The 112,737-nt window shown below is 66.9% G+C and carries 106 protein-coding genes (1 of these 106 only partly in view); 52 read left to right on the plus strand and 54 right to left on the minus strand.

Annotated features, from left to right (window positions below; translation table 11 throughout):
• The 9 genes from NDI56_RS17940 to NDI56_RS17980 form a co-directional block, all read right to left on the minus strand.
• A partial coding sequence (locus NDI56_RS17940) for a hypothetical protein (protein ID WP_310921075.1) occupies positions 1–632 on the minus strand: 632 nt, incomplete at its 3' end.
• 370 nt (positions 633–1,002) lie between these two features.
• On the minus strand, positions 1,003–1,644 hold the full coding sequence (locus NDI56_RS17945; protein WP_310921076.1) for a dienelactone hydrolase family protein: 642 nt from the start codon (positions 1,642–1,644) through the stop codon (positions 1,003–1,005).
• Between the two features lie 122 nt (positions 1,645–1,766).
• On the minus strand, positions 1,767–3,005 hold the full coding sequence (locus tag NDI56_RS17950; RefSeq protein ID WP_310921077.1) for an outer membrane protein assembly factor BamB family protein: 1,239 nt from the start codon (positions 3,003–3,005) through the stop codon (positions 1,767–1,769).
• Positions 2,998–3,369 (minus strand): DUF3209 family protein, encoded by a 372-nt coding sequence (locus tag NDI56_RS17955; protein ID WP_310921078.1) that lies wholly within the window; start codon positions 3,367–3,369, stop codon positions 2,998–3,000. The genes NDI56_RS17950 and NDI56_RS17955 overlap by 8 nt, the downstream gene beginning before the upstream one ends.
• Before the next feature lie 20 nt (positions 3,370–3,389).
• Positions 3,390–4,613: a CbiX/SirB N-terminal domain-containing protein gene (locus NDI56_RS17960; RefSeq protein WP_310921079.1), complete on the minus strand. Its 1,224-nt coding sequence runs from the start codon at positions 4,611–4,613 to the stop codon at positions 3,390–3,392.
• Positions 4,610–5,269: a cobalamin biosynthesis protein gene (locus tag NDI56_RS17965; protein WP_310921080.1), complete on the minus strand. Its 660-nt coding sequence runs from the start codon at positions 5,267–5,269 to the stop codon at positions 4,610–4,612. Before NDI56_RS17965 ends, NDI56_RS17960 begins: the two co-directional genes overlap by 4 nt.
• Positions 5,266–5,526 carry a ferredoxin gene (locus tag NDI56_RS17970; RefSeq protein WP_310921081.1) on the minus strand — a complete coding sequence of 87 codons (261 nt, stop codon included), beginning with the start codon at positions 5,524–5,526 and terminating at the stop codon, positions 5,266–5,268. Before NDI56_RS17970 ends, NDI56_RS17965 begins: the two co-directional genes overlap by 4 nt.
• 2 nt (positions 5,527–5,528) lie before the next feature.
• Positions 5,529–6,509, minus strand: a complete 981-nt coding sequence (gene cobJ / locus NDI56_RS17975) for a precorrin-3B C(17)-methyltransferase (protein WP_310921082.1) — start codon at positions 6,507–6,509, stop codon at positions 5,529–5,531.
• 3 nt (positions 6,510–6,512) lie between these two features.
• Positions 6,513–7,445: a precorrin-3B C(17)-methyltransferase gene (locus NDI56_RS17980; RefSeq protein WP_310921083.1), complete on the minus strand. Its 933-nt coding sequence runs from the start codon at positions 7,443–7,445 to the stop codon at positions 6,513–6,515.
• A 400-nt stretch (positions 7,446–7,845) separates the two neighbouring features.
• Between NDI56_RS17980 and NDI56_RS17985 the strand changes: the two genes are divergently transcribed.
• Both NDI56_RS17985 and NDI56_RS17990 read left to right on the plus strand, forming a co-directional pair.
• A complete protein-coding gene (locus NDI56_RS17985; RefSeq protein ID WP_310921084.1) occupies positions 7,846–8,373 on the plus strand; it encodes a gluconate 2-dehydrogenase subunit 3 family protein in 528 nt (175 codons plus the stop codon).
• Positions 8,370–9,989, plus strand: coding sequence for a GMC family oxidoreductase (locus tag NDI56_RS17990; protein WP_310921085.1), 1,620 nt, complete (start codon positions 8,370–8,372; stop codon positions 9,987–9,989). The genes NDI56_RS17985 and NDI56_RS17990 overlap by 4 nt, the downstream gene beginning before the upstream one ends.
• Positions 9,990–10,013: 24 nt before the next feature.
• Here the strand turns inward: NDI56_RS17990 and cbiG are convergent, their stop codons facing one another.
• From cbiG to cbiT, 4 genes are all read right to left on the minus strand, one after another.
• The gene (cbiG, locus tag NDI56_RS17995) at positions 10,014–10,985 is read right to left on the minus strand and encodes a cobalt-precorrin 5A hydrolase (protein WP_310921086.1); all 972 of its coding nucleotides are present in this window, start codon (positions 10,983–10,985) and stop codon (positions 10,014–10,016) included.
• Positions 10,986–11,279: 294 nt separating this feature from the next.
• Positions 11,280–12,164, minus strand: a complete 885-nt coding sequence (locus NDI56_RS18000; protein ID WP_310921087.1) for a cobalt-precorrin-4/precorrin-4 C(11)-methyltransferase — start codon at positions 12,162–12,164, stop codon at positions 11,280–11,282.
• Positions 12,161–12,955 carry a cobalt-factor II C(20)-methyltransferase gene (locus tag NDI56_RS18005; RefSeq protein WP_310921088.1) on the minus strand — a complete coding sequence of 265 codons (795 nt, stop codon included), beginning with the start codon at positions 12,953–12,955 and terminating at the stop codon, positions 12,161–12,163. Before NDI56_RS18005 ends, NDI56_RS18000 begins: the two co-directional genes overlap by 4 nt.
• Positions 12,952–13,548 carry a precorrin-6Y C5,15-methyltransferase (decarboxylating) subunit CbiT gene (gene cbiT / locus NDI56_RS18010; RefSeq protein WP_310921089.1) on the minus strand — a complete coding sequence of 199 codons (597 nt, stop codon included), beginning with the start codon at positions 13,546–13,548 and terminating at the stop codon, positions 12,952–12,954. Before cbiT ends, NDI56_RS18005 begins: the two co-directional genes overlap by 4 nt.
• 147 nt (positions 13,549–13,695) lie before the next feature.
• Between cbiT and NDI56_RS18015 the strand changes: the two genes are divergently transcribed.
• A complete protein-coding gene (locus NDI56_RS18015) occupies positions 13,696–14,508 on the plus strand; it encodes a DUF7839 domain-containing protein (protein ID WP_310921090.1) in 813 nt (270 codons plus the stop codon).
• 132 nt (positions 14,509–14,640) lie between these two features.
• Here NDI56_RS18015 and NDI56_RS18020 read toward each other — a convergent pair whose 3' ends face one another.
• Positions 14,641–15,828, minus strand: a complete 1,188-nt coding sequence (locus NDI56_RS18020) for a glycoside hydrolase family 27 protein (protein ID WP_310921091.1) — start codon at positions 15,826–15,828, stop codon at positions 14,641–14,643.
• Positions 15,829–16,106: 278 nt separating this feature from the next.
• Between NDI56_RS18020 and rdfA (NDI56_RS18025) the strand changes: the two genes are divergently transcribed.
• A complete protein-coding gene (gene rdfA, locus NDI56_RS18025) occupies positions 16,107–16,718 on the plus strand; it encodes a rod-determining factor RdfA (protein WP_310921092.1) in 612 nt (203 codons plus the stop codon).
• Here the strand turns inward: rdfA (NDI56_RS18025) and NDI56_RS18030 are convergent.
• Positions 16,694–18,682 (minus strand): archaea-specific SMC-related protein, encoded by a 1,989-nt coding sequence (locus tag NDI56_RS18030; RefSeq protein WP_310921093.1) that lies wholly within the window; start codon positions 18,680–18,682, stop codon positions 16,694–16,696. The genes rdfA (NDI56_RS18025) and NDI56_RS18030 overlap by 25 nt on opposite strands.
• A gap of 244 nt (positions 18,683–18,926) precedes the next feature.
• Here NDI56_RS18030 and NDI56_RS18035 point away from each other — a divergent pair, with 244 nt between their 5' ends.
• The 8 genes from NDI56_RS18035 to pfkB all read left to right on the plus strand — a co-directional run bounded on the left by NDI56_RS18035 (position 18,927) and on the right by pfkB (position 26,155).
• The gene (locus NDI56_RS18035; RefSeq protein ID WP_417936045.1) at positions 18,927–20,072 is read left to right on the plus strand and encodes a PTS fructose transporter subunit IIC; all 1,146 of its coding nucleotides are present in this window, start codon (positions 18,927–18,929) and stop codon (positions 20,070–20,072) included.
• Positions 20,073–20,078: 6 nt separating this feature from the next.
• Complete coding sequence (locus NDI56_RS18040; RefSeq protein WP_310921095.1) at positions 20,079–20,552, plus strand: PTS sugar transporter subunit IIA; 474 nt, start codon at positions 20,079–20,081, stop codon at positions 20,550–20,552.
• On the plus strand, positions 20,549–20,827 hold the full coding sequence (locus NDI56_RS18045; RefSeq protein ID WP_310921096.1) for an HPr family phosphocarrier protein: 279 nt from the start codon (positions 20,549–20,551) through the stop codon (positions 20,825–20,827). The genes NDI56_RS18040 and NDI56_RS18045 overlap by 4 nt, the downstream gene beginning before the upstream one ends.
• A gap of 2 nt (positions 20,828–20,829) precedes the next feature.
• Positions 20,830–22,509: a phosphoenolpyruvate--protein phosphotransferase gene (gene ptsP / locus NDI56_RS18050; protein ID WP_310921097.1), complete on the plus strand. Its 1,680-nt coding sequence runs from the start codon at positions 20,830–20,832 to the stop codon at positions 22,507–22,509.
• Positions 22,506–22,946, plus strand: a complete 441-nt coding sequence (locus NDI56_RS18055) for a PTS fructose transporter subunit IIB (protein ID WP_310921098.1) — start codon at positions 22,506–22,508, stop codon at positions 22,944–22,946. The genes ptsP and NDI56_RS18055 overlap by 4 nt, the downstream gene beginning before the upstream one ends.
• A 107-nt stretch (positions 22,947–23,053) precedes the next feature.
• Positions 23,054–23,842: a class I fructose-bisphosphate aldolase gene (locus NDI56_RS18060; protein WP_310921099.1), complete on the plus strand. Its 789-nt coding sequence runs from the start codon at positions 23,054–23,056 to the stop codon at positions 23,840–23,842.
• Positions 23,843–23,846: 4 nt separating this feature from the next.
• Entirely contained in the window at positions 23,847–25,268 is a 1,422-nt protein-coding gene (locus NDI56_RS18065; RefSeq protein ID WP_310921100.1) for an aldehyde dehydrogenase family protein, read from the plus strand.
• Positions 25,265–26,155, plus strand: a complete 891-nt coding sequence (pfkB, locus tag NDI56_RS18070) for a 1-phosphofructokinase (protein ID WP_310921101.1) — start codon at positions 25,265–25,267, stop codon at positions 26,153–26,155. The genes NDI56_RS18065 and pfkB overlap by 4 nt, the downstream gene beginning before the upstream one ends.
• A 24-nt stretch (positions 26,156–26,179) precedes the next feature.
• Here pfkB and NDI56_RS18075 read toward each other — a convergent pair whose 3' ends face one another.
• Both NDI56_RS18075 and NDI56_RS18080 read right to left on the minus strand, forming a co-directional pair.
• A complete protein-coding gene (locus NDI56_RS18075) occupies positions 26,180–27,373 on the minus strand; it encodes an outer membrane protein assembly factor BamB family protein (RefSeq protein ID WP_310921102.1) in 1,194 nt (397 codons plus the stop codon).
• Positions 27,374–27,458: 85 nt separating this feature from the next.
• Entirely contained in the window at positions 27,459–27,602 is a 144-nt protein-coding gene (locus tag NDI56_RS18080) for a hypothetical protein (RefSeq protein WP_310921103.1), read from the minus strand.
• A gap of 547 nt (positions 27,603–28,149) precedes the next feature.
• Between NDI56_RS18080 and NDI56_RS18085 the strand changes: the two genes are divergently transcribed.
• Together NDI56_RS18085 and NDI56_RS18090 are read left to right on the plus strand one after the other, a co-directional pair.
• Positions 28,150–28,419 (plus strand): DUF8028 family protein, encoded by a 270-nt coding sequence (locus NDI56_RS18085; RefSeq protein WP_310921104.1) that lies wholly within the window; start codon positions 28,150–28,152, stop codon positions 28,417–28,419.
• A complete protein-coding gene (locus NDI56_RS18090) occupies positions 28,416–28,595 on the plus strand; it encodes a DUF8106 domain-containing protein (RefSeq protein ID WP_310921105.1) in 180 nt (59 codons plus the stop codon). Before NDI56_RS18085 ends, NDI56_RS18090 begins: the two co-directional genes overlap by 4 nt.
• 8 nt (positions 28,596–28,603) lie before the next feature.
• On the opposite strand, the gene NDI56_RS18095 is transcribed toward NDI56_RS18090, so the two are convergent.
• The 4 genes from NDI56_RS18095 to rdfA (NDI56_RS18110) all read right to left on the minus strand — a co-directional run bounded on the left by NDI56_RS18095 (position 28,604) and on the right by rdfA (NDI56_RS18110) (position 33,502).
• Positions 28,604–29,413, minus strand: a complete 810-nt coding sequence (locus tag NDI56_RS18095; RefSeq protein WP_310921106.1) for an ABC transporter permease — start codon at positions 29,411–29,413, stop codon at positions 28,604–28,606.
• Positions 29,388–30,290 (minus strand): extracellular solute-binding protein, encoded by a 903-nt coding sequence (locus tag NDI56_RS18100; protein WP_310921107.1) that lies wholly within the window; start codon positions 30,288–30,290, stop codon positions 29,388–29,390. Before NDI56_RS18100 ends, NDI56_RS18095 begins: the two co-directional genes overlap by 26 nt.
• A gap of 629 nt (positions 30,291–30,919) precedes the next feature.
• Entirely contained in the window at positions 30,920–32,827 is a 1,908-nt protein-coding gene (locus NDI56_RS18105) for an archaea-specific SMC-related protein (RefSeq protein ID WP_310921108.1), read from the minus strand.
• A gap of 54 nt (positions 32,828–32,881) precedes the next feature.
• Positions 32,882–33,502: a rod-determining factor RdfA gene (rdfA, locus tag NDI56_RS18110; RefSeq protein ID WP_310921109.1), complete on the minus strand. Its 621-nt coding sequence runs from the start codon at positions 33,500–33,502 to the stop codon at positions 32,882–32,884.
• 250 nt (positions 33,503–33,752) lie between these two features.
• Between rdfA (NDI56_RS18110) and NDI56_RS18115 the strand changes: the two genes are divergently transcribed.
• Positions 33,753–34,115 carry a hypothetical protein gene (locus tag NDI56_RS18115; protein WP_310921110.1) on the plus strand — a complete coding sequence of 121 codons (363 nt, stop codon included), beginning with the start codon at positions 33,753–33,755 and terminating at the stop codon, positions 34,113–34,115.
• A gap of 46 nt (positions 34,116–34,161) precedes the next feature.
• Entirely contained in the window at positions 34,162–34,512 is a 351-nt protein-coding gene (locus NDI56_RS18120; protein WP_310921111.1) for a DUF5789 family protein, read from the plus strand.
• Between the two features lie 9 nt (positions 34,513–34,521).
• Here NDI56_RS18120 and NDI56_RS18125 read toward each other — a convergent pair whose 3' ends face one another.
• Positions 34,522–34,677, minus strand: a complete 156-nt coding sequence (locus tag NDI56_RS18125) for a hypothetical protein (protein ID WP_310921113.1) — start codon at positions 34,675–34,677, stop codon at positions 34,522–34,524.
• Between the two features lie 101 nt (positions 34,678–34,778).
• On the opposite strand from NDI56_RS18125, the gene NDI56_RS18130 reads away from it, so the two are divergent.
• Positions 34,779–35,042, plus strand: a complete 264-nt coding sequence (locus NDI56_RS18130; protein ID WP_310921114.1) for a DUF6684 family protein — start codon at positions 34,779–34,781, stop codon at positions 35,040–35,042.
• Between the two features lie 91 nt (positions 35,043–35,133).
• Positions 35,134–35,934 carry a mechanosensitive ion channel family protein gene (locus NDI56_RS18135; protein ID WP_310921115.1) on the plus strand — a complete coding sequence of 267 codons (801 nt, stop codon included), beginning with the start codon at positions 35,134–35,136 and terminating at the stop codon, positions 35,932–35,934.
• Between the two features lie 62 nt (positions 35,935–35,996).
• On the opposite strand, the gene NDI56_RS18140 is transcribed toward NDI56_RS18135, so the two are convergent.
• Positions 35,997–36,323, minus strand: coding sequence for a DUF7344 domain-containing protein (locus NDI56_RS18140; RefSeq protein ID WP_310921116.1), 327 nt, complete (start codon positions 36,321–36,323; stop codon positions 35,997–35,999).
• A gap of 201 nt (positions 36,324–36,524) precedes the next feature.
• Here NDI56_RS18140 and NDI56_RS18145 point away from each other — a divergent pair, with 201 nt between their 5' ends.
• Both NDI56_RS18145 and NDI56_RS18150 read left to right on the plus strand, forming a co-directional pair.
• A complete protein-coding gene (locus tag NDI56_RS18145) occupies positions 36,525–38,483 on the plus strand; it encodes a bacterio-opsin activator domain-containing protein (protein WP_310921118.1) in 1,959 nt (652 codons plus the stop codon).
• A 192-nt stretch (positions 38,484–38,675) separates the two neighbouring features.
• Complete coding sequence (locus NDI56_RS18150) at positions 38,676–39,164, plus strand: four-helix bundle copper-binding protein (protein ID WP_310921119.1); 489 nt, start codon at positions 38,676–38,678, stop codon at positions 39,162–39,164.
• Between the two features lie 255 nt (positions 39,165–39,419).
• Here NDI56_RS18150 and NDI56_RS18155 read toward each other — a convergent pair whose 3' ends face one another.
• Together NDI56_RS18155 and NDI56_RS18160 are read right to left on the minus strand one after the other, a co-directional pair.
• Complete coding sequence (locus NDI56_RS18155) at positions 39,420–40,451, minus strand: hypothetical protein (protein WP_310921120.1); 1,032 nt, start codon at positions 40,449–40,451, stop codon at positions 39,420–39,422.
• Between the two features lie 161 nt (positions 40,452–40,612).
• A complete protein-coding gene (locus tag NDI56_RS18160) occupies positions 40,613–42,154 on the minus strand; it encodes an FAD-dependent oxidoreductase (protein WP_310921121.1) in 1,542 nt (513 codons plus the stop codon).
• Positions 42,155–42,311: 157 nt separating this feature from the next.
• Here NDI56_RS18160 and NDI56_RS18165 point away from each other — a divergent pair, with 157 nt between their 5' ends.
• The 4 genes from NDI56_RS18165 to NDI56_RS18180 all read left to right on the plus strand — a co-directional run bounded on the left by NDI56_RS18165 (position 42,312) and on the right by NDI56_RS18180 (position 43,870).
• Entirely contained in the window at positions 42,312–42,863 is a 552-nt protein-coding gene (locus tag NDI56_RS18165) for an iron transporter (protein WP_310921123.1), read from the plus strand.
• Between the two features lie 93 nt (positions 42,864–42,956).
• Positions 42,957–43,115: a hypothetical protein gene (locus NDI56_RS18170; RefSeq protein WP_310921125.1), complete on the plus strand. Its 159-nt coding sequence runs from the start codon at positions 42,957–42,959 to the stop codon at positions 43,113–43,115.
• Between the two features lie 107 nt (positions 43,116–43,222).
• Positions 43,223–43,405, plus strand: a complete 183-nt coding sequence (locus NDI56_RS18175) for a hypothetical protein (RefSeq protein ID WP_310921126.1) — start codon at positions 43,223–43,225, stop codon at positions 43,403–43,405.
• 99 nt (positions 43,406–43,504) lie between these two features.
• A complete protein-coding gene (locus NDI56_RS18180; protein ID WP_310921127.1) occupies positions 43,505–43,870 on the plus strand; it encodes a hypothetical protein in 366 nt (121 codons plus the stop codon).
• Between the two features lie 142 nt (positions 43,871–44,012).
• Here NDI56_RS18180 and NDI56_RS18185 read toward each other — a convergent pair whose 3' ends face one another.
• Together NDI56_RS18185 and NDI56_RS18190 are read right to left on the minus strand one after the other, a co-directional pair.
• Positions 44,013–44,420, minus strand: a complete 408-nt coding sequence (locus tag NDI56_RS18185) for a DUF7344 domain-containing protein (RefSeq protein ID WP_310921129.1) — start codon at positions 44,418–44,420, stop codon at positions 44,013–44,015.
• Between the two features lie 131 nt (positions 44,421–44,551).
• Complete coding sequence (locus NDI56_RS18190; RefSeq protein ID WP_310921131.1) at positions 44,552–45,610, minus strand: AI-2E family transporter; 1,059 nt, start codon at positions 45,608–45,610, stop codon at positions 44,552–44,554.
• Positions 45,611–45,716: 106 nt separating this feature from the next.
• On the opposite strand from NDI56_RS18190, the gene NDI56_RS18195 reads away from it, so the two are divergent.
• The 5 genes from NDI56_RS18195 to NDI56_RS18215 all read left to right on the plus strand — a co-directional run bounded on the left by NDI56_RS18195 (position 45,717) and on the right by NDI56_RS18215 (position 49,799).
• A complete protein-coding gene (locus NDI56_RS18195) occupies positions 45,717–46,007 on the plus strand; it encodes a DUF7553 family protein (protein ID WP_310921132.1) in 291 nt (96 codons plus the stop codon).
• A 108-nt stretch (positions 46,008–46,115) separates the two neighbouring features.
• Positions 46,116–47,477 (plus strand): hypothetical protein, encoded by a 1,362-nt coding sequence (locus NDI56_RS18200; protein WP_310921133.1) that lies wholly within the window; start codon positions 46,116–46,118, stop codon positions 47,475–47,477.
• A 331-nt stretch (positions 47,478–47,808) separates the two neighbouring features.
• A complete protein-coding gene (locus NDI56_RS18205; protein ID WP_310921134.1) occupies positions 47,809–48,159 on the plus strand; it encodes a HalOD1 output domain-containing protein in 351 nt (116 codons plus the stop codon).
• Positions 48,160–48,476: 317 nt separating this feature from the next.
• Positions 48,477–49,334, plus strand: a complete 858-nt coding sequence (locus tag NDI56_RS18210) for a hypothetical protein (protein WP_310921135.1) — start codon at positions 48,477–48,479, stop codon at positions 49,332–49,334.
• Between the two features lie 126 nt (positions 49,335–49,460).
• Positions 49,461–49,799: a hypothetical protein gene (locus NDI56_RS18215; protein ID WP_310921136.1), complete on the plus strand. Its 339-nt coding sequence runs from the start codon at positions 49,461–49,463 to the stop codon at positions 49,797–49,799.
• Between the two features lie 76 nt (positions 49,800–49,875).
• Here NDI56_RS18215 and NDI56_RS18220 read toward each other — a convergent pair whose 3' ends face one another.
• From NDI56_RS18220 to NDI56_RS18240, 5 genes are all read right to left on the minus strand, one after another.
• Positions 49,876–50,214: a DUF7130 family rubredoxin-like protein gene (locus NDI56_RS18220; protein ID WP_310921137.1), complete on the minus strand. Its 339-nt coding sequence runs from the start codon at positions 50,212–50,214 to the stop codon at positions 49,876–49,878.
• Positions 50,215–50,298: 84 nt separating this feature from the next.
• On the minus strand, positions 50,299–50,937 hold the full coding sequence (dps, locus tag NDI56_RS18225; RefSeq protein WP_310921138.1) for a DNA starvation/stationary phase protection protein Dps: 639 nt from the start codon (positions 50,935–50,937) through the stop codon (positions 50,299–50,301).
• A 114-nt stretch (positions 50,938–51,051) separates the two neighbouring features.
• Entirely contained in the window at positions 51,052–51,288 is a 237-nt protein-coding gene (locus tag NDI56_RS18230) for a PRC-barrel domain containing protein (RefSeq protein ID WP_310921139.1), read from the minus strand.
• Positions 51,289–51,370: 82 nt separating this feature from the next.
• Entirely contained in the window at positions 51,371–51,733 is a 363-nt protein-coding gene (locus NDI56_RS18235; protein ID WP_310921140.1) for a DUF5789 family protein, read from the minus strand.
• Positions 51,734–51,849: 116 nt separating this feature from the next.
• A complete protein-coding gene (locus NDI56_RS18240; RefSeq protein ID WP_310921141.1) occupies positions 51,850–52,218 on the minus strand; it encodes a hypothetical protein in 369 nt (122 codons plus the stop codon).
• A gap of 268 nt (positions 52,219–52,486) precedes the next feature.
• On the opposite strand from NDI56_RS18240, the gene NDI56_RS18245 reads away from it, so the two are divergent.
• The 3 genes from NDI56_RS18245 (at position 52,487) to NDI56_RS18255 (ending at position 54,903) form a co-directional block, all read left to right on the plus strand.
• Positions 52,487–53,500, plus strand: coding sequence for a CBS domain-containing protein (locus tag NDI56_RS18245; protein WP_310921142.1), 1,014 nt, complete (start codon positions 52,487–52,489; stop codon positions 53,498–53,500).
• A 136-nt stretch (positions 53,501–53,636) separates the two neighbouring features.
• Positions 53,637–54,215, plus strand: coding sequence for a hypothetical protein (locus NDI56_RS18250; protein ID WP_310921143.1), 579 nt, complete (start codon positions 53,637–53,639; stop codon positions 54,213–54,215).
• Between the two features lie 52 nt (positions 54,216–54,267).
• The gene (locus NDI56_RS18255; RefSeq protein ID WP_310921144.1) at positions 54,268–54,903 is read left to right on the plus strand and encodes a DUF2238 domain-containing protein; all 636 of its coding nucleotides are present in this window, start codon (positions 54,268–54,270) and stop codon (positions 54,901–54,903) included.
• A 33-nt stretch (positions 54,904–54,936) separates the two neighbouring features.
• Here the strand turns inward: NDI56_RS18255 and NDI56_RS18260 are convergent, their stop codons facing one another.
• Positions 54,937–55,677 (minus strand): GNAT family N-acetyltransferase, encoded by a 741-nt coding sequence (locus tag NDI56_RS18260; protein ID WP_310921145.1) that lies wholly within the window; start codon positions 55,675–55,677, stop codon positions 54,937–54,939.
• 163 nt (positions 55,678–55,840) lie between these two features.
• Positions 55,841–56,401, minus strand: coding sequence for a metal-dependent hydrolase (locus NDI56_RS18265; RefSeq protein WP_310921147.1), 561 nt, complete (start codon positions 56,399–56,401; stop codon positions 55,841–55,843).
• Between the two features lie 148 nt (positions 56,402–56,549).
• On the opposite strand from NDI56_RS18265, the gene NDI56_RS18270 reads away from it, so the two are divergent.
• The gene (locus tag NDI56_RS18270; protein ID WP_310921148.1) at positions 56,550–56,909 is read left to right on the plus strand and encodes a hypothetical protein; all 360 of its coding nucleotides are present in this window, start codon (positions 56,550–56,552) and stop codon (positions 56,907–56,909) included.
• Between the two features lie 1,267 nt (positions 56,910–58,176).
• On the opposite strand, the gene NDI56_RS18275 is transcribed toward NDI56_RS18270, so the two are convergent.
• On the minus strand, positions 58,177–59,364 hold the full coding sequence (locus NDI56_RS18275) for an orc1/cdc6 family replication initiation protein (protein WP_310921149.1): 1,188 nt from the start codon (positions 59,362–59,364) through the stop codon (positions 58,177–58,179).
• A gap of 545 nt (positions 59,365–59,909) precedes the next feature.
• Positions 59,910–60,287 (minus strand): hypothetical protein, encoded by a 378-nt coding sequence (locus tag NDI56_RS18280; RefSeq protein ID WP_310921150.1) that lies wholly within the window; start codon positions 60,285–60,287, stop codon positions 59,910–59,912.
• Between the two features lie 340 nt (positions 60,288–60,627).
• On the opposite strand from NDI56_RS18280, the gene NDI56_RS18285 reads away from it, so the two are divergent.
• Positions 60,628–60,975: a DUF7510 family protein gene (locus tag NDI56_RS18285; protein WP_310921151.1), complete on the plus strand. Its 348-nt coding sequence runs from the start codon at positions 60,628–60,630 to the stop codon at positions 60,973–60,975.
• A 22-nt stretch (positions 60,976–60,997) separates the two neighbouring features.
• On the opposite strand, the gene NDI56_RS18290 is transcribed toward NDI56_RS18285, so the two are convergent.
• A complete protein-coding gene (locus NDI56_RS18290; RefSeq protein ID WP_310921152.1) occupies positions 60,998–62,047 on the minus strand; it encodes a glycosyltransferase family 4 protein in 1,050 nt (349 codons plus the stop codon).
• Positions 62,048–62,254: 207 nt separating this feature from the next.
• On the opposite strand from NDI56_RS18290, the gene NDI56_RS18295 reads away from it, so the two are divergent.
• From NDI56_RS18295 to NDI56_RS18305, 3 genes are all read left to right on the plus strand, one after another.
• The gene (locus tag NDI56_RS18295; protein ID WP_310921153.1) at positions 62,255–62,641 is read left to right on the plus strand and encodes a DUF4112 domain-containing protein; all 387 of its coding nucleotides are present in this window, start codon (positions 62,255–62,257) and stop codon (positions 62,639–62,641) included.
• A 134-nt stretch (positions 62,642–62,775) separates the two neighbouring features.
• Positions 62,776–64,266: a 4-alpha-glucanotransferase gene (gene malQ, locus NDI56_RS18300; RefSeq protein WP_310921154.1), complete on the plus strand. Its 1,491-nt coding sequence runs from the start codon at positions 62,776–62,778 to the stop codon at positions 64,264–64,266.
• 225 nt (positions 64,267–64,491) lie between these two features.
• Positions 64,492–65,319 (plus strand): formyltransferase family protein, encoded by an 828-nt coding sequence (locus NDI56_RS18305; RefSeq protein ID WP_310921155.1) that lies wholly within the window; start codon positions 64,492–64,494, stop codon positions 65,317–65,319.
• Between the two features lie 2 nt (positions 65,320–65,321).
• Here the strand turns inward: NDI56_RS18305 and NDI56_RS18310 are convergent, their stop codons facing one another.
• The 4 genes from NDI56_RS18310 to NDI56_RS18325 form a co-directional block, all read right to left on the minus strand.
• Positions 65,322–67,424: a hypothetical protein gene (locus tag NDI56_RS18310; RefSeq protein ID WP_310921156.1), complete on the minus strand. Its 2,103-nt coding sequence runs from the start codon at positions 67,422–67,424 to the stop codon at positions 65,322–65,324.
• Between the two features lie 4 nt (positions 67,425–67,428).
• Positions 67,429–68,448: a hypothetical protein gene (locus NDI56_RS18315; RefSeq protein WP_310921157.1), complete on the minus strand. Its 1,020-nt coding sequence runs from the start codon at positions 68,446–68,448 to the stop codon at positions 67,429–67,431.
• A 496-nt stretch (positions 68,449–68,944) separates the two neighbouring features.
• Positions 68,945–69,964 carry an NAD-dependent epimerase/dehydratase family protein gene (locus NDI56_RS18320; RefSeq protein ID WP_310921158.1) on the minus strand — a complete coding sequence of 340 codons (1,020 nt, stop codon included), beginning with the start codon at positions 69,962–69,964 and terminating at the stop codon, positions 68,945–68,947.
• A 242-nt stretch (positions 69,965–70,206) separates the two neighbouring features.
• Positions 70,207–71,460, minus strand: a complete 1,254-nt coding sequence (locus NDI56_RS18325; RefSeq protein WP_310921159.1) for a protoporphyrinogen/coproporphyrinogen oxidase — start codon at positions 71,458–71,460, stop codon at positions 70,207–70,209.
• Positions 71,461–72,106: 646 nt separating this feature from the next.
• Between NDI56_RS18325 and NDI56_RS18330 the strand changes: the two genes are divergently transcribed.
• Positions 72,107–72,706, plus strand: a complete 600-nt coding sequence (locus tag NDI56_RS18330; protein ID WP_310921160.1) for an acyltransferase — start codon at positions 72,107–72,109, stop codon at positions 72,704–72,706.
• Between the two features lie 283 nt (positions 72,707–72,989).
• The gene (locus NDI56_RS18335) at positions 72,990–74,717 is read left to right on the plus strand and encodes a carbamoyltransferase family protein (RefSeq protein WP_310921161.1); all 1,728 of its coding nucleotides are present in this window, start codon (positions 72,990–72,992) and stop codon (positions 74,715–74,717) included.
• Positions 74,718–74,865: 148 nt separating this feature from the next.
• Here the strand turns inward: NDI56_RS18335 and NDI56_RS18340 are convergent, their stop codons facing one another.
• Together NDI56_RS18340 and NDI56_RS18345 are read right to left on the minus strand one after the other, a co-directional pair.
• Positions 74,866–76,329 (minus strand): lipopolysaccharide biosynthesis protein, encoded by a 1,464-nt coding sequence (locus NDI56_RS18340; RefSeq protein WP_310921162.1) that lies wholly within the window; start codon positions 76,327–76,329, stop codon positions 74,866–74,868.
• A 94-nt stretch (positions 76,330–76,423) separates the two neighbouring features.
• Positions 76,424–77,362, minus strand: a complete 939-nt coding sequence (locus tag NDI56_RS18345; RefSeq protein WP_310921163.1) for a glycosyltransferase family 2 protein — start codon at positions 77,360–77,362, stop codon at positions 76,424–76,426.
• 304 nt (positions 77,363–77,666) lie between these two features.
• Here NDI56_RS18345 and NDI56_RS18350 point away from each other — a divergent pair, with 304 nt between their 5' ends.
• From NDI56_RS18350 to NDI56_RS18360, 3 genes are all read left to right on the plus strand, one after another.
• The gene (locus NDI56_RS18350) at positions 77,667–78,707 is read left to right on the plus strand and encodes a DUF1616 domain-containing protein (RefSeq protein ID WP_310921165.1); all 1,041 of its coding nucleotides are present in this window, start codon (positions 77,667–77,669) and stop codon (positions 78,705–78,707) included.
• A 48-nt stretch (positions 78,708–78,755) separates the two neighbouring features.
• Positions 78,756–80,018 carry a glycosyltransferase family 4 protein gene (locus NDI56_RS18355; protein ID WP_310921166.1) on the plus strand — a complete coding sequence of 421 codons (1,263 nt, stop codon included), beginning with the start codon at positions 78,756–78,758 and terminating at the stop codon, positions 80,016–80,018.
• 148 nt (positions 80,019–80,166) lie between these two features.
• Entirely contained in the window at positions 80,167–80,952 is a 786-nt protein-coding gene (locus tag NDI56_RS18360) for a glycosyltransferase family 2 protein (protein ID WP_310921167.1), read from the plus strand.
• On the opposite strand, the gene NDI56_RS18365 is transcribed toward NDI56_RS18360, so the two are convergent.
• Complete coding sequence (locus NDI56_RS18365; RefSeq protein WP_310921169.1) at positions 80,949–82,082, minus strand: glycosyl hydrolase; 1,134 nt, start codon at positions 82,080–82,082, stop codon at positions 80,949–80,951. The two genes, NDI56_RS18360 and NDI56_RS18365, sit on opposite strands and share 4 nt — an antisense overlap.
• A 353-nt stretch (positions 82,083–82,435) precedes the next feature.
• On the opposite strand from NDI56_RS18365, the gene NDI56_RS18370 reads away from it, so the two are divergent.
• Positions 82,436–84,430: a hypothetical protein gene (locus tag NDI56_RS18370; RefSeq protein ID WP_310921170.1), complete on the plus strand. Its 1,995-nt coding sequence runs from the start codon at positions 82,436–82,438 to the stop codon at positions 84,428–84,430.
• Between the two features lie 83 nt (positions 84,431–84,513).
• On the opposite strand, the gene NDI56_RS18375 is transcribed toward NDI56_RS18370, so the two are convergent.
• From NDI56_RS18375 to malA, 3 genes are all read right to left on the minus strand, one after another.
• Complete coding sequence (locus tag NDI56_RS18375; protein ID WP_310921171.1) at positions 84,514–85,614, minus strand: hypothetical protein; 1,101 nt, start codon at positions 85,612–85,614, stop codon at positions 84,514–84,516.
• 526 nt (positions 85,615–86,140) lie between these two features.
• Positions 86,141–90,676 (minus strand): DUF7997 domain-containing protein, encoded by a 4,536-nt coding sequence (locus tag NDI56_RS18380; RefSeq protein ID WP_310921172.1) that lies wholly within the window; start codon positions 90,674–90,676, stop codon positions 86,141–86,143.
• 128 nt (positions 90,677–90,804) lie between these two features.
• Positions 90,805–92,802, minus strand: coding sequence for an alpha-amylase MalA (gene malA, locus NDI56_RS18385; RefSeq protein WP_310921173.1), 1,998 nt, complete (start codon positions 92,800–92,802; stop codon positions 90,805–90,807).
• Between the two features lie 506 nt (positions 92,803–93,308).
• Between malA and NDI56_RS18390 the strand changes: the two genes are divergently transcribed.
• From NDI56_RS18390 to NDI56_RS18420, 7 genes are all read left to right on the plus strand, one after another.
• Positions 93,309–94,652, plus strand: coding sequence for a nucleotide sugar dehydrogenase (locus NDI56_RS18390; RefSeq protein ID WP_310921175.1), 1,344 nt, complete (start codon positions 93,309–93,311; stop codon positions 94,650–94,652).
• 1 nt (position 94,653) lies between these two features.
• Complete coding sequence (locus NDI56_RS18395) at positions 94,654–95,721, plus strand: glycosyltransferase family 2 protein (RefSeq protein ID WP_310921177.1); 1,068 nt, start codon at positions 94,654–94,656, stop codon at positions 95,719–95,721.
• 88 nt (positions 95,722–95,809) lie between these two features.
• On the plus strand, positions 95,810–96,670 hold the full coding sequence (locus NDI56_RS18400) for a polysaccharide deacetylase family protein (RefSeq protein ID WP_310921178.1): 861 nt from the start codon (positions 95,810–95,812) through the stop codon (positions 96,668–96,670).
• An 81-nt stretch (positions 96,671–96,751) separates the two neighbouring features.
• Positions 96,752–98,233 carry an oligosaccharide flippase family protein gene (locus NDI56_RS18405; RefSeq protein ID WP_310921179.1) on the plus strand — a complete coding sequence of 494 codons (1,482 nt, stop codon included), beginning with the start codon at positions 96,752–96,754 and terminating at the stop codon, positions 98,231–98,233.
• 281 nt (positions 98,234–98,514) lie between these two features.
• Entirely contained in the window at positions 98,515–100,461 is a 1,947-nt protein-coding gene (locus NDI56_RS18410) for a hypothetical protein (protein ID WP_310921180.1), read from the plus strand.
• A 166-nt stretch (positions 100,462–100,627) separates the two neighbouring features.
• Entirely contained in the window at positions 100,628–101,755 is a 1,128-nt protein-coding gene (locus tag NDI56_RS18415; protein ID WP_310921181.1) for a hypothetical protein, read from the plus strand.
• Positions 101,756–101,882: 127 nt separating this feature from the next.
• A complete protein-coding gene (locus NDI56_RS18420; protein WP_310921182.1) occupies positions 101,883–103,019 on the plus strand; it encodes a glycosyltransferase family 4 protein in 1,137 nt (378 codons plus the stop codon).
• 7 nt (positions 103,020–103,026) lie between these two features.
• On the opposite strand, the gene NDI56_RS18425 is transcribed toward NDI56_RS18420, so the two are convergent.
• Positions 103,027–104,160: a twin-arginine translocation signal domain-containing protein gene (locus NDI56_RS18425; protein WP_310921183.1), complete on the minus strand. Its 1,134-nt coding sequence runs from the start codon at positions 104,158–104,160 to the stop codon at positions 103,027–103,029.
• The gene (locus NDI56_RS18430; protein ID WP_310921184.1) at positions 104,157–105,218 is read right to left on the minus strand and encodes a DUF1616 domain-containing protein; all 1,062 of its coding nucleotides are present in this window, start codon (positions 105,216–105,218) and stop codon (positions 104,157–104,159) included. Before NDI56_RS18430 ends, NDI56_RS18425 begins: the two co-directional genes overlap by 4 nt.
• Before the next feature lie 292 nt (positions 105,219–105,510).
• On the opposite strand from NDI56_RS18430, the gene NDI56_RS18435 reads away from it, so the two are divergent.
• Positions 105,511–105,789 carry a hypothetical protein gene (locus NDI56_RS18435; protein WP_310921186.1) on the plus strand — a complete coding sequence of 93 codons (279 nt, stop codon included), beginning with the start codon at positions 105,511–105,513 and terminating at the stop codon, positions 105,787–105,789.
• A gap of 13 nt (positions 105,790–105,802) precedes the next feature.
• Here NDI56_RS18435 and NDI56_RS18440 read toward each other — a convergent pair whose 3' ends face one another.
• From NDI56_RS18440 to NDI56_RS18450, 3 genes are read right to left on the minus strand one after another with little or no spacing between them, the layout of a single operon-like run.
• Positions 105,803–106,231 (minus strand): hypothetical protein, encoded by a 429-nt coding sequence (locus NDI56_RS18440; protein WP_310921187.1) that lies wholly within the window; start codon positions 106,229–106,231, stop codon positions 105,803–105,805.
• A 19-nt stretch (positions 106,232–106,250) separates the two neighbouring features.
• A complete protein-coding gene (locus NDI56_RS18445) occupies positions 106,251–106,922 on the minus strand; it encodes a cell surface protein (protein ID WP_310921188.1) in 672 nt (223 codons plus the stop codon).
• Between the two features lie 57 nt (positions 106,923–106,979).
• On the minus strand, positions 106,980–109,643 hold the full coding sequence (locus NDI56_RS18450) for an alkaline phosphatase PhoX (RefSeq protein WP_310921189.1): 2,664 nt from the start codon (positions 109,641–109,643) through the stop codon (positions 106,980–106,982).
• A gap of 223 nt (positions 109,644–109,866) precedes the next feature.
• On the opposite strand from NDI56_RS18450, the gene NDI56_RS18455 reads away from it, so the two are divergent.
• Positions 109,867–110,616 (plus strand): SDR family NAD(P)-dependent oxidoreductase, encoded by a 750-nt coding sequence (locus NDI56_RS18455; RefSeq protein WP_310921190.1) that lies wholly within the window; start codon positions 109,867–109,869, stop codon positions 110,614–110,616.
• Here the strand turns inward: NDI56_RS18455 and NDI56_RS18460 are convergent, their stop codons facing one another.
• A complete protein-coding gene (locus NDI56_RS18460; RefSeq protein ID WP_310921191.1) occupies positions 110,617–111,222 on the minus strand; it encodes a GAP family protein in 606 nt (201 codons plus the stop codon).
• A gap of 60 nt (positions 111,223–111,282) precedes the next feature.
• Positions 111,283–112,737 carry the 3' portion of a sensor histidine kinase gene (locus tag NDI56_RS18465; protein WP_310921192.1) on the minus strand. 390 nt of this gene lie beyond the right edge of the window, so only the last 1,455 of its 1,845 coding nucleotides appear in the window; its start codon lies beyond the right edge, outside the window; its stop codon occupies positions 111,283–111,285.

Here is a 112,737-nt window from a genome sequence, read left to right on the forward strand (position 1 = left end):
ACCGACTGACTCAGGTCCGATTGCGCCGAGTCGGCGTATATCAACAACGCCAGCTCGACGAACACGTCGATGTCCAATGCCCTGTACTGGTATATCTCTGTGGCGACAGTAATCTGGTCCGCTCGGCTGGTTTTCCGCTGCATGCTGGCGAGTAGCCGCGATTCCACTTTCGGCGTCTGGAACAACTGGGTGAAGTACCTGAAGAGCTGTTCCGTCGCCTGTTTGTGCACCGAGGCGGGCAAGCTACTGTGGAGCAACGTCGTCGCGAAGGCCGCGTTCGCGGTGTAACCGACCTTATCGGCCTTCGATGGAGATGCGTGGTCGATAATATCGTCGAGGACGTTTATCGTCGCATCGAGACTCACCAGTACGTCCACGCAGACAGTCGGGACATCACCGTCGGCGGCGTGTTCCAGAGCGTTCACGACCGCGACAGTCCGCAGCGACTTTCGCTGGTTCTCCCAGTCGCTGATACACCCTCGAATAGCGTCGTCGATCCCCTGCGGTTCATCGAGCGGGAACTGGCGGAGCAACCGCGCCTCCTCGGTCGCGACTCGCTCGGCCAGCGCCTCGTATCGGTCGTAGACCGTCTGGGGCTCTATCTTGACGTCTGTGTCATCGACCACGCCCATTAACTTTCACCCATATTACCATAATTAATCTTTTTTATATTTTGTTATAGGCCGCCTAATACTAATTAGGAAGCATCTAACGTGTAAAATTTTTGGACGAGCCCGGTAGAGAAAACAGTACACAAGCCGACCCGGCTACGTCTCGACCGAGAGATCTCGTAGCGCTCGGTGACAGTGTGGCCGCCGGCCAGCTCGGGCGCTACGTCCCGGGGAGAGTCGAGCCCATCGCCGGTGAACTCGGTTCGCTGTCCGGTCTGGGCCGGTGGTGCCGGTTCCACGAGAGAGCGACGGGCTCTCACAGTGATTATTGTAGATTACGGACGGGAGCGCCGACCACGAGACCGGCGCACACCGGTAAATCGCTACACTGTCAGCGGAGCGTCGCCTCGAACCAGTCCGCTGCCACCGCGGCGACCTCGTCTAGTTCACCCGGACCCTCGAAGAGGTGGCCGGCGCCCTCTACGACGTGGAGCGAACGTTCGGCGGGCAGCTGGGCGTAGGCCTCGCGGTTGCGCGTGAGCACCTCGGTGTCCGCGCCGCCGACGATAAACAGCGTCGGCGACGTGACCCGACCGAGGGCGTCCTCGGCCATGTCCACGCGGCCGCCCCGCGAGACGACCGCGTCGATATCGCCGCCGAGTCGCGCCGCTCCCCGGAGGGCGGCGGCTGCGCCGGTGCTCGAACCGAAGTAACCCATCGAGACCCCACTCGCCCAGTCCCGCCCCCACAGCCACTCGGTGACCGCTACGAGCCGGTCCGTCAGCAACGGGATATCGAAGCGGTTCCGGCGGGTCCGGTCCTCCCGCTCGGTGAGCAGGTCGAAAAGCAGCGTCCCGACGCCCCGGTCACGGATGACCTCGGCCACGTAGTTGTTGCGCGGGCTGTGCCGGCTGGAGCCACTGCCGTGGGCGAAGACGACGACGCCCGGCGCGCCCTCCGGGAGTTCCAGTGTCCCGTCCAGCGTGACGCCGTCGACCGGAATCCGGACGGGTTCCTCGGTGTGCTGGACCATGGTGAAAGGTAGGACTGGTGACGTATTACTCTCCGCCCCACGCGGTGTGACAGTGGGAGAGAGGTCGTGGCTGGCAGGTAGTCAGAACCCCGAAACGTCGGAGAACGGGGACGCCCGGTCGGTCACTCGCTCGCGTCGAACCGGTGTAGCCGGTAGGCGCCGCGCTCGCGGCCTTCGTCGTGGTAGACGACGGGTTCTTCGACGGCGACGACGGTCCCGTCGTCGGCCGCTGCGGCGGTGACGATACCGTCCGCGTCGACCGTGTCGGTGTGGCCGTCGGCGACATCGAACAGCCGGAGCCAGTGGGTCGCGGCGTCGCGGTCGCGGAAGTGCTGGGCGGCGGGGACGGCGAGCAGGTCGCCGTCGGCGCCGAGCCCGCTCGCGAAGCCCCCGACGGTGGCACGCCACCGGCGCTTTCCCGCGAGTGAGACGCCGACAGCCGTGTGTTCTTCGGGATGGCGTGCATCGGTCTCCCGACCGTCTTCGGGATACGTGTTGCCGGTGACGAACACCGCCCCCGAATCCGTGGCGTGGACGTGGTTGGGATAGGCGTAGACGCGCTCGCCCTCGACTGCCCGGGGCGTCGCCAGCGGGACCCGCCACTCGGGGGCGCCGTCGCCGTCGAGCCGGTAGCCACAGTAGTCGCCGTGGCTCGTACAGACCGCGCCGTCGGCGAGCAGCGCCACGTCGCCGACCCGTCGCTGCCCATCAGTTCCGGGGTCCCACGTCCAGCACCGCGACCCGTCGGCCGTATCGAGGACGACGAGGCCGTGCTGATGGTCGCCGGGACAGCGGTTGTACGCGACCGCCAGCCGGCCGTCCCGGACCGACAGCGAAATCGGTGACGCGTCTGTCCGGGCGGACCACTCGACGCTGCCGTCCGGGCGGAACGCGTAGACGACGCTCTCGAAGTGGCGTTCGGTGGCGCGCTCGGGGCGGCGTTCGTACCGCCGAGCGGCGGCGTAGAGCCGGTCGCCGTCGGCGGCGAGACTCGCCACGAACGGGAGCAGAAATCTCGTCTCCGCCTGTGGCTCGCCCACGTCCGCAGCGCTGTCGTACCGCCAGCGGACGGAGCCGTCGCGCTCGTGACAGCGAATCGCCCCGAGCGGGCCGCGTTCGCCGGCGACCACACAGTCGCCGAACGGAACCGCGGCGACGACGCTGTGTTCGCCGTCCGTCTCGTAGTGCCAGCGGGTCGAGGGCGGCCCCGACCCGGAGCTATCGACCCCGAGCAGGTCGCCGTCGGCCGTGCCGACCACGGCCAGCCCGTCTGTCAGTGTCACCGCCGACCGCCGGCCCTGCTGTCTGGAGCGGGCCGGCGGAACGTCGCCCAGCGAAGCCGTCGGCGCCGGCTCACTCATCGACCGGGAACGCCTCGTGGAGCACGTCGTGGGCCTCGCCCAGCCCCGAGAGGACGTCCTCGCCCTGCGTCGTGATGCGGCCGACCGCACGCTCCGCGTCCCGAACAGCGACCAGTCGGCCGCGCATGTAGTCGTACTCGGGGGCGTCTTCGTCGGTCTGTGCGATGTCCGCTTCGAGGTCGACGAGCGCCGCGTCGAGGTGGCGCTCGATGGCCGCCAGCGTCTCCGCGCTGGCCAGGGCCTCGATAGGGCCGGTCATGTGGCCCTCCAGCTCCTTTTCCGCGTGCTGGCGCGCGTGGTCGTCTTCGGTACCGAGAACGTTCATGAGGCCCAGTCGAAGCGCCTCGATTTCGTAGCAGCTCATGGGTTGTGTGGTGGTATCGGTTACAGCGTCTGGTCGACGAGTTCGCTCACGATCCGGTCGCGGTCCAGGTGCGAGGAGACTATCTCCTCGGCGTCTTCCGCCGCGACGCCGCCGTACCAGACGCCGTCGGGGTAGACCGCGACCATCGGGCCTTCGCCACAGCGGCCGAGACACGAGGAGCGGGTGATGCGGGCGTCACAGGCCTCGCTGTCGCGGGCAGCCTGTCGGAGCCGTTCGAGGACGGCCGGCGCGCCGTCGGCGGCGCAGGTCTGGTTCGTGCAGACGGCGACGTGTTTCTCGGGGGCGTCGTGGACGTGCGGGTCGTCGGCCACGTCCTCGCGGTCGGCGTGTTCGGCCTGGTGGGTCAGCGCCCGCAACATCGCGCGGGCGCCGCCCTGGTCGTCCTCGTAGCCGTCGAGTTCGACCTTGTACTTGCAGGTGTCACAGGACATCTCGACGCTCCCCGTGCGGGCCTCCTGCCAGCGGTCGCCCAGCACGTCGAGCAGGCGGCTGTCGGTGCCCAGCGGCTCGCCGAAGCCGGCGTCGACGTAGGGGTACTCCGCGTCGAACTCGCGGGCGCCGTCCTTGATGCGGCCCGTCAACACGCCGTCGCCGAGCATGTACGGCAGGACGACGACGGCGTCCGGGCGGCTCTTGGCGACGTCGTGGAGCGTCTCGGAAAGCAGCGGTTCCGTGACGCCGATGAACGACGCCTCACAGCGGTCGAACTCGCGGCCCTCGTAGAGCAGTCGGGCGAGCTTGTGCACGTCGGCGTTCGCGTCGGGGTCAGACGACCCCCGGGCACAGACCACGACCGCGACATCGTCGTCCGCCCGGTCGACGCCCAGCTCGGTCTCGACGGCGGCGGCCCGGTCGTCGAGCAGGTCCAGGAGAGCCGGGTGGACGCCCAGATGGGCGCCGTTGTTGATAGTCAACTCGGGGTGGCGTTCGCGGGCCTGCGTGACCGCGAGCGGCACGTCGTTTTTGACGTGGCTGGCCGCAAACAGCGAGAGGTGGACGACCGACACCTGCGAGACAGTCGCCGCCAGCCCCGAAATCGCGTCGTCGATGGCCGGCTCGGCCAGTTCGAGGAACGCGGCGTCGACCGGGATGCCGAGTCGCCCCTCCAGCTCGGCCGCCAGCTCGCGGACCTGCTCGTTCGACTTCTCGCGCCGGGAGCCGTGGCCCGCGAGCAGGATGGCCTCGTCGTCGAGCCCCTCGGGGGCAGTGGTTGCCTCGCTCATCTGACTCGCTCGATACTCTTGCGGAGCTTCCGCCGTCGGCTCGGGGCGAAGAGCCCGGTCGATTCGCTGCCCTCGTAGAGCCACTCGCCGACGGTCGGCACCGCGTCGTCGTCGACGCCGAACCAGTAGCCGGAGGAGGCCTCGCTGGGCTCGTCGTACGGTGCCGCGACCGGCAGGTCGTCGAGCAGCGACTGGACCGTCCCCAGCAGGCCGCGGTCCGCGTGGACGAAGGAGAGTCCCACCGCGTCGTCGTCCGACTTGAAACAGACCGTCGCACAGCCCTCGACGAGCCCGCGGAGCAGCTGTCGGTCGTGGTCGGCCAGCGGGTCGAGCCGGTAGCCGCCCGACTCGCCGTCGAAGGGGAGCCCGAGCGCCCCGCTCGCTCGCTCTGCCAGAGGGCCGACGACCTGGACGGTGTACTGCTCTTCCTGGCGGGTAATCGAGGTGTCGTGAGCGTAGGGCCGCTCGATGATGCGGCGGTCCGTCGCGTCCGCGCCGGCGATGGTCGCGAGCCGGCGGGCGGCCGTCTCGTCGCTCGTCCGGACGGTCACGCAGCCGTCGTCGCACTCCCCGTCGGCCGCGACACGGCCCCAGAAGTACGCCGTCTCCGGGTGCGCGGCGAGCATGTCGCCCGGCGGGCCGGTCTCGATGCTCACGGCTGACCCTCCCCGGCGTCGGTGACGGCGTCGCTCTCGGCGTCGGCGTCTGTGACGGTGATAGCGTCCAACGGACACGCGGCGGCTGCCCCCTCGGCGTCCGCTCGCCGGTCGTCGTCGAACGTCGCCGAGACGGCCGCGGCGTCGTCGACCTCGATAGCCGCCAGTCCGTCGGCGTCTTCGACGAACCGGTCGTCCCGCACCAGACAGGCGAAGACGCCGTCGCAGGCGTCGCGGTCGATACTGATTGTATACATTGTCAGTAATCGTATTTCGTCTCGTAGCCTCGCGGCGTGACCATCCGGTCGTCCCAGACGTAGGTGTCCTCGTTGCCGACCAGCAGCGTCGTCGTCATGTCCACGAGGTCTGTCTCCCCGAGGTCGGGGAGTTCCCGCAGTTCGACGATCTCTACTCGCTCGTCGTCCCGCCCGGCGGCGTGGACCACGCCCACCGGCGTCTCGGGGTCCCGGTGTTCGAGCAGAATCTCACAGCACTTCCGGTAGTTCTCACGGCGCTTGCGGCTCCAGGGGTTGTAGATACTGATGGTGAACCCCTCCTTCGCGGCGGCGTGGAGCCGGGACTCGATGGTCGGCATGTCGGTGAGGTGGTCCGACAGCGAGATTGAGACGGTGTCGTTGACCAGCGGCGCGCCGACGCGGGCGGCACAGGACTGGGCCGCCGGGACGCCCGGCACCACGTCGAAGCCGAGCATCGAGGCGGTGGCGCCCTTCGACTCGATGATTTCCAGCGCGAGGCCCGCGAGCGCGTAGACGTTCGGGTCGCCGCTGCCGATGATGGCCACGTCGTTGCCCGAGAGCGCCCGGTCGATGGCCTCCTCGGTCCGGGAGACCTCGCCACACATCGGCGTGTTGTAGACGTCCTCGGCCCCCTCGACGACCTCGTCGGGGAGCAGTTCCACGTACGTCGTGTACCCGACGATGTGCTCGGCGTCGAGCAGTGCCGACCGCGCTCTGGCCGTCATCCCCTCCGGCTGGCCGGGGCCGAGGCCGACGGCGACGAGCCGGCCCGGGTCGGCGTCGAAGTCGTCGACGGTGGCGCCGACTTCTTCCTCGCTCCCGTCGGTCGATGCGCCACAGGAGCTGCTACGTGAAGACGACGAGGACGCGCCACAGTTCGAGGCGCTGTCGGTGGTCGTCTCCGCCGCGGTGCTCTCGGCCTCGCTGGCGCCACAGTTCGATTCGGTGTCCGTGCTCGCGTCGGTGGTATCGTCAGTGCTCATAGGTCAGAAGTCCTCCACGTCACGCCCGCCCCGCGGGGTGACGAGATAGTCGCGAAAGTCGTTGCTCCACAGTTCGGTCTCGTGGGTGCCGACGACGATGGACGACCCCATGCCGCCGACCTCCTCGCTGTGGTCGGGCAGTGCGCCCAGCGTCGTGATGGTCTCCGTCTCGTCGTCCAGATTCCGGCCCGCCGTGCCCCGGCCCGAATCGTTGACGATAGCGGCGGGGGCGTCGTCGGCCCGCTCCTCGCGGAGCACGTCGACGGCCCGCTCGTAGTCGCGCCAGCAGTTGTAGAGGACGACGACGAAGCCGCTGATTGCGGCCGCCCGGAGCTTCTCCTCGATTTCCTCCCAGCCGCGCCACTTGTCCGAGAGCGAAATCGTACAGAAATCGTTCGAGAGCGGCGCGCCGAGGTTGGCGGCGCCCGACAGCGCCGCGGTGACGCCGGGGACGATTTCGATCGGCACGTCGTCGGCGTCGTCGGCGTCGGCCATCGTGAACAGGAGGTCGGACTTCCCGTAGACGTTCGGGTCGCCCCCGGAGACGTGGGCCACGTCCTCGCCCGCTCGAACGCGCTCGAAGGCCTCCCGAGCCAGTTCGACCTGCTTGCCCATCGAGGAGCGGATCAGCGTCTGCCGGCGGCCGTCGGGCCGTTCCAGCACGGTGCCCGCCTCGTCGGCCACGTCGCTGTCGTCAGAGACGTCCTCGACGGCGGCGGACTGTGGCGGGAGTGTCCCGTCCTTGCGGAGGAACTCCTGATACAGGTTCGAGGCGATGATACAGTCGGCCGTCCGGACGATATCGCTCGCCCGCTGGGTCATGTCGTGGGGGAGTCCGGGACCGATGCCGACGACGTACAGGGTGCCGTAGCCGTCCGGCCGCTCGGTGCACCCGTCGACGGTCGGTCCGTCGACACCGCGGTCCTCACTGCTCATCCGTCACCGCCGTGTCGGGGTGTCAGTCCAGCCGCAGTGCTGAGAGACATAGCTACTACAACACAGCTTTCGCATAAAACAATTTTGCTTGTATTAGCTGTCCGCGGAGCTCTATCCGCGACTCCGGCGGGAGCTTTCGACTACAGTAACAGTTCTCCGTTAGTTTGTTTTTCCGACGGTCGCGTCCGGAACGTCTCGGCGAGCTCGACTGCCCGACAGACGTATCGGTCAGTAGCCACCAACTGCCGTACTACGGCGTCAGAAACCGGCCAGAGCGACATGCTATCGGCCGGTCGTTGCAGGAGAGTTCGAAGTAGAAGCCGGTAATTAACAGCTCGTCGGTAACGTCGAAACTGTGAGGTGGTTTTATACGAGTGGCCGCTGTTAGCACCCGGTAGGAATGCAACTCTCACAGCCAGACGCGGTGTCGGCGCTGGGAGCCGCCGGCATCGACCCGGCGACAGAGGCCTCCTGGGACGGGGCGGAGTCGAGGGAGGACCCGTCGACGACGCGGACGCTGCTCGCCCTCGCGGAGGTGCTCTATCCGTCGGTCGTCGAGGTGACACTGGAGTTCGTAGAGACGTATCTCGTCGGGCGGAGCAGCGACCACCAACGGTTCCGGACCGAACTCGAACGGGGAGCCGAGACACTCGACGACTGGGCCAGAGACGCGTTCGGCGACGCCTTCGCACGCCTCGACGTGGAGCAGCGGGACTCGCTACTGCGGCACATGGGCGTCCGACTGGTCGACGCAGTGCCGGACGGGACCGAGCTAGAGCGGCTGCACTACCACGTCGTCGAGGAGCTGCTGGTCGCCTTCTACACGTCGCCGACGGGAGCGGAGCTCGCCGGCGCGAAATCGGCGTGGGTCTACGACGCCGCCGCGGAGACCCCGGGCGTGGGCTACGGGATGGGACAGCGCCGATGAGCGCGCCCGACGACCGGACGCCGGCCGACAGCCCGACCGTCTGTGTCGTCGGTGCCGGGCTGGCAGGGGCGCTCGTAGCGGACGCGCTCGCGGGGCGTGGCCGCGAGGTCGCGCTGCTCGACGCCGGGCCGACGGTCGACCGCGACTCGCGGTACGAACGGATGCAGCGCCAGCTTCGCCCTGGGACGACGGCGGCCGAGATCTGGGGGATGGACGGGGAGCGCGACGCCTACACGGCCGCCGGGGCGGGAGCGTGGCCGGTCAACGAGCGCCGCGTCAAGGGCGTCGGCGGGACGACGCTGAACTGGCTGGGCGTCACCCCGCGGTTCCGCCCGTCGACCTTCGAGACGGCGACCCGGCACGGCGTCGGGCGTGACTGGCCCATCAGTTACGCCGACCTCAGGCCCTACTACGCCGAGGCGGAACAGGAGCTGTGCGTCGCCGGCAACGCGGACGCCCCCTTCCAGCCGCCACGCGAGACCGCCTACCCGCAGCCACCCCTGGAACGGAGCCACTCGGACGAGCTGTTCGCCGCGGCCGGCGAGGAACTGGCCGTGCCCGTCCACTCGCTGCCCGTCGCTCGCGGGCCGGACAGCGAGCGCCGCGACCGCCGGCCCGACGGTGGGGCGCCGAGCCGACGGGTCCGGCCGCCCGAGGCGACCTACAGCGCGGACACCCACGTCGAGCGGGCCGTCGCGTCCGGGGCACGGCTCATCGACCGGGCGGCAGTCGAGCGGCTCGAACACGGCCCCGACGGCGAGCGGGTGACAGCGGCCGTCTACCGGACTCCCGACGGAGCGCGCCACCGGCAGGACGCCGACGTGTTCGTCGCCGCCTGCGGGACTATCGAGACACCGAGGCTCCTCCTGCTCTCGGACTCCCCCCAGTATCCCGACGGTCTGGGTAACTCCAGTGGCGTAGTGGGCCGGTATCTCATGGGGCAACCGCCGGCGACCGTCCTCGGTGTGCTGGACGAGCCGACGAAACAGCGCGAGGTGGGGTCGCCGACCACGGGCAGCTACCAGTTCGCCGCCCCGGAGGCCGACCGCGCCGGCTTCGCGCTCACCTGCCTGAACAACGCCGGGGAGACGCCCGCCGAACTCGCCCTCCGGGAGGAGAGCTGGGGCGACCGGCTGCTGGAGGAGGTCCAGTTCCACCACGGCAACACGGTCGGACTCTCCATCCGCGTCGGCTCGCTCCCGCGGGCGGCCAACCGCGTCACACTCGACGAGACGACGACGGACGACCGCGGGGACCCGGTGCCCGACGTGCAGTTCTCTCCGGGCCCCTTCGCCGCCCGCGCCCAGGAGGCCGCCATCGCGCTCGGCACCGACCTCGTCGAGGCCCTCGACGGCGCAGTCGTGTACGCCGACGGGACGACGACGACCGACGAGCTGCCGCCGGCGGCCCGGGGCGGTCACTACGCCGTCGGCGGCACGCGAATGGGGACCGACCCCGAGACGAGCGTCGTGGACCCTACCTGCCGGAGCCACGACCTGAAGAACCTCTATGTCGCCGGCGGGAGCCCCTTCGTCACCTCGGGCGCGGTGCCGCCGGCGCTGACTATCGCGGCGCTCGCGCTCCGGACAGCCGACCACGTCGACGGCCGGCTGTAGGTATCGAAGGCAGTTCCGGGGCCGTCAGTTCCCGATAGCCACCGTCACGGCCTCGTCGTAGCGGGTCTTCTCGGCCAGCAGGTCGTGGTCGCGCCCACCGGCGATGGCCGACGCTTCCGCGATGCCCGGCCAGCCGATGAGTTCCTTCGACCGGGACGGTGTCGGCCCCTCGAACCCCTCCAGGGTCTCCTTCTCGAAGGCGACGACGCCGAGTCCCCACGCTTCGGCCGCGGCGAGCATCCCCTCTTCGTCGGCCTTCCGGGTCCCCGTGGCGACGAACTCCACGTCGTCGCGGTCGAGGCCCACCTCTGCCAGTGCGGCGTCCCAGGCGGCGTGGAACTGCTCGACGTCGGCGCCGGCGACCGAGCCACACCCCAGCACGACGCCGTCGTCGCTGTTGCGTTTGAGGACGCTCACGGTGTCGTCGACCAGCACCGCCTTCGGGCCGTCGAGGCGCTCGATGGGGCCGAGTTCGTCGTCCAGCACGGCGAGGTTCGTCGCCACCGTCGAGTCGCCGTTGACGACGTGGGCGTCGAGTGCTTTCGCCTGCTTCTCGACGCCCTGCTTGCCGGCCGCCTCGCTGGCGGTGGTCATCGCCGGCACCGCGCCCATGCTCGCGAGGTCGTCAGCCACCTGGTTCGCGCCGTGGTGGCCGCCGGTGATGGGGATGGCCCACGTCAGCTCCTCGTCGACGACACAGATTGCCGGGTCGTCCCACTTGTCGTCGAGCAGGTGGGCCGTCTTGCGCATCGCGATACCGCTGGCCATCAGGCCGATAAAGCAGTCGTACTCGCCCCAGTGCTCGTCGAAGACGGTGCCGTGGTACTCGATGACGTCGATGTTCTCGTATCGGTCACCGATGCCGTCGACGATGTCTTCGGCGGTGTCCAGCTTTCGCTCGAAGGCGATGATGGCGATCTCTTCCGCGACTTCCCCGTCGGAGTCGGGCGCTTTGCAGCTGTTCGAACCGGATTCGTTGTCGCTGTCGGTGCTCATAGTCGAAAATCGGCCGGTGAACTGTCTGTCCGCGACTGCCGGCCGGTCAGTCGGGCGGATGTCGTCTGGCTCCCGATGCGACACTGCTGTCGGCGCGCGCTGGCGCACCCCCGTGGTGCGCCGACACCGTGCGAGGTCTTCGGGAGCAGCGCGACCGAAGGCTCGAAAGACGAGCGAAACGAGTCTTTCGGCGGATGACGGAGCGACCGGGGGCTTTCTGTCGGTCGGGAGCAACTGCCGTCTCGGTGGGTTGCACCGTAGCTTTCTGACTGTCCTCGAAAACGGCACAGCATCCTAGTCGTCCGCCTCCCCCGAGGACTCGGACGAGTCGTCGCCCCGGTTCGCCCACCCACCGTACAGGAAGCTCCGCTCGTACTCCTCGCCACCCACGGCGTCGCCGATAATCACCATCGCGGACGCCCGATACCCCGCCGCTTCGACTCGCTCGCCAATCGTCCCGATAGTCCCCTCGATGACGTCCTCGTCGGGCCAGGAAGCGTGATACACCGCCGCGACGGGCGTCTCGGGGTCGTGCCCGTCCGCGAGCAGCCGGTCCATGGTCTCGCCGACGGCGTGGGTCCCGAGATAGATACACGTCGTCACGTCGCCCATGCCGACGAACTCGGAGATGTGGTCCTCCTCCTCGGTCAGGGTCTTGCCCTGTGGCCGGGTGAAGGCGACGTGGTTGGCGACCTCGTTCAGCGTGAGCTGAGTGCGCATCGTCGCGCTGGCGGCGAACGCCGACGTGACGCCGGGGACGATGTAGGTCGGGACGCCCTCGTGTTCCAGCGCGTCCATCTGCTCCAGGGCGGCCCCGTAGATAGCGGGGTCGCCGCTGTGGAGCCGGACCACCGTTCTCCCGCTCTGGTAGGCGTCCCGCATCAGCGGAATCAGCTCTTCCAGGTCCTTCCCGATGGAGGAGACGGTCTCGGCGTCGGCGCAGTACTCCGCCAGCAGTTCGCTGTTGACGAGCGACCCCGCGTGGACGACGAGGTCGGCCTCGGCGAGCAGGTCGCGGCCCGCCACCGTGAGGAGCCGCGGGTCGCCGGGGCCGGCGCCGACGAAGGGGATGCCGTCCTGCTCGTCCCCGGCGCTGTGGTCGTAGACGCGGTCGTCGCGGTCGGTCGCGACGGCGTCGATGGCGGCTTGCGGGTCGGTCTCGGCGCTCTCGTCGCTCACTGTCGGCCACCCCCGAGCTCGTCGCCGGAGAGCGCGCCCTCGGAGCGCTCCTGTCGGGCGATACTCATCTCCCCGCCGTCTGAAACCGCCCCGCTCTCGTCCGCCCCTTCGAGGAACGCGTCGGTGGCTTGCTCGACCCGGGCCTCGGGGCGTTCGGCGTAGGCGAGCGTGTAGTAGTCCCGCTCGTCGATCTCTGTCGGGTCGTCGGTCACCGTCGTCTCGCCCTGTTCCATGAACAGCCGGCGGCCGTAGGTCACGTCGTAGCCGGCCTCGACGAGCCCCTCGTGGGTGGCCGGCGCGTCGGTCACTTTGAACAGAATCAGCCGGTCAGGGCCGGTCGGCGAGACGCCGCCGTCGGCCTCCCGAAGCGCCAGACTCGACCCGGCCGTGATCTCGACGCCGAGCGCCGTCGCGAAGGCCGTGACCGCGCTGACGCCGGGGACGACTTCGAGCTCGACCGCGGGGTGGAACGCGGCCAGCGTCCGGCGGAGGTGGCCGAAGGTGGAGTAGACGTTCGGGTCCCCGAGCGTGACGAAGGCGACGTCGCCGTCGCGGGCGGCCGGCGCGATCTCCGCGGCGGCGTCCTTCCAGGCGTCGCGGAGCCGCTGTTCGTCCCGGGTCATCGGGAAGTCGAGGTCGCCGATGCGGGAGTCGGGGACGTGTTTCGTCGCCACCGTTCGGGAGAGTCGACCCGGCGAGTAGACCACGTCGGCCGATTCGAGGGCGCGCTTGCCACGCACCGTCACGAGGTCCGCCTGTCCGGGGCCGAGACCGACGCCGTAGAGCGTCATCGGGTCGCCCCCGACCCGCCGGCAGTGGTCCCGCCGTCCGCGGCGACGGCGTCGCCCGCGCCGCCGACGAGCATGTAGACGGGGTTCTGGGAGTCGAAGCTGGTCGCGCCGGCCAGCTCGTACCCGTGGCTTACCTGGAACTGGACGACTTCCGCCAGCAGGTCCCGGGCGCGGAACGCCTCGGTCGCCGCGCCGGCGACCTCGAGTCTGGAGACGTTCATCACCACGCGGTCGACACCGGTCTCGACGGCGTGGTCGAGGACGGCCTCGTAGTTCCGGCTGCCGCCCAGAAAGAGCGCGTCGGCGTCGTCGGGCAGCCCTTCGGGGGCTTCGGCCTCCCGGAGGTCCACCTCGGCGTCCGTGTCGTTCGCGGCGAGATTCCGCTCGGTGACCGCCAGCCGCTCGGGCTTGCGTTCCAGTGCGGTCACGCGACCGGCGCGCCGGGCCGCCTCGATGGTGACGGCGCCGGTACAGGAGCCGACCTCGACGAAGTGGTCGGTCGGCCCGAGGTCGAGCTTGCTCGCGAGGACGGCCCTGACCTCCGACTTCGTCGGCCCGGCCTTCGCGTCGTGGGGGAGCGAGACGTGTGCCATCGCCCGTACCAACTCAACTGGGCCATAAAACAATTGTGCTTGTATTAGACCAATCTGCGTTGTTCAAACGCCGAGCGAGCCCGGATTACTCCAATCGAAGCTTCGGTAACGAAAAACTACTTGACTGACAGTCCCGGACGGGGAGACATGGCACAGCGAACAGACGGGAGCGAGGAGTTCGGCGTCCTCCGGAGCAAGCGGACCGCCACGCGCTACCAGATCATGGTCGAGGTCGCGGAGCGCCAGCCGGCGGTGAGCCAGCAGGAGATCGCGGACGCGATCGGCATCACCTCCCAGGCCGTCAGCGACTACCTGCAGGACCTCTCGGCACAGGGCCACGTCACCAAACACGGCCGCGGCCGGTACGAGGTGACCAAGGAGGGCGTCGACTGGCTCATCTCCCAGACCGACGCGCTCCGGAGCTTCGTCGGCCACGTCTCCGAGGACATCATCGGGCAGGTGGAGATAGAGACCGTGCTCGCGACGGCGGACGTGAGCGAGGGCGAGACCGTCTCCGTGACCATGCGCGACGGCGTCCTGCGCGCCGTCGCGGGCGGGGCGGGCAACGCAACCGCAGTTGCGGTCACCGACGCGGCCGCGGGGACCGACCTCGGCATCACCAACGTCGAGGGCGTCGTCGAGTACGAGCTGGGCGACGTGACCGCCGTCTCGATTCCGCGGGTCCAGAACGGCGGGAGCGGGGCCGTAGACGGGGGACGAATCGAGGAGCTGGCCGCCGAACACGACCTCGTGGCCGTCGCCGGCGTCGAGGCCCTGGCCGCGGCGCGGGCCGCCGAGGTCGCGGTGGATATCCGCTACGGGAGCGCCGCCGCCGTCGAGGAGGCGGCCACGAAGGGACAGGACGTCCTCCTGCTCTCGGGCGCCAACCAGCTGTCGCGCCACACCGACGCCCTCGCGCAGGCGAACATCAGCTACGAGGTGCTCGACGCCGCCGAGTGAATCGAGTCGGCGCCCGCCGTCGCTCTCGCCGGTCAGCGGGTCCCTTGTCGCGCCGTCGGCGACCAGTGTCCCCGCCCGTCGCTCGACCGACAGGCCGGCGTGCCATCGGTGGGCGGCGGGACCGCCGAAGCCCTACGCCGGCGTCACCCGGAGAACCGCGGTGTCGCGCGGGTCGACAGCTGCCCGGAGGTCGCCGGCCGTCTCCCACGTCTCACCCGTCCAGCAGTCACACACCGCGTACCGGTCGGCGGCCGACGGCAGAGCGGTCTCGTCGACGTGGGCGCGAAGGTCTCGGGGCTCGGAGCCGCGGTTCCACAGCGCCACGGCGGCCCCGCCGTCATGCAGCGGTTTGCTCCAGACCTCCGCGTCGGCCGTCCGCCGGTCGGGCGTCCCCTGGGCGCCCAGCGGGTCCTGGTCGACGGCGACGAGGCGGTCGGTAGTCAGGATATCCAGAACGCCCTCGTCGATATCGGTCAGGTCGGTGCCGACGAACAGCGGCGCGCCGAGCAGACACCAGAACGCGAAGTGGGTGCGGTTCTCGGCCGGTGTCAGCGGCCGCACGACGTCGGTCGGTTCGTGCCGTGACTGGCCCGAGTCGGGCCCGTTGCCGACCTGGAGCATGTCCGGGTCCGACCAGCCGCCGGGGCCGTGCGAAGAGGCGGTGTCGAGGTCCGCCACGCGGTCGATGATGTCGGCGATACCGAGGCCGAACGCGTCGCCGTCGACCCGCCACTTCGCGACGGCGTCGTCCGTGACCCGCCACATGTGTCCCCCGGCCTCGCGCGCCCACAGCCAGGGGTCGTGCCGGCCCCACTCGCAGATGCTGTAGAGGATGTCCCGGTCGACACTCCGGAGCGCCTCGCCCATCGCTCCGTAGCGGTCCCGTGGCTCGCGCCCGCGGTGGTCCCCGCAGTTATCGTACTTCAGGAAGTCGACACCCCAGTCCGCGAACTGCTCGGCGTGGACCCGCTCGCGGCCCAGGCTCGCCGGATACCCCTGACAGGTGTGGCTCCCGGCCGAGGAGTAGAGGCCGAATTTCAGTCCCCGGTCGTGGACGTAGTCGGCCAGCGCCGCCATCCCGCCCGGGAACGCCTCGGGGTCGGCCCGCAGGCGGCCCTCGGCGGCGGTCTCGTCGGCGGTCTCGTCGGCCATCCAGCAGTCGTCGACGACGACGTACTCGTAGCCGGCGTCCCGGAGGCCGGTCGAGACCACGGCGTCGGCGGCGGCGCGGATGTCGGCCTCGGTGACCGCACAGGAGTGGGCGTTCCATGAGTTCCACCCCATCGGTGGAGTGGCTGCGAGGTCGGTGTCGTCGGGCATACACACGGGTGCGAGCGAGGGGAGAAAAACGGTAGCATCTGCGGACCGAGCGCGGCTATTTATCCAGGACGCGCTTTTGTATATAAACTTTATATGCTGGTGAGCCGGAAGACGGTGGACGAGCCAGCAGACGGAACCCGGACCGAGAGCTACTACGGCGGCGACAGACCGACGAACAGACGGCTGCGATGGTCGAGCCGGCAGTACGAGCGCGTGTCTCGACTGTGGCAATCGTCGCCGACACAACGCCTTTGGGCGGCGCTATCGTCCACAGACCAATGAGTTCCGACAGCGCCGGGCCGCGGTCGAAAGTGGCACGGCTCATCGACGCGTACGACCTCGCCCCCATCGGGGCGGACCTCGAAGCGGCGTGGCTGGGCGAGGACGGCGAGCGCCGGAGCCTGCGCGACCTCGCGGACCGCTTCAACCGGGCGCTCCTCCTCGCCGCCATCCGGGACGCGGGCATGGACATCGTCGACGGTGAGGCCCGGAACTACTACCGGCTGCTGACAGCCGACGACGTGAGCGCGGGCACCCGCGTCGAGGCGCGCAACCGACTGGCGGGGGCCGGCGTCGACGTCGACGCGCTCCGGGAGGATTTCGTCACTTACCAGGCGGTTCGCCACTACCTCACCGAGGTCCGCGGGGCCAGCTACGAGCCCGAGGGGACGAACACGGTCGACAGCGAGCGGACGGTCCTCGAACGGCTCCAGAGCCGGGTCGAGACGGTCGTCCGGGACACGGTCGACCGGCTGGGGACCGCCGGCAAGCTCTCAGTCGGGGAGTATCGAGTGTTCGTCAGCGTCGACGTGCTGTGTCAGGACTGTGGCGGCCAGTACAGCGTCGGGGCACTGCTGGACCGCGGTCACTGCGACTGCGACTCGCCCTGACCGATGCCGGTGACGCGGTCGTAGGCGTCGGGGAGCGCCCGGGCGTCCTCGGGCAGGAGCGCGACGACGAGATACGGGGCGTAAGAGGCGAAATACTCGACCAGGGCGGCGATGCGGTCGGCGTCGATGGCCTCCAGCGAGTCCAGCAGCATGAACGGCACCGTCTCGTGGACGTCGTGGACGAGATAGCCCGCCAGCGCGAACACGAGGCCGGTCACCTCCCGCTCGGACTCGGAGAGGTGGTCGACGCTGTCCTCGTAGACGGTCCCGCCCTCGGAGCTGCGGACGATGTGGAGCTCGAAAGTCGACCCCTCGATGACCGAGTCGGTGTCGACGGTGGCCACGGAGTCGGCCGGACCGTCCATCCGTTCGAGCCAGATGCGCTCGACGTTCTCGTATTCGAGCAGGGAGAGCAGGTCCGACATCCGCTCGTTGAACTGCCGCGTCGCCTCGGCCTCCAGCGTGTCGATGCGGGTCCGGAGGTCGATGAGCTCCTCGACGACGGCCTCCCGCCGGTCGACGAGCGCCTCGTCGCGGCGGATTTCGGACTCGATGTCGGCGATCTCCTCGTCGAGTTCGTCCAGGGCCGACTCGAGCTCGTCGAGCTCGAACTCCAGTCCGTTGGCCTCCGAGTGCAGGTCGAGCACCTCGTCGACCTCCGCGGAGCGCAGCTCGCTCACCTTGTCTTCCAGCTCGCCGACCCGCGCCGAGAGGTTGTCCCGTCGCTCGCGGCGGTCGGCGAGCGTCGACTGGCGGCGCTCTATCTCCGCGTCGACCTCCTCGATGGTGGCTTCGAGTTCGGCCCGCCGGTCGACCGTCTCGGTGATGCGGTCGCGCTCCTCTGTCAGCTCCGCCAGCTCGGTCTCGATGTCGTCGACCGCCGCGAGCGTCTCCGTGCGGTGCTCGCGCATTCGGTCGAGGGTTGACTCGATGCGGTCGAGTTTCACCTTCGAGCCGCAGGTCCAGCAGGTCGTCTTCGAGCCCCGATAGAGCTGGTCGGTGATGTCGCCGACGGTCTCCGGGCGGGCCCCGATAGCGTCGGTTATCTGTGCGTGTTCCCCGTCGAGTAGGTCTTCGTTGAACCCGATGACGGTCTGGAGCCGGGAGGCGTACGTCGAGAGCTCGCGCTTGCGCTCCCGGCGGTCGCCGATGCGTGACTCGATATCGTCGAGGCGGTCGGACGGGGCGTCCGGGAGGCCGGCGCGTTCGGCCGCGAGACGCCCCCGTTCGTCCCGCAGCGCCGAGAGGCTCTCCTGCTCGGAGGCGATGTCTTCGCGGACGCGTCGGAGCTCCTCGCGCGTCGCCCGGAGCTCGTCGAGTCGTGTCTCCAGGGCGTCCGTGTTCGCCCGCGTCAGGTCGACGTTCAGGTCCCGCTGGTCGATGCGTGCCTCGACTGTCGCCAGCTCCTCGCGCGTTTCCTCGATTGCCGCTCGCTTGCGCTCTCGCCGGCCTTCCAGCTCCGGGAGGCGCTGTTTGAGCGACGCGACGTGGTCGAGCTGGTCGTCGATGGCGTCCTTTCGCTCCTCGGCGTCGCGTATTTCGTCGCGTATCTCGGTGATGTCGACCGGACGCATGATGATGTCGCGCAGGTCGTCCCCGCGGACCACGGCCTGTCTGGCCTCGTTGTCTTCGAGCAGGAACGCAAAGAGGTTCGCGAGGGCCGGGTCCGCGAGGACGGCCGAGCCCGACCCGACGACGCCGTCCTCGGTCCGTGTGACTGTCCGCGAGTACGTCGCCTCCCCCATCGAGAGCGTCACCGAGCCGCGAGCGGCGTCGGCCTTGACGCTCGTCCACTCGCTGCCGTGGGCGGCCATTATCGCCTGCAAGAAGGAGGTCCGGTTGGTGGCGTTCCGACCGGCGAGCACCGTCACGCCCGGCTCCAGTTCCACGGTGGCCGACGCGATACCGCCGATATCCTCGACGGTGAACGTCGCGTCCTCGTCGAGGGCCGTCGCGGAGTCCATGGCCCTATCTCTGACAGTGGTACCCATAAACACTGTGGCGCGGGCAGGAGCGGCGCGGAGCTATTCAGTCGTTTCTATAAGAACAGAATAACAGACCTATGTTTGTTAGGACAGATGCCGGTCGACCGGGAGAGCAGTCAATAACAATCAAGTAGTACCCGTTATTGCTCAAGAAAAATCGAAATCGTTCACAAACGCGTACCTATATGGTAGATGATGGACGTAGCTGCTGATGTCGCAAACAATGTCAGAGAGCAATAGAATCGAGGGCGCGCTTCGCGCTCACGTCACCTCCGTCAAGGAGGACCTGATGACCGGCGTGTCGTTCATGATCCCGTTCGTCACTATCGGCGGTATCTTCCTCGCCCTCGCGTACGCGGTGGGGGATACTCAGTCAGTCTTCGACAACACCGGCTCGGCCGGCTGGTTCCTGGCCCAGGTCGGTACCGCCGGCCTCACCATCATGGTCCCCATCCTGGGGGCCTATATCGCCTACGCCATCGCCGACCGACCCGGCCTCGCGCCGGGGTTCCTCCTGTCGTACATCATCCAGCAGGGTAACGTCGTCTCCGAGGCCGCCACCGTCATCGGCGTCTCGGGCGGCGAGGCCGGCGCCGGCTACCTGGGCGCCATCGTCGCCGGGTTGCTGGCCGGCTACGTCGCGCGCTGGTTCAAGGGCCTGGACGTGCCGGAGTTCCTGGCCCCGATGATGCCGGTGCTCATCATCCCCATCGCCACGATGGCGGTCCTGACGCCCATCATGCTGTTCGTGCTGGGCGTGCCCGTCGCGCTCGCCAACGCGGCGCTGACCGGGTTCCTGCAGTCGATGCAGGGCGGCCAGGCGATTCTCGTCGGCACGATTCTGGGCGGGATGATGGCCTTCGACATGGGCGGTCCGGTGAACAAGGTGGCCTACGTCTTCTCGACGGGGCTCATCACCGAGGGCATCTACGCGCCGATGGCGGCCGTGATGATCGGCGGGATGGTCCCGCCCATCGGGCTGGCGCTGTCGAACTTCATCTCCCCGCACAAGTACGCGGCCGAGATGTACGAGAACGCAAAGAGCGGCGTCGTGCTGGGCTTTTCCTTCATCACGGAGGGCGCGATTCCCTACGCCGCGGCCGACCCGCTCCGCGTCATCCCCGCCGTGGTGGCCGGCAGCGCCGTCGGCGGGGCCGCCTCGATGGCGATGAACATCACGATGCCCGCCCCCCACGGCGGTGTCTTCGTGATTCCGCTGTCGAACAAGCCGTTCATGTTCCTGGGCTGTATCGTCCTCGGGTCGTTCGTCACCGCCGCGGTCGCGTTGCTCCTGAAACCCGACTTCGAGGACCGCGTCGAGGCCGGCACCGAATCGAGCGCTGGAACCGCACAGCCGAGCGACGACTAACACACAATGACAGACCAGATACCCGACGACATCGACGAACTGATTCCGGCGAGCCACATCTCGCTGTCCGAACCACCCGCACAGAAGGAGGCCTGTATCGAGTCCCTGCTCGACCTGCTGGTCGAATCGGGCCGCGTCGAGGACCGACAGGGAGCCCTCGACGCCTTGCTCGCCCGCGAGGCAGAGACGACGACCGGCGTCGGCATGGGCATCGGTATCCCCCACGCCAAGACAGAGGCGGTCAGCCGGCCGTCGCTGGCGTTTGCGCGCTCGGAGTCGGGCGTCGACTTCGGCTCGATGGACGACCAGCCCGCGACGCTCATCTTCATGATACTCGTCCCGAAGGAGGGCGGGGAAGACCACCTCACGATACTCAGTTCGCTCTCGCGGGCCCTGATGCACGACGACGTGCGCGAGCGGCTGCACGCCGCCGACGACGAGAGCGAGGTGCAGGACACGCTCAGGGAGGCGATTCGATGAGCAAAGAACGCACCGTCGAAATCGTCCCCGAGGCGGGGCTGCACGCCCGCCCCGCGGCGCTGTTCGTCGAGGCCGTCAACGACCACGAGGCCGAAGTCGAGGCCGGACCGCCCGACGGCGACCTCGTCCCCGCCCGGAGCATGATAGCCGTCACGAGCCTCGGGGTCGGACAGGGCGACGAACTCCGGCTCGTCGCCGACGGTCCGGACGCCGGGAGCGTGCTCGACGAACTAGAGCGAATACTCACGACCCCAGAGGACGAACTAGAGGCGTAACCATGGCATCTCGTACACTCCGCGGCACCGGCGCGACGCCCCGCTCTGGACTCGGCACGGTCGTCTGGTACGACCCCGAAATCACGCTGCCCGACGCGGGGGAGTCGGTCGACGTCGACGCCGAACGCGACCGCTTCGCCGACGCCGTCGAGACCGCCCGCGCCGAACTGGAACGCGAGCGCGACGCCACCGCCGAGCGCGTGGGCGAGGACGAGGCCGCCATCTTCGACGCACACATCCAGTTCCTGAAAGACCCGACCATCAAAGACGCCGTCGAGGCGAGCATCGAGGACGGTCGGCCCGCGGCGCTGGCCGTGGACGACGCCTTCGGCGGCCACATCGAGCAGTTCGAGGGGATGGAGGGCCGGATGGCCGAACGCGCCGACGATCTGCGGGACGTGCGTGACCGCCTGCTGCGGCTGCTGACCGGCGGCGAGCGCGTCGACCTCGCCGACCTGCCCGAGGGCAGCGTCGTCCTCGCCGAGCGGCTCACCCCCAGCGACACGGCCCAGCTGGACCCGGAGACGGTTGCCGGCTTCGCGACGGTGACCGGGGGGCGCACCTCGCACGCGGCCATCTTCGCCCGGTCGCTCGCGCTGCCGGCGGTCGTCGGACTGGGCGAGGCCCTGAACGACGTGGAGAAGGGCACCGAAGTCGTCGTCGACGGCGACGCGGGCGAGCTGCTGGTCGACCCCGACGAGGCCGAGCGCGAGGCCGCGCGGGCCGACGACGGTGCCGACGTGGTCGAGGAGTCCGTCGCGACGAGCGACGGCCGGGAGATAGAGGTCGCCGCGAACGTCGGCCGGCCCGAGGAGCTGGAGCCGGCGGCGGCCCGGGGCGCGGACGGCGTCGGGCTCTACCGGACCGAGTTCCTCTTTCTCGACCGACAGTCACCGCCTGAGGAGGACGAACAGTACGAGGCCGTCCGCGACGCGCTGGATACGTTCCCCGAGGGCCGTGTCGTCGTCCGCACGCTCGACATCGGCGGCGACAAGCGGATACCGTATCTGAACCTCCCCGACGAGGAGAACCCGTTCCTCGGCGAGCGGGGCATCCGCCGGTCGCTCGACCCCGACTCGGACCTGTTTGCCACGCAGCTCCGGGCGCTGCTGCGAGCCGCCGCCGACGGCGCGGGCGAGCTCGACGTGATGTTCCCGCTGGTCGCCACGGTCGACGAGCTGGAGGCCGCCATCGCCGCCGTCGACGACGCCGAGGCCGACCTCGACGAGCGGGGCGTCGACTACGAGCGCCCGTCGCTGGGCGTGATGGTCGAGACGCCGAGCGCCGTCTTCATGGCCGACGAGTTCGCAAAGCGGGTCGACTTCCTCTCGATCGGCACGAACGACCTCACGCAGTACGTGATGGCCGCCGACCGGGAGAACGAGCGCGTGGGCCACCTCCACGACCCGACACACCCCGGCGTGGTGCGGGCCATCGCCCGGACCGTCGAGCAGGCCCACGAGCACGACGCCTGGGTCGGGATGTGCGGCGAGATGGCCGGCAACCCCGACGTGACCGAGCTGCTCGTCGGCCTCGGGCTGGACGAGCTCAGCATGAGCGCCGTCACCATCCCCGACGTGAAAGTCGCCGTGAGCGAGACCGAGCACAGCGCCGCACGCGAGCGCGCCGAGAGCGCGCTCCGTGTCGCAACGCGCAGCGAACTACACGAGACAATCCAATGAAATTCGTCGCAGTCACCGCCTGTCCGACCGGTATCGCACACAGTCAGATGGGCGCCGAAAACCTAGAACAGGAAGCCGAAAAACGCGGCCACGACATCGAAGTCGAGATTCAGGGCGCGATGGGCGCTGAGAACGAGCTCACCGCCGACGATATCGCGGCCGCCGACGCCGCCATCATCGCGGCCGACACCTCGGTCAACCGCGACCGCTTCGAGGATACCCCGCTCGTCAAGGGGACTATCAAGGACGCCGTCAACGACGTCGAGGCCCTCATGGACGAGGCCGAGGGCGCCGCCGGCGGCGACGCCGACACCGAAACGACGGTCGGTACTGACGAGGCCGACGACGCGGACCACGACAGCGGCTCTCCGGACGCGCGCCGCGGCGGCGACCGCTCGAAGAGCCTCGTCGCCCGACTGAAGCGCCTGCTGAGCTGAGTTCGCCGCCGAACTTGACGCCCGGTCGTCGCCCGACACGCACAGCCCGCCGACCGCACCCGACAGGCACAGCCCGCTGACCACGCAGACACTCAACACAGACACTAATGCACGATTTCACCGACTCACCGCTCGTTCGCAACGACAAGACGCTGGTACTCGCTCACGACCACGGGCTCGAACACGGGCCGAAACAGTTCGCGGGCGTCGAGGAGCGCCTCGACCCCCGAGAAGTGTTCGAGATGGCGACCCACGACGCCGTCACGGCGCTCGCGGTCGGGAAGGGGCTCGCCGAGACCTACTACCCGAGCTACGAGGACGACGTGAATCTCCTCGCCAAGCTCAACGGCAGCTCCGACCTCTGGATGGGCGACCCCTACTCCCCGAAGAACTGGACAGTCGACTACGCCGCCGAACTGGGCGCCGACGCCATCGGCTACACCATCTACCCGGGCGTCAACCGCGAGACGGACATGTTCGAGGACTTCCGGCCGGTCCAGGAGGCCGCCCGCGACCACGACCTGCCCATCGCGATGTGGTCGTACCCGCGCGGGCAGGCCGTCAAGTCCCACCGCAGCGAGTCCATCATCGCCTACGCCGCCCGGCTCGGCCTCGAACTGGGCGCGGACTTCACGAAGGTCAAGTACCCCCGCAGCAAGGACGCGATGGCCCACGCCGTCGACGCGGCCGCGGACAACCGCGTGCTGCTGTCGGGCGGCTCGAAGACCTCCGACCGCGACTTTCTCGAACTCGTCGCGGACTGTATGGACGTGGGCGTCTCGGGCCTCGCCGTCGGCCGGAACGTCTGGCAGCGCGAGGACCCCGTCGACATCCTCGATAAGCTAGAGGACGTCGTCTTCGAGGAGGCCGCAGTCGACGCGGTGCTGGAGGAGTAACGCCATGGTCTCCGAGCAGACGGGCGCCCACGTCAGCCCGTCCGTGGCCGGCGAGTCCCGGGCCACCGGTGAGGGCGTCGAGGTGACCGACCGCGCCACCGGCGACGTCCTGGCGACGGTCGAGACGGCCGACGACGGGACGCTCTCGGACGCGGTCGAGTCCGCCTCGGCGGTGATGCCGACGCTCCGGGAGACGCCGGCGCTCAGACGGGCGGAGTGGTGTGAAGCTATCGCGACCGGTGTCCGGGAGCGCAGGGCCGAACTCGCTGAGAGCGTCGTCCGCGAATCGGGGACGCCGATAGCGAGCGCGCGGACCGAGGTGGAGAGCGCGGCCGAGCAGTTCGACCGGGTCGCCGGTGAGCTGCGGTCGCTGACCGGCGAGTACCGGACCTGGACGACGGTCGAGCGGACCGGCGACAACTCGCTCGTCAGGGCGGCGCCGCTGGGCGTCGTCCGCTGTCGCCCGGCGGCCCGTGCGCCCCTCGCCACCGCGGCCCTGCAGGTCGCCCCCGCCATCGCGGCCGGCAACAGCGTGCTGTTGAACCCGCCGACCACGGCGTCGGTCACCGTTTCGAAACTCGCCGAGATAGTCGACCCCCACCTCCCGGCGGGGGCGTGCAGCTTCGTCCCCAGCGTCTACGTCGTCGCGAAGGGCAGCGAGACCGCCACAAACGACGTGGCCGCGGTCATCGACTCCCGGTCGACCGCCGCGCCGGGCGCGACCGGCCACCCCGGCGTCACGCGGTTCGATCTGCAGCTGGGCGGGACGGCGACGGCGCTCGTGTTCCCGGACGCCGACCTCGACGCGGCCGCGGCGACCATCGCTGGCGACGGCCCGAGCGGCGTCGACCGGCGACTCGCCGGTGCCAGCCACGTTCTCGTCCACGACTCCGTCCGGGCCGAGCTCGTCGACCGCATCGCCGAGGAGCTGGCGAGCTGGACCGCCGGCGACCTGTTCGACGAGGCCACGTCGGTCGCACCGCTGCGCGACGAGGAGCACGTCCAGCGCCTGACGAGTCGGCTCCGGGACGCCGTGGCGAGGGGCGCGGAGCTGGTCCGGGGCGGCGAGGCCGACGGGCTGACCGTCGAGCCGACGCTGGTCTCGGACGTACCCGCCGACGCGGCGCTGCGCCGCGAGGAACAGCTCGGTCCCGTGGTTCCGGTCACCGCCTTCGGCTCCCAGTCGGACGCCCTGCGTATCGCGGACAGCACCGGCCCCGCACTCGCAGCGACCGTCTTCACCGACAGCCACAGCCGGGCGATGGACGTCGCCGCGGCCATCGACGCCGGGACGGTCCGTGTGCACGGCCCCGACGCGGCCGGCGCGGTCAGCGTCGAGCGCGACCGGCTCGGCGGTATCGGTGGACAGGGCGTCCAGGAGTCAATCACGCGGCTCACGCGGACCAAGCGGGTGGTCCAGCGGTGATTGGGACCGTCACGCTGAACCCAGCGGTCGACCAGACCATGCGGGTCGACGGCCCGCTCGCGCCGGACGAGGTCATCCGCGTCGAGGACGCGCGGTTCGACCCCGGCGGGAAGGGTATCAACGTCTCGAAGTATCTCACCGCGATGGGGACCGAGACCGTGGCGACCGGGGTCCTCGGCGGGTTCGTCGGCCGCCACGTCGCCGAGCGGCTCGAATCGGCCGGTATCGCGACGGCGTTCGTCGACATCGAGGGGGTGACCCGAATGAACACCACCGTCCTCGCGGCGGACGACGAGTACAAGCTCAACCAGGCCGGGCCGCAGGTGTCCCCGGCCGACGTCGACGCCGTCGTCGAGAAGCTCCGGACGCGCTCGCCCGGGACGGTCGTCGTCGCCGGCAGCCTCCCGCCCGGCCTCGACAGCGACGCCATCGACCGGCTCGCGCGGGCCGGCCCGTGGGAGACCGTCGTCGACGTCGACGGCCCCCTCCTCCGGGAGTTAGACGCCGAGTTCGAGCTCTGTAAACCGAACGTCACGGAGCTCGAAGCGGCCACGGGGCGGGAGATAACCGGCGTCGAGTCCGCCATCGAGGCGGCGCGGGAACTCCGCGGTGACCGGTTCGACCGAGTCCTCGCGTCGCTCGGCCCCGAGGGAGCCGTCCTCGTCTCGGCCGACGGGGTCGTCCACGAGCCCGCAATCGACTGTGAGGTCGTCGACACCGTCGGGGCCGGCGACGCCCTGCTCGCCGGGGTGCTGGCGGCCACCGACGCGGGCGCTGACGACGCGGACGCGCTCCACGCCGGCGTCGTCAGCGCCACAGCGGCGGTGTCGACCCAGGGAACGACGCTGCCGAGTCTGCCGGAGCCGACCGCGAGCGGCGTGGACTGAGAACCGGCGGTGTCGAGGGCGACACTACGGCGAGGTCAGCCCGTAGACGCTGCCGTCCGCGCTGGCGGTGAAGACGACGCCGTCCGCGATCGCGGGCGAGGCCTCGACCGACCCGTCGGTCGCGAGCTCCCACTGGACGAGCCCGTCGCCGGTCGAGAGGATGTACAGCGTGTTGTCGTCGCTGCCGACGTAGACGTTGCCGCCGGCGACCGACGGCGGCGACCGGACGGCGCCGTCAGTCTCGAACGTCCACTGCTCGCCGCCGTCGGCCGTCGACAGCGCGCTGACGCTGCCGTCCGTGTTCCCGACGAAGACGGCCTCCTCGGCCACCGCGGGCGAGGCGACGACCTCGCCGCCGCGCTCGCTTCGCCACTGGACGCTCCCGTCGGCCGCCGACAGGGAGAGCACGTCCCCGCCGCTGGTGCCGACGTAGACGGAGCCGCCGGACGCCGCCGGCGAGGCGTCGACCGAGTTCCCGGTGTCGAAGGCCCACTGCTCGGCCCCGTCGGCCGCCGACAGGGCGTACACCGTGTCGTCACCGCTGCCGACGTAGACGGTCCCGTCGGCCACCGCCGGCGTCGTCCGGACCTGCCCGCCGGTCTCGAAGGACCACTGTTCGTCGCCGTTCTCCGCGTCGAGCGCGTACACGCTGTCGTCGCTGCTCCCGACGTACACGGTGTCGTCGACGACCGTCGGGGCGGCGGCGAACGGGTAGCCGCTCACCAGCGGGTTCCCCGACGCGCCGGCCTCGAACTTCCACTCCAGCTCGCCGCTGCCGGTCGAGAGCGCGTAGAGGTAGCCGTCGTAGCTCCCGACGTAGACGGTCCCGTCGGCCACCGTCGGCGAGGACCGGACGAGGTCGTCGGTCGTGAAGCGCCACTGTTCGGCGCCCGTGACGGCCGAGAGGCAGTAGACGTTCGCGTCGTTGCTGCCGACGTAGAGGCTCCCGTCGACGACCGTCGGGGAGCTAAACACCTGTTTCCCGGTGGGGAACTGCCACTGGACGATGACGTTCGTCGTCGGCCCCGTCTCCTGGGGCGCCGAGCCGGTGTTTGCGGCGTCGTATCCGAACGTCGCCCAGCGACCGATATCGGCGGGGATGGAGGGGTCACCGGTGGGGGTTCGGTTGTCTGAGTCGTTGGAACAGCCGGCTATCCCGACCGCTCCAGCCACCCCCAGCGTCGCGAGATACCGTCGCCGCGTCTGTCGCCCGGACATGGGGCCCTCTTCCGAGTGGGCCGAAATAAATCCATCCAATACGGTGCGAGAGGCCACCGCAGCGGCGCAGAACTCCCACAGCTCGTTATTCCACCGCGTAGCTCGCGATGTTGCGAGCCCCACAGGCCGGGCAGCTGTCGGTGCTCTCCTCGACGGTCCGCCCGCATTGCCGGCACTCGTGGACGACAGTCGGTGTGCGGGGCAACAGCGAGCGGAGCCGCTCAATCATCGGCACTGTCGAGGGCTGTCAGGTGGACAGGTCGGTTTGTTCGGGACATTGTCGGGCGTGTTACGTACCGTAGGCTCGTCCCCATCTATAATAGTTAGTCGGTAGTACAAGGAACGTATTCGACTGTAGTAACTGCATACTCTAAAGTTAACCTCTACGTAGTTGGAATGTAGACGGTCGCAAATTGGTTTTACGATTGAATGGAAGCGGAGCCTGTCTGACTGGTTCTCGTGTGGGACGTGGCTCCACAACCCGTGCCGTTGTCGGCTCGGAGGCCGGCATTTCTCGTCAGTTAGTCGTCGTGCTGGCGGTCGTCCTGCGCCGGGGCGACGGGAACCGCCTCGGTGACGCGGACGCAAAACCGCATGTCGTTGACCGTTAGGGAGTGGAAGTTACGGCCTCAGAGACGGTTTTAAAATTTCTCGACGGTTCTCGAAGAGTTTCAGCGCGCGAAAAGTTGCAGTAAAATGGGGTGAAAGACGCTGTATCGGGTGAACAAACGCGAATCCGTGCTAGGGGTCTGCCGTTTATATGGGGGTGGGGGAACATGGGTAGAACAAGCGATCCACCCATGTCCACGCTCGACCCCTCCAACCCCCGATTGCCCGCCCGCAAGAGCCACGTCACGGCAGTGATCGACCGCTGCCGGACGGCGCTCTGTGGCGCGGCCTTCTGGGCGAGTATCCCGCTTCCCCTGGTCATCGCCGCCGCGCTGGTGTCCGGTGCGGTCACCGCAGCGCCGCTGCTGGTCGTCGGACTCGTCCTCCTGAACGTCTGCTGTGCCGCCCTCGGCCACACCTACTCCCCCAAGAGATGACCCTCAAACACCCGCCCACGTCCGAGCAACGCCCCGCCAAGGCCCGGCTGTTCTGCCCGACCTGTGACCACGAGAGCCCCCTCGACGGCGACTGGATCGGCGACGACACCACCCCGCGCCGCCGGCTGCTCTGTCCCCGATGTGGGGACTGCGTCGTCGACCAGCCGCGCGTCTGAGCCGGCCGTCACTCCAGTGGGTTCGTCCCCAGCGCGTTGAGCACGACGAGCGTCGCCACGGCGACGCCGACGAGGATGACCGCCACCGTGAACGCGTTCTCCACCCCGAGCGACTGGAAGGAGACCCATATCTGGACCGGCAGCGTCCGCGGGTAGAACGCGAGCATGATCGTCGCACCGAACTCCCCGATGGCGCGGGCGAACGCGAGCGTGATGCCGGCCAGGATGCCCGGCCAGGCCAGCGGCAGCGTCACCCGCCGGAAGGTCGCGAGTCGGTCCTGTCCGAGCGTGCGCGCGGCGTCTTCGAGGCTGCGGTCGACGCTCTCGAAGGCCGCTTTGGCCGTGATAACGACGAACGGTGAGGCGACAAACGTCTGCGCGAGGACGACGCCGACGAGCGAGCCGGTCAACCGAAGGCCGTTCGCGGCCGCGAGCTGACCGAGCAGTGTCCCCCGCCCGACGACCGTCAGCAACAGCATCCCGCTGACGACCGGTGGCAGGACGAGCGGGAGGACGACCAGCGAGGTCAGGACTGTCTGCAGCAGGCCCTCCGTGCGGGCCAGCCAGTACGCGAGTCCGAGCCCGAAGACGGTGGCTAACGCCGTGCTGAGCAGCGAGGTAGTCAGCGACGTCGCCGCCGCGGAGCGGACGGTCGGTGACCCCAGCCGCCGGACGACGGTTCCCGGTGGCTGGCTGAGGACCAGCGAGAGCAGCGGCACGAGGTAGTAACACAGGAGCAAGCCGCCGAGGACGAACGACACGGAGAGCCAGTCGAACCGCCCGACGACCGCCTCAGTTCGTGATCGATTCCGGGACATTGCCAGTGTAGCGGGGGTAGTCGTCGGGGACGGTAAAGCCGAACTCGGTCAGGTACTCGCCCGTGATGTGCGCCTCGAAGACCTCGCGGGTCCGCTGTGACTCGTGTCGCAGCGTCGAGCCGTAGCTGATGACGTCGCCCGAGACGACGGTCCCGTCGGGCAGTTCGTAGCTGGTCGCCCCGTAACGTTCGGTCAGTGTGGGGTCGCTCAGGTCGATTTCGGCCGGGAGGTCCACGTAGTCGTAGCCCCGTTCCGTGGCCATGTTGCGGTACACGACGGCGGCGTCGATAGCGCCGGTCTCGAACTGGCTGACGAGCTGGGTCTCCGGGTAGCGCTGGTCGGGCCCCGGGATGGCCTCCCTGAGGTCCAAGTCCGTTCCGTAGTAGTCGGTCGCCAGGTCGAGACAGAACAGCGTCCGGTAGCCAAGCGGGTCCAGGTCCGGGTCGGTCCGGCCCAGCGAGGTGTCGTCCTCCAGCAGCACGTCGTACCACGGCGCACCGTTCGCGAGTCGCTCCCCGGCCGCAGTCTCGGGGTTGTAGACGACGACCAACGCGTTCGTGGCGAACTCGGCGACCCACTCGGCCGAGAGCAGCGCGTCGAACAGGGCAACGTCCGCGAGGGAGACGATGTCGGGGTCTTTCCGCCCGTCGGCGACCAGTCGGGCCACCACGGCGGAGCCGTACGCCTCCGGCTGGAGGCGCGCGTCGACCGCCGACCGGAGGCCGTTTTCGACGGCGTTGTTCAGACTCCCCGCGACGAGCAGCGAAACTGACGGGGAGCCTCCGAGAACGCCCGCACAGCCGCTCAGGCCACAGAGAGCAGTGGGCACCGCGGCGAGGAGCGCGCGGCGGCCGGTCGGCGAGTCACCCACAGTCATGCACGTAATTTTCTATCTTTGACCTATAAGCCTGTCTCAAATAACGTACTGTGGTCGTGTGCCGGGCGAACACGACCACGTCACCGGACGGTGGGCGGGCGACAGGTGCTCCGCCCGGCCGACCCGTCGGTGGAGAGGCGCGATAAGAGTGGTTAGCCAGCGGTGACGACAGCCCAAATATATATATTCTAATATTTCAACTGAGTCCTGAACGTACCGGAGCGTACGCTTCGAGCGACTGTACTCGTCCGCACCGAGTTCGGGCACACGCTCGTTCCGAGCGCCGAGGTCCGGCCGAGACACTAGCTCGCGTCGCTCGAACGAACGGGACAGCTCCCCGAGCGAATCCCAGTTGATGACGTCGGCAGCAGTTATCTGCTCGGAAGTCACACCCGTCTTTGCGCTGCCACCTATTTGAATCGGGGGTACACCGTTCCCTGGGTTACGGTGGCACAAGCGACGACCTGTTGGCGAGTCCGACCGCCGTCTCGGTTCGAATCGACCGGGCGGATTGCAGCGAAGGACAGATTCTCTAGATATACGTTAGTCTGATATCTCTCCCGATAGGCCGAGCGTACCGTCGCGTTCGACGGATGCCAGAGTGCGTCTCACGGGGCGTCGGCTGCCGGTCAGGCGGGAGCCTGACCCATCCGGATGCGCTCGTACTCGCCCGGGAGCGCCTGCGCGTCTTCCGGCAGGAGCGCAACGACGAGATGTGGGACGAACGCCGCGAAATACTCGACCAGAGCGGCGATGCGGTCGGCGTCGATGGCCTCCAGCGAGTCCAGCAGCATGAACGGCACCGTCTCGTGGACGTCGTGGACGAGATAGCCCGCCAGAGCGACGACCAGCCCGATGACTTCGCGCTCGGACTCGGAGAGGTGGTCGACGGTGTCCTCGTAGACGACCTCCGCCTCGGTCGCTCTGACGACGTGGAGGCGGAACTCGCTGTCAGCGTCGTCGTCGTCCCGGACCGCCCGCTCGATCCACACCCGTTCGACGTTCTCGTACCCCAACGTGGCCCGCACCGTCTCCATGTGGTCGTTGAACGTCTCGACGGCCGACCGTTCCAGTTCCTCGATGCGGGTGCGGGCGGCCGCCAGCTCCGCCTCGCGCTCGTCGAGGCGCGATTCGATCTCCTCGATTCGGGATTCGGCCTCGCGCACGTCGTCGAGTTCGGCCTCGACTGACTCGATCTGCTCTTCGAGCTGGCCCCGTTCGTAGGCCAGTTCCGAGCGGCGCTGGTACTGCTCCAGCAGGTCGCTGTCGCGGAGTTCGTCGGACGCCTCCGCCTCGGCTTCGAGCTCGTCGATGCGGGACTGGAGCGTCTCGGTGCGGGCCTCTAGCTCCTCGACAGTCGCCTCGCGCTCCTCGATTTCCGCCTCGATGTCGCCCACCTCGGCTTCCAGCGCCTGCCGCCGGTCGACTACCTCTCGGACGTCGGCCAGGTCCGCTCGCCGGTCCTCCCGCTTCGAGCGGAGTTCGTTCCGTTCGGTCCGCTTCTCGTCGATGACGTCTCTGAGGTCGTCGAGGCGCTCGTCGATGGCCCCCCGCTCGACAGTCGTCCCACAGGTCCAGCACTCGACGGTCTCCCCCGTCGGGTCGAGCGCGTCGGTGACCTCGCCGTCGCCACCGGCCGGTAGCTCCCCCCGGTCGGTCAGTCGCTCGTTGAACTCGACGATGGAGAGGAGGCTGTTGACCGTGGTCTCTATGTCGCGTTCGCGCCGCTTCAGGCGCTCTATCTCGGCTTCGAGGCGACTCCGGTCGACGTCGGGGACCGCGAGGTCGTCCAGTTCGGCCCGCACCTCGTCGCGTTCCGCACGCAGGGAGGCGAGCGCGTCCCGCTGTGTCTCCAGCTGGTTGCGGACGCGCTCGTACGTCTCGCGGGCGTCTCGCAAGTCGTCGACAACCGCCTGGGCCGCCTCCGCGTCGTCGACGTCCGCCTCGAAGGCGGCGACCGACCCGCGGACGGCCTCCAGTGACTCGCGCACCTCGGCGAGTGCCGCCCGGTGGTCGGCCAGCCGGGCTTCGAGCTCCGGCTTCCGCTCGCGCTGGCGCTCGGCGGCCGCACGCTCCTCCCGGAGCGACTCGATGGTCGCCCGGGTCCGCCGAATCCTCGCCTCCAGCGCGTCGGTGTCGACGGGCGCCATGATGTACGAGCGAAGCGCCTCGGCGTCGCCCCGCGCGACCGCCCGCCGGGCGGGGTTGTTAGCCAGCAGGCAGGCGTACTGGTCGACGAGCGTCGACGACGTCGTGTAGGGGTCGCCGTCGACGCGGACCCGCCCGCCGTCGCGCTCGAAGGTGCGCGTGTACCGCGACCCGTCGACCGAGAGCGTCACCGACCCCGCGTCGGCGTCGGCTTTGAGCGCACCCGTCGACCCTCCGAGGGCGGCGCCGATGGCCCGTAGCAGAGACGTTCGGTTGGTGGCGTTCCGGCCCGTCAGCACGGAGACGCCGTCGGCCAGCGACACCGTCGAAGAGTCGATACCGCCGAGATTCTCGACGGCGACCGTCATGGTTCCGTCTCGCTCCGTCATTATTCAACCCGTTCCCCGCGAGGACGTAACTCGGTATCGGTCCCGCAGCCGGTCTCAACCATCGGTGTCACAGTCGCAGCCGCCACGTTCGAGAAACGTCTCGACGGGGTAGCTGGCCCCGCAGTCGGCACAGGAGACCCGGATGACGTGGGTCACGTCGACGGAGCCGCTGTGGAACCCGTCGGTGTCACGGAGCCGTTCGATGGTCCGCTCGACGATGCCGCTGCTCCGGGACCGGGCCCACTCGATGGTCCCTTCGGCGTCCTCGACGGAGAGCGAGCGCTCCCGGGTGGTGTCGACGTCGAGACAGCTTCGGAGGTGCGTGCGGACTGTCTGGTAGGAGACGAAGTCCCCGCGGAGTTCGTCGGGGTCGACGCCGGTCCGCGACAGCCAGGCCTCCGTCTCCGTCCGGACGCCCGCGCTCGTGTCGTCGTCGGTGAGTTTCCGGTAGATGGCCGACACGTCACGCACGTAGTCGATGTCGGCCCCTCGCAGCGCCGCCCGCAGAACGGCCTCGTTGACGACGGTTTCGAGACGGCGGAGGCTCGCGCCGTCCTCGCGGTCCGTCAGCAGCCGGTCGTCGAGTCCCTCGATGCCGTACGTCTCCGCCGTCCGGCCGATTTTACAGGAACAGGCCGACTGCCGAGGGACCGCCACCCGGTCCGCGTCGCTCATCGGCGGCCGGGAGCGGTCGCGTACTCGTGGTCCACGCTATATTGCATCACGCCAACACGTTACTGCTAATGCCTACTTATGTGTTGTGCTGCCCGCAACTGGCCGCCTGACGGGTTCACGGCCGGCGGTAGGAAACGCCTACTCGGTTTCCGGCCGACATCGAGGCGGCTCGGTCGGCCGCCGAGGGCGTTCGCCGCCTTGTAAATACAGGCCAAATCGCTTCGGGCGTCGCTCGCCTCTGGCCGACTGTATGAACGCATCACTGCGGACGGATTCGGCGGTCGAGCGCGGCCAGTGGCTCGTGAGGGAGCTGCTGCAGGAACCGGTCAGGGAGGCCGTCCGCGAGGCCCTCGAAGCGGAGTCTGCTTCCGTCGCGCGCGAGGAGACGGAGGACGACCACGGCGAGGAGCGGCGACAGACAGACGACGGCGGCCGGTCGAAACTGTGGCTGTTCGTCGGCCTGCTCGCGGCGGTCGCCGTCGCGTACGCGCTCCAGCGACGCTGGGGTGAGGAGGCCGGCAGCGACTCCGTGAGGCGGCCGAGCGACGTGGACGAGCAGACTGCAGCGGGCGACCGGGTCGAGGAAGAGGCCCCGGTACGGGGCGAGAACTGAGTGTGCCTGCACAACACCCATTGGGCTGGTGACAGTACTGCGCCGTATGACGAACGACCAGACAGGCGGCGACTCGCGTGAACAGGGCGTCGAGTTCGGCGGGCTGATGGACCAGCTACGTGACCACGACTATCCGACGACGCTGGAGCAGTTGCTCGAAGAGTACGGCCAGGCGGAGCTGGAGCTGGCCGACGGCTCCGAGACGCTCGATAGCGTCCTCTCCGAACAGTCCGAGAGCAGCGGCGAAGTCCGGTACGAATCGGCCGAGGAGGTCCACCAGTCCGTTCTCAATATGGTCGGTGACCGAGCCGTCGGCCGCGCCGACTACAGCGACCGCGGGGGGTCGCTGCAGGACGAGGTCGAGGAGGGCGAGACTGACGGCGACCAGTCGCTGTAGGGGGCCACGTCACGGCGCGGCGAGCCAGATGAGCCGAGTCGGGTCCGGGAGATAGCCCAGAATGGCGAAGACGAGGTAGACGCCCGAGACGAGCGCCAGCACGAGGATGAGGGTGATGAGATACCAGTACGCGCCCTCGACGCTCGCCAGTGGGGGAACCTCCATATCGGAGCATCGACCGGCCCCCCGAAAAGCGTTCGGCAGATGCGTCCCCGGCGGAGCTATCAGTGAAGAAGACTTTTCGCCGGGGGACCCGTAGAATCTGTATGGCCGACGAACCCGTCACTGCCGAGAGCTCCGACCAGCGGGACTGGGCCACGTTCGACACCTTACTCGACGTGACTGTCAACATCATCCCGATGGGGATACTGCTGTTTTTCGTCGGGCTGTACGCCGTGATTCGCCCCTGGAACTGGGACCCCGGGATGTTCGTGTTGATGCACTTCCTGACGCTGTTTCCGCTGCTCTTGCTCGCCGTGTTGACCTACGTCTCGGCGCGGGCGATCGCGAGCGACGAGCGAGGTATCTGACCCCCACCGCAGCGACAACTGCGGTGTCACCGTCTGCCTTGCGTCTGCAAACTCACCCGTTTAGCCGCCGGCGCGACAACGTCCATCGCAGATGACAGTATCAACGTCACAGGTACTCCAGTTAGAGATACCAGAGTTCCTCGAACAGACGGTCGCACAGTTCGTCGGCTTCCTCCCGCGGCTCGCCGCGGCGGTGGTCATCCTCCTCATCGGGTGGGTGCTCGGCGTCGCAGCGGCGAAGCTCGTGAGCGGACTCACGGACAGAATCGAACTCGACAGAATGGTCCTCGAAACACCTCTCGGCCGGCTGATGGGCGGCTCCGAGAGCGCGGTCTCGCGGACCTTCGGCGTGATAACCAAGTGGTTCGTCTACGCCATCGCCATCCTCGCGGCCGCCAACGTCCTGGCCATCCAGACGCTCTCGGCGTGGATTCAGACGGTCGTCTCCTACATCCCGGCCTTCATCGCCGGTCTGGCGGTCATCATCGGCGGCTTCGTCGTCGCGGATTTCATCGGCGACGCCATCATGCGGACCCGGGCGGCCACCCAGACGGACTACACGACGTGGTTCGCGACCGGGACCCGGATGTTCCTCTACTTTACGGCCATCGTCATCGGCCTCGACACGATGGGCATCGACGTGGCTATCCTCTACCTGTTCGCCCGGGCGCTGGCCTGGGGGCTCGCCGCGGCCATCGCGCTCGGCGTCGGTATCGCCGTCGGCTGGGGCGCGCACAACTACGTCTCCAACAACATCGACCAGTGGATGGGGAACGTCTCCTCGGCGGCCCCGGAGCCACAGCAACAGCAGACCGACGGCGGTGAGCCGGCCAGCGGACGGCGAGCCTCGTCGAACCAGCAGTCCGACGGTGGCACGGGGACCGACGACTGAGAGGTCTCGGCGGCGGGCTGTGAGAGCCCGTCGAAAACCGCGACTGTTGCGAGGAGCGAGGGTTACCAGGACTCTGCCAGGGCCGTCGCGGTGCCCCGAGCGCCGAGCCTGATCTGTTTCGTCCGGGAATCGTAGTCGATGACTCCCGCGTCGTCCAGCATCGGGAGGTGGACGTGGTGGAGGCGACAGCGGAGGTTCTGTCGGTAGCCGGCGTCCGGCACAGCCTCCCGCTGCGCCATCCCGTCGAGGGTAGTCGCCAGTTCGTCCAGTGTCGTCTCGTTCCCGCAGGGGACCACCCGCAGCGACGCGATGACGAACCGACGCTGGTCGTCGGCCAGGAGTCTGTGGCGTGCCGTCTCGTCGAGGTGGGAAATGTCTGGTGAGTTCATAGGTTCTGTCGGGCCGTCCCGATTGGACAAGAGCAGGACAGTGCGGTAAGGCGCTTGCCCTAAACCAATAGGTTCGACACCGTCGAGAGCGGCCAGCGCGCGTGCACGAAACGGCCGAAAAGCCCATACGGAGCGCAGTTGCCGGGCAGCGACCCTCCGACAACGGAACGTTCATAGCTGCAGACAGGATACGGTACTGATATGAGTGCAGGGAGAGTGACCGATGGGCTACGGGAGACACTCGCCGTCATCGAGGGGGGCGAGCCGTACACGACGAACGAAATCGCGGCCGAGCTGTCGGTCTCACGGCGGAGCACGTACGAGCGGCTCACGAAACTCACAGACAACGGCCTGCTCGAGACGAAGAAAGTCGGGGCGAGAGGCCGCGTCTGGTGGCGCCCGAACACGGCGAACGGGGACGAGTCGACCGACGGTGCCCTCCAGCAGCGCATCCGCCAGCAGGGGGTCATCACCGAACTCGGCCAGAGCGCGCTCGAAGACCGGGGAGTCGAGGCGCTGATGCGGACGACCTGTTCACAGGTCGCCGAGACCCTGGGTAACGAGTACTGCAAAGTCCTCGACCTCGGTGAAGACGGCGAGGAGCTGTTACTCCGGGAGGGCGTCGGCTGGGACGACGGGCTCGTCGGCACCGCGACGGTGTCGGCGACCGACAACGACTCGCAGGCGGCCTACACGCTGTCGACCGACGAACCGGTCGTAGTGCGAGACCTCGCCGCCGAGACGCGATTCAGTGGCCCCGACTTGCTCACGGACCACGACGTGTACAGCGGCATCAGCGTCATCATCGGGACGGCGGCGGAGCCGTGGGGTATTCTGGGCACCCACGATACCGAGGCGAAGCCCTTTAGCGAACAGGACGTGAACTTCGTCCAGTCCGCCGCGAACATCCTGGCCTCGGCCATCGCGCGCCGGACCGACGAGCAGATACTGGTCCGCCAGCGCAAGCTACTGGCCGCGCTTATCAACCTCCAGGAGGTCGTCCGCGAGATAACCGACGCGGTCATCGACCAGTCCACCCGAGAGGAGATCGAGTCGGTGGTCTGTGAGCGCCTGGCCGCGAGTGATTCCTACGAGTTCGCCTGGATCGGCGACACCGACCATCGGACCCAGACGGTGCAGGTCCGCACAGAGGCGGGCGTCGAGAACTACCTCGAGGACATCAGTATCTCAGTGGACCCCGAGAGCGAACACAGCGAGGGACCGACCGGCCGCGCGTTCCGGACGGGCGAGACACAGACCAGCCAGCACATCCGGACGGACCCGCGGTACAGCCCCTGGTGTGACCACGCCGAGTCGTACGGCTACCGGTCATCGGCCGCGATTCCGATAGCCCACGAGGGGACCGTCTACGGCGTTTTGAACGTCTATTCGGACCGTCCGAACGGCATCAGTGGCCGCGAGCAGACCGTTATCACGCAACTGGGAGAGGTCGTCGGCCACGCCATCGCCGCGGTCGAGCGCAAGCGCGCGCTGATGAGCGACACGGTCGTCAGACTCGGCTTCCACATCGGGGATATCGACTCGATGCTCGGGCTCGACGCGGTCGAGGGGACGGTGTCTTTCGACCAGGCGATTCCGGTCACGGACGGCGAGTACCTCGTCTACGGGACGGTGACGCGGGACGGCGTCGAACTGCTCGAAACCGTCGTCGACCGGCTGGCCTACTGGGACGAGTTCGCGATACGCGACTGGGAGGACACCGACGTGACGACCTTCGAGGCTCGGCTGGAGGACCCGCCGGTCCTCACGGCGCTCGCGAACGCCGGTGGCGCGCTCGCAGAGGCCGGTATCGACGACGGCACGTACCACATGACGCTGGAGCTCCCCCCCAGCGCAGACATCCGGGGCATCATCGAGACCGTCCAGTGTGTCTACCCCAGCGCAGAGATGCTCACCCGACAACAGACCACGCGGGCGACCCAGTCCACGTCGCCCATCTTCGAGCTCAGCGACCAGTTGACCGACCGCCAGTCGGCCGTCCTGCGGGCGGCGTACTACGCGGGCTTTTTCGAGTGGCCCCGAGAGCTGTCCGGCGGGGAAGTGGCCAGCTCACTGGACATCGCGGCGCCGACGTTCCACCAGCACCTACGGAAGGCCGAGAAGCACGTCTTCGACTCGCTCGTTCCGACACTGGTGTGACCACGCCGGACCCGCGCTCGGCGACGGATGACCGCCGGAACGAGCGGCGAGTACCACCCCCGAGCGACGCGGTGGCTGTTAAATATAGAGTGCCTTGTGCCAGCCAGCCGGGCGTTATCGCCGGTAGTACCACTGTACGGCGACGAACAATCGGCCGCCTATATTCGTTACATCGGTGAACGAGCGACTGCGATGTCCCAGACACAGTACAGCGGTAGTTCGACAGCACAACAGGGGTACCAGAGTCAGTCACAGCAGCAGGACGCCGGTCAGCTCCCACAGCAGTACCGCCAGAGCCTCTCGGGGGTCGCACAGGCCATCGAGGTGTGTGGCTGGTGTGCCGACAAGTGTATCGAGGAGGCGAACCCGAACATGGTCGAGTGTATCAAGCTCTGCGAAGACGTCGTCGAGATCGGTGAGACCCTGCTCGCGGTCGCTCCGCGGTCCTCTCGCTTCACCTCGGATCTCGTACAGACGTTCGAGCGGGCTGCACAGGCCTGTGCACAGGAGTGTGGCCAGCACGCCCATTCGCACTGCCAGGAGTGTGCCGCGGTGCTTCCGCAGGCATCCCAGATGGCGCGACAGCTCTCCGGACAGAGTCGCGGCATGAGCCAGCAACAGGGCGGCCAGCAGACCCAGCAGTTCGCCGGCGGGCAGACGGCCCAGCAGTTCTCGCAGTAAGCCGCCCTACCGACGACCCCGACCGCCAGTCCCAGCTCGGTAGCGGCTCCGGCCGCTATTTTTTGCCCGGACAGCGGTGTTCTGCGGTATCCAGCGCACCCGGCCGCGTTCGCGACGGTCCGCTCGGAGTTGTAGGTGACGACGACCGGTACGAGGGCACGGACACCGCGACGCCTCGATTCGAAAACAGCCGAGTAGCACCTTCTTGACGGCGGTAGTTGGCGTATATACCCGTGAACTGTCGCAACGGGTTTATCAAGGCCAATCGTTGCCCCGAACGGGATTAGCGGTGAGCGCCCGGAGTCGACCCCACCGCACAGTGCGTGGCACCGCGTTATCTGTGGGCCACCCCGGAGCGACACCTACCGGGCTGCATCGCCGCAACCCACCACTCGAACCATGAGCTACCAAGGAAATCAGCAGCAAGGGCAGCAACAGCAAGGCCAGCAGCGACAACAGACACAGCAGTTCGGTCAGCAGGGCCAGGGCGTCACACAGGGCCCGGACCAGCGCCAGAGCGAGGCCTTCCGAGAGGACAAGGCCATCCAGGCCGAGCTCCAGCCGCGTGACCCGCAGACTGGACAGTTCGTGCAGGAGGCGCCACAGCACGAACAGCAGCGCGAGCAACAGGAGAGCCAGATTCACCAGCAGATCGGGCTCCCACAGCAGCAGCCGACACAGGCCGGCCCGCAGGGCGCACCGAGCGTGACGCCGGAGCAGATATCGAGCCAGCTCCAGCCGACGTACGGGCAGCCCCAGCAGCCACACCAGATGCCCCAGCGTGACCCGCAGACGGGGCAGTTCCAGCCGTCCCAGCAGGGCCAGCAGACCCAACAGCCCCAGCAGCAGATGGGGCAACAGCAGCCACAGCAGCAGATGGGGCAACAGCAGCCACAGCAGCAGATGGGGCAACAGCAGCCACAGCAGCAGATGGGGCAACAGCAGCCACAGCAGCAGATGGGCCAGCAGACCCAACAGCCCCAGCAGCAGATGGGCCAGCAGACCCAACAGCCACAGCAGCAGATGGGGCAACAGCAGCCACAGCAGTTCCAGCAGCAACCGCAGCAGCAGCTCCAGCAGCAGCCACAGCAACAGCTTCAGCAGCCACAGGGTCAGCAGTTCGGGCAGCAACAGCCCCAGCAGCAGCTCCAGCAACAGCCCCAGCAGCAGCCCCAGACCAGCCAGCAGAGTAAGCAACAGTCCCAGCAGCAGGGCGGGCTCCAGCTCCAGCAGCGACCGGAGCAGCAGTCCGAGCAGTCCCAGCAGTACTGAGCGGGTCACTTCCACGGCCAGAGTCACTCCCAGCGTCTGCGATGCCGGGGGGCTAGGAGCCGTGGATTCCGAGTAGCACACCGACGGGCACCCGAACACGCGGGCCCTGCGAAACGCGGTCGACGCCCACTACTTTTCCGTTAATCGAGGGGCCCAGCGTTCTGTCTCGACGGCCGTCAGTCCTCGCCGGGAAGGGAGACCTCGTCGAGGCCGTCCACGGCCGGCGTATCGAGCACGTCGCCGTCGACGTCGAAGCGTGAGCCGTGGCACGGACAGTCCCAGGAGCGCTCGCCGTCGTTCCACGAGACCAGACAGCCCATGTGCGGACAGACCGCCGAGCGGGCGTGTAGCTCGCCGTCGTCGTCACGGTAGAGAGCCACCGGGTCGTCGTCGGACTCGAAGACGCCGGCCTCGCCCGGGTCGAGGGCGACGCGGTCGAGGGCCTGCTGGCTGTCCAGATAGGTGGAGAAGAAGTGTTTCATCGCGTGTCTGTTGTGCGAGAGGAACTCCGACTTCGACGCCCGCGCCTTGAACCGGTTCGGTTTGAACACGTCGCTCCACGGCGAGTCGCGCCCCAGAATCTCGTCGGCCAGCAGACGCCCGGCAGCGGTGCCGTTGGTCATCCCCCAGCCGCCAAAGCCCGTGGCGACGTAGACGTTCGAGACCTGTGGCGCCGCCCGGCCGACGAAGGGCACCTTGTCGACCGAGCGGTAGTCCTGCGTGGCCCAGCGGTACTCGACGGACTCGATGTCGAAGTGGTCCCGGGCCTGCTGTTCGAGGTCCCGGTAGCGCTGCTCGGTGCTGTCAGCGTGGCCGGTCCGGTGGTTCTGTCCGCCGAGCAGAACGAGCGAGTCCGTCGCGTGCGGTCGGACGGAGAAGTAGGGCTCGTTCGGGTCGTAGTAGAGTCCCTCGGGCGGGTCGGTGGCGAGTTCGACCGCGAGGACGTAGGAGCGCTTGGGCCGCATCCGCGCGAAGTACAGCGCGTCGTCCTCGACGGGGAAGTGCGACGCCACGACGACGTCGTCGGCTCGAACGGTCCCGCGGTCCGTCGAGACCTGACACGGCGAGCCGTCCTCGACGTCGTCGACGGTCGTCTCCTCGAAGACGTGGCCGTCGCCGTCGGCGACACCTCGCGCCAGTTCGAGCAGGTATTTCCGCGGGTGGAAATACGCCTGGTCGTCGAACCGGACGGCTGCGTTGACCTCGTACGGGAGTTCCGTCTCCTCGACGTAGGAGACCGGCAGGTCCAACTGACGGGCGGCGTCGACCTCGGCGCGGACCTGTCGGCGGTCCGCGTCGGCCGTGACGTAGGTGTACGCCGGGGCCCGGCCGAACCCGCAGTCGATGTCGCGGGCCTCGACGGTGTCGGCCACGTCCTCGATGGCCGCCTGATTGGCCTCGGCGTACTGCCGGGCCTGTGCTTCGCCGAACCCGTCGATGAGGTGGTCGTAGACGAGGCCGTGGAGCGAGGTCAGCTTCGCGGTCGTGTGGCCGGTGACGCCGTTCAGGACGCGGTCCCGTTCGAGGAGGGCGACGGTCTGTCCGGCGGCGTCGAGTTTCGCCGCGGTCGTGACGCCGGCGATACCGCCGCCGACGACGGCGGTGTCGACCCGCAGTCCGCCGTCGAGGGCGTCGTAGTCGGTCGTCTCGGCCGTCGCTAGCCACAGGGAGTCGTGTCTCCCCGCCGGTCGGTCAGGTGGTGAGTCAGGTCCGTTCATAACTGCGGAAGGCACGGGTCAATCGTCCGGACGGGGGTTCAAGCTGCTGCCGGCAACAGCCGGGTTAGTGCGGGGCGGTGGCCACGGGCCGACCGGGCGACGCTTGCGATTGCCACCCGTCCCTTCTCCAGACTGCTCCCCCAAGAACCAGTCAACGATGAGCGAACAAGCCCGCAAAGAGACGAGCGAGGAGTTCGACGAGCGCCAGAAGGAGCTGGCCGCCGCCGAGGGGGAGGCCTACCAGCGCTCGCTGCGACACATGATAGAGGTGGTCGCACACACCGGCGAGATGGTCACAGCGGGGGAGTACATCGTCGGCTTCGCACAGGAGGAAGCCGAGGGGCTCTACCACCTGACCGACGACGGCGAGTTCGAGTGGACGGAGCCGAGCGGCGAGGAGAACTGCCACCTCGAAGTGGCCGTCGCCGACGCGGCCGACGGTCGGTTCGTCCCCGAGGCGTCCGTCACGGCGACGCTCGCGGCCCACGACGACGGGGAGGTCGGACCCGTCGACATGGACCTGCTCTGGCATCCGGGCCTGTACCACTACGGCGAGAACATCCACCTGCCCGGGGACGGCACCTACGACATCGAGATAACCGTCGACCCGCCGACGTTCCGGCGACACGACGAGACGAACGGCGACCGATACGGCGAGTCGGTCACCGTCCGCTTCGAGGACGTGGACGTAAAGACCGGCCAGTCCTGAGCGAGTGACTCCGGACTGGGCACTCCAGAAACGGCGACCGCGTGCCGAATTTCGGCGTCGGATTGCTCTCGGCCCCGGCTCTCGGTATCCTGTTTGCGTACACCGTACCGCTGCGCCCTGCGTCGTCCTTACGTCCTCCGTGTCGCCGCTATCACGGTCCAGACGCTGGCGGTCGGCCCGTTCACGATTCAGCCCGAGAAGGAGACGACATCGTCGACACCGGTCGACGCGGACATGCGCGGCTCGCAGTAGCAGGCTGGGTTCACACTGATGTCGGTGTTATAATTTCGGAGCGATGCTCGCGCCGTCCGGCGTAGTCGTTATCCGTGCCGCGAAGTGTGGTGTGAGCGGTCGGTCCGTTGGTCGCGCTCCCGGAGCTGGGACTGGCCGGGCTGGTGCTGTTCGTACTCCTGTCGGGACTCGCCGTATCCGTGTTGGCTCTGCTGGCTCTGGTGCTGTTGCCCCTGCTGGTGGCCCAGCTGCTGTTGATGACTCTGGGACTGCTGGTGCTGTTGGTGAGCCTGGGGCTGTTGCCCCCGTAGCTGGTGAGTCTGCTGGTGCTGGGGCTGCTGGCCCTGCTGGTGCTGGGGCTGCTGGCCCTGCTGGTGCTGGGGCTGCTGGCCCTGCTGGTTACCCCGTAGGTGGTGGGTCTGCTGGTGCTGGCCCTGACCCTGCCGATGCTGTTGGTACTGTCCACTCTGCTGCAGGTGCTGCCCACCCTGCTGTTGGTGCCCCTGGTGTCGGTTGCCCTGTCCACCCTGCTGGTGGCGCTGCTGTTGCTGGCTCTGCTGTCTGACCCGGTTGAACCCTCGGTCCTGCTGTCCCTGGTTGAAAGGTGGGCCCTGTTGCTGCTGTCCCTGGTTGAAAGGTCGACCCTGTTGTTGCGGTCCCTGGTTGAAAGGTTGGCCCTGTTGCTGCTGTCCCTGCTTGAAAGGTCGGCCCTGTTGCTGCCGCCCTTGGTTGAAACGTCGGCCCTGTTGCTGCTCGTCGTCGGACTGCTGTGTTGAATGATGGTTCATAGTAGACGTGGGTGACGACGTCACCGGGTGGTCGTCCCGCCGTCGCCGCCCCGGTTCGGCGTTCACGGGACTGGGGTATAGTTACAGCCAGCTTATAAATGCCAGAGCAGGTCACAGCGACAGTCCCGGGTCACTGGCGACCGTACTCCGGCGATTCGTCGGGGCCCTCCGATGGCTCGTACCCCTGTGTCGCCTCGTCGTCCGCCAGCAGTAGCGGAACCACGGTGTCGTCTGTCAGCTCCACGGTGCCCCGGTCCGCGTCGAAGACGACGAGACCGTGGGCCGCAAGCGCCGGCAGTTGCCCGTGGTGAAGCCAGGTCTGGACCCGTCGCTGGACGTTTTCGGGGACCTGCGTGGCCGACGTGCCGGTAATCTGTCCGACGATGTACCGCGACGCCGTGGCGAGTGGGACCGGTTCCTCCGTTCGCCAGAGGAACTCGAGGAGATGCTTGCAGTGCGGGTCCGACAGGAGATCGTCCAGGTTCTCGTGCGTCCTGCCGGGGGTCGTGCTGTCTGGGGTTGACGGTCGTGTGAACATGCCACTCAATAGACCAGTTCACAATCGGCCTGTATCACTACCACGTCTAAAGAAATAGGCTCACCCCGGACCCGTGGCTCTCCGCGATGAGCGGTAGGGAGGCGGTGTGGCCCATATTCGGCCGTTTCGTCTCAGTCGTTCCCGGAAACGACCTCTTTCGTCCCGCTGTCGATGAGATTGGGGAACACGTCGCGCATAAAGTGCAAGAAGAGGACGAGCAGTATCGGCCCGAGGAAGACGCCGTACCAGCCGAAGACGACGGCACCGAGCGTGTAGGTCAACAGCATGAGGCCCATGTTGAGGTCCCCCTTGGATATCTGCGCGCGGATGAAGATGTCGGGGACGGTGTCGACGACGACGAGCGTGACGAGGAAGAAGACGATGGGGAACCAGTAGCCGCCACCGGTATTGTAGGCGACCCAGACGAGATAGCCCGTGTAGGGGAAGTAGACGAGTTTCATCCCCACGGCGGGTATCAGCGTGGCGACGCCTGTCAGTAGTCCGAGCAGGATGGGGAAGACGATGTTGGCGTTCGTCGGCGCGAGGAAGTCGAGCCCGTAGTAGACGACCACGGCGACAGCACCGGTGGCCCCGATAGTGATGAGATTGCCTGTGTATATCATGTCAAGGTCCGAATCCACGCCCTCGAGAAACGGGACGACGCCGTACTCTCGGCCCATCGTCTCGCGGACCCAGGCGGATATCTTCCGGTCGTCGCGGAGGAGGTAGAACGCGACCGTGACGACGACGAACAGGCGGATGCCCCAGAGAAATATCGTCGACCCGAGACCGACCAGTCGCGGAGCGATAGCGCTGATTCGATTCAGAACGTTCCCCGCCTCGGTCAGTGAGGCGATGCTGATGTAGGGCTGCAGGACCGACCGGTACTGCCCGAGGTTCACCTGCCGGAGGAACGCGTCCGCCTCGCGGATACTGACCAGTCCCGCGTAGCTCACGACCACGATGAGCGGGACACCGACCACGAGCAGCGTGACCGTGGCGCTGACGTTGGGGTGGTCGAGGTGGTCTTCGAGCCATCTGTTCACCGGCCGCAACGCGTAGTAGAGGAAGAGCCCGGCCACGATGGCGCCCACGAACGCGTACAGGACGAAGGCGATACTGAGAACGATGAACAGTCCGGCGGCGGCCCAGAGGACTCTGAGCCAGGAGATGTCGTACTGGTCAGCCATATGACTTCTTTGCGGGCGACGTGGAAAAGCGACGTGCAGGGCCACACCGAGTGACTCCGTAGTCGGGAAGCCACACGGCTTTCCGTCCGAACCGGCTACACCGCGTATGGTGTCGAGCATCGCTATCGCCCGCGACGCCGTCCAGTCAGCCAGCGACCGGACCGACGACGCGACGGTGCGAGAGCAGTTACGGTCCATCGACGAAGCGCTCGGGAGTCTGTCGGGCGATGAGACCTTGCCCGACGAAACCGAGGAGGGGGCCCGACTGGAGGAACTCGAAGCGGAGCTCGTGAAACTGGGCAACCACACGGACGGCACCGTCCAACAGCACCTCGAAGTCGCCCGTGACAGTCTGGACCGGTACCGCCGGGAGCACGCACCCGACTGGGAGTCGTGACCACAGTCGGGGTAACCGCGGCCAGACCATGACGCACGGGGAGGAACGCTACGGTTACTGATATGTCACTGCAAGAGACTTATGCGTCAGAAGGTAGAAATGTAACCGATGTCACACGACAGAGAGACACATACCGAGAGTCAGGTGACTGCCGATTCCGAGACGATACGGTCGTGGTCGGAGACAGAGACGCTGGTACCGGTCCGTCACGAGCACGAGGGCGAAGAACGGCTCGAAATAGTCCCGGAGTCCGAGACGCGCTCGGCTCACGAGGAGCTGTCCTGGGAGGAGTTCGAGCGGGAGATGCGGGACCGGAACATGATTGCAGTCCGACGCGGCGGGGAGTCCGGTGAGATCGACGTCGTCGAGCGCTCGGAGGTCATCGGTCGCGCGACGGTCGAGAGCGAGGCGGTCGAAGAGGCACTCGTCGAAGGCGAGACCGTCGAGACCGAAATCACCGAACGCCGAGTAGTCGAACACGTCGTCGTCGAGGAGGCCACCGTCCAGAGCGAAATCGCCGACCGTGAGATCATCCAGTCGGATATCGTCGACGTGGACCTGCTGACGACCGACGTGAACCAGTGTTCGGTGACACGAGCCGAACCGCCGGACGAGTCCACGACCGACCTGACGTGGTTCCAGCCCGGCACGCAGCTCGAAGACCCCTATGACGTCGAGATCGACGTCGACGAGGGCTGGGAGGTCACTCGCGAGGTCGTCGAGCGACTGACTATCGAGAGTCAGATCGTCGACACCGACGTCGAGGAGACCGAAACGGTCGAGTCCGATACGATGCGCGAGACGGTGGACATCGAGGGGGTCACCGAGACCATCCTCGAAGGCGAACTCGTCGAGTCGCCCGAGACGGCCCAGGCCGCCGTCGAGCACGGCCACGTCGAAAGCCAGTTCCGGGAGGACGATATCATCGAGACGAACCTGCTCCGTCGCCAGACCATCGAGGAGGAGATGAGCGTCAGCAAGGAGATAACCGGCGAGGTCTCCAACGCCGAGACCGTCAGTGCTGACGCTATCGCCCACACGGTCGTCGACAGCGAAATCGTCGAACAGGAGGAGTACGACGTCGACCTCGCGGCGACGGTCGCCGCGTCGGAGACGAACGAGACAATGACAGACGAGACGATGGCGGGCGAGACAGACGAACCGATGGCGGCCGAGACGGACGAGCCGACGACCGAAGCCACAGCAGGGGAGGGTGACGTGCGGATGACGCCGAGCGAGGAAGACGAGGGCAAGACGGTCGTCAACCCGAACGGGGACGAGGTCGGGATGGTCGTCGACGTCGAGGGCGGCCAGATGTACGTCGACCCCCACCCCTCGATAACCGACCGCATTCGGACCGTGCTCGGCTGGAGCGAGCACGACGACGAGAGTTACCTGCTGGGGACTGACCACATCGACCACATCGACGACGACCAGGTCGTCCTCAGCGTCGAACACGCGGAGGAGTAAGGCCGTCGGACCAGACGTTGCCGAACGGTCGACTACTCCTACCCGGTTCGACCACCCGATATCGGCGCCGGTAAGCCCACGAGAGCGGGGATAACCGTACGTGCCGTGACACCAGCGGGGAGAGTCAGGCAGTGGCCACTGGGCCGTCGTTTTGCGGAGGAGTAGCTTTTTGAATCGGTGTAAGCTCAGGTTACCGCGTAATCTGGTCCGCTACCCGGTGAATCAGATGTGTCGAACCGCTCGTTGTCCCCCGTTTTTCTGCCCCAATGAACGGTTTCATCGAGGGGAAAGCTTTTATTACCCCGATGACAATGAGAGAGTGTCACAACCAATGTATCGCAACGAGACACACGCGAAATCACACTCTCCGCAACAGCAGCAGGTGCGGGATACCCAGACGTACTTCGTCAAACACGACTTCGACGGTCCCGCGGAGCTCACGACGACACTCGCCCACGCGCTCTCCGACGTGAGCGGTGTCGACGTCACTGATACGGGCTTTACGCTCTATGACTACATCGACCCCGACGCGCTCGACCAGCTGTTCAAACCGAAAGACGACAGCATCCAGCGCATCAACGGTATGCTCACGTTCACCGTCTGGAGCCACCAGGTGACCGTGTACAGCGACGGACGCATCGCCATCGTCCCGCCACGACAGACACCACACCCCACTCGCTGAGCGAGCCGTAAGCGGATTCTTCCGTCGTGAGGCGTGACCGGACCGCGACCGACAGTGGTATCGCGGTCACGGCGGCCCGAGGCCTGAGAGTCGTCCGTCCGCCGTGGTGCGAGTTTCCGCTTACTCGCTGAACAGTGCCGCCGCTTTATTAACAACACCCCCATCCGTCCCGTTGCACACGACCGAGGTGTAGCGCGTCGCCGGGTACTGGCCGGTGAAGTCCGAACAGCCCGGCCCCAGTCTGAGAAGCGCCCGAACGGTGTGTGCACCGTGTGCGCCGACTACGCCTCACTAACACAATCATGAGTCAATCCGATATGAAGCAGACAGACGAGCTGATGAGCAACGCGATCCAGATGCAGCAAAACGCCCTCGACATCGGACAGGAGGCACTGGATCAAGCGGTCGAGATTCCCCTCAAACAGTCCATCGAGCTCCAGAAGAGCGCCGGGAAGCTGTTCCTCAACGGGCTGGAGATGAGCAGCTGGCTCGGCAATCGCAGTGCCGAGCTCACACGCGAAGCGATGGACACCTACTTCCAGACCGTCGACAACGCCGCGGAGAACGCCACGCAGATGACCGAGCAGGGCATCGAGCAGGCCAGTAACTTCGGTCAGCAGCAACTGCAGTCCCAGCGACAGCAGCTCCAGAGCGGGAACGGGATGTTCAGCCAGCAGGGCATCGGTACCTCCCCGGGGGAGCAGGGCCAGTCCGGACAGCAAGCACCGGCGAGCCAGCAGCCGACACCGGAGCCCCAGTCGGCCGGTCAGCAGCCGATACAACCCCCGACACAAAAGATTGAGCCCGCTGAGCAGACCCAGCAGCCCCCCGCCGAGCAGATGCAGCAGCCGCCGGGCCAGCAGATCCAGCAGCCCCCCGCCGAGCAGATGCAGCAGCCGCCGGGCCAGCAGATCCAGCAGCCACCCGCCGAGCAGATACAGCAGCCGCCGGGCCAGCAGATACAGCAGCCACCTGCCGAGCAGATACAGCAGCCCCCCACCGAGCAGATACAGCAGCCGCCGGGCCAGCAGATACAGCAGCCGCCGGTCCAGCACCAGACCCAGCCGGCACCGGTGCAGGAGAGCCAGCAGCCACAGCAGCCCCAGCCGGCAGTCGAGGGCGGCGTGCCCGAAGAGGAGTCCGCCGCCACCGAGGTGCCGGTCGAGAACGCCTAAGTCGGGCGTCACGCCGTTCTTTTTTATCGAGGACGCGGGAGTAGTCGGGTGATACCGCGGCGCCGACGCGGCTAGCGCAATTGTACTTATTTATCGGCCAGCAGAAACATCGACTGGTGATTCACCGTGCAGATTATCTGTAAAGACGGAACCACGATTCAGTGTGACGACTTCGAGGCGATAGATTCGGGCGTCCTGTTCTTCCAGGAGACTCCGGGCCGGCCGACAGAGGCCGGCGAAGAGGACGAAGAGGAAGAGGCGGAGGACCGAAAGGCCGACGGCTTCGTTCCGGTCACAGAGGTCCACTTCGTGCTGCCCGACGAGATGGTACAGCAGACGCCCCAGCGCGGCATGCAGGAGCGAGGACAGATGCCACCGGGCGCGCCGGCACAGCAGGGCGGCGGCGTCGCACAGCAACAGCAGATGCAGCAGTTCCCCGGCGGCCCCCGCCAGTCCGGTCGGTAGCGGCCCGCGTCGCGGTCCGTCGGACCGACCGCCGGTCCGAAACGCTATCCAGCACAGCGCCGTCCCGAATTCCTTCTCAGTCCTCGGTCCAGTACATCAGTTCCTCGCGTTCGACGCCGCAGTTCGGACAGCTCTCGGGTAACGCGTCGCCGAGGTCGCCCATCTCACCGCAGTTGAGACAGCGCCACATCAGCTCCGCCTGACCGAAGGAGTGTCCCGAGCGGACGTGTTCGACACTGAACGCTTCGACGCCGTCACGGGTGGTCAGGAAGACCCCACCGGCCTCCATGCCGCGGACGCTGCCGACGGGCCGGCCGGCGTCGTCGTATAGTGTCTGGCCGAAGGACAACGACGTCGCGTCGTCGGTGGCCTGAGCGTCCGATTCTCGCTCCGGTGTCTCGCCTCGTCCCGTCATACGCCCCCTTCGGCCCGAGAGGGCAAAACTCTGTTTCCCTGTCAGGAACGGGCGGAAGCGAAGGGTCGATCCGAGGCCGCGTCGTTACTGCTGGGTGCCGACGGCGCCCTGCTGGGCGGAAGCGGCCCCAGTCCCCTGCTGTGGGGACTGAAGGTGGGCTTCGAGGAACCACAGGGCCTTCGAGACGTCGCGGGACACCTCGTTGAGCAGGTCGGCCGTGTCGAGGTCGCCCTGCTGGCTGGCGAGCTCTATCTGGCGGTAGAGCGTGGCGTCGAGCACCGAGATGTTGTAGGCGAGTTCGTCCACCAGTGACTGCCCGTCAGCGGCGGTGTGTGACAGCCGCGGCACCGACGACTGCTGTGCGACGGCGGCCGCCGTCCCCATCGGCTGCCCGCCGAGCGCGCTCGCTCGCTCGGCGACGGCGTCGATGTGCGGCTCGAAGTCGTCGACGAGGTCCTCGAACAGTTCGTGGAGCTGGTAGAACTCGATGCCTTTCACGTTCCAGTGAGCGTGTTTCAGCTGCATGTGCACCGCCGAGAGGTCGGCGAGACACTGGTTTAGCACCCCGATACTCGTCGACCTGACGCTCTCGGGGAGATAGCTTCGCGTCGGGTACTGCGTGCCGACGGGGGCCGTAAGCGACTCGGACTGCTGGCCGGTCGAGCCCTGGCTCTCGGTGGCTGGCTGGCGCTGCTGCTGGACGGACTGCTGGCTCTGACTCATAGGTTCGCTCCACTCCGTGGTTCGGTCGCGCCCGTGTTGAAGGTTAGTGTGGCCCAATCAGGTGTCAGTAGCGCTCGTAGGTGGCCGTCACAGCGGCGACGGACCACAGCAGCGTCACATCGGCGCGTCGAGGCGTATCTCCTCGTCCGTCGTCTCCCTGACGACCTCGGGCTGGAGCGGCCACAGCTCGTCGGTGTCGTCCCAGCCGAGCTTCCCCTGTATCGTCTCGTCGATATCCGGGTCGCGGTCGACGTACGCCGTCGCGTTTCGGTACTCGCCGACCCGTCCCACGGGGTCCCCGTCGTAGACGACTATCTTCCCGATGTCCGCTTCAGTTATCTGTTGGTCCATGTTCGGACGGTGCCGCCCGAGGGGCATACGGCTGTGACCTGCGTCTGCAGGCCGCCGGCGGACAGGCACACGGGGGCCGGCACTACGCCTCGTCGTCGTCGAGCGGGTCGACCGGGCGTTGTTCGTTGTACTCCGCTGGCCCGTCGGCACGCCCGGTCAGCTCGTGGTAGACAGCTTCGCGGGCCTCGTCCGCGGACTCGAAACGCTCGTCGACGAGGCGGTCGAACACCGACCCCAGCGACTCGGTCTCGTTGGGGAGGTCCAGCACCTCGTCGCCGTATTCGACGGACAGTTCCTCCGCGGTGACGGGGTACTTCGCTTCCTCGAGGAGTCCGCCGACGTGGCCCAGCGCGTCTTCGACGGTCTCGGTCCGCGCCCGACGGCGGTCGACTGCATCCTCCTGGACACGCTCGTGGTCCGGGTCGTACGAATCGTCGTCGCGCATGGCGAAACGTAGGCCGGCGTGACGCAAAGTTCTGTCCCATCAACTGACACGCCCGGGCGACAGCGCGCGACTGGGAGGGGGTTACTTCACACTGATATCAGTGTTATAGTAAACGGTTACTGTGTCAGTCGAACCGTCCTGTGGGTCGGGGGTCGGGACGGCAACCGAAGCCACGGGAGCGCGGGCAGATACAGCGCGCTCGGTCGCGGATACCCGCTCGGGTTCGGGACGAACACGGTGCGAGGGGGCGCGGCTGCTGTGGTAGTCGTCCGGGGGCGAGCGCGGGACTGGGCGGAGGCCTCGGCCGCCGCGGGAGAGTCCGCCGTCGAGTCGTCCTCGGACGTCGCCGATTCGGACGGGTCTGTCCCTGCCTCGGGCCGTTCGTCTTTCGCGAGGAACCGCCCAGTCTCCGGGTCCCGCGGTTGTCCGCGGGACTGCTCGCCGTCGGCGGACTCGTCCGGTGGGTCGCTCTCGTCCGATGTCATACTGTCCTCCGGGCCAGCGTCGGAAACTACCGACCAGAACACATAAAGACGGTCGATGATTCGACAGTTTTCGCCCCGCTTACCGGAATAAGTAGGACTTTTCCTCGCCATCGGACAGACGAGTGTCGCGCTCGGCGGCCGGCGGCTATCGGCCCGTACAGCCCAGTTGACAGCCCTTCGAGACCACCCGACCGCTGCCCCGGCAAGGATTTATCTGACACTGGAGCGAACGGTTGCACCGTCGGCCGCCAGCGGATAGCACATCACCATGACACCCAACCACGGATACACCCCGACAGACGACCGACGGAGCGACCAGACCGGACAGCGACCGCCGACCCAGCGCTCACAGCAGCCGTCACAGACACAGCAACCACGACAGCAGGGCATCTCACAGCCGACACAACAGTTCGGGCAACAACAGACCGGGCAGCCAACACAGCAGTTCGGGCAGCAAGCCGGACAGTCCACACAGCAAGTCGGACAGCCCACACAGCAGACACAACAGTTCGGGCAGCAAGTCGGACAGCCAACACAGCAAGCCGGACAACGGACACAACAGCCCGGGCAACAAGTCGGACAGCCGACACAGCAGGCCGGACAGCCCACACAGCAGGCCGGACAGCCCACACAGCAGGCCGGGCAGCCAACACAGCAGGCCGGGCAGCCAACACAACAGTTCGGACAGGCCGGACAACCACAGGCTCCACAGCAGGGCCAGTCGCCGCCCGGACAGCGGCTGGGCCACTCACAGTCGGTCCAACAGGCGTCCCAAGCAGGCGGCGTCCAGCAGCAGACCACACAGCCGTTCGGGATGCAACAGCCCCAGCGACAGGCGAGACAGGAGGCGATGCTCAAACCGCGACGGGTCAACGAAATCATCACCGAGGACGTGGTCACTGCCGAGAAGGACACTCCGGTCCGAACTGTCGTCGCGAAGATGGCCGAAAGCAACGTCGGCTCGGTCGTAGTCGTGGAGGAGGACCGACCCATCGGCGTCATCACCGACCGCAAGGTGGCGCTCGCGCTCGAAGAGATGCCGGACATCGCCCAGCGGACGGCCGACGAGCTGCTCCACGGCGACGTGTTCACGGCCGACCCGTCGATGAGCATCTTCGACGCCATCCAGGTGATGAGCGACGAGGGGATCCGCCGACTGCCGATAGTCGACGACAACGGCGCCCTCCGCGGTATCGTCACCCTCGACGACACGCTGGTTCTGCTCGGCGGCGTCGTCAGCGACGTGGCCGACACCGTCCAGTCCCAGTCGCCGCGGCTGTAGCGCGGGCCGCTGTCGCTCGGCCCGATGCCCCGCGACGGGACCGAGGCGTCGGTCGCCCGGTCCCGCGACGCGTCGCGTGTGGACGGATATCCGGCCCTGGATTTAGGGGGCCACAGCGGGTACTGTCGTACTGTCGATGTCTCTCGGACTGGAAAGTGACGGCGTCGACGGCGTGCTCGGGTGGATACTCGCCGGTGCCCTCGCGCTCGCGACGGCCACACACGCGATTGCCGGCGACCTGCTCTGGGCGGGGCTCGGAGCGGCCGTGCTCGCGGTGGCGCTCCTCCCGCCCGCAGTCGCCGCGCGCCCGACCGCGATGGTCACCTGGGAGGTACTCGCCGTCGCGGCGCTGCCGGTCGGCGTGCACGCGCTGGGTCTGGCCGGCGACTGGCTCGCCTCGGTGACGGTCCCGGCGCTCGCGCTGGTGGTCGCTGTCGACCTCGACGCGCTGACTGCGGTACAGATGAGCGCCGAGTTCGCCGTCGCCTTCGTTGTCGTCGTCACCATGGCCCTGGCGGGGCTCTGGACCGTCGCCGGGTTCGTCTCCGACGCGGTCCTCGGAACGACGGTGCTCGGGGACCAGACCGAGGTCATGTGGGACCTCGTCGCCACGACCGGCGTCGGCGTTCTCGCGGGGGGCCTCTTCGAGCTGTACGTCCGCCGTCGGGCGTCAGTCCGACACCTCACGGCGGACCCGGGGGGCGACGACCCGTGAATCCGGTTCGAGGTGTGCCGCCGCTCGGGGAGCGAGAGGAGGGCGGTGCCGCGTGACTGACGACGGTCGTCCGTTCGCGGTCGCCGCCCGATTCGGCCAGCTCCTGCTGGTGGCCCTCGTCGGCTACGGCGCCCTCGCCGGCCGGCTCACGGTGGTCACGAACGGGCTGCTCGCCCTCGCGCTCACCGGCGTCCCCGCGGTGGTCGACTGGTACTACGCCCACGAGACGGACCCGCGGCTCCTGCTGTGGATCGTGCTGGCCGCCCTGCTCCACGTGGCCGGGTTCCTCGGTGCCTACAGCGTCCAGACCGGCCTCCTCAGCTGGTACGACCAGGTCGCACACATGGTGTCGGCGGCCCTGGTGGCCGGCGTCGGATACGCGATACTCGTCGCGCTCGACCGGCGCTCGCGACGGAATCGGTTCCCCGGCAGCTTCCGCTTCGTCTTCACGGTCGCGCTCGTCATGGCCGTGGGGGTGAGCTGGGAGATACTGGAGTTCGGTGCCGGGACCGTCGCCGGGCTGCTCGGCGCCGACGAGGTGCTCGTGCAGTACGGGACCGACGACATCGTCTTCGACCTGACGTTCAACACCCTGGCCGGCGTCCTCGTGGCGGTGTGGGGAACGGGGTATTTCACCGGTCTCACGTCGTTGTTCCGCCGCCACTGGCCGGGGTCCGGGAACTCGTGAGGCCACGGAGACAGCGGGCGGTTGCGCGCGGCGTCAGAGATACGCCCCGTCCCACTCGTCGGCCAGGTGGACGTTCCCACAGGAGCCACATTCGAGCCTGTCAAGCCCGTCCGCGGAGACGTCGGTGCTGCCACACTGCGAACAGAAGTAGCCGTACGCCGACTCTCGCTGTTCGGAGACGAACAGGTGGAAAAACGGCGCCTCACGGCCGGGAATCGGCTCGTCGCTGTCGAGGGGGCGCTCCTCGTCACCCGCGCGGACGGTGTCGGGAACGGGGACGGCCGGCTCGTTCGGTTCCTCTGCCCGCTCGCCCTCGGCGTACACCGTCACACCGAACTCGTGGCCGCCGATTTCGAGCCAGTCGCGGCCCTGCTCCGTGAGTCCGAATCTGGTGCAGAACGCCCCGCCCTCGACGGCGTCGTCGAGGACCTCCCACGCGAGCGGTGCGTCGTCACTGTGGTCGTCGACGAGGTGCTCGACCAGCGCCGACCCGATCCCCCGGCCCCGAGCCTCCGGGTCGACGTGGAGCCACCGGATTCGGCCCGCGGCCGTGCCGTCGAGAAAGCCACTGACAACCACGTCGTCGTCGACCTCGGCCTCGGCGACGAGGAACCACCCGTCGTCGAGCCGCTCGTCGACGGCGTCCGCGGAGAAACACTCCTCGACCACCGTCGCTATCTCCTCGGGACTGAGTGCGAACGACGACTGAAAGGAGCTCTCGGCGATACGCCTGATGCGGTCGCTGTCCGCGGTCGTGGCTTGCCGGATGTCCATACGTGGCGTTCTCGCTCCGTGTGCAAAAGTGGTGGTCCGCGCCTCTCCGTGACCCACGTCGTAACCGAGAGGGCAGGGTTCGTGCAGGCTGCTTCGACGGTGGCCGAGCGTGTCTCGTCGGCTTAACTGTCGAGTCTGGCGGCCGAATTACGAGCGGCCGGCGCTACTCCGCCCGCTGGATGCCCCACCGATGGGAGTACGAGAACCCGGTCGCCGCGACGAGCGCGTGGAGGATGACCGCGACGAGGAGGAGTCCGGCGTTCCACAGCCTGGCGTTGTACCAGATGAGGTCGACGGACCATGGTTTCTCGAAGAAGGGCCAGAACGGCTGGACCGGCGGGGCGATGTCCGGTGCCGAGAGCATATCGGCGAACAGGTGACTGTAGCCCCCCAGCAGAAGTCCGCCGGTAACGAAGACGAACAGCGTCCCCGCGGCGAGTGTGTACCCTCGCTCTTTGAGCCACTGCCGTTCGAGCTGTGATTCGAGGGCGTACTCGGCGACGACACCGGCGACGATGGCCACGAGCGTAACGAACAGAACGGTGTGCGTGATACCGTGGTGGGTGATCGGCAGGACCGTCCGCAAGACCAGGTCGGCATCCGGAAGCATCGCTGTCGTGAGCGTGAACCCGATAAACAGGAGTGCCACCCGACCGTCCCAGAGAGCCCACGCCGGAAGCGCCCACAACAGGGCCATCGCGAAGTGCCCCATGACGTCAACCATCCGTGCCACCCCAGGCGGTGCACATAGACACAGATTGTCATACTGACATTTAACAGTTATGTGGCGTGCGAACGCGCTCGGAGCCGCGGGCCACTGTCCCCCGAATAGCCCCGTCATAACTACCCGGAAACCGGCCTTCGCGCCCAGTATGGCAGTCGTCGATACGCTCATCGTCTTCGTCGTGAACCTCCTCATCGGCGCGCTCGGAATATACGTCGGTGCCCGCGTGATCGCCGACTACGACGATTACACCTACGCCATCGTGACGGCCCTCATCGGTGGATTCGTCTGGGCTCTGGTGGCGTTCTTCCTGGGCTGGATTCCGCTCCTCGGCCCGTTGCTCGCGCTCGCGGCCTACATCGCCGTCATCAACGCCCGCTATCCCGGCGGCTGGCTCGAAGCGATCGGAATCGCCGCCATCGCCTGGCTCGCGTCGGTCGTGGTCCTGTTCCTCCTGGGAGTGCTGGGGCTCGTCGCGTTCGAGGCTATCGGTGTCCCCGGCGTGTGAGAGCGTACTCCACGACGGGCCGACAGAGCGGAGCGTTGATTCGGAGCGACGTGACGACCTCGACCGAAGTGGCGAGGCGGCAAGGGCGAGAGACACATAGATATCCGTAGCTACGTTTCGATTCGTCGTTTCTGGATGAGGAAATCCAGCAGTTTTCCGTTTCCGGGTAGGGTTTTGGACAAAGAAAGAGAGTACACGTGAGAGTGAAAACTGAAAGAGCAATTGTAACACTGAATGGTACGCTTTTGGGAGTGTTACTCCGATATCGGGATAACGCGTTCGAGAACTGCGTTGTCTGGATCTCGACACCGCGCTACTGGAAACAGCTACCGCTGTCTCGACACCCGCCCGAATCGCGATGGTGCCGACGGGGATGCCAGACGGCACGTCGGTGAGTTGCCCACGCCGGGGGGCTGTCCACGTCCGCGAGCTGGCGGCGAAGTCACCGGACGTCAGTCAGCCAGTGGACGGACGGGCGCTAACAGCGGAACCGGTGGGGTCCAGTCCCTCGTTAGCTGTCCGTCGGGCTGACCCCCATGGTCAGGAGTAGGGAACGAGGCGGGGGACGCATTAACCAACAGTCCGCCGGTGGAGCCGGTTATGTTGGTTAACCGCTCAGCCGAATCGAGACGCGTGTCGCGGGACTGTGAATGGCCCGGCTATTCGCGAACTCGACCGTCGCCCGAGAACTGGCTCTGTCGTGCTGGGCGCTCGCCTAACAGCGGAACCGGTGGGGTGTGCGGCGCGCTGCGGGTCGTGTAACAGCGGAACCGGTGGGGTCGGGCGGACGTCCTCACCCTCGACAACAGCGGAAGTAGTGGTGTGCGTCCTTCGGGACAGCGGGCGGTAACAGCGGAAGTAGTAGGGGTGTAATACTGACGGAAAGAACGGTCGGTTGCTCGAAATAACAGTTAAAGGGTAGCTAAAATGGTAACAGATAGAGACAAACGACAGCAGTGGAACTCACGGGACCCCGTACTGTCGACAGGACCCCGGAGAGCGCGCTAACAGCGGAACTAGTGGTGTTCGCCCGGAGCGTCAGCGGTAACAGCGGAACCGGTGGGGTCGGTCGGTAGTGTCGGTTATCAGAGAGAGTGAGCGGCCGGAGAATACGGAGGCTACTCGCGTCGTCACGAAGAGCTTCGGCGACAGCGGGCCGCGAGAGCGGCGTAGCCGATGGATAACAGCGGAACCAGTGGGGTCGCAGACAGAGGGTCGGTGGTGGTGCCGTTCCGGGCGGGCGGCAGTAACAGCGGAACCGGCGGGGTCAGGGCGTGGCGTCGAGAATCTCGGAGAGGCCGGTCTTGACCGACGAGACGGACTGTTCGAGTTCGTGTTCCTTGTACTTGCCACCGCCCTTGCCGCGGTTGAACTCCGTCGAGGAGATGATTCCCAGCTGGTCGAGTTCGCCGAGATAGTCCCGCACCGAGCGCAGCGAGACGGGGTCCATGCCGTTCTCGTTTGCGACCTGCTGGTACGCAGCGAGGATGTCCTTGGTCCGGGCCGGCGTCTCGTCGCGCTCGGCGAGGAGCGTGAGCGCATAGAGGACGAGCTGGCCGTGGTCGGAGTAGTTTCTGATCCCCTCGACGACCTGGTCGGTCTGGAGGCGCTGTCGCGCCTCGCGGACGTGGGCCTCCGTGACGAGGGTATCGTTGTACTCCCTGGCGAGGTCCCCGGCTTCCAGCAGCAGGTCGAGCGCCTGTCGCGCGTCACCGGAGTCTTTCGCACCGTAGGCGGCACACATCTGGACGACGCCGTCGTCGAGGACGCCGTCCTTGAACGCCACGGAGTCGCGCTGCTGGAGGACGAGCTGGAGCTCTTGAGCGTCGTACGCCGAGAACGACACCTCCTTCTCGCAGAGGCTGGAGCGCACTTTCGAGGAGAGCTGGTTTCTGAAGTCGAGGTCGTTCGAGATACCGATGACGCCCAGCTTCGCCTCGGTGACGTCGCCGTTGGACCGAGCGCGCGGGAGCTTGTACAGCAGCGAGTCGTCCTGAATGTGGTCGACCTCGTCAAGCACGATGAGAACGGTGCCACCGACCTCGTTGAGTTCCTCGAACAGGAACTGGTAGACCGAGGCCTGTGGATAGCCGGTGTTGGATATCTGCTTGGCCGGGTCCCGGAGCTCGTTGACGAGTGCCACGGCGGCCTGGTAACTGGAGTTGAGACCGTCGCAGTTGATCTCGATGGTGTGTAAGTCGAGTTCGTGGACGTCGGCGGCGTCCCGTTTGAGCGCGTTGAGAAGATATCGCGTCGCGGCGGTCTTTCCGACGCCGCTTTTGCCATAGAGGAAGATGTTGGATGGACTCTCGTTGTTGATGACCGGCTGCAGGGCGGCGTGATACCGTTGTAACTCGTTGTCACGTCCGACCAGCTCCTCCGGTGTCCACTCCTCCAGAAGCGCCTCACGTTTCTCGAATATCGACGATGTCGGCGTAAACGAGAGTTCAGTCATTCATCAATGAGTGTGCGGGGGAGGGACTTAACCTTTGGTTCCTTTGCTTCCGTTGCTTCCGCTGTTGGCGTTCTTTTATATAGTGAGGACTCCACTAGTTCCGCTGTTAGCGGTAGACGGCCCGTTTCGTGGAAGTGGGGTGGGAGACACCCACCCCACTGGTTCCGCTGTTAGGAGAGGAGAAGGGAGGGGAGGGTGGAAGAACTGTGGAGGTGGTTGTAGCAGTCGGAGCGGTATCGTCGTCTCTAGGGCTACGCCACCGCGTACATTTCTAGATCTAGTGAATAAGTTTAAATATTCTCCCTGTAAACCAAACCCGTACGCCGTTTTCCACGAGATGACAACCCACCCCCTCCCATGGGGGTGGGGCCGTCTATCTCTCCGCTAACAGCGGAACCAGTGGGGTGGGTGTGGTCCCTCATCACTCAGGGTTTCTTGTCATTTCGGTCCTGATCATCTCCTCTCACACCTCCGGCACAGTAATCACAGTCGTTGTCCTCCTCTCGTCCCGACGTAACTCACTCTACCCGGCAGTCGGAAGCCACTCAGATGACACGCAAAACGACGACCGAGAAGCTGACGAACAGGCCGATTCCGACGAAGACGTATATCCGGTCGGCATCGGCGTCGAGTCCCCGCGAGAGCTCGTGAATCATGATTCCCAGCGCGAGGAAGAAAATCACCACCACAGACACCATGAGGAATCGGTAGGCGACGATTATCTGCAGTTCGAGAAAGCCACCGATAAACAGTAACGTCGCGGCCACCATCGCCGTGAGCAGCCCCAGAATCCCCATTCCCCCGACGAAAATCCGATACCGCCTGTCGTCCTCGTCCGTGACGGAGTTGATCGCGAAGTTCGTGATAAGGACGATAATCGGAAAGACGATCGCGGCTATCTGTATCTGTGTCGTATCTATCATGTGTACTCCATTATGCGAACCCGGTACCCTTTCACGCTACTCTGCTCGTGTCACAGTGATATCCTTAGTCGTTTCAGATGGTCCCAGCCCGTTCCTCACGTAGTTGCCATCGCGTCCTCTGACCGATGAATCGGTCCGGACATACACACACGAGACTGGCTGTAGCATCGGCTTACCCGGCGGCTACGAACTCGGTTCGCCGCGGAGCAGCCGGACCCGGTGACGCCCGTCCGGCGCGGTTCACTCGAATCCAGGGACACCGACCTGCCCGGCTCACTCGTCTCTGGGGACTCGTTGCCTGTGGCGAAGGACTAAGTAAACGGTCCTACAATCTCCCGCTATGAGTGAGAGTTCGGGAAGCGACGATACGTCGCTCGAATCAGTCGATTTCGACATGGAGATCGGGAACGGCCGGACCGAAATCCGCGTCACGGGCGACCGCGACACGGCGGTCATCGTCCGCTCGGAGTCCGGCGAAAAGATATACCTCCCACCCGAGGACTTCGACCGCGAGGCCGAACCGGGCGCCAGCGCTTACGACAGCCCGTACGAACCGCGCAGCGGCGCTCAGGAGAGCCCGTACTCCACCCACCCTGACGCGTCCTCGGTGACCGGTATGGAACCGACGGCCGGCGGCTACTTCATCGTCCATCCGGAACCGATAACGGACATCCGCTTTCTCAGATAACTCCGGCGCCTCTCGCCCGTCGCTACTCCAGAATCTCGTTGTAGAACTCGACGTGTTCGTCGGCCACGTCCTCCCAGGTCCGTTCCTCGTACTCGATCGGCGTATCGAGGGCGAGTGCGTGCTCGATGCCGCTGGCTATCGAATCCGAGTCGGGAGTGACCTCGATGACGCAGTCCTCGGGTAACAGCTCCGCGGCCCCGCTCTCGCAGGCGACGACGCGGGTCCCGACCGAGAGCGACTCGACGATGGTAATCCCGAACGGTTCGGCGAGCGACGGGGAGACGAACAGGTCGGCACTGGCGTAGTAGTCCCCGAGTTCCTCCTGGGCGAGGAAGCCGGCGAACACGACCTGGTCTTCGATGCCCAGCAGCTCGACGAACCGCTTGAGCTGGTCGGTGAGATGGCCGGTTCCGCCGAGCACCAGGGTCAGGTCGTCGCGACGGAGCTTCGAGAGCGCGTAGATGAGGTAGGAAAGGCCCTTCTGGTCGGTGTGTCGGCCGACGAAAAACAGCATCTTCCCGTCGATATCGTACTTCGCCTTGATGTCCTCGCCCGCGGGTTCGACCGAGGAGAAGCCGTTGTAGATGACCCTGGAGTCGGCGTCGTACTGCTCTTTGATGCGTCGCTGCGTGAACTCGCTGACTGCGACGAGGTGGTCCGACCGGTTCGCGACGCGCTGTTCGGTCTGGACCTCCCGCTCGGGCGGGTTGACGTTGCGGTCGACCGACAGCGAATGAAACGACGTGACCCACTCGATGTCGGCGGTCGACGCGGCCCGCGTCCCGGGGTTGTACCCGAACCAGTCGTTGGTGTGGATGATGTCGAAATCCGCAGCGATATCGGCGAAATCGCCGGCCAAACGGCCGATTCGGGTGATGATGTCACCCTGTCCGGTGGGGACACCGTGGATACCGTCCCTGTCCTCCGGGGCGTACTCCGCCGGCAACACCAGCTCGAACTGGATGTCGTCGCGTGGTTCGAGCTGCTCGAACAGTTCCCCGACGACAGTGTCGAGACCGCCAGTGATGTTCGGTGGGAACCCCCAGCCAAGCATCAAAACTTTCGGTGGCATATCAGTAACCCGTACTGGTAAATCAAGTCAATACGGTAAATACGTTTGTGATAGTCAGGGGCCACTCGTCGGGATATCGCCGTCGTATCGCTCCCCGCCAGATGTCGTCACTCGCGAAATTCACTGTGGCCGTTTCGATAGCTTCCCGGACGAGCGAACTACCTTCCCGGAGAACACACCTATTCCTCTGGAGCGCCTCACGTCGCTATGGAACCGGACCCGATAGCACCGGAAACGCAGCTGACCGAGCGGGAGACGGCCGCCCTGAACCGTGTTCGCGTGGTCACGTACGCGCTCGACGATGCGGTCCGAATCCCGGGAACTGATTTCCGCTTCGGTCTCGACCCCGTGTTGAGCCTCCTTCCGATTGCGGGTGACGCCGCCGCCGCGGTCATCTCGCTGTATCCCGTGGCCGAAGCGTACCGGCTCGGAGTACCGCGGCGGACGCTCGCGGGGATGGTGCTGCTCGTCGCTGTCGACGCGGTCGCGGGCTCCGTCCCGCTGCTGGGGTCGGTGTTCGACGCCCTCTGGAGAGCCAACAGGTGGAATTATCGGCTGCTCGAACGGCAGCTCACCGACCCATCCCGGGGGTAATCTCGAACCTCATGCACTCGCGCTCCTCCCGTACCCCTCAGCACTCGCGCCCTTCACGCACTCGCGCTCCTCACGGGGCCGTCGAAACCGCTCCGGTCAATACCTTGAAATAGCTGTGTCGGGAACCGGGTCGTATGCGTTTTGAACGACAAAGTGGTGTCTTTCTCCATCTCACGTCGCTCCCCGGCCCCCACGGCGTCGGTGACCTCGGCGCCGGGGCCCGGGAGTTTATCGACTTCCTCGCACAGGCCGACCAGTCGCTGTGGCAGTTCTGCCCGCTGGGGCCGACCTCCAGCGCCCACGGGAACTCCCCGTATCAGGCCTACTCGGCCTTCGCCGGAAACCCGCTGCTCGTCGACCTCCGTGACCTCGCCGACCGCGGCTATCTCGACGGCGCCGCGCTCGACGCGCCGGACGCGGCCTCCCCGCACGAGGTCCGGTACGAGGAGATAACCGCGTTCAAGGAGTCCCACCTCCGCGACGCACACGAGCGGTTCGTGGCCGACCCAAACGACGGCGACGAGCGGGCGTTCGAGGCGTTCTGCGAGACCGAGGCGGCGTGGCTCGACGACTACGCGCTGTTTATCGCGCTGAAAGCGGAGTTCGACGGGCAGCTCTGGACGGAGTGGCCCCACGAGATAGTGACGCGGGACCCGGACGCCCTCGACGAGCGTCGCGAACAGCTCGCCGACGAGATACAGTACCACAAGTTCGTCCAGTGGGTCTTCGACGAGCAGTGGCAGGCGATGGCCGACTACGCGGCCGAACGGGGCGTCAAACTGGTCGGCGACCTGCCCATCTACGTCGCGCTGGACTCGGCGGACGTCTGGTCCGCTCCGGACGTGTTCCGGCTCGACGAGAACAACCAGCCCTCCGAGGTCGCCGGTGTGCCGCCAAACCCCGGTGACGACGGTCAGCGGTGGGGGAACCCGGTGTACGACTGGGACACCATCAGAGCGAACGATTTCGGGTGGTGGATACAGCGCTTCGAGCGCCTCTTCGACCAGGTCGACATCGCTCGTATCGACCACTTCAAAGGGTTCGACGAGTTCTGGGCTATCCCGGCCGAGGCCGACAGCCCGGCGGCCGGTCAGTGGCGCGAAGGGCCGGGCCGGGAGTTCTTCGACCGAATCCGGGCCGAACTCGGCGAGCTCCCGTTCCTCGTCGAGGACCTCGGCTTTCTGGACGAGCGCATGGCCTCGCTGCGGGACCACTACGACTTCCCGGGGATGCGCGTCCCGCAGTACGCAGACTGGTGTGAACAGGGACACATGTACCAGCCGATGCACTACCCCGAACAGTCGGTGGGCTACACCAGCACCCACGACACCGACACCATCGTCGGCTACTGGCGCGAGCTGGGCGACCGCCAGCGCGACTGTCTCAAACACAACCTCGGGACGGACGGCGACGGTATCGAGTGGGACATGATAGAGGCGGTGTGGAACTCCGACGCCGTCGTCGCGATGACGACGATGCAGGACCTGCTGGGCCTCGATAGCGACGCGCGGTTCAACGTCCCCGGCACGGCGACGGGCAACTGGCGCTGGCGGGTGACCTCGGAGGGGCTGGAGGGCGACATCGCCACGGAACTGATGCTGGTCACCGACCGCACGATTCGGTAGCCGGCTGTTCTCTGGCTGGCTCGCCTCTCGAGGGTATTCTGCCCGTCTTTACGGCACAGAGCGGTAATCCGGACATACCTGTCGTCGCGCCTCCTAATCTGGTGATTACTTTGCTCACCTGCACAGCCACGTACAGACGATGCCCAACCGGTCAGTTACACACACAACCCGCGCTGGTACTGTCGGAACGAGTCGCACGGACGAGCCGGACCAGTCAGCGATTCGATGACAGAGGACACCCAGATACACACGACGCTGCTCGTAAACAGCGGGACGCTCCCGCGCTGGCAGCGGGACGCACTCCAGCGAATGGTGACCGAGACCGACGCCGAGATAACACAGGTCGTCATCCGGGATTCGGAGTCGCGACAGGAGGGGCTCGCTGATTACGTACGGCACGCGACGGACCGCATCAGCGACTACCCGCTGTGGTCGCTCGTCGGTATCGTCCGGACGCTGACGGCGGACCCGGAGTACAAGCGCCACGTCCCCATCACCACCATCTCGGGGGTCGCCGGCGCGGAGTGGATATCCTGCCGGCCGAGGGCCGCCGACGGCGTCGGCAACGAACTCCCGGACGAGGTCGTCGAGCGGGTCAGGTCGGAGGCCGACGTGGCGGTCAGGTTCGGCTTTGGCATCCTGAAAGGTGACATCCTCGATGCGCCCACCCACGGCGTCCTGAGCTATCACCTCGGAGACATCAGGCAGTACCGCGGCCGTCCGGGCGGCCTCTGGGAGTTCCTCGCCGACGAGTCGGAGGTCGGCGTGACGGTCCAGCAACTCTCCGAGACGCTCGACGGCGGCCGAATCGTCACACTCGAACACGTTCGCGTCACCGAGACCGACACGTGGCAGGATATCCGGCGTCGGTCGGTCGAGACGGCCCGCGGACTGCTCGCCGAGAGCGTCCGTCGGCTGACCGAACCCGGGTACACGCCGGCGACGCCGGCCGAGACCGGGACGCTGTACACGCTCCCGCGGGGCGGAGCGGTGCTCGCCTATCTGCTGAAAAATAACCGGAATCGGTTGTGGCGAGTGTTACGGCCGACCTGAGCTCACTCGTCCTGGACGCGGACGACACCGACGCCGCTCAGGGAGAGCGACTGGATCTGCCCGGTGTAGCGGAAGGCGTCCTGTCCGTCGCCGACGGAACCGACCGCGCGGTTGTCGTCGACGCTGTCCGTCGTCAGGTCGGCTGTCAGTCCGTCGTCGGGCTCCATGGTGCGTTCCTCGTCGCGCTCCAGCGTGCCGGTGACGGTGACGTCGTACTCGACGGCTTCGCCGAGCGTCCCGCTGCTGTCGATGATGAGCGTCTTCGGCGACGCGTCTTCGACGGGCGTGAAGCCGCCGCTCCCATCACTTGACTCGTCCTCGCCGTCGCCGACCAGTTCGCCGAGCGAGACAGACTCGCCGTCGAGTGTCACCGACACTTCGTAGCCGTCGGTGACGACGAACTCGGTGATCGTTCCCGAGACGAGGTAACTGTCGACGGCGTCAGGGTTCATACTGACGCTGGTGGCCGTGTAGCTGCCGTCGTCGTTCTCGGTGATGGTGTCGGTCTCGGGCTCGGACTCGTCGCCGAACTCGATTGCACCGTCCGCGGTGAACGTGACGTCACAGTCGGTGTCGGGGTTGTCCGCGCTCGCGCGGATAGCCAGTTCCGTCGGCGACTGGTCGCCACCCTCCGGGGTGGACTCGACGCTCAGCGACTCCCCGTCGAGCGTCGCTGTCACGTCGTAGCCGGACGTGACTGTCACCGCGGTGACACTCCCGGCGACAGCGTAGGTGTCGATCGCGCCGGGGTCCATGCCGACGCTGGTAGCGGTGAAGCTGCCGTCGTCGTTCTCGGTGATGGTGTCGGTCCCGGGTTCGGACTCGTCACCGAAGGTCATCTCGCCGTCGGCGGTGACCGTGACGTCACAGTTCGCGTCGGGGTTGTCCGGACTGGCCGCTATGCGCAGCTGGCTCGGTCCGTCGCTGAACCCGCCGCTGTCGCTCCCACCGCCGGAGACCGGCTCTGGCGGCTCGGGGTTCTCGACGGGCGTCCACACCGTGTAGGACGTCGCCGGGGCCGTGGCCTCGCTGCCGGTGACCACGTCGAAGGAACTGGGCAGGCCGAACGTCCGGCCACCGCTCCCGCCGTCGGAGTCACCGCTGCTCTCGCCCTCCAGGGGGTTCCAGCGCCGCGATTCGATGTCCGTCCGGGGCTCGTCCCCGTTCGAGACGTCGCCGGATATCTCGTCGCCCGAGAACAGCTGGTCGCTGACGACGCTGACGTTCGACAGCGAGGAGTCGTCGACGGCGCCGCCGGGGGCGCTCGCCGTGTCGAACACTTCGCGGCCGCCGAAGTTACCGAAGCGGGAGTTCGACACCTCGATGCTGTTGGAATCCGTCGCGTCGCCGCCCCAGTCGAGACACGGACCGTCCGCCGGGCCGGCGTTCTCGGTGACGAGCGCGTCGCAGTTCTCGATGACAGTCGTGCCGCCGCCCTCGAACTTGAACATCCGGGGGGTCCCGCGGTCCTCCGAACTGCTGCCCTCCTCCTTGAAGTTGGGCACGGTGCCGTCGGCGAGGTAGATACAGTCCTCGACGGTGACGCCGCCGGCGCGGATGGGGCCGGCGCAGTTGTGGAACGCACAGCCCCGGAAGGTAACCGGCATCTCCTCGGTGTTGCGCTCGGAGTAGTAGAACGCCGAGTTCCCGTGCGGGCCGAAATAACAGTTCTCGACGAGCTGTTCGCCCGTCCCGCTGTCACACCGGGCGACGTAGCTGTCGGTCGGGTTCGCGGTCCCGTCGGGGAAGTTGAAGTTCACCCACTCCAGGCGACCGCCGCTGAGGTCGACGTCGATCTTGACCTGTTCTTCCGGTTTCTTCCCGAGGATATCGATGTTCTCGATGCGCAGGGTCCCGGCGGTGTCCATCGTCGCGTTCGAGTCCATCTCACAGTCGATAGAGACGCCGGCGGGGTCGCCGTAGATGGTCGCGTCGTCGGCCGAGAAGCCCAGATCGGAGTGACGTCCGGTGTACTCGCCTGCCGGGACGTACACCTGCACGCCGTTGCCGAGCGCGTCGTCGATCGCGCTTGGCAGGTCGTCGCCGCTGCTTACCTGTAGCTCTACCAGTTCGCTGCCGGGTCGGTCGGATGGAATAGATGGCATCGTGTTAGGCCTCACTCACGTTGATACTCTCGCCTGTCCAGCCCGCTTCGATGTCCCAGCCGGTGGTAAAGAGCGTTTCCTGGTCGCCGTACGCCACGCGGAGGTCCCGCATGGCACCGGAGCCACCCTCGCCGCCGGCGGCGAAGTTGACGACGCTCGTCCCGGGGCCGGCCCAGTTGAAGTCACAGTCCTCGATGGTGAGGTCCGCGCCGGCGACGGGGACCTGCACGCCGTGTTGCTGGGCGCCGTCGTCGCCCGCGGGTCCGGCCGCGGTCGCCTCGAAGTAACAGCCACGCACCACGCTGTTGTCCGGCGCGGCCCGGAGGGCGGCCGTTCCGGTGTTGACGAACGAGCAGTCCTCGACGACGACGCGGCCGTCGCCGGAGCCCGCCGGGGCCGCTACCTGCAGCGCCACGTCGGCGAACTTCCCGAAGTGACAGCGCTTGACCCAGAGCAGCCCCGCGTGGGACCGCTGGGCGTGGACGCCGTTCGACGCCGAGTTCGCGACCGCGCCGTCGGGGAAGTTCACGTTGATGAGTTGCACGCTCGCGTCGGCGGCCGCGCCGACCTCCCAGCGGGACTGGGTCTGGCCGCTCGCCCCTTTGACAGTGACGTTCTCGATTCGGACCAGCCCGCTCGCCGCGGTGATGACCGGTCGAACCGCCGTCTCGGTGTCTTTCGGCCGCCTGAACGTGACGCCGTCGGGCGAGCCGATGAGCGCCGCGTTCGTGTACTCGCCGCCCAGCCCCGCGCCGGTGTACTGGTAGGTGCCGGCGGGGACGTGCACCTCTACGCCGTCGGCGAGGTGCGTCTCGAGATACGAGTCGATGCTGTCACCGTCGGTTAAGCCCTCGTTACCGAGGTCTACGACCTCGCTCGCGGCCGTCCTCGGTCCCGAACTGGGCGCCCCGAGGGCGCTGCCACTGGCAAGGGCCAGCGTCGTGACACCAGCGGCTTTCAGCACCGCTCGCCGACTGGTATGGTGTTGCTTACTCTCGTCGCCACCGGGTTCCTCGTGTGCCATGTCCCGGTAGGCAGGAGCTATACAAATAGTATTTCTGACCATTTACCGCCGGGAGCGAATCACCTTGCCGAGGTCTTCTCCCCACGAGGCCGAGATGAGTCCACAGTTACGTACCGATTGTTTCGGTTTTCCGCAAGTGATATTAGACTAACACCTTCGGCGAACTGCCCACTACAGAGTTCTAAGCAGGCGTTACCACGGATTCCGAGCGGTACGGTCGGTCACCGCGCCGACTGGGTCGCTGGGGCGCACCGCGAGCCAGCGGCGTCCCGCGGACTGTCTGAGGGACTCGCTCTCGTGACGGAGACGCTCGCAGGGGAGCGACGGGGTTCGCGCTCGCGCCGACAGGTGAGTATCGGACACGGTCCGCCCGCTCAACAGAACATCGGACGCGCTTGGCTGGGAGCCCACCCACGCAACAAAACATCAGGGACACATCTGGCTGAGAGCCCGGCGGCGTGGACCCCGACCACGGTATCCACGCGACGAGTCCCAGTCAGATGAGTTCGTTCGTCCACGTCTCCGGCGTCTGCTCGTTCACGATTTCACATTCGAGGTGGTAGTCGAACTCCTTGGCACCGCGTTCGTCTATCCAGTCTATCATCTCCTGGAGCCCCTCGCGGAGCGTGTACTGTGCCTCGTAATCGAGCAGGCGTCGGGCCTTGTCGGCGGAGCAGTTCGCCAGCTTGACCTCCTGTGGGCGGTCGGGTTTGTAGATCGGGTCGAGGTCGAACTCGAGGAGGTCGGCGATGGTCTCGGCGAGGTGATTGATGGTGATGAACTCGTCGTCCGGGCCGATGTTGATGGCTTCGCCGGTGACGTTGTCGTAGTACGCGAGCTTTTGCAGCGGCCGGACGTCGTCCTGGATGAACGTGAAGCAGCGTTTCTGCTCGCCGTCGCCGTAGATAATCGGCTGTTTGCCCTGTAACATCCGGTTGATGAAGATGGCAGCGACGTTCCGGAACGGGTCGTCGTACCGCTGGCGCGGCCCGATGATGTTGTGTGGAACCGCGATGACGTACTCGAAGTCGTGTATCTCGGCCATCAGTTCGACCATCTCCTCGGCGGCCACCTTGCTCACCGCGTACGGGTCCTGGGGTCGTGGCTCCATCTCCTCGGTGAACGGCGTCTCGTTTTCCCCGTACCGGGACATGCTGGAACAGAACACGAACCGGTCGACGCCGACGTCGGCGGCCGCCGACAGCGTCGCGGACGTGGCCTGGTAGATGCTCCTGTTGATCCGACTCGGCGCGAACACGCTCAGCCCCTCGTAGGCGAGCGCGGCCGTGTGGTAGACGATGTCCGCCCCTTCCATCGCGGACTTCATCTCCCACACGTCGGTGCAGTCGACGTGGTAGAAATCCGCCTGTTCCGGGATGTTGGACTCGTAGCCGCCGACGAAGTTGTCGTTGCCGGCGACGTCGTATCCCTGTTCGATGAACGCATCGGCGAGATGACTGCCGAGAAACCCCGCGATTCCGGTTATGAATACTCTCTCGCTGTTTGCCGAGTGCATATCGGTCATTCCAGTGTTAGTTGAGATATTCTATCGGTATAATAACAAATAGGCTACCGGCCGTATGAAGTCGCTAACATCGCGTCCCAGCCCGTAGCTGCCCGTGGGTCGGTACCGCTCGGAAGCCGCGCGCTCGCTGGAGCGGACTCGGGTCTTTCACGCGCGTGCAGGGGTGATCGACACGTGGCCATCCTGTGGGGAAGTCGGCTCGAAGCGGTTCTCAGCTGGTCCGGGCACCGCCGTCAGTCTGCTTTCTCGACGGGGACGTGTGTGCGGACCTCGTCCACCGTTTCGTAGGCCTGCTGGACGATGTCCTTGATCCAGATGTACTCGTAGGTGCTCACCCGCCCGAGGTTGAACATGTTCCTGTACGAGCTGAGTTGCTCGTTGATACGCTCGAACTTCTCGATTTCCTCGGTGACGGGTAACGGGTACGCCCGCGGCGCGCGCCGCAGCTGCGAGTCCAGTATCTCCGCCTCGATACCCTGTTCGTCGAGGAACTGCTGGAGATACTCCGCGTACCACGATTCGGACTGCGACCAGAGCTCGTCACCGACGAAGCAGGGGAACTCCGTCGTGAGGATATACTCGCCGTCGGGGGTCTCCTGCGGGACGAACTCGTAGTCGGTGACACGGGTGAACTCGTAGTCGTTCGGGAAGTACCCCCAGTCGACGTGGTCGGGAAAGAGCCGCTCGTCGGCTTTCACGTGCGTGCCGAGGATACTCATGCTCCGGTACTCCAGTTCCTCGTCCGTGTCGACGATGACGCTCGGGTCGATAGTGCTGACGAAGAGGTCGCTCTCGATTCGGTCGCCGCTTTCCGTGCGGACGGCTGTTATCCTGTCACCTCTCGTCTCCAGGTCCGAGACGCCGTCGAAGACGACGTCACACCCGGAGAGCATCTGGTGCAGGATGTCGGTGTACTTGTCGTCGGGGTAGTAGGCGCCGTCGCCGAAAAACTCGGTTTCCTCCTCGGGGAAACTGATTTTGAAATCGAACCAGTCGCCCGTGATGCGTTTGGGGTCGATACCCCAGTGTTTCTCGGTGTAGTTCTTGTTGTACCGCTCGTACAGCGTCTCGCCGACCTGGTTTTTCATGTACTCCTCGAAGAAGTCGGCGTCGGTCTTACCCGGCGCTTCTTCGAGCTCCGCGTGAATCTGGTCGGCGTCGTCCCACTTCTCTATGTTCTGTTTGCTCACCGGGTAGTGGTGTGGGTCAGAGAGGTCACCGCGCGGGTACGTCGCGGCGTAGAAATCGTGGGGTTCGAGGTCGGTGAACTCGGAGAACAGTTCGCCGACTATCGCCTCCTCCGTCTCGTCGAAAAACAGGAGGTGCGGTGCCGAGTCACAGTGGTAACCGGTGTCGAACTCGATCTCCCGGAGCAGTCCGCCGACGGCGTCTTTCTCTACGACCGTCACGTCGTATCCCTCCTGGTCGAGGAGGTAACTCACTGAACAGCCCGCGACACCTGCGCCGATGACAGTGATTGTAGTCATCATAGACACTTCCACAGTACCCGATTAAATTATCCGGCTCCTACGAAGCAATTTCCGGAGCGGTCGGCTACTCCGGCTCAAACCGGCTGAGCGGTCGTGAGCGTCTCTGATTCAGCGGCGAAAAGACACGAACTAACTAGATTTGAACGCTGACTACTCTGGTTCAACAGCGACACGTGTAATACTATTGAACTTAGGTGCAACAATTCAAATCAATATTCTGATATTTAGGTACTGCAGTAACGGGCGAGAAGAACGGCTTGCGGCCCGTTCTGGATGGTCTGGGCCGCTAGCTGACAGAACTATCAGAGAACGGAACGTAACCGCTGGAGGAAAACAACTCTCAAAACACGTGTTCCGGTGGCAGTCGGTCACTGAAACCGACGGCGGGACCGGTTCACGGACGGGCTGACTGTTTCGGTCCGGCTGTTTCTTGCCAGCCACGTAAGCGCATCAATAACAATGGCCGGTCGACAACTCCTCCGAGACACACATGGAGACCAGACTTTCTCACGGCACGGCCCTCGTCACCGGCGGGACGGGACTCATCGGGTCGGCTCTGACAGCCCCGCTCGTGCGACCGGGTGTGAACGTGCGGTCCGCGAACGCTGAACAGTGATGCCAGAACACGGACCGCGGTTCAACTATGGCGCCGAGCCCAGCTGATCTCCGGCTCGCGTTGGGGTTGCTGGTCGAGCGCGGCCCGCTCACGCTCGCGACGATACTGTGGGCCCGCGCGACGGGCGAACTCCGACGGCGAGTGCTGACCGCACGGCACAACATTTCGATACACCGAACCGTCGATATCCAGCGCGGCATAAAGTTCGGCTACGACGGCGAGGTAGACATCGCCGAGGAGTGTAGCATCGGGCGACACAGCCTCGTCTCCCCGTCCGGGGGGACGATCCGTCTCGGACGGAACTCGCTGCTAAACGTCTCCGTCACGCTCCTTGGCAACGGCGGTATCGACATCGGCGAGAACGTGCTAATCGGGCCGAACACGACCATCGTCGCGGCGAACCACCGGTTCGAACGGACGGACGAACCCATCGTGTCCCAGGAGCTCTCGGCCGAGGGAATCACGATAGGCGACAACGTCTGGATCGGGTCGACCTGTACGGTCCTCGACGGCGTCACCATCGGTGAGGGCGCGGTAATCGCGGCGGGAAGCGTCGTCACGTCGTCCGTTCCGGAGAACACTATCGTGGCCGGCTCGCCGGCCGAAGTAATCGACACCCGCGCCTGACACGGTCGTTCTCTCGCTCGCCTCCGCTCCAGCGCGTCGTCCCGTGCATCCACGGACTGGCCAGCGTCGAAATCGCGCTGCGGGGCGACAGCTGTACGACGGGCCCCGACCCTGTCCCGACTGGTTTCAGTCGGGGCTAGGAACTGGCTAAATAATACGACTGACAGCAAGGACGAAATATGCGATACGTCAGTGCCTCCGATTCGGTCGCCCGCCACTCGCCCCCCGGAGCGACGGTCAGGACCCACGCTCAGTTTCCCGTGAACACAGGGCGGCTCTGACGATGTCGGAGTACGTCCTCTCTCTCAACCCCTGTATCCCCCCGCTCGGGTCACACGACGGCAGCGCGGTGCTCTTCCGGGACGGGGACGTGGTCTTCGGCATCGAGGAGGAGCGACTGGTTCGCCAGAAACACGCTCCCGAGACGTTCCCGGCGGAGTCGGTTCGGGCCTGTCTCGATGCCGAAGGGATCGAGCTCGCCGACGTGCGGGCGGTGACGATTCCCTGGCAGCCCGAACTGTTCCGCAAGTCGCTCCCCCAGACTCTCCGTCAGGTGACCTCGACACCGCGGTCGCTCCCGGAACGCCTCCGCCTCACCGGGTGGGGAATCAAGTACTCGCTCGGCCCGTCAGTGACCTCGACGAGTCTGGTCACGGACCGGCTCGAAGACATCGGCGGCCCGGTTCCCCCGGTGGAGACACACCCACACCACCTGTCACACGCGGCCAGCGCGTTCTACCCCTCGCCCTTTGACCGCGCGCTCGTCCTGACGATGGACGGTCGCGGCGAACACGACGCCACCAACGTCTGGGAGGGCACCGAAACCGGCATCGAGCACCGTCGGGAGTACGCCTTCCCGAACAGCTGGGGGTTCCTCTACGCCGCCGTCACCAAGTATCTCGGGTTCCGCCCGTGGAACGGCGAGGGGAAAGTCATGGGCCTCGCGCCGTATGGCACCCGGAACCGCGACATCGAGTCCCGGCTCCGGGGGGTCATCGACACCGGCGTCGACTACGACGTGACGGGCCTCGTGACCGAGAGCGTACAGCGGACGGTCACGGAACTGGAAGCGCTCTTCGACCGGCCCCGCCGGACGGAACCGGGGACCTTCACGGACTGGGAGAAAGACCTCGCCCACGCCGTCCAGACGCTCCTCGAAGAGACCGTGACGAGTATCGTCGCCACGTACTGCCGACGGTTCGACGTCGACACCGTCGCACTCGCCGGCGGCGTCGCCCTCAACTGCAAGATGAACAAACGGGTGATGGAGGTGGACGCCGTCGACCGGACGTTCGTCCAGCCCGTCGCGGCGGACGCGGGCAGCGCTATCGGTGCCGGGATGCTCGAATACTCGCCGGCGGACATCGAGCCGATGTCGACGGTGTACTGGGGACCGAGCTACGACACGGAGACGATCGAAGCGGCGCTCCGGACGAACAAAATCGAGTTCACGCGAGCGGACGACATCGCCGGTACCGTCGCCGAGCGGGTCGCCGACGGCGAGCTCGTGGGGTGGTTCCAGGGGCGAACGGAGATGGGGCCCCGGGCACTCGGGAACCGGAGCATCGTCGCGGACCCGCGGACCGAGGCGTCGCTCGACCGGGTCAACAGATACGTCAAACACCGCGAGGAGTGGCGCCCGTTCGCCCCGTCGATGCTCGCGGAGGCGATGGGCGATTTCCTCGTCGACCCGGAGCCGGCACCCTACATGGTGAAAACCTTCGACGTGCGGGCGGACGCACGCGACCGGATTCCCGCGGTGGTGCACCCGGCCGACGGGACGACACGGCCCCAGTCCGTCCGGCGGGAGCAAAACCCCCTGTACTACGACCTCATCGACGCCTTCGCGGAGCTGACGGGCGTCCCGGCCGTGTTGAACACGTCGTTCAACGACAACGGCGAGCCGATTGTCAACCGCCCGGCCGAGGCCATCAAGGACTTCTTCGGGATGGGTCTGGACGCGGTCGCGCTGAACGATATCCTCGTCGAGAAGCCGGTGACGGACGGCTGAACCGACACAGCGGGTACGACCGTCGGCGGCGCATTCAGACGAAGGCACGAGGCTCGCGACTCTCCGACGAGGGAACGAAGACTAGCGATTCTCAGACGAGAGCTCGGAGGGTCACGACCTCCGACGAGGGAACAGAGACTGCCGACTCTCAGACGAGAGCTCGGAGGCTCGTAATCTCGTCGTGCGATATCTCACCGGACTGGTACAGCACACCGCCGTAGGCGGTGACCGACACCGCGCTCACCACGAGTAGACGCACCAGAGTGTACTCCCCGGACAGGAACAACAGCGCGGGGAGACAGCTCATCGCGAGACCGGCGAGGAGGACGTTTCGAACCGTCCCTCGGGGCACGAGCCACCTGATGTGGTCGCGGCCGGCCGCGAACACGAACACCGCGTAGAGGCCGTAACTCAGCACTGTTCCGAGGGCCGCTCCGACGTATCCAAACGCCATGATGAGCGGGACGTCGACGACGACGTTGAACACCACGACGGCGAGTAGTCCCCGCGACATGAGGCCGGTCCGCTGGCTTATCTCCAGCCGTATCTGTCCCATGTTCGCGAACGACCACAGGAACACTCCCAGTCCGACGATGGGAATGATGACGTAGCCCTCGTGGAACTCCGACCCGAGCAGCAACGAGCTCAGCGGTCTGCTGAACATGGCTGTAAGCAGGAAACACGGGACGCCGACGAGGAGGTAGTACCTTGAGAAACGCTCCAGCAGCGCTTCTATCTCACGCTCGTTGTCGCCGCTCCACCTGTCGATAACGATGGGCTGGACCGTTTTCAACAGCGGTATCAGCGCCAACCGGAGTCCGCGGTCGATGAGGCTGTAGTTCGAGGCGTAGATGCCGACGGAGGCGCTGCCCTGGATGAGCGCGATAAGCAGTCGGTCGGCCTGGTTCAACAGCGGGTCGCCGACTATCCATCCGACCATCGGCAGGCCGTAGCCGGTGACCCGTGTCAGGATATCCGAATCGACCGTCGGGCGCTGTCGAAGCTGCTCCGAGACCGCTACCATCGCGCCGACGGTTATCGCTATCGCGATAACGCTCGCCCACATCCAGCCAACGATGTGGTCGAAGACGACGAGCGCGAGGACGAGTGCCAGCACGATGCCGACACTGGCCTGTAACGACCTGAAAACCGACACGAGCTTCGGATTCAGTGTGGCCCGGTAGAAGCCGATGAGCGGTTCGTAGAACCCCTGTGCTATCAGGAAGACGAGCGTCGCGAAGTAGAACACCTCGTACTGTCCGAGGTACTGTCTGAACCCGATGTAGCCGACGGTTCCGACGATTCCGACCCCGAGCGCGATGAGGAGCATGAGGGTGAGCACCGTCCCCATGAGCGCTGTCTCGTCGGTGTCCGACGTGAACCGGACTATCGAACGGTTGAGCCAGCCAAAGAAGAGGGTGCTTCCCGTTCCCGCGACCACCAGTGCGACCGAGTACCGCCCGAACGCGGCCGGGGAGAACACCCGGGTGAAGAGGGTCAGCGCAGCGAGGCTCAGAAACGCCGGGACTATCGACGCGAGGGAGTAGGCGCTCACCCCTTCCAGGAACTCCTTGAACGTATCGGATATCCCCGTCCCGTTGAGCGATATCATCGGTGCGGGACAGCGGCTCCGTTCGGTTCGTGCGTTCGCGCCGCCGACGGCCGGCCTCGCGCGGTGGCGCGGTGCGTAGTGCGGGCGGCTCTCGTCATGGTTCGCTGAGTTCCTCGTACGAACGGAACCGCTCTCCCGTTCTGGCGTCCGCTATCCCTTTGACGACCGCACGCAGCTTCTCCCGGTCACTGTCTGCCAGCCACTGCAGACAGCTCGTGACTCGCCACAACAGGAACGCGCCCAGGAACACTCGCCGTTCGTGTCCCTCCAGATGTCGCTTCGCGAACTGGTATCTGTTCCGCGTCCGATGGTAGACGGCGAACGGCGACTTGCTCGACGTCGCGCCGAGCCGGTGAAAGATTTCGGAGTCCGGCGTCACGAGCACGTCTCTGCCCGCCTCCCGCGCCTGTCTGGCGAGGTCGACGTCCTCCATCCCGAGAAAGTACTCCTCACAGAGGACCTCGTTGTCGGCCACGAACTCCGCGTCCAGGAGCGCGAGACAGGTGGGGACGTAGTCGACCGGATACGGCTCGTCGTGTTTCCGCTCGTCGGTGAGAAACGTCTGTCCGCCAAGCAGCGTCGAGAACGAGGCGCCGGCGTTGTGTATCTCGCCGGTGGAGGCGCGGTAGTTCACCCCGCCTACCACCGCTGTGTCCGGGTTCCGCTCTGCGGTCAACACGAGCGGCGTCAGAAACCCCGCTGTCACGATCGTATCGTCGTTCAACAGGAGGACGTACTCCGAGCCGTCGTCGAGGGCGGCCTCGATTCCGGCGTTGTTCCCTCTGGTGACGCCCACGTTCTCGTCGTGTTTCACGAACGTACACCACTCGAACTCCCGTTCCAAGCGCTCGACCGAGCCGTCCTCCGACCCGTTGTCGACGACGAACACCTCCATGTTCGGATAGGAAACCCCCTCCAGCGAGGCGAGACAGTCACTCGCCTCGTCGTAATTTTCCCACGTGAGTACCACGACGCCCACTTTCGGCCACTCGGTTCTGGACGGATTTTCGGTTCCAGTTCTCCTGCGACTCATTACTATTTGCTAACGGGAACTGGCCGACATATTAGTATACGTCGGCTGTCGGGTCGCTGTTTCCCCGTCTCACGCCGCGTGTGCGTGGACTGCTGTCGTCTCGCGTCGGTGCGGCGCCGCGCTCACACGAGCGGTGCGTGGCCCGATGCGGCGCGAGGAGCCGGTGTCGCGGTTGTTATCAGCTACTCACCGTGTTCGTAGCAAACGCCTACACGCGGCGGGTTCGACGACCGGGGCGCTCAGCGGCCCGTGACACTCCGTAGCCGGCGACTACTTTTAATTTTACACGGGGAACGCTCGGACAATGTCACGGGCTACGGGTGGCACTACGACCGGCACTGACACTCCCATACCACTGGACCTCCTGCTCATCGTCGGGCTACACGCTCTCACCGGGTTGGCGGTGTTCCTCCCGGCACTGGCACAGACCGAGCTGCGGCCGGTTCTCGGGTTCGTCTTCGTCGTCTTCGTGCCGGGCTACGTGTTCGTTGCGAGCCTGTTTCCGAGCCACCGCTCGCGGCCAGCACGGGCGGACCAGTCCACGCGCGACCCGCAGTCGGACGGGCTAGGATGGATTGCGCGGTTCGTGTTCTCGTTCGGAGCGAGTCTGGCGATCGTGACGCTACTCGGGGTAACACTGGGCGCGACGCCACTGCAAATCCGACCGGCCTCGCTGTTTCTCTCTGTCACGGCGTTTCTGGCAGTCGTCTTGCCGGTCGCGGTCTACCGGCGGTGGCAGGTGCCGCCGGCCCGGCGCGTCGACGTGTCTCTCTCGCGGACGCTCCAGCGCTGGTTCGACGGGCTGGTCGCCCCGGAGGACACGGGCGATACCGTCCTGACTCTGGTTCTCGTCGTGGTCGTGGTGTTCAGTTCGGGCGTCGTCGTCACCGGTGGCACAGCGGAGGACTCGGAGCTCACGGAGTTCGGGCTGCTCGCTCCGGGTGACGACGGCGAGTTCGTCGCCACCGACTACCCGTCGACGCTCGAAGGGGGCGAACCGGCGCGGTTCTCGGCCCGAATCACCAACCTGGAGGGAGAGCGGGTGAACTACACGGTCGTCGTCCTGCTGCAACAGGTCGGCGACGACAACAGTAGCGTGAGCGCGATGTCGGAACTCGGCCGCTTCCGGGAGACGGTCGGACACAACGAGACGTGGCGGCTCGACCACTCCTTGGTCCCGAATCGCACCGGGGAGGACCTCCGGCTCCGATATCTGCTGTACCGAGGCCCGGCACCACAGCGACCCTCCGCGGACGGCGCGTACCGCGACCTGCACCTCTGGGTCACTGTCACCGACCGGGCCGACAACGCGACTGGTACCCCGGCCCCGTCGACCGACAGTTAGCCGGATAGTACTCAAATGGGTTCGGTCGGTCATCGGAAGTGAGACATCGTGACACACGACGGCACGGAGACACCTGACGAGTGCACGGCCGGTTTCGTCGTACAGAACAACTTCCCCGTCGACCGTGAGGTCCGGACGCGACGGATAGCGAAGACGCTCGACGACAGTCGGGACTCCGTCGTCGTCTTCGCACGGAACACGGCCGAGGACCCCGACCGGGGGGAGATAGCGGACGAGCGCCGGACACGGCGCGAGCAACTGTCGTACGCGATAGTCCGCCGGTTCTCCTGGCTCGCATCGACGCCCGTGTCCGGGCTCGTCCTGGCGCCGGTTCCGGTCAACCCGGTGTGGACACTGTGGCTCCTGCTGGAGTTCTACAGGTACGATATCGACGTCGCCATCTCGGGCGACCTCATGGCCGGCGTTCCGACAGCTGTCGCGGCCAAACTGCTCGGGAGGCCGATGGTCATCGACGTCAGGGAGAACTACGTCGCTCTGGCGAAGACGCTTCCGACCGACTCGCTGTTCGACCGCGTCGCTCAGGACGAGCGGACGGTCCGCGCGCTCGAACGCGTGACGCTGTGGCTCGCCGACGAAGTGTGGGTCGTGGTCGAAGAGCGCCGCGAGCAGCTCGTCGAGGCGGGCGTCCCGGCGTCGAAGGTCACCGTCGTCAGCAACACCCCCGAACTGCCGGCGACGGAGTCACCGGAACGGGACGCAGACGACGCGTCGGACGAGTTCGGGTGGCCCGGGTTGACGCTCGTCTACCTCGGTTTCATCAACGAGTACCGGGGCCTCGACCTGCTCCTCGACGCGGTCGCAGCGATGGACGCGAACGGCGAGGCGGACGTCCACCTCGCCATCGCCGGGGAAGGGCCACACCGAGCGCAACTGGAGACCCGCTGTGAGCGCCTGGGCATCGAGGACCACGTGACCTTCGTCGGCTGGGTCGAGCCGAGTCAGGCGCCCGCATTTCTCGCCGCCGGGGATGTCGGCGTCATCCCGCACGTCGTGACGCCGCTTACAACCTACACAGTCCCGAACAAACTCTTCGACTACATGCGCGCGGGCCTCCCGGTCCTCGCGACGGATATGGACCCCGTCCGTCGCATCGTGACTGAGGAAGAGTGCGGCGTTATTCTGCCCCGAGACCCGTCCGATTCGGAGGTCGTCGCTGCAATCCGAGAGCTCGAAGCGAGCGGTCCGGCCGACCTCGGTGACAACGGCCGCCAGGCCGTCTCCCGCCGCTACAACTGGGACCACGACGCCCAGCGAGTCCGAGCCACGGTGTCCGAACTCCGCCCGGAGTGAGGTGTCGCCGGCGGCGTTCCGCCTGCCGTCGTTCGTCCGGATATCGACCGATAGCGGGGGCTAAAACGGCGAAAACGCCGAAACGACGGGTTGGTGGTGGCGTATACTGGGCATTACTATTGGGCTATTCGAGAACTATCAGCTGCAGATGGATTTCAGCATTGTCACACCGGTGTACAACGACCCCCGCATCCGAAGCACCATCGACTCCGTCCGGGCACAGCGGACTGATTTCGACGTCGAACACGTCGTGGTCGACGGGCAGTCCACCGACGAGACCGTCGGGATTATCGAGCGGTCACGCGACGAGATAGACACCCTCGTCCGGCAGGACGACGACGGCGTCTACGACGCGATGAACACGGGTATCGAAGCGGCCACCGGCGACGTCGTCGGTATCCTGAACGCCGACGACCGCTATCAGGACGCCGCCGTGTTGCAGGACATCCACGACCGGCTCCGGGAGACGGGCGCCGAGACCGCGTACGGTGACCTGGTGTACGTCGACGACAGCGACGACGTGGTTCGCTACTGGGAGAGCGGTCAGTTCAGACCGTACAAGTTCTACCTGGGGTGGCTACCGCCACACCCGACGTTTTTCGTCCGGCGGTCGCTGTACGAGCGCTACGGGACCTTCGATAAGTCGCTCCACATCGCGGGCGACTACGAGCTCATGCTCCGGCTGTTGCGGAAACACGACGTCTCGACCGCGTACGTCGACCGCGTGCTCGTCCGGATGGCCAACGGCGGACAGAGCAACGAGTCGGTCGGCAACATGCTTCTGGCCGTCAGAGAGATGTACGACTCGTGGCGGAAACACCGGCTCGCGGGCCGATACGTCGCCCCGTTCCTGCATCCGGTCGAGAAGCTGCCGCAGTTCGTCCGGGACCCGCCGGGCGACGCAGTCGAGACGCAGCTGTTCACCCGTAGCTAGCTCGACGACCCGGCGTCCGGATTCCCGAACAGTCGGCGAAACGCCGCCGACGCGTCGCGAAACAGCGGATACTCGGTGCTGGTGTGACCCCGTGCCGGCCCGACGTACGACGGGCCGCTGGTCCACGACCAGGTGTTGTGCCACCCGACGACGTCTTCGTTCTCCGTCATCCAGCTGTCGAAGTTCCGGAAGAACTGGGGGTTGTCGCCGCCGCCGGGTGTCGACCAGCTCTGGGCCATGACACCGTACTCCGGGAACACCAGTGTCTTGTCGTGCTCCCGGGCGAAATCCGCCCAGAAATTGAGCCCGAAGTTCGCGTCCCGCCCTTCGAGGAGGCGCTCCCAGGTACACTCTCTGTGGCGACGACGACAGCCGTCGTCACACTGCTCCGGGTAGGGGTAGCAGTCGCCCTTGTCGTAGAAGGTGAGGCCGACCTCGTCGACCCACTCGTCCCCGGGATAGGCCTTCGGTGCGGCCAGCTGTCGCTTCCAGATGTCGGGCGCCCAGACGAACGTGAACGCGGCGCCCGACACCGACCGCATGGGTCTGACTATCCCTTTCCACGCCTCGACGAACAGCTCCGGCCGACTGACGGCAGTACCTGGGCTCCAGTTACCGTTGAACTCGGCGCCAAACCGGAGATGCGCGTCCGCGAGCCCGTTGTCGACCAGCTCGCGGGCGAGCCGCCGGTACTTCCCGGCGAACTCGCCGGCGGCGACCTGTTCTAGCTCGGCCCCGTCCGGAAACATGCTGAAGGTGATGATCGGGTGGCGGTCGGCGAACACCGACTGCAGGTCGATCTTCAGTGGCCAGTTTTCGACCCAGTAGTCGTCCCAGCTGTTGCGAAACAGCGCGACGGAGTAGTAGTCGACCGTCCGGCCGAACCAGTTCTCCCACGCCTTCAGTGTCCGGTCGTTTCCGAGGTAGATGCCGACGCCCGGGGACTGATTTCCCCGTCTCTCGCTTCGCTGTGTGCCTTCCGGTGTCTCGTCTCCCTCCGGCGATTCCGTCTCTCCGACGAGGGTGCCACAGCCCGCGAGCGAACTGCTCGCGGCCGCTCCGGCGCACCCGGCGGCCAGTCTGGAGAGGAAGGTCCGCCTGTCCGTCGACCGTGTCGTGTCCTGTTTCATTGCTCTATCGCAACCGACGAAACCGATGGCTGGCGCAGCCAGTGGTGTGCCCGTACCTCCGAGACTGTAGTAGAGTGTAGCATGAGTGTTTGAGGGTTCACGGTTCGCCGAGCGGGGTCGTATCCGTGAGCTTCGGGTATGCAAAGTATCGACCAGTAGATAAGAAGGCGGTGAGTAATCGTCGCTACGGGGCGGCGACCGTCCGGCCCCGTCGCTTCGTCGCCGCCGCTTTCCCCCACCGACTGTGAACCCACCGCTCAGCTCTGTTGTCCGTCCGTCTCCGGCGATCGACGCCACCACCGAGCGGTTAGAAGACCTATTACTTTCAATTCATACGCGGACGCTCCTGTTGAATGAAACTCGTCACGCGCGGGTCACTGTGTCGGTTGGCCTATCCCGCCTTCATCGGTGTCGCACTGCTCGGCTCGGCGGTCGCGTTCACCCTGCTGGGCCCCATCGTGGGTATCAAGAGCACGTACGTCTTCCTCGGACTGCTCCTCTCCGGGGGTCTGTTTTATACGTATCACAGCACCACCGTCCCGACGACCTTGCGCCCGATGCAGGTCTCCAGAACCCGGGTGCTCGGCAAGAGCGTGTTCGTGCTCGTGTTGCTCGCCGTCACCGCCGTTCCGGCAGCGCGGGCGTTCGGAATCGAGACGGTGGTCGCCCAGCTGGCCGTCCTGCTGTTTCTGGTGCCCGCCGGCTATCTGGCCCTCGCACTGCAGTTCCGGTGGGAGCCGCCGGCGGGGCGCACGCTCGCACAAATCCTCGCGCTCTTCTCGGTCACTCCTATCGTCAAGTATCAGTCGACGGGGTTCTACGCCAGCAGCGGGGACACGCCGGGGCACGTGTATCTCATAGAGCAAGTGGTCAGAAACGGCACCTGGCAGGCTATCCCCACGAAATCGTTCTATCACTACTTCCCCGGTCTGCACACGATGCTCGGCTCGATGAGCGCCCTCACCGGTCTCTCCCCGTACGACGTGTATATGCTCGCCGGGATAGCGACGTACTGTGTCGTCATCGCCGTCGCGTACCTCTTTGCGCGACTGCTGTTTGACAACCGGGTGCTCGCGCTGTGTATCGCGCTGGCGATGAGCCTCCTCCTTCCGATTATCACCCACGCGTCGTACTTCTATCCACAGGCGCTCGCGGTCGCCGTCGCGCTCATCCTGTTGCTTCTCTCGTATCGCGGGTCGGCTGACGCGAACAACTACTGGGCGTACATGGTACTGGCCGCCCTCCTGGTGGGCCAGCTGTGGGTGACTCATCACCTGACCGTGGTGTTGTTCGTCCCCGTCCTCGTGGCCCTGATCGCCGGCCCGCGACTCGTGAGCCGATTCGGTCCCGACGACGCGACCGCTGTCAGACCTGTCTCGTCCCCGCTCGTGGTGTGGGTCGCCGGAAGCGTCGCCTACTGGCTCGGGCGCGACGTGTTCATCGCGCCGTTCGTCGGTTCGGTCGTGGACGTCCTCTCCGGGCCACTGATCGCGACCGGCTCCGGCGACGAGACAGCGGTCGTTCCGGTCAAAACACTCGGGCAGTCGCTCCCGGAGTCGACGGTCGGCACTGCGCTACTGAGCGTGTTCAGCCCGAGCGGTATCTACAACCTCCTGTTGGTCTGTACGGTGTCGTTCGCCGCCATCACGGTCATCTACCGACTCGAACGATACCGTCGCGTGATACCGTTCCTCGTTCTCGGCGTGGGCGGCTCGCTGCTACTGCTGCGGACGCCGCTCGTCATCAACGGGCTCGACAGGACACATCTGCCACTCAGCATCTTCATCGCGTTCCTCCTCGGAATCGCCCTCTTTCGGCTCCTGCCGAACGCCGACGCCACGCTCTCACAGCTCGCTCCGGTGCTCGTCGTCTTCCTCTTCCTGACGACTTCCGCGACGCTGGTGGCTTCGCCCCACGTGTACGAACTCCACTCCGGGCCGGACCTCTGGGAAGGGCGCCCGCTCCCCGAGGAACAGATCGATTTCTCCCAGCAGGAAATGCGGAGCTTCGAACAGAGCTCGGCGTACCTCGAAGAGCGAGACGCCGTGGTCGCGTCGGACTGGCGGACACAGATCGGGCTGGAACGGTACGGCACCGACTCGAAGAGTATGCGGGTACGGGACGGACAGGTAACCATGGAGGCGGACCTCCTCATGTACCGGAGTCGCTGGCCGGACCACAGCCTCCGGCTCATTCCGGGGGGACCGCCGGTCCCGCTGATCACCGTCGTCGTCGACAGAGCGTGGCTCGACCGGACCGTTCGGACGGAAAACAAGGTCTACACGACCGGTGAGGTCGGCATGTTAGCCGACCGGAGCGGGGGCGACCTGCGGCGCTCCCCGGGGTAGTTCGTCTTTCAGGCGTCTCCGCTCGCGCCGTTTCGGGGTCGGTCGCCGGCTCGGCCGCTCCGACGAGCCAGCGGAGTCGGCCGTTACCGGTCCCCTTCGAGCTGGTCTATCCGCGCCGCGAGGTCCTGGATATCCGTCTCTATCTTCGCGAAGTTCTCGTTCAGCGGCACGTGCCACTCCAGCATCCCCTTCGAGGGCTTGTTGTACCCGCCGTACGTGTCGTCCGTGGTGTCGGTGTCGGTGGGCTCCTCTTCGGTCGGGGTCGGCTCCGTCCCGATTCGCTGACTGACGAGGTCACGGAAGCGGTCCGAGGACTGTTCGAGTCCGTCGGCGTCTCGCGGGAAGATGGTGTGGTAGTTGTTGTTCCAGAGCGTCTGGTACTCCCACCCGTTGTCGCGCCCGTAGTCCAGCATCTGCTGGATGAAGTAGGGGTTGTCGTAGCCGGAGGCGTTCGGGAAGGGGGTGCTGTCGCCCATACAGCCCCACTCGAAGGTGCCGCCGACTTTCGTGTTCCGCGCCTGTGCGAACTCCTCCCAGCGGCCGATGTCCGCCAGCTGGACCTCCTGCCAGGCCTGTTCGCGCTCCGCCTGCGTCGACGGACCGCCGTCGGTGTAACCGTACCACGTGTCGTAGAACGTGGGACAGACGAGCGGCTCGTCGGCGCCCGCGGGCCAGGACGGCGCATCGACCGGCCACGACTCGGGACCGACCCCCAGGTCAGCCCCGTCGGGGGAGAACGTGAAAGTGAACTCCGCCCCGTCGACCGACTGCATCTCCCGGACGACGCGGGCCAGTCCCTCAGCGTAGTTCGCCGGGTCGTTCGGGTAGCGGCCCGACCAGCTCATGTTGAACTCGCCGCTGGGCCTGATGATGGTGTCCGCCATTCCGATATCGACGAGCTGCTGTGCGAGCTTCCGGTGCTTGTCGTCGTGTGTTCCGTCCGCCGCCGCCGAGTAGTCTCTCAGATTGCCCCCCTGAAACTCGTAGTGGAGCACTAGCTGCCGGCCGGTCTGCCCGAAGACGCGTTCGAGCGTCGCCCGTTTGTTCGAGTCGCCCCACGTGATACCGTCGAGGCCCCACTGTCCCTCGTTCCACGTCGTTACGATGAGGTCGACCTGCGTTCCGAGCCATGCTTCGATATCTTCGATTTCCGATTCGCGAATGCTGAGAATTCCGTGTTTCATTGTGATGAAGTGTTGGTGGTAGTTCCGAATTCAGATACTAGTGGAATACTGTCAATCATCCAGTTAGTCGTGTCAGTGAGCCGGCCGCACCGACTGTCCGCCTCGATCTCTGCTGGTGGTTCTCCGTGGTCATCCAATAACTCCTAGTAGGCCAAATCTACTTAACGAAATTTACACGTATGCTGCTGAATAGCTACGCTTGGAGATAGTTGATGGCGTTTTCCGCGCCGTTTGTTTACCAGATAGAGAGCGGTAGGAACGTGCTACCTCAAGTTTTAGTTACACTATACCGGAGCGGAGACGACCCTGAACCGGCGGTAAACTCGCCCGCTCGGAACAGTCAAATCTCTGCTACGAACGACGAGCTCCGACAGAAATAAAAGATATCTGATGTATCCTAATACCGGCACAGCCCCGAGTGCGAACTGCGGTTCCGTCCGGGCCGAATGGCGCCCACCACGGCAGTCCGACGACCCGGTCCCCCCGCCGGGGCGCGCTGCGTGACGGGTCCTCGCTCTCGGTCGGCCTACAGGCTCATCCGCCAGACGGTCGTTCCGGCCGCTTCGAGGTCCGCCTTGTCCGCGGCGGCGACGATAATCTGATTCTCGCCGGGTTCGACGGCCAGTGCCTCCTCGAACTTCCCGTCCTCGACGTCGACGATGACGCTGTCGACGGGCGTCTTGATGACGACGCGAACGCCGGTCGTCTCACCTGAGACCACCAGTTCGTTGCCGCGGAACTGCGTGTCCACCCGCAGCGCCGGGCTGCGGTCGGGCTCGTTGAGCTCCTTCTCGCGGTAGCGCTCGTGGACGAAGTCGGGCGTCTCGACGGGCGTGCCCGCGCTGACGCCGTGGGCGAGCCGGATGTACTGGGCCATCGACCACGCGAGCGGGGTCGCCCCGCCGGTCCCCTGTCCGAACTCCCAGTTGTAGTCGGTGGCGTGTTCGCGGTCCCACACCTGCTCGGGAATCATCCGCCCGGAGTTCGCGAAGCGCTCCATGGCCCGAAGACAGACCTCCGGCTCGATGACGGGGTCGTCGAGTCGCAGTTCGTACTCCCCGCGCTCGCCGGTGAGGAGTGGCCACAGCCGGCCTTTCCCCTTGTGCTCGACCGACCACGGCGCACCGGGGTCGTCGCGGCCCCGCTCACCGTAGCCGTCGCCGTTGTACCGGTAGAACCCGGGCGAGTCCTCGACGTCGACGCGGATGGTGTCGTCGACCTCGGTGACGCTGTTTTGCATCACCTCGTCGTCGGCCGGCTTGATACCGAGCCGGACGAGGTCGAGGAACCCGCCGTCGATGATGTTTCGCTCGTCGAGGGTGGGGCCGTCGTTAGCGAGCGTCCGGAGGTGGCCCGCTTCGGGGTTGCCGTCCCGGGTGACCCGCGTGTAGTAGGGCGTGTTCTGGTGCTGGTCGGTCCCGGTCTCGGTGGCCGTCCAGTCCTCGACGTTGTTGGCCCAGTGATCGGCCAGCGCGAGCCAGACGAGGGCGTCGTCGTCCTCGCCCTCCTGCAGGGCGAGCTTGGCCGCACAGGCCAGCCCGGCGATCTCGGCCGCGATGGAGGACGGCGAGAAGCCGGCTTCCTCCTCCCAGCGCTCCTGGGCCGTCTGTGGCCCGTTCCGGGCCACGTAGTCGGCCGAGCGACGGAGGTTCTCGTAGCCGTAACTCACGTCGTCGAAGGTGATGCCCGCCTCGGCGAGGTGGTACGCCATCACCTGCGGGTAGGAGATGTTGTCCATCTGCTCGCCGCCCCAGCGGGTGAGGCCGTTCACGTAGGTGTTCTGCGGGATGAAGCCGGCCTCGTCCTGCTGGAACTCGTAGATGTACTCCAGCTGCTGGGCGGCGATATCCAGCGACCCGACGGTGTCGAAGGCGGTAAAGACCTGATAGAGGTCCCGCGACCAGACGAAGTTGTAGCCGTAGTTTTTCGGCTCGCCGGCGTGGACCGCATCGCCCCACGGCACCGACGGCGAGGCGATAGACGCCCCGTGGTAGGTCTTGTCTTCGACCGCCATCAGGGTCATGATGGCCGCTCGGTACTGGTTTGCCAGCTCCGGATGCGCGTTGACCGAGTCGGGCAGCTCCTTGTCCGAGAGATAGTCGGCCCAGCTCTGTGCGTACCCTTCCTCGACCGTCTCGTAGCCGCGGTCCAACGCACCGTCGGCCTCGCCGAGCGCGGCGGCCGTGTCCGCCCGCCGGGCGAAGCCGAGCGCGACGGTCTCGTTGGCCGTCGACCCGGTGCCCAGGCGGCCGATGAGCACGACGTTCTCGCCGTCGACGGACTCGACGGGCTCGGGCAGTTCGCCCTCGTTGTAGAGAGCGTTCAGACGCTCGCTGCCGGCCGCACCGACCGTGGCCCAGTCGAACCGGCCCTCGGCTGCCATCGCCATCGCGACCGAGAGGGCGTCGCCGTTCTCGTCGACCAGCAGGTCGTTGTGCGTCTCTGCGGTGTAGGCCTGTGGGTTCCGGGCGACGAGGTGGTAGTTCTCGTCCTCGCCGTACCGGAGCCCGCGGTCGAACCGCTCGGTGCTGGTCAGCGCGATGTTCGCGGCAGAGAAGACGTCGTAGCTGTGGCCGTCCGTCGCCGTGAACTCGACGCTCGCCAGGATTGCGTCGTGTTGCGGGTCGGTGGCGTAGTCGACGGTCAGCTCCCAGGCGTGGCCCTGTCCGTCGCCGGTCTCGGTGAAGACGTGTCGGAACAGGAGCGCCTCGTCGTCGACCGGTTCGACGCTGCGTTCGATGGTGTCGTTGCTGCGCCGGTCTTCCTTGTGGGTCCGGGCCGCGTAGTCGGACTCGTCCTTACACCGGATGATGAAATCGAAGGTCCGCAGGTTCAGCAGGTCCACCTGCGGGAACCGCGCCTCGGTCAGCGCGCCCTCGGTGAGCGTGAACCAGACCCGCGACGGGTCCTGCGTGTCGTGGTCGGCGACGGTCCCGATACCGAACTTCTCGCCGGTCGTCCACGTCGGCTCCTCGCTCGGCCCCTCGGTCGTCGAGGAGGTGGTCGGCAGGGCGTTGAGGTCGTCGAGCAGCGCCGTCGCGTGGAGCCGGATGGCGTGTGACCAGCCAAGCGGCGTCGCGCTGTCGAGCTCGCCCGAATCGAAGGCCTGCTCGGCCAGATAGCCGGCGTCGGTCGCCAGCGGGCCGTCGTCGGCGATGAGCTCGTAGAGGTCGCTGCTGCGGTTGAGGTAGGCCTCGCCGTTCCCGCCGCGCTCGTTCAGCATGACGCCGACCTGGGCGGCCGAGACCGCGCCGATGCCGGTCGTCACGGACCAGACTTTCTCGCCGTCCTGTTCCTGCATCCGCCAGCGGTCGCCCTCGTAGCGGATGAGCCCGGCGACCTGGCTGTGGGGCGGGTTCCGGAACAGGGTGTCCAGCGTCGTGCTGACGTGGTCTGCCAGCCGGTCGACCTGGTCGTCCGTGAGGCCGGCGTCCTCGATGGCGTCGTACTCGCGGAACGCGTCGGTGAGTTTCAGCGCGGCGGCGTCGATACGGTGGTCGACTTCGCCGTCTGTCAGGCGCATCACGTACACCCCCATCTCCTCGTCCCAGAGGTTGTCCAGCCCGTCGATGACACGTTCGGCGCCGTGCAGACTCCGCTCGCGGATCTGGTTGGTCATGGGCGCTCGCGCCACGGCCGAGAACGCCTCGATGTAGGTCGCCGCGGTGTGGGCGAACTGCCCGATGGCGTCCTCCCAGACGTTCTGACACGGCGACGGGAGGTCGTTGTCCGCCACGTCCCGCGACATCGCGTCGACCGCCTCGACGATGGTGTCCCGAAGCTGGACAGTCAGGTCGTCGCTGAGCCGGCCGTGTCGCGTCCGCAGCAGCGTCGCGAGGAAGGCGGTGACGGTGGCCGTCTGGTCGCCCTGGTACTCCGGGGAGTCCTCGTTGTGCTCGACGTTCGCGTTCGCCCACCCCGGCGCGAGCGAGCCGTCGGTCGCCCACACGCGGTGGGGCCAGGTGCCGTCGGCGAGCTGGCGCTCACAGAGGAACTGCGCGCTCTCTTCGAGGATATCGTCGGTCTCCAGGTCGAGCCGGTCGCCGGCTTCGAGCAGGTGTCGCGAGACCGAGGCGTCGTCGCGGAACCAGACGTAGCCGTAGCCGCCGGAGTTCTCGTAGAAGGGGTCGAACTCCGGCGCGGCGATTCGCCCGCCAGAGGGCGAGGACAGCAGGTCCATCACGCGCAGGTCGGTCCGGACGCTCTGGGAGCGCGGGAGCGACTCCGCGGTGTCGATGCGCGTCCGCTCGCGGGCGGACTCCCGCAGGTCGGAGGCCGTCGTGTGTGACTCCGCACAGACGCTGATATCGGCCATCGCCTGCTGTCGGTCCACCTCCGTGTGGTCGGACAGCTGCGTGATGAGTGTCGTGCTGTTGGAGCGGCCGGTCCGTTCGAGCGGTGCCGTCACGAGGAAATCGCCCGTGAGGCGGGTCTGGTCGCGCCGTTCGGTGCCTCGACGGCGCGGGAAGTAGATCGCGTCGTCGGCCAGAATCTCCCCTAGCCGTTCGGGCCGCTGGCCGTGGACCTGGTCCAGCCCGGTCGAGGCCGTCACGTAGTCGTGTTCCTGCCGGTGATACACTTCGAGGACGCGGGAGTTGTCGGGGCCGCCGTCCTCGTGGATGAGCGCCCCGACGCCGGTGTCCTTGCCCTCGGGGGCCATCGTCGCGAAGGCGACGAGTTTCGCGTCCCGCGGGACCGTCCCGCGTGCCTCGACGTGTGTCGCGTGTGCGCGACCGAGCGTCAGGTCGTACTGGTGGACGGTGAAACTCCCCGCGTCGTACTCCGTCTCCACCAGCCGGGTGTCACGGTAGTAGTGCTGTCTGATCGTCTCCAGGTCGCTGAACCAGCGTGTCTCGTCCCCTATCTGGATACCCAGCTGGGAACGGTCGATACCGTACAGTCCGGACAGTGAGTCGGAGTAGTCCCGCAGCGAACCGTTCTCGCCGATATGTACCAAGCGATCGCCATGTCCCGAGAACGAGCCTGACGCAGTCTTGCTCTCCTCAGGGAAGCGCTCGCCACGAGCTTTCTTGTACTCGTTGAGCGCTGTCGTAAGCCGCATGGATAGCTAAAGACAACGCTCTCAATAAACCCCTACGATTTCGCGCAATCTTGCAGGTCCGTCGTAACAGCCGGTCTGCGGGGCCGCCCCCTCGATATCGGCGGGTTACCGGCCTCGCCCTGCTGCCCTCACTGCAGTAGGCTGTCGGCCGGCAACACCGCGACGCTGTCGACAGTGACGGCGCCGTCGCCGGTGCCGACGCCCTCGCCCGAGACGAGGTCGTGGTCGGCGGCCGCCGCCGGCACCGTGACCGTCGCGGGCGCCTCGCCGAAGTTCAGCACGACGACGACCGCCTCGTTCTCCGTCGCTCGCGCGTAGGCGACGACGCGGTCGTCGTGGCCGGACTCGACCTCGTAGTCGACCCGCTCCAGCGCGCCGTCCGTCGACAGCGCGGGGGTGTCCGTTCGCACGTCGGCCAGCGAGCTGAAGTACTCGCGCAGGTCGTCGTCGGCGTGGTCCCACGCGAGGTCGTCGCGTCGGCCCCGCTGACCGAACTCCTGTCCCGCGTACACCATCGGCGCGCCGGGCAGGGTGAAGGTCGCGGCGGCCGCGGCTTTCGCGGCCTCCTTGCCGTAGTCGACGATGTATCGGGTCTCGTCGTGGTTCTCGGCGTACACCATGAACGAGGCGTGGTCCGGGAAGCCGGCCTCGCCGCGCTCGTCGATGGCGTCCAGGACGAGCTCCGCGTCCTCGCCGCCGCCGACCTGCCGGAGCGAGAAGTACGTCGTCGAGTCGAAGTGCATGTCGAAGAGGCCGGCCTGGAAGTCAGCGATGTAGGGGATGGTCTCGTCCAGCAGGAGGAAATCGTCCGCCTGGTCGTTGCAGTAGTCGTGTATCTCCCGCCAGAAATTGTTGGGGACCGCCCACGCCATGTCACAGCGGAACCCGTCGACGAGGGGCTGCCACTTCTCGACGGCGTCGAGCAGGTGCCGTCGCACCGGGAGATGGTCGAAATTGAAGTTCGCGATGTGCTCCCACTCGAAGTACGTCTCGGGTTCGGTTTCGCCCCGCCATTCGTACCAGTCGCGGTACTCGCTGTCCGTGTCGTTGACGGCGGCCTGGAAGTGCGGGTGGGTCCGCGCCGAGTGGTTACAGACGAGGTCGAAGAGGACCTTGATACCGCGCTCGTGGGCGGCGTCGATGAACCGCTCGTAGTCCTCGCGGCTCCCCAGGTCGTCGGCGATAGAGAGGAAGTCGACGATGTTGTAGCCGTGGGGCGCGTGGTCGTTTTGCAGTACCGGCGTGAGCCAGATGGTGTCGACGCCCAGCGACTCGATGTAGTCGAGCCGGTCGACGATGGCGTCGAAGGCCGCGCCCTCCTCGCCGCCGAAGGTCCGGATGTAGATCTCGTAGATGACCGACTCTTCGGCCCATTCGGGCGGGTGGTACGGCTGGCTGGTGGTGACCGTCTGGTTCGCGCGGACGGCCTGTCCGCCGTCGGTCACGACCTCCTCCTCGGCGCGCTCGAACTCGGCGGCGTCGGCGACGCTGTAGCCGTCCTCACCGATAGCGACCGCGTGGATGCGGGCGCGGTCCGGCAGCGCGTCGAGGGGAATCCGCAGTTCGCGGTCGGAGACGGTGACCGTGCTCGGGTCGAACGCGTCCCGGTCGTCGAGCAGGAACTCGACCTCCAGGTCGTCGGCCGTCTCGGTCGCGTTCGGGTGGGGTCTGGCGTCGGCGCGGACGACGGCCTCGTCGCCTTCGACGACGGGCGTCAGCGTGAGCCGCGGCCGACCGCCCTCGCCTTTCTCCCGCGTGCTCAGTTCGCCGTAACTGCCGGAGCCGCTCCGACCGCCGCTGACGCCGCCACTGACGCCGCCGCTCACTCGTCCGCTGTGGCGGCCGGAGACGCCCGACTCGCCGTAGACGCCGGACGGCGAGAGCGCGCTTGGGAACGCGCGCACCGTGAGCCGGTGGTCGCCGTCCGGGGCCGAGAGCGCTGCGACGTAGGTGCCGGGCACGTCCGGAACCAGTTGTTCGACGGGGTCGTCCCCGAGGGCCGCCTCCGAGCCCTCGGGCGTCTGTACGAGCTGCCACGTGTAAGTCGCCGCTGGGTCCGGGTCCCGCGGTGCGAGTTCGACCTCGTCACCGGCGGCCACGAACCGCGGCGGTCCAGGATGATGCATATATGTTTCTCTGCGATTAGGAGTGTCTTGGTCCTTGCGGTAAGTCACTGGTACGTTCGCCGTCGACGACCGGCTGGGACGGCTCAGGCGCCGTCTCCACCACTGACTGTGGCTGTCTCTCCGCTCAGCGAGAGCGCCGTCCCTCCGACGGCCCCGTCGTGGTGGGGGTCCCTGTGTCGGGCGGCGAGCAGCGCACAAAGCCCACCTTTCTGTCACGGGCGCTCCTGAAAGCTCAGTATTCGAGACCGACCGGCCCGACCGCCACCTGTCAAATTCCGTGATATTGCTAGCGAATCTGACGAGCTGGACGCGGCTCGTCGGATAGTCACAGCCATCCGCCATTGGGGCTAGACTACCCAAACATTCAGCAATTCTAACACGTTTGGTGGTGGTAACTATCATCTGTCTAACAATGTACATCAGTGAATCATCATCGTACGACATGAGGAAGTCTCTACGACCGCTAGCGCACAGCGATACCACCACTCGCGCAACGGAGGCCGCCGATGGAACGAACTGAAAGCCCGGCTTGCTGTGTCGTTGGCTTGGGTTACGTCGGACTCAATCTCGCCCACATGCTCGCACAGTCGGGCTATCCCACGGTAGGCTACGATATCGATACACAGAAGATAGCCGCGTTGCAACAGTCCCACGATCCGACCGGCGAGCTAGACGCGGACGCGCTCCCCCACGACGACCTGACGTTTACGAGTTCGGCCGACCACATCGCCGACTGCGAGTTCGTCTTCGTGGCGCTGCCCTCGCCGCTCGACGACAGTCTGGCCCCGGACATCTCGGTCCTCGAAACGGCGAGCGAGACCGTCGGAGCGAACCTCTCCGACGGTGCGATCGTCGTCTACGAGTCGACGCTGTACCCGGGCGCGGTCCGTGAGGACCTGCGTCCGGCTCTGGAGCGGGGCGTCGGGGAGCGGCCTGTCTCGTTCAGCGTGGGGTACTCCCCGGAGCGAATCGCGCCCGGAGAGGACCGGAGCCGCGTCTCCGACGCGATGAAGATAGTCAGCGCCGAGGACGAACAGACCCGCGCCCGCATGGCCGCGCTGTACGAGGACATCTCCGAGGTGGGCGTCTACCTCGCCGAGTCCATAGAGACCGCCGAGGCCGCCAAATGCCTCGCAAACGTCCAGCGCGACGTCAACATCGCCGTCGTCAACGAGTTCACGATGGGTGCCCGCCAGCTCGACATCGACCTCGACCCCCACGAGGTGCTGGAGGCCGCGGGCACGAAGTGGAACTTCCACGAGTACACGCCCGGTATCGTCGGGGGCCACTGCATCCCGGTCGACCCCCACTATCTCCGCGACCGGTTCGAGGCGGCGGGCTTCGAGCCCTCGGTGCTCACGAACGCCCGCATCGTCAACGAGAAGATGCGGAGACACGTCGCCGCGGTCACGGTCGAAGCACTGGAAACCGCCCAGAAAACCGACGAGACACCCGAATCGCCCACCGTTCGGGGCGACGGTGGCCGCGAGTACAGTCCCCGGCTCCTCGTCCTCGGCCTCGCCTACAAGTCCGGCCTCGTGGACACGCGCAACTCACCGGCGTACGGCACCTGTGAGACGCTCGAAGCCAACGGCGTGGAGGTCGTCGGATACGACCCACACCTCACCCGGGAGCAGGCGCGCGAGGAGTTCGACTTCGAGATACAGTCGGAGGTCGACTTCAGCGGCTTCGACGGCGTCCTCGTGCTCACCCCACACGAGCGAATTCGCTCGCTGGACCTCCACCGGGCCGCGGGGGAGATGACCGAGGACCCGGTCCTCGTGGACGTCGACAACGCCTTCGACAGCGACAGAGTGACAGCGGCCGGCTTCAGATACCGGAGGCCCTGAGATGTACAAGGGACACACGGTCGGTGTCGTCGTTCCCGCGTACAACGAGGCGGCGTTCGTGGGCGACGTCATCGCCGAGATACCCGCGTTCGTCGACCACGTCTACGCGATAGACGACGCCTCGACGGACGAGACGATGGCGGCGATGACCGACGCGGCCCGCGAGCGCTCGACGGCCGGGACGGTACGCGACGGGACACAGCCCACCGAACGGGCGGCGACACGCCCCTCGCCGGGCGACGACGAGACGCCGCCGGTGTCGCACGACGGGGGCCACGAGCTGGGGGTCGAGGACGACCGCGTCGGCGACTCAGTGACCATCGGGCGCGTCACGTGTCTCCGCCACGCGACCAACCGGGGCGCCGGCGGCGCCATCAAGACCGGCTACGCGGCCGCCCTCGCGGACGGCATGGACATCGTCGCGACGATAGACGGCGACGGGCAGATGGACAGCACGACGCTCCCCGGGCTGCTCGAACCGCTCGTCTCCGGAGCGGCCGGCTACGCCAAGGGGAACCGGTTCAGCGACGGCGAGATAACCCGCGAGATGCCGCCCTTCCGCCTCCTGGGCAACGTCTTGCTGACTGGCCTCACCCGCATGTCGACGGGGTACTGGGGGTTGCTCGACCCCCAGAACGGGTTCACCGCGGCGACCCGCGAGGCCCTGCTCGCCGCCGACGCGGCGAGCATCTGGGAGTACTACGGCTACATGAACCAGCTGACGGCCCGCTTCAACGCCGTCGGGGTCGACATCGCCGACGTCCCGATGGAGACGGAGTACGGCGACGAAGAGAGCGACATCGAGTACCTGCCCTACATCAGGAAGGTGTCCGCCCTGCTGGTCGGGGCACTCGTCCGCCGACTCGGTCGGAAACGGGACGCCGGGGCCACCGCGACGGCGGCCTGCTATCTGCTCGCTGTCGTCTGTTTCGTGGGCTGTGCTGTCAGGGCCCTCCGGCGCGGCGGCGGTGCCGGGATGGGGCTGGCCAGTGTGGTCGGGGTCACGGCGGGCGCGCTCGTCGACCGCGTCAGCGGCCCGACCGTCGTCCGATGGGAGGAAGAGCCGTGAGCTCCGCCCCGCACGGTGGCCGCGGCGCTCGGTCGGCAGGGAGTCGTCGACGGCGAGTGCCCCGCCGCTCCGTCAGCGAGGTGGGCCGATGAAGGTCGACCGCTATCCGGAGTCGCCGGCCGAGCCGACGGCCTGTCTCACGTTGGACCTGGAGCCGAGCTTCGACGTGGGGTCCCCGGCCGTCAGACGGCAGGTCTTCCACCACTTGGACGACTACATCGAGCGGTTCCAGCGCCGTGACCTGCCGGTCAGCATGTTCGTCGTCGGCCGGACCGTCGAGACGTACCCGGAGCTTATTCGGCGCCTCGACGGGGCACTGGACGTGGAGTTTCACCTCCACTCGTACTCCCACGACATGTCCGGCGAGGCGGACATCGAGGCGGAGATTCGCCGCGGCGTCGAGGCCTTCGAGTCGGTGCTCGGTCGGACGCCAGTCGGTTACCGGGCGCCGCGCTATATCGCCACCGCCTCCGACCTCGAAGCGCTCTCGGCCGCCGGCTTCGCGTTCGACAGCAGCATCTGTCCGTCCTACCGCCCCGGCGTGTACGACCACCTCGACAAGCCCACGGAGCCGTTCTATCCGGCCGTCAGTCCGGACCTGCTGGAGCTCCCCATCTCCGTGCACCCGCGGCTGCGGGTCCCGATTATCCAGAGTTTCCTCAAGCTTCTGGGGCGCCCGTATCTCCGACTGCTCGAACGCTCGTCGCTCCCGAACCCCCTGATATACAACTCCCATCTCCACGACTACTACCGGACCGACGCCCACGACATGCTCTCCCCGTTCAAGCGGCTTCTCTTCTCCCGGAACATGGCCGACTCGTTCGAGCTGTTCGAGCAGTTCGTCGACCTCTTGGAGGACCGGAACTACCGCTTCCGGAAGCTGAGCGACGTGGCAGCGACGCTCTCCGAAACGGAAGGCTCCGCGTCGGTCGTCTCCCCTCGGAACTGACTCAGGCATGCGACGAACAGACACCTCCCGAACGGTCGACAGCGCGCCCGCGACGGGCCGGCTCGACGCCGGAGGACCGCCATGGTAGCCCTCGGCGGGCTCTCCCGGGACGTGGTCTCGGAGACCGGGGCGCGGCTCACCTACTATCTCACGTCCGGGCTGGTCATCATCTTCCTCTCCCGGCAGCTGGCGCCCGCCGAGTACGGGACGCTGTTTCTCGCGCTCTCGGTGCTCACCGTCAGTCGACTGTTCAGCAGCGTCGGGCTCGCGAAGGCCGCCGCCAAGAACGTCTCGACCTCGCTGGAGTCGGGCGACGGGCAGGTCCGCCACGTCGTCCTGAGCTCGCTCACCTACAATCTCGGCACCATCGCGGCTGTCGCGACGGCCGTCGCGCTGGGGGCCGGCGCCATCGCGGCGACGCTCGGGGCGCCGGCCATCGAACCGCTCCTGGTCCTTGGGACGACCTACGTCGTCTTCGCGACGCTGTACAACTACACCCGCGTCGTGCTCCAGGGGTTCCGGGAGATACTCCACAGCGCGCTCGTGTACGCGAGCGAGGGGGTGGCCAAACTGCTCGCGGTGGCGCTCCTCGTCACCCTCGGCTACGGCGTGTACGGCGCCCTCGTCGGCTACGTCGTCGGGTTCACGGTCGCCGCCTTCCTCGGTCTCTGGCTCCTCGCTCGCCATCTGCCCGGCCCGGCCGCCACCGCCCAGCTCGAAGACGGCCTGAAGCGACGCGTTCTCCGCTACAGCGTCCCACTGACGGTCACGCGGGGCGCCTGGGTGCTCGACCGCGAGGTCGATGTCATCCTTGTCGGCTACCTGCTGACCCCGGCCGTCGTCGGCTACTACGCCGTCAGCAAGCAGATAGTCACGTTCTGTAGCGGCTTGGCTGGGTCGGTCGGGTTCTCGCTGGGCCCCCAGTTCGACGAGGAGACCGTCGCCCGGAGCCGGGACCACGCGCGCCGGACCTACGAGACCGTGCTCGTCTCCGTCCTGCTGGTCTACGTTCCGGCCGTCGCCGGGCTCGCCATCCTCGCCGAGCCGGTAGTGCTCTCGGTGTTTGGCACGCAGTACCGCGGCGTCGTCCCCATCCTGCAGGTGTTCTGTGCGGGCATCGTGTTGATGTCGGTCACCGAACTGACCGAGGACATCCTCGACTACCTCGGCCGGGCGAACGCCCGCGCCGCGTTCAAGGGGGTGACCTCCGTCGGGAACGTCGCTCTCAGCGCCCTTCTGATATGGCGGGTCGGCGCGGTCGGCGCGGCCGTCGCCACCGTCGCGATGCAGGCCATCTACGCCGCGCTGTGTCTCTACGTGGTCCACACGGAGATCGGCCTCCGGCCCCGGCGGCTGCTGTACCGGGGCGGACAGGTCGGCTGTATTACCGCGGTGATGTCGGCCGTCGTCCTGTCCCTGTTGCGGTACGTCGACGGTCCCGTCACCATCGGTGCCGTCGCCGTCTGCGGGGCCGGTGTCTGGGCACTCCTCGCGAAAACCGGCGGCCTCCTCGACGGCGACGCGCTCCCCAGTGGCGGGCTGTCGGGACAACGGGGCGACTGACTCGCGGGCGAATCGCTCCGGATGCCGTCATCGTCCGGTATCCGGGGGACGTTATCGTCCGGTATCTTCCGGGTAACCAAGGTTGTATTCCATCCATAGCAGTCTACCATGGCACGTGCGTATCAGCAGGTTACGAGCCCGCGTCCCCGGAGAGACCGACGCCCCCGCGTCCGGGGGCGGGGCCGCAGCCGGGCGGTCTCTCGGTCCCGGGGCCGTCCCGCCACTCGGTCCGAACCGTCCGGAAACACGCTCCGGTCTCACCCCTCGTCACTGGCCCACCGATGACACTGCTACCCTCGGCCAGGTCGCTCCCGGCCTACGGCGAGATATCGCGCGCACTCCCGTATCTGGCGCCGGTCGTCGCGGTCTGTGGGACGGCGCTGCCGGCCCTGCTCGGCCTGCCGTCGCTCACTATCGTCTCGCTGTACGCGACGGTCCCGATACTCGTCGTCTCCGCGGCGTACTTCGCGACGAGCGGCGCTGTCGACCTCGCAACGCCGACGGCCGAACAGCTCTCGGACCGGGCGGTAGAGCTGTCCATCAGCCTCTATTTCACGCTCTTCGGGGTCGCGATACTGCTCGCGTCGGCGGGGCAGGTCCGGCCCATGTCGTTCTATCTTCTGGTCGGCGTTCTCGCCACAATCGTGCTGTCACAGTGTCTCTGGGCCGGGCTCACGCCGTCGCGAGTCGCTCTGATCCTCTTCGAGACGAGCGGGCTATTGCTCGGCGTCGTCTGGTCAGTCAGCCTGAAATACCACTACTTCTTCGGGCGGACCGACGTGTTCCCCCACCACCGCCTCATCGAGGGGCTGCTCAGTAGCCACCGCGTCACCTCGGTCTTCGGTGCGTACCAGCCGTTCCCGCTCTGGCACGTCTTCGTGGGGTTCCAGACGATGCTGTACGACAGAGCTTTCGGGCCGCTCACGCTCTCTTTCGTCCTCACCGGGCTCCTCTTCGCCACCGCCCCGCCGGTGGTGTACGCGCTGGCCCGCCGGTTCCAGTTCCCCCGGCGCACCGCGCTGGTCGCCGCGCTCGGGACGGCGCTCAACCCGTTCGTCATCCTGTACGGGATGTACTCGATCCCCCGCAGCGTCACGTCGCTGCTGGTCCCGTTTTGCCTGCTACTGCTGCTCGTCGAGGACCGGCGGGCCTCGCTGCTCTACGCGGGGCTGCTTGTCGGTGTGGCCGTCTACCACACCATCAGTCTCCCCTACATCTTCGTCACTGTCGGCTGTTACTTCGCGGTCGAACGGTTCCTCACGCTGTCCGGGCGGCGAGCCGACGGGCCGGCCTTCCCCGTGGTCCCTCTCTGGGCGGTCCTCGCTATCCCGGTGGTGCAACTCTCGTACTGGGCGGTCGCCGCGCCGGACCTCGTCGCCCGTGTCGTGGGCCTCGCCGCCGGCCCGCCCACCAGCGGCGACGGCGGGGGCGCCGTCGCCACGCCGTTCATCGAGTTGCCCGTCCACGAACTGGTGAACTACGTCCCGTACGGCCTCATCGTCTTCTTCGTCCTGTTCGGCGTCGTCCAGAGCACCAGACTGCAGCGGCTGTCCAGTCGCGGTAAGGCGCTGTTGCTGACCGCGCTGCTCGTCACGGCCGTCTCGGTCCCGGGCCCGGCCCTGCTGGTCAGTGTGGTGTCGAGTGTCACGTCCGACATGGCGTTTCGGGCCGGGCAGTACACCTACCCGTTCGTGGCTATCGCCTTCGCCGTCGGGGTCGTCTCCATGGTCAGTACCGTCGGGCGGCGCCGGGTCGGTGCCGCGCTCGTCTGCCTGCTGGTCTTCTCGACGGCCTTCTTCGCCGTCTCGAACGACTTCGTCGCCTCGGACAACCCGGTCACCGAGCGGGCCGACTTCTACAACTTCTATCTCAGCGAACAGGAGACGACGAGCTACGCCACGATCGCCGGCCACACGGACTCCGCCATCACCAGCGACTACATCACCTGCCGCTACGTGAACAACCCGGGCAGCGGTCGCTGTGACATCATTCAGGCTGACCCGGTCGCCGGGCGGTTACACGACCCGCCGGATTCGGTCGTCGTCGTCCGCAGTGACGAACTCCGCGAGCGACCGCTGAGCGTCTATCCGACGCCCGAACCCGTCGAGAACCCGCCGTACTCCAACACGCGGGACTCGCTCTCGCGTCAGTCTCCGGTCTGGGACGACCTGGACAGCTACAACCGGGTGTACGATTCCACGGACGTGAGCGGCTACACCACGGGGTGACCCGCGGCCGGGCCGCCGACCGCTCGTTCCCGTACCCAGATACTCGGCAGCTGTTGCTCAATCGAGTACGAGCTGGTGGCGTGAAAGATACGCTTAAGTATTTAAATACAGCCATATATAAAAATATGCGAAAGGTTCATAAATACCTGTTCGCGACCAGCAAGACGTGACAGAAAATCACGGATACGACACACCGGAACAGGGGACGCTTAACTGGAACGTCCCGCTCAACGAGAACTTCGAGCAGCTCGACATCGACGTAGAGATACGGGACCAGGAGGGCCAGCTCGATACGTACCAGCCAAAGGAGGGCGCGAAGTTCTTCGCGCTCGATACGGGGCACGTCTTCGTCGGCGACGGCGAGTCGTGGACGCGCGCGTCGCTCAGCACGCTCTCGGTCGACGATTCGTTCCGCCTGCCGACGCTGGAGACGGACCCGTCCGACCCGGCCGTCGGCGAGCTGTGGTTCAGGGGCGACCTCGGCGAGCTCCGCGTCCAGACTGACGGCGGCCCGCAGGCCCTGACCCGGGCCGCGACTGACGACGAGGAAGAGCCGTCCGAGTCGGACGCGACGTTCGACGTCATCGAGCCCTTCGACGACGACAGCTGGGCCGACACCTTCGGCGAGGTGTGGGACTACGGCGTCGGCGGCAACACGGAGATACGGGATATCGACGGCCGGTCGGGCAACCAGCTCCAGATGCGAGTCCCGGGCGGCGAGAACCGCGGCGTCTACACCGTCCACAACCACGCGAACCGGGCCGGCGACGCCCCGACGAAGTGTTACCACCAGTTCTTCATGCGGTTCCGGCCGGGGTTCTACGACAACCTCGACGACGACGGGAAACTCCCCGGGTTCGCCGGGCGCGACGGCACCGACGAGGGGGCCGGCGGCGAGCCGGCCGACGGGACCGGCTGGTCGACACGGATGGGGTGGGACGACCCGTGGGACCACGACGGCTCGGACATCCCGCTCGACTGGTACGTCTACCACATGGACGCGAGCGGCTCCTACGGTGACCACGAGTTCATCACCCTGCTGGAGGAGGGCCGGTGGTACCGCATCGAGCAGTACATCGACCTGGGGACGCCCGACACCAGGGACGGCGTGTTGCGGTGCTGGGTCGACGGGGAGCTCGAATACGACCGGACGAACTTCAGGTTCAGGGAGTCCGGCGGCAACGACGTCCAGTGGAGCTGGTGGGACTTCTACCACGGCGGCGGCAACACCCCCTCCGGCGACATCTACGTCCAGTTCGACGACCTCAAAATCAAACGCGGCGGGATGCCATAGACCCGCCCGGTAACGTCCGGATACCGTCGCTCACCGGTCCGCCAGTGTCGCGAGCGCACGCCTCGACGGTCGCGGTAACCTGTGCTGAACAAAACCTCGCCATCGCATCAAGGCGGGTACCGACACGATGGCAGACAACGAGACGGACACAGACGCCGAACCGGCCGTCCGGATGATAGGGACACTGCCCCCGAACAGGGGGGTGCCCGGGTACTGTGAAACGCTGTACCACGGCATCGACGAGAAACTGGACGCGTTCACCTTCGCCGGTTGGCGGGAGCTGTACCCCGCCTCGCTGTATCCGGGCGAGTCCGGGACGACCTGTGAACCGCCCACGGAGGGCGAGCATATCGAGCGCTCGCTCGCCTGGTACGACCCGGTCAGCTGGCTCCGGGCCGGTCTGAATCCGGACACCGACCTCCTCCACGCCCAGTGGTGGTCCTACCCGCTGGCAATCCCGTACGTGGTCATGTTCGTCGCGAGCAAGCTCCGCGGGACGACGGTGCTCCTCACCGTCCACAACGTCGAACCCCACGAGAAGACGCCGCTGACCCGCTTTCTCAACAACCTCGTCTACCTGTTCGCGGACGAGTACGTGGTCCACAGCGAGCAGAACAAGGCGCAGTTCTGTCGGAAGCGCGCCGTCGACCCGGACGACGTTCACGTCATCTCCCACCCGACTATCGGCCCGGAGGAACGGGGCATCTCGAAGGCGGCGGCGCGTCGGGAACTCGGCATCGACACCGACGGCGGCGTGGTCCTGTTTTTCGGCAACGTCAGGGAGTACAAGGGGCTCGATTCGCTCATCCGGATGGTCGACGACATCGGCGACGAGCGGGCGCTGGAGCTGATAATCGCCGGCGAGTGCTGGGAGGACTGGGACGAGTACGCGGCCCTCATCGAATCGCGGGGGCTGACCGACCGGGTCCACCGGTTCCCCGGGTACATCCCCGAAGCCGACCTCGAGTTCCACTTCACCGCCGCCGACGTGGTGGCGCTGCCGTACGACTACTTCGACGCCCAGAGCGGGGTCGCCGAACTCGCCGACAACTTCGGGACGGTGTCGGTCGGCTACGACGTGGGCGGGCTGGCAGAGCAAGTCGACGTCGTCGCGGAGGACCGGGCGGCCTTCGAGTCGGCCCTGCTGGCCGCAGTCGACGGGGAGGTGACGAAGGAGTCGGTCGACGACGAGTCGGTCGCGAACCACGTCCGACTGTACCGCGCGCTCGACGCGCCACGGCGGTCGACGCCCCCGAACCAGTAGCCACCGCTCAGCCGCCGTCGTGTCCGACGCCCTCACCCGTCGGCACGCTCGATGGACAGCCGGACTCTTGGGGACCGTCGCGCCCGGCGATTCGGTTGCCACAGATCCGGCCCTGCCGCTCGCTCGTCGACGGCGGCTCGAAGACGAACGGGCTGACGTCGGTATCGCCGATGCGACAGCCGTACACGTCGTTTCCCGTCACCCGCCGTGAGGGGGCGAACTCGGCGGCGACCGGCGTCTCCGCGATGTCACACCAGCGGACGGTGCTGTCGCGGCCCTTGAATCCTATCGTGGGAGCGACCTCGTCGATGCCGACGTGGCCGGCGTTCCGGTCGGTCACGTACTCGACGGTGACGTTCCGGGTGCCCTCCTTCAGGTCGACCGCCTCGCCGTGGGCGTGGCCGCCGCTGTTGTCGACGTGGTGGATTCTGACGTTCCGGGTCCGGTCGAGCTCGGTCCAGGGGTGCCAGCTCGACCCCAGATTCGTGTCGGCGGTGCCGATGTACAGCAACTCGCCGTTGCGGCTGCGCGCGTCACCGACGACGTACTCCGCCCCAGCCAGCCCGGTCACCCGGGTCGGACCGACGACCGCCCCGACGGTCCGTTCCAGCCCGATGAGGCTCGCCCGGCTGTAGCCGATGCGGTCCGGCGCGACGACGATGTCCCGGAGGTACTCGTCGGTCGATGTCGGCGGTCGCGTCTGTATCAGCTGTCCCTCGACGTAGGAACTGAGCTGTTCGGGCGCGTCGGGGTCGACCAGCCCTTCGACGGTGAGCCCGCGGAGGTGTACGTGGCTGTGATTGATACGGACGACGCCGTACTCGTCACGGGCCCCGCGGACGACGGCCGATTCGGGCCCGGTAACGGTGATGGGGTCGCCTTCCCGCCCGCTCCGCGTCGTGGTCACTTTCTCCCGATAGGTCCCCCGCGGGACTCTGACCGTCTCCCCCGGCATGGCCGCGTCGACCGCCGCCTGGACGCTCTCGAAGGTGCCGACCGTGGTCTCCTCGCCCTCGCTCGTGCCGGTGTGGACGCGGATGTCCTCGCGTTTCGACCCACAGCCCGAGAGGGTCGCGAGTGCGCCCGTGCCGGCGAGACAGCGCAGGAACCGCCGGCGGGAGGCCCCCGTGTCGGAGCTCACTGGCGCTCCACCCGATTGGCCGTCACCACCTGCGTCCCGCCCGCGGTGCCGTCGTCGCTGGGAGCCGTCCCGGAGAGCCAGACGTGGACGTGGTAGGGGGCCGTCCCTGTCGAGACCTGTCTCGGGAGGCCGTCGGTGTACACCAGCCAGACTACTCGGTCGCTCTCCCCGGCCGACAGCGGGACGACAGTCTCGACCGTTCTATCCGCCCCGGCCGGGACGGTCACCTCGAACGAGGTCAGCCGCATCTGTTCGCGGACGACCGGCTCGCGGTCCGTCGACGCGACCTGCTGCCGGAGGACGACGACGGTGTAGGTGACCTCGCGACCCTCGTGGTTGCCTACCCCGAGCTGGAGCGTTCGGGGTTCGCCGACGGGCGCCGAGAGGTTCCCGTCGACGAGCTGCTCGCCGTCGGCCGACAGGAGCGACAGCTCGGAGTAGCGCGCGTCCGCGGAGCCGCCCATGACGGCGTACCCGGTACTCAGCGCGAAGAAGGCGAGCGACCCGACCAGCAGGGCCGTCACCGCGGCGTTCGTTTCCCGGCGGTCGATCAGCCGACGGCACAGCGCTCGGAACAGTTCGGCGGGTCGGAACCGTCTCTCAGGCGGCTGTCGGACCCGCCGTCCCCACGCCACCAGCGCGAGGACGGCAGTCACGGCGCTGATGACCACCAGCATCGGGGCCAGCCGAACCCCCCACCGCGTGAAGTTGAGCAGATAGCCGACCGCGGGGACGAGGACGACGCTGCAGGCGACGGCGAGCAGGCAGCGTTCCAGGACGGTGATGCCCGCGCCGCCGACCGCGCTCCGGACCGACGCGACGGGGCCGGTGTCCAGCTGTCGGCCCCCGCTGTACGCCTCGGGGAACAGGGCCGTAACGAGCACGTATCCCGGGACGAAACAGGCGAAGACGAGTCCGAGCGGCACGCGGACCGGCGTCTCGCGAATCACCGGGGCGAAGACGGCGACGTCGAGCGCGGCCGTTACGGCGAGCGCCGCGAGGAGGTCGACAGGTACCAGTTCGTCTATCGCTTCGCGCGCCGGCGACTGTCCACGCATCTTGCCGAGGGCTTACCGGCACTACATCTAAAGTATTTAGCACTTTCCGGGCCGCTCGGTCGCTGTCGCCGCTCTCCTCGGCGGTTTCGGGCCCACGGCGGTGTCGCCAGCCCCGCTCACGGCCGCCGTCTCGGCGTTCGACCCCGGCCGCGTGGCACCGTCGCTTCGTCGCGGGGCCGGAGTCCGTTATGGCTATCTTATCGCCCCGCTCACCGGGACAGCCGACCGTCGGGCCCGGCCGCGACACACCGGAACCACAACTGACACCAGTGGCCGCGGCACCACTGTGTGTATGTCACCGACCGTCGACGACCTCCGAAACGACATCCGAACGGCCGTGGGGCGATTCGAGCGCCCCGAATCGACGGCCTTCACCAAGGAAACGCTCGCCGCCGTCTGCGAGGCCGTGGGGTACGATATCGACACGGACAGGCTCCCGCCGAAACCACAGATGCGGGCGGGCATCCTCCGGGAAATCGGCGAACTGGACGACGACGACCCCGAGCAGACGCAGGGGGCGTTCCGGAAGGCACAGCTGGAAGCCGTCGCGGCCGCGCTGGACGACGAGTAGCGCGTGGCAGGGGTTACCGGAGTCCCTGCTCTCTGGCGCCCTCGCGGATCTGCGCCGCGCGCTTGCGCACCCGCGAGACGTACCGGCTGACCTTCTCGGGTTTCTCCCCGTAGTAGGAGGCGACCCAGTTCCGGTCGATGTCGGCCTGAGTCATGAAGTACGCGACCAGCGTGTCCCGCCCGGCCTGGATTATCTCCGGCGGAACGCCCCGCGTCCCCGTCCCGGCCTCCTCGAACCCGTTGACGTCGAAGTAGACGTCGCTGTACAGGGTCGCGCTCTCGGCGTCGTCGAACTCGATGCCGCGGTGGTGGGGGGCCTCGAAGCGGTAGCGGCGCTCCCCGTCCGACCGCGGCAGTTCGACGATTCGCACGTCGAGTATGTACTCGTGATACACCGATTCCGCGTCGTCGCTCGTCGTTTCGTGTGATTGCGTGCGTGACATTGTTGCTGAGCCGAAGTCTTCAGGCACCCCGCCGTCGGCGGAGGCCGGCGACCGTCAGGAGACCGACGGCGACGACCGCCAGCCCGGGCCCGAGCGGCCCGGAGCCGCCGGTGGCGGTCTCGGTCTCCGTGGTCTGTGTCTCCGAGTTCGCTCGCTCCGCCGACGTTTCTGTCCCACCCGACTGACTGACGGCGGACGCGCTGGCGGGCCGGAACTCGCTCCCGTCGTCGGCGTCGAACTGCCGCGGCTCGACGGAGAGGGCCCCCTCGCCGGGGTCGCCGCCGGCGACGGTCACCGTCGCGAGCCGAACGTCGGTCGCGCCGGGCTCGACGGCGCCGTTCAGGTCGGCGGCTTCGAGCGTGACCCGACCGCCGTCGTCGTCGAACTCGGGCGCGCTGTGCAGCCCGAACCGCTCGGGGTAGCTCGCGTCGACGAGTCGCGCGTCGCCCGGCGCGTCGAGGACGACGTCGAGATAGTAGCCCGCGAGCCCGTCGGGCGCCGACGTGAGCACCACGCCGACGGTCGCGTTCCCGTCGGCGGTCGTCGCGCCGTCGGTGACGCGGACTGTCGGGCTGTCGCTCTGTGCCGCGGCGACCCCGACGCCCGTCGCCGTCGCGAGGACGGCGAGCGTGGCGAGGGCGGCCGCGAGGACCGGTCCGATGGTCGATACGGAACGCGTCTGGTGTGTCATTGAGTCGTTGAGGGAGTATAAATCGGAGTTGGCGGAAGGCTGCGACGCGAGGCGTCGTCAGTTGACCTCCTCGTAGAGGGAGACGATGTCGTCGAAGTCGAGCTGGCCGTTGTCGTTGAAGTCGTAGGCCGACTTGTTCAGGCGGACGCTGTCGCCCTCGAATTCGTCGAAGAGGAGCTGGATGTCCTCGTAGTCGAGGCGACCGTTCCCGTTGATATCCTCGAACAGGCCGTCGCCGTCGGGGTCGGTCGGGGCGTCGGAGCCGGCCACCGGCGGCGGGCCGGTGACCAGCACGCCCTCGCGGGCCTCGGCGTCGATGGTCGAACCCGAGTCGTCGTCCATCTGCTCGACCTCGACGGCCAGGTCGGTCGTGCCGGTTCCCCGGCCGCGAAGGGTCAGCGTGGCGACCTCGACGTCGCGGCCGCCCGCGCCGACTTCGTTCTGCGTGTCTGCCATCCGGACGGTCACGCTCGACCCGTCCGAGCTGATGTCGGACTCGGTGAGCCCCAGCGCGTCCGGGAAGGAGACGCCGGTGATGGCGGCCACGTCGGGGTTTGTCACCGAGACGGTGACTCGGGCCCCGGCGAAGCCAGTCGGCAGCGAGGACGCGGTCAGCGTCGCCGTCCCGGTCCCGCCGTTCCCGACCGCGACCGAGTCAACGTCGACCAGCACGTTCGGCTGGAAGACGTAGAGCCCGTCGTTGGGGTACGAGCGGGCGGGACCGCCGAAGCCGTCCTCACAGCACAGCACGCGGCCGTCCCGCATCGTGTAGACGTTGTCGATGTTGCGCAGGGCGTCGTCGGCGTCCCGCGGGCTGTCGGTGAAGTCGGGACCGGTGATGACCGGCTCCAGCGTCGAGACGTTGTAGTTGCGTTCGAGCTCGGCGCGGTAGACCACGCCGCCGTCGACGCGGTCCATCTGGATGTCGCCCTCGTCGTTTGCGAGGTCGTCGTTGAACTCCGAGATACCGAAGTAGACGAAGTCGCCCGGCTGGGAGTCGTCGACGCTGTCGACGCCCTCGGCCTTGTTGAACTCGATAGAGGCGCCTATCTCCTTGGCCGCGGCGCGGGTCTCGATGAACGGAACCCTGCGCAGCTCCTCGTCGACGCCGTCGGGGCCGTCGGCCTCGTACTGGCTGGCCCACTCGACGATTTCCGCGTCGGTGACGTAGTTCTGATTGCCGTTCCGGACGACTTCGAGGTCGGCCTCGCGGAGCGCGGCAGCCGGGTCCTCGCGCCAGTCGGTCTCGGCGTGCGCGTCGAGATACTCGGCCTGCGTGACGTCGTCGTAGTCGGCGATCCACTCGGCGACCTCGCCGTTGGTGGCGTGGCCGAGTTCGAGCCACTCGACCTCCAGCGGCGTCTGGGCCGGGGAGTTGCGCTCGCCGGCCTCCGAGGCGTTCGCGGCGTCGTTGGTGATTTTGGGCGCGTACAGCGTGCCCGCGATGTCGTCGGTGTCGTCGTAGCTCGGGATGGGCTCGTCGGCGACGAACTTGTAGATGCCCTTGCTGTCGCCGTCCGAACAGCCGTACACCGTCTTCCGGTCGCCCTGGAAGTCGGGCGCCTCCCAGGAGGCCCGCCCCATCACCCAGTACTTCACCGCCTCTGGTTCGTCGGCGGCCGGCTCGCGGAAGTCCACGTGGTAGCCGTACCGGTACGGGTTGGGGTAGACGTCGTCGATGGGCGTGGTCGCGAGGTTGTCCTCGCCGCTCTGGTCGGCCCGCTCCGCACCGAGGTAATAGGCGAGGAACTCGACGCCGGAGAGGGCGAACGCGCCCTGTGGGTACCAGGACTCGCCGAGCTCGCCGTCCTCGGCGTACGTCCCGAGGGCGTCGGTGATCTCCGTCGGGTTCGGTCGGTTCCAGAACTGGCAGGCCCCGACCAGCCCCTCGCCGCTGTCGGCCTCGACGATATCGCTGACAGTCGCCGTCAGCGAGACCCGCGGGTGGGCGTAGTTCTCCTCGGAGGAGACCATCGTGCCCCACGGGCTGAGGTCGCCGTAGCAGTTGATTCGCGTCCCACCGAGTTCCCGGAGCGAGTCGGTGTTCGCGAGGTTCAGCGCGTCGTCGGGGTCGGCGCTCCACTCGCCGTCCTCGTCTTGGCTGATGAACACCCGCGAGACGTTCCCGGGGCTGTTCTCCCAGTTGGTGAACAGGTACCCTTCAGTCCCGTCGTCGTCCGTCGGGACGAACTGGTTGCAGTCGGGGTTCGTGGCCGGGCCCCCGTACTGGGTCCCCGCGAAGTTCTCCCCGCTGATGTCCGTTCCGTCGGGCGTCTGCGTGACACCGAGGCGCTCGCTGCCGCCATCGATGGGTTCGCCGCCCTGAACGAGGACCTCGTAGTCACCGCTCGCCGAGCGCACCGCGCGCTGTTTCGCGTCCGTGTCCGGCACCCCGACCTCGGTGAAGTCGTCGTTGCTCCCGTCGAACGCGAAGGAGAACCCGCTGAAGTAACCGACCGCCGCTCGGCCGAAGGGCTCGGGGTTCTCCTCGCTCGGGTGCTGGAGGCTGTACAGCAGTCCGCCGTCCTCGAAGACGAACGGACCCGTCACCTCGGCCCCGTAGGCGGTCGTCGAGAACCGCTTCAGCGACCCCTGGACGCTCGGCGCACCGGGCGTGTCGCCCTCTTCGACCTCGTCGCCGCTGGCGACGCCGACAACGCTGGCCCCCAGTGCCGCCGCCGCTGACGATGCAAGCAGATTCCGTCGAGTCAAATCGACCATACGGGTGGAGCCACCCCCGTTTCGATAAAGGCGTTTTATATTGGGTATATGTAGTCGAAATTTACGCCCGAGCGGACCCCATGTGAACCACTCGCTTCCCAACTTCGTTCCACAGTACGGTCCGGTACTGGGACCCAATCGTGGTATATACCTGAACTGTCAGGACTGCCCTACCTCGAAGCGTTATACCGGCCGCGTCCGTTAGCTTCCTCAGTGAAGTCAAATGGCTGACAAACTCGCCGACGAGACGGCAGTCGTCACCGGCGCCGCGTCCGGAATCGGCCGTGCAATCGCCCTGCGTTTCGCGGCGGCCGGCGCCAGCGTCGTCGTCGCGGACGTCCGCGAAGGGCCCCGCGAGGGCGGGACGCCGACACACGAACGCATCGAGGACGCCGAGTTCGTCGAGACCGACGTCTCGGAAGTCGACGACATCCGCGCGGCGGTCGAGACGGCGACCGACGCCTTCGGGAGCTGTGACGTCATGGTGAACAACGCCGGCGTGTTCACCGCAGACCAGCCCATCGCGGACACCGACGAGGACGACTACGACTGGCTCATGGATATCAACCTCAAGGGGGTGTACTTCGGGAGCAAGTTCGCCGCCGACGTGATGGCCGACCAGCCCGACGGGGGGTCGATTATCAACCTCTCCTCGGTCGCCGGGCTCGTCGGCTACCCGGGCGCGTCGACGTACTGCGCCTCCAAGGGCGGTATCTCCAACCTCACCCGCGAACTAGCGCTCGAACTCGGCCCCGACGGCATCCGCGTCAACGCCATCAACCCGGGCGTCATCGAGACCGCGATGACCACGGAGGACTCTGACGTCGCCGGCGCGTACGAGAAGCAGGTCGCCCTCCGACGCGACGGCCAGCCCGAGGAGGTCGCCGACGCCGCCCTGTTCCTCGCGAGCGACGACGCCTCGTACGTCACCGGCCACAACCTCGTCGTCGACGGCGGCTACACCGCACAGTAGTCACGTCAGCGTCAGGACGACGAAGATTCCGATGACGAACTCGGTGACGAGCCACGAGTTGTCGGTCATCCAGTCGCGAACTTTCGGGAGCAGCCACTCGGCGCGCTCGCCGAGAGCCAGCACCGACAGCGACGGGAGCGCGAGCAACAGCACCGTCGCCAGCACGAACCCCGCCGCGTCACGCAGCGGCGCGCCCTCGCTCGACAGCGTCGCGCCCACGGCCACCGAAGTGAGGATATCGGTCGGGAACAGCCCCAGCAACAGGGCCCCCAAGCGGAAGGCGAATCGCGGGCTCGCCCCGGTCAGCTTCCCCATCCACGCCGGGGGCTCGGCCGTCTCCCGGGTCCGATACACGTTGAACGCGGCCGCGACGAGAACCGCCGCGATAAGCCAGGAGAGCGTCGTGTTCGAGGCCCCCGCCGACCGCGTCCCGGTCGCCAGGAAGTAGGCGGCAGTGACGACGATAGAGATAGAACAGGCCGCTCCGCCCACGAAGGCGGCCGAGTTTCGCCGCCACTGTTCGCTCGTGGCCAGGAAGATGGCGCTCAGCAGCTGCGGGCCGGCGACCATCACGACCGCCAGCGGGAGGACGGTGACGAGACTCATCGGTCGGCACACGCACTCCGACGGCAATGTTCTACGCTCCTTGTCGGCCCAGTCCTGTCGCTACCTCCCGCTTTCCGTGTTCCCGACCGCTGTCACGGCGCCGCTGACGACGAACCGCGCGCCGTCGTGGGCCGGGTCGACCCGAACCGCCCAGCCGTGAGACTGGGCCATCGTCTCCACGATGCTCAGGCCGAGTCCGGTCCCCTCGCTGCTGGTAGTGTAGCCGTACTCGAACAGCCGGTCGTGGTCGGCGTCGATACCGGGACCGTCGTCCTCGAAGACGAACCCGTCGTCGGTGAGGCGGACAGTTATCGCGACGCCGCCGTGTTCCACGCTGTCCTGGCGAGTTTGCGAGCCGGCGCTCGTCGAGCCGTGCGCGACGCTGTCGTCGGACTGCGTCCGATTGCTCGTGGAACCGTGTTCCACGCTGTTCCGGACCAGATTCTCGAGGATGCTGAGCAGCCGACTCTCGTCGGCGCGGATGGTCCCGTCGACGTCCACCGCGAGGGTCGCTTCGCCGGTGTCGACGTGTGACCAGGCCGTCCGGACCGCGTCACCGAACCCGACGACTTCGGTGGACTCGACGGACTTGCCCTGCTCGGCGAGCGTTCGGAGGTCCGTGATGATGGTCTCCATCCGGTCGAGCGCGCCGTCCAGGTCGTCGAGCCGGTCGCGGTCGACGGGGTCGGCTCCGGAGTCGGCCAGGCGCTGTCGTACGAGTTCGGTCTGGCCGGCGGCGACCTGTAGCGGATTGCGGAGGTGGTGTGAGATGCTCCTCGCGAACTCGTCGAGCTGGCGGTTCTGGCGCCGTAGCTCCCGTCGGTTCTCGTAACGTTCGGTCACGTCGCGTATCAGCAGGGCCGACCCCGCGACGGTGTCGCCGTCGGTGACGGGCGAGACGACCGCCGAGTACCGGCGGTCGTCGTGCGTGAACTCGACGGTTCGGCCCGTCCGGGCAGCGCTCTCGAAGCCGTCGCCGTCCGCCGCGATGGCGTCGGCAAGCACCGGCGCGACCACCGCGAGCGGCGATCCGATGGGGTTCCCGTCGCCGACGAGGAACCGCCTCGCCTCCGGGTTCAGGTCGACGACCTGCCCGGTGTCGTCGCGGACGAGGAGTCCGTCGCCGGTCGTTCCCAGCAGTCGGTCCCGGGAGATGGGCGTGATTCTCACCATCCCCAGCCAGGCGCCGACGAAGGTGGCCACGCCGACGATACTCAGCCCCAAGACGGTGTGGTCGTAACCCGGGAGCGTCGGCACCCGCCCGGTCACCGTGAACGCGCTGGGGACGAGTCCCAGCAGTATCCCCGCGCTGTAGACGACGAGGGGGCGACTCGACCGGTGCTGGGAGGTGACGACCAGCTCCGCGAGGTAGTACAGCGCCGCCCCGATGCCGACGTACGACCAGAAAAAGCCGAACAGCCAGAGCGGGCCGAAGCCGGTGCGGTAGTACGGGAAGGGGTCGGTAGTGAACACCAGCGGGTCGAAATGCAGGCCGAGCCACGGCTGGGTCACCAG

This window comes from Halomicroarcula saliterrae (assembly GCF_031624395.1).
Lineage (GTDB): Archaea > Halobacteriota > Halobacteria > Halobacteriales > Haloarculaceae > Haloarcula > Haloarcula saliterrae.

Excerpts from the sequence above, each read along its gene's own strand:
- NDI56_RS17960 (WP_310921079.1), bottom strand. The coding sequence starts at position 4,613 with ATGAGCGAGGCAACCACTGCCCCCGAGGGGCTCGACGACGAGGCCATC.
- NDI56_RS18245 (WP_310921142.1), top strand. The coding sequence starts at position 52,487 with ATGACACCCAACCACGGATACACCCCGACAGACGACCGACGGAGCGAC.
- NDI56_RS18145 (WP_310921118.1), top strand. The coding sequence starts at position 36,525 with ATGAGTGCAGGGAGAGTGACCGATGGGCTACGGGAGACACTCGCCGTC.
- ptsP (WP_310921097.1), top strand. The coding sequence starts at position 20,830 with ATGGCATCTCGTACACTCCGCGGCACCGGCGCGACGCCCCGCTCTGGA.
- rdfA (WP_310921092.1), top strand. The coding sequence starts at position 16,107 with ATGAGTTCCGACAGCGCCGGGCCGCGGTCGAAAGTGGCACGGCTCATC.
- NDI56_RS18410 (WP_310921180.1), top strand. The coding sequence starts at position 98,515 with ATGACACTGCTACCCTCGGCCAGGTCGCTCCCGGCCTACGGCGAGATA.
- NDI56_RS18345 (WP_310921163.1), bottom strand. The coding sequence starts at position 77,362 with ATGAGTCGCAGGAGAACTGGAACCGAAAATCCGTCCAGAACCGAGTGG.
- NDI56_RS18130 (WP_310921114.1), top strand. The coding sequence starts at position 34,779 with ATGGCCGACGAACCCGTCACTGCCGAGAGCTCCGACCAGCGGGACTGG.
- NDI56_RS18125 (WP_310921113.1), bottom strand. The coding sequence starts at position 34,677 with ATGGAGGTTCCCCCACTGGCGAGCGTCGAGGGCGCGTACTGGTATCTC.
- NDI56_RS18195 (WP_310921132.1), top strand. The coding sequence starts at position 45,717 with ATGGTGTCGAGCATCGCTATCGCCCGCGACGCCGTCCAGTCAGCCAGC.
- NDI56_RS18420 (WP_310921182.1), top strand. The coding sequence starts at position 101,883 with ATGGCAGACAACGAGACGGACACAGACGCCGAACCGGCCGTCCGGATG.
- NDI56_RS18440 (WP_310921187.1), bottom strand. The coding sequence starts at position 106,231 with ATGTCACGCACGCAATCACACGAAACGACGAGCGACGACGCGGAATCG.
- NDI56_RS18060 (WP_310921099.1), top strand. The coding sequence starts at position 23,054 with ATGCACGATTTCACCGACTCACCGCTCGTTCGCAACGACAAGACGCTG.
- NDI56_RS18390 (WP_310921175.1), top strand. The coding sequence starts at position 93,309 with ATGGAACGAACTGAAAGCCCGGCTTGCTGTGTCGTTGGCTTGGGTTAC.
- NDI56_RS17990 (WP_310921085.1), top strand. The coding sequence starts at position 8,370 with ATGAGCGCGCCCGACGACCGGACGCCGGCCGACAGCCCGACCGTCTGT.
- NDI56_RS18040 (WP_310921095.1), top strand. The coding sequence starts at position 20,079 with ATGACAGACCAGATACCCGACGACATCGACGAACTGATTCCGGCGAGC.
- NDI56_RS18230 (WP_310921139.1), bottom strand. The coding sequence starts at position 51,288 with ATGGACCAACAGATAACTGAAGCGGACATCGGGAAGATAGTCGTCTAC.
- NDI56_RS18285 (WP_310921151.1), top strand. The coding sequence starts at position 60,628 with ATGAGTGAGAGTTCGGGAAGCGACGATACGTCGCTCGAATCAGTCGAT.
- NDI56_RS17955 (WP_310921078.1), bottom strand. The coding sequence starts at position 3,369 with ATGAGCTGCTACGAAATCGAGGCGCTTCGACTGGGCCTCATGAACGTT.
- NDI56_RS18250 (WP_310921143.1), top strand. The coding sequence starts at position 53,637 with ATGTCTCTCGGACTGGAAAGTGACGGCGTCGACGGCGTGCTCGGGTGG.
- NDI56_RS18430 (WP_310921184.1), bottom strand. The coding sequence starts at position 105,218 with ATGCGTGGACAGTCGCCGGCGCGCGAAGCGATAGACGAACTGGTACCT.
- NDI56_RS18115 (WP_310921110.1), top strand. The coding sequence starts at position 33,753 with ATGAACGCATCACTGCGGACGGATTCGGCGGTCGAGCGCGGCCAGTGG.
- NDI56_RS18405 (WP_310921179.1), top strand. The coding sequence starts at position 96,752 with ATGGTAGCCCTCGGCGGGCTCTCCCGGGACGTGGTCTCGGAGACCGGG.
- NDI56_RS18290 (WP_310921152.1), bottom strand. The coding sequence starts at position 62,047 with ATGCCACCGAAAGTTTTGATGCTTGGCTGGGGGTTCCCACCGAACATC.
- NDI56_RS17980 (WP_310921083.1), bottom strand. The coding sequence starts at position 7,445 with ATGAGCAGTGAGGACCGCGGTGTCGACGGACCGACCGTCGACGGGTGC.
- NDI56_RS18400 (WP_310921178.1), top strand. The coding sequence starts at position 95,810 with ATGAAGGTCGACCGCTATCCGGAGTCGCCGGCCGAGCCGACGGCCTGT.
- NDI56_RS18055 (WP_310921098.1), top strand. The coding sequence starts at position 22,506 with ATGAAATTCGTCGCAGTCACCGCCTGTCCGACCGGTATCGCACACAGT.
- NDI56_RS18220 (WP_310921137.1), bottom strand. The coding sequence starts at position 50,214 with ATGACGGGACGAGGCGAGACACCGGAGCGAGAATCGGACGCTCAGGCC.
- cbiT (WP_310921089.1), bottom strand. The coding sequence starts at position 13,548 with ATGGCACACGTCTCGCTCCCCCACGACGCGAAGGCCGGGCCGACGAAG.
- NDI56_RS18330 (WP_310921160.1), top strand. The coding sequence starts at position 72,107 with ATGGCGCCGAGCCCAGCTGATCTCCGGCTCGCGTTGGGGTTGCTGGTC.
- NDI56_RS18260 (WP_310921145.1), bottom strand. The coding sequence starts at position 55,677 with ATGGACATCCGGCAAGCCACGACCGCGGACAGCGACCGCATCAGGCGT.
- NDI56_RS18210 (WP_310921135.1), top strand. The coding sequence starts at position 48,477 with ATGAAGCAGACAGACGAGCTGATGAGCAACGCGATCCAGATGCAGCAA.
- NDI56_RS18205 (WP_310921134.1), top strand. The coding sequence starts at position 47,809 with ATGTATCGCAACGAGACACACGCGAAATCACACTCTCCGCAACAGCAG.
- NDI56_RS18075 (WP_310921102.1), bottom strand. The coding sequence starts at position 27,373 with ATGTCCGGGCGACAGACGCGGCGACGGTATCTCGCGACGCTGGGGGTG.
- NDI56_RS18370 (WP_310921170.1), top strand. The coding sequence starts at position 82,436 with ATGAAACTCGTCACGCGCGGGTCACTGTGTCGGTTGGCCTATCCCGCC.
- NDI56_RS18200 (WP_310921133.1), top strand. The coding sequence starts at position 46,116 with ATGTCACACGACAGAGAGACACATACCGAGAGTCAGGTGACTGCCGAT.
- NDI56_RS18020 (WP_310921091.1), bottom strand. The coding sequence starts at position 15,828 with ATGCCCGACGACACCGACCTCGCAGCCACTCCACCGATGGGGTGGAAC.
- NDI56_RS18435 (WP_310921186.1), top strand. The coding sequence starts at position 105,511 with ATGTCACCGACCGTCGACGACCTCCGAAACGACATCCGAACGGCCGTG.
- NDI56_RS18190 (WP_310921131.1), bottom strand. The coding sequence starts at position 45,610 with ATGGCTGACCAGTACGACATCTCCTGGCTCAGAGTCCTCTGGGCCGCC.
- cbiG (WP_310921086.1), bottom strand. The coding sequence starts at position 10,985 with ATGAGCACCGACAGCGACAACGAATCCGGTTCGAACAGCTGCAAAGCG.
- NDI56_RS18135 (WP_310921115.1), top strand. The coding sequence starts at position 35,134 with ATGACAGTATCAACGTCACAGGTACTCCAGTTAGAGATACCAGAGTTC.
- NDI56_RS18185 (WP_310921129.1), bottom strand. The coding sequence starts at position 44,420 with ATGTTCACACGACCGTCAACCCCAGACAGCACGACCCCCGGCAGGACG.
- NDI56_RS17950 (WP_310921077.1), bottom strand. The coding sequence starts at position 3,005 with ATGAGTGAGCCGGCGCCGACGGCTTCGCTGGGCGACGTTCCGCCGGCC.
- dps (WP_310921138.1), bottom strand. The coding sequence starts at position 50,937 with ATGAGTCAGAGCCAGCAGTCCGTCCAGCAGCAGCGCCAGCCAGCCACC.
- NDI56_RS17945 (WP_310921076.1), bottom strand. The coding sequence starts at position 1,644 with ATGGTCCAGCACACCGAGGAACCCGTCCGGATTCCGGTCGACGGCGTC.
- NDI56_RS18295 (WP_310921153.1), top strand. The coding sequence starts at position 62,255 with ATGGAACCGGACCCGATAGCACCGGAAACGCAGCTGACCGAGCGGGAG.
- NDI56_RS18365 (WP_310921169.1), bottom strand. The coding sequence starts at position 82,082 with ATGAAACAGGACACGACACGGTCGACGGACAGGCGGACCTTCCTCTCC.
- cobJ (WP_310921082.1), bottom strand. The coding sequence starts at position 6,509 with ATGAGCACTGACGATACCACCGACGCGAGCACGGACACCGAATCGAAC.
- rdfA (WP_310921109.1), bottom strand. The coding sequence starts at position 33,502 with ATGAGCGACGCGGACCGGGTGGCGGTCCCTCGGCAGTCGGCCTGTTCC.
- NDI56_RS18335 (WP_310921161.1), top strand. The coding sequence starts at position 72,990 with ATGTCGGAGTACGTCCTCTCTCTCAACCCCTGTATCCCCCCGCTCGGG.
- NDI56_RS18065 (WP_310921100.1), top strand. The coding sequence starts at position 23,847 with ATGGTCTCCGAGCAGACGGGCGCCCACGTCAGCCCGTCCGTGGCCGGC.
- NDI56_RS18305 (WP_310921155.1), top strand. The coding sequence starts at position 64,492 with ATGACAGAGGACACCCAGATACACACGACGCTGCTCGTAAACAGCGGG.
- NDI56_RS18350 (WP_310921165.1), top strand. The coding sequence starts at position 77,667 with ATGTCACGGGCTACGGGTGGCACTACGACCGGCACTGACACTCCCATA.
- NDI56_RS18380 (WP_310921172.1), bottom strand. The coding sequence starts at position 90,676 with ATGCGGCTTACGACAGCGCTCAACGAGTACAAGAAAGCTCGTGGCGAG.
- NDI56_RS17985 (WP_310921084.1), top strand. The coding sequence starts at position 7,846 with ATGCAACTCTCACAGCCAGACGCGGTGTCGGCGCTGGGAGCCGCCGGC.
- NDI56_RS18035 (WP_417936045.1), top strand. The coding sequence starts at position 18,927 with ATGTCAGAGAGCAATAGAATCGAGGGCGCGCTTCGCGCTCACGTCACC.
- NDI56_RS18315 (WP_310921157.1), bottom strand. The coding sequence starts at position 68,448 with ATGGCACACGAGGAACCCGGTGGCGACGAGAGTAAGCAACACCATACC.
- NDI56_RS18455 (WP_310921190.1), top strand. The coding sequence starts at position 109,867 with ATGGCTGACAAACTCGCCGACGAGACGGCAGTCGTCACCGGCGCCGCG.
- NDI56_RS18090 (WP_310921105.1), top strand. The coding sequence starts at position 28,416 with ATGACCCTCAAACACCCGCCCACGTCCGAGCAACGCCCCGCCAAGGCC.
- NDI56_RS18030 (WP_310921093.1), bottom strand. The coding sequence starts at position 18,682 with ATGGACTCCGCGACGGCCCTCGACGAGGACGCGACGTTCACCGTCGAG.
- NDI56_RS18150 (WP_310921119.1), top strand. The coding sequence starts at position 38,676 with ATGTCCCAGACACAGTACAGCGGTAGTTCGACAGCACAACAGGGGTAC.
- NDI56_RS18100 (WP_310921107.1), bottom strand. The coding sequence starts at position 30,290 with ATGACTGTGGGTGACTCGCCGACCGGCCGCCGCGCGCTCCTCGCCGCG.
- NDI56_RS18105 (WP_310921108.1), bottom strand. The coding sequence starts at position 32,827 with ATGACGGAGCGAGACGGAACCATGACGGTCGCCGTCGAGAATCTCGGC.
- NDI56_RS18280 (WP_310921150.1), bottom strand. The coding sequence starts at position 60,287 with ATGATAGATACGACACAGATACAGATAGCCGCGATCGTCTTTCCGATT.
- NDI56_RS18165 (WP_310921123.1), top strand. The coding sequence starts at position 42,312 with ATGAGCGAACAAGCCCGCAAAGAGACGAGCGAGGAGTTCGACGAGCGC.
- NDI56_RS18450 (WP_310921189.1), bottom strand. The coding sequence starts at position 109,643 with ATGGTCGATTTGACTCGACGGAATCTGCTTGCATCGTCAGCGGCGGCG.
- NDI56_RS18460 (WP_310921191.1), bottom strand. The coding sequence starts at position 111,222 with ATGAGTCTCGTCACCGTCCTCCCGCTGGCGGTCGTGATGGTCGCCGGC.
- NDI56_RS18340 (WP_310921162.1), bottom strand. The coding sequence starts at position 76,329 with ATGATATCGCTCAACGGGACGGGGATATCCGATACGTTCAAGGAGTTC.
- NDI56_RS18045 (WP_310921096.1), top strand. The coding sequence starts at position 20,549 with ATGAGCAAAGAACGCACCGTCGAAATCGTCCCCGAGGCGGGGCTGCAC.
- NDI56_RS18360 (WP_310921167.1), top strand. The coding sequence starts at position 80,167 with ATGGATTTCAGCATTGTCACACCGGTGTACAACGACCCCCGCATCCGA.
- NDI56_RS18375 (WP_310921171.1), bottom strand. The coding sequence starts at position 85,614 with ATGAAACACGGAATTCTCAGCATTCGCGAATCGGAAATCGAAGATATC.
- NDI56_RS18265 (WP_310921147.1), bottom strand. The coding sequence starts at position 56,401 with ATGGTTGACGTCATGGGGCACTTCGCGATGGCCCTGTTGTGGGCGCTT.
- NDI56_RS18095 (WP_310921106.1), bottom strand. The coding sequence starts at position 29,413 with ATGTCCCGGAATCGATCACGAACTGAGGCGGTCGTCGGGCGGTTCGAC.
- NDI56_RS18080 (WP_310921103.1), bottom strand. The coding sequence starts at position 27,602 with ATGATTGAGCGGCTCCGCTCGCTGTTGCCCCGCACACCGACTGTCGTC.
- NDI56_RS18085 (WP_310921104.1), top strand. The coding sequence starts at position 28,150 with ATGGGTAGAACAAGCGATCCACCCATGTCCACGCTCGACCCCTCCAAC.
- malA (WP_310921173.1), bottom strand. The coding sequence starts at position 92,802 with ATGCATCATCCTGGACCGCCGCGGTTCGTGGCCGCCGGTGACGAGGTC.
- NDI56_RS17970 (WP_310921081.1), bottom strand. The coding sequence starts at position 5,526 with ATGTATACAATCAGTATCGACCGCGACGCCTGCGACGGCGTCTTCGCC.
- NDI56_RS18320 (WP_310921158.1), bottom strand. The coding sequence starts at position 69,964 with ATGCACTCGGCAAACAGCGAGAGAGTATTCATAACCGGAATCGCGGGG.
- NDI56_RS18235 (WP_310921140.1), bottom strand. The coding sequence starts at position 51,733 with ATGCGCGACGACGATTCGTACGACCCGGACCACGAGCGTGTCCAGGAG.
- NDI56_RS18120 (WP_310921111.1), top strand. The coding sequence starts at position 34,162 with ATGACGAACGACCAGACAGGCGGCGACTCGCGTGAACAGGGCGTCGAG.
- NDI56_RS18005 (WP_310921088.1), bottom strand. The coding sequence starts at position 12,955 with ATGACGCTCTACGGCGTCGGTCTCGGCCCCGGACAGGCGGACCTCGTG.
- malQ (WP_310921154.1), top strand. The coding sequence starts at position 62,776 with ATGCGTTTTGAACGACAAAGTGGTGTCTTTCTCCATCTCACGTCGCTC.
- NDI56_RS18395 (WP_310921177.1), top strand. The coding sequence starts at position 94,654 with ATGTACAAGGGACACACGGTCGGTGTCGTCGTTCCCGCGTACAACGAG.
- NDI56_RS18240 (WP_310921141.1), bottom strand. The coding sequence starts at position 52,218 with ATGACATCGGACGAGAGCGACCCACCGGACGAGTCCGCCGACGGCGAG.
- NDI56_RS18270 (WP_310921148.1), top strand. The coding sequence starts at position 56,550 with ATGGCAGTCGTCGATACGCTCATCGTCTTCGTCGTGAACCTCCTCATC.
- NDI56_RS18445 (WP_310921188.1), bottom strand. The coding sequence starts at position 106,922 with ATGACACACCAGACGCGTTCCGTATCGACCATCGGACCGGTCCTCGCG.
- NDI56_RS18015 (WP_310921090.1), top strand. The coding sequence starts at position 13,696 with ATGGCACAGCGAACAGACGGGAGCGAGGAGTTCGGCGTCCTCCGGAGC.
- NDI56_RS18310 (WP_310921156.1), bottom strand. The coding sequence starts at position 67,424 with ATGCCATCTATTCCATCCGACCGACCCGGCAGCGAACTGGTAGAGCTA.
- NDI56_RS18325 (WP_310921159.1), bottom strand. The coding sequence starts at position 71,460 with ATGACTACAATCACTGTCATCGGCGCAGGTGTCGCGGGCTGTTCAGTG.
- NDI56_RS18140 (WP_310921116.1), bottom strand. The coding sequence starts at position 36,323 with ATGAACTCACCAGACATTTCCCACCTCGACGAGACGGCACGCCACAGA.
- NDI56_RS18160 (WP_310921121.1), bottom strand. The coding sequence starts at position 42,154 with ATGAACGGACCTGACTCACCACCTGACCGACCGGCGGGGAGACACGAC.
- NDI56_RS18275 (WP_310921149.1), bottom strand. The coding sequence starts at position 59,364 with ATGACTGAACTCTCGTTTACGCCGACATCGTCGATATTCGAGAAACGT.